This is a genomic window from Lebetimonas sp. JH292, assembly GCF_000523275.1.
In the GTDB taxonomy this organism is placed as follows: Bacteria; Campylobacterota; Campylobacteria; order Campylobacterales; family Nautiliaceae; genus Lebetimonas.
Genome location: NZ_ATHQ01000002.1, coordinates 1 through 86299, shown reverse-complemented (window position 1 = coordinate 86299; position 86299 = coordinate 1). Strand labels below are relative to the sequence as shown.

Annotated in this window: 89 protein-coding genes, 6 tRNA genes, 1 rRNA gene and 5 pseudogenes; 25 read left to right on the top strand and 76 right to left on the bottom strand. The window is 32.8% G+C overall.

All coding sequences use genetic code 11. The features are described 5' to 3' along the window. Positions 1 to 346 (bottom strand): transposase (locus tag DZ64_RS11220; protein WP_173391338.1); only part of this gene is annotated, 346 nt, incomplete at its 3' end. Positions 347 to 397: 51 nt separating this feature from the next. Between DZ64_RS11220 and DZ64_RS11215 the strand changes: the two are divergent. Then, positions 398 to 3403: pseudogene (locus DZ64_RS11215) on the top strand (type I restriction endonuclease subunit R); the annotation flags it as partial. Here the strand turns inward: DZ64_RS11215 and radC are convergent. Both radC and carB read right to left on the bottom strand, forming a co-directional pair. Beyond that, positions 3398 to 4060, bottom strand: coding sequence for a DNA repair protein RadC (gene radC, locus DZ64_RS0109675; protein WP_024788287.1), 663 nt, complete (start codon positions 4058 to 4060; stop codon positions 3398 to 3400). The pseudogene DZ64_RS11215 and the gene radC sit on opposite strands and share 6 nt — an antisense overlap. 4 nt (positions 4061 to 4064) lie before the next feature. Beyond that, positions 4065 to 7334 carry a carbamoyl-phosphate synthase large subunit gene (gene carB, locus DZ64_RS0109670; protein WP_024790362.1) on the bottom strand — a complete coding sequence of 1090 codons (3270 nt, stop codon included), beginning with the start codon at positions 7332 to 7334 and terminating at the stop codon, positions 4065 to 4067. Positions 7335 to 7434: 100 nt separating this feature from the next. On the opposite strand from carB, the gene DZ64_RS0109665 reads away from it, so the two are divergent. Next, positions 7435 to 8250 (top strand): exonuclease domain-containing protein, encoded by an 816-nt coding sequence (locus DZ64_RS0109665; RefSeq protein WP_024788285.1) that lies wholly within the window; start codon positions 7435 to 7437, stop codon positions 8248 to 8250. A 47-nt stretch (positions 8251 to 8297) separates the two neighbouring features. Next, complete coding sequence (locus tag DZ64_RS12465) at positions 8298 to 8447, top strand: hypothetical protein (RefSeq protein WP_156919597.1); 150 nt, start codon at positions 8298 to 8300, stop codon at positions 8445 to 8447. Between the two features lie 8 nt (positions 8448 to 8455). Here DZ64_RS12465 and DZ64_RS0109655 read toward each other — a convergent pair whose 3' ends face one another. From DZ64_RS0109655 to alaS, 24 genes and pseudogenes are all read right to left on the bottom strand, one after another. Further along, positions 8456 to 8635 (bottom strand): hypothetical protein, encoded by a 180-nt coding sequence (locus DZ64_RS0109655; protein ID WP_024788284.1) that lies wholly within the window; start codon positions 8633 to 8635, stop codon positions 8456 to 8458. Then, positions 8632 to 9753 carry a glutamine-hydrolyzing carbamoyl-phosphate synthase small subunit gene (gene carA, locus DZ64_RS0109650; RefSeq protein WP_024790361.1) on the bottom strand — a complete coding sequence of 374 codons (1122 nt, stop codon included), beginning with the start codon at positions 9751 to 9753 and terminating at the stop codon, positions 8632 to 8634. Before carA ends, DZ64_RS0109655 begins: the two co-directional genes overlap by 4 nt. An 85-nt stretch (positions 9754 to 9838) precedes the next feature. Beyond that, on the bottom strand, positions 9839 to 10396 hold the full coding sequence (locus DZ64_RS0109640) for a DUF507 family protein (protein WP_024788282.1): 558 nt from the start codon (positions 10394 to 10396) through the stop codon (positions 9839 to 9841). 38 nt (positions 10397 to 10434) lie between these two features. After that, positions 10435 to 11151, bottom strand: coding sequence for a hypothetical protein (locus DZ64_RS0109635; RefSeq protein ID WP_024788281.1), 717 nt, complete (start codon positions 11149 to 11151; stop codon positions 10435 to 10437). Next, a complete protein-coding gene (locus DZ64_RS0109630) occupies positions 11114 to 11701 on the bottom strand; it encodes a MotE family protein (RefSeq protein WP_236618760.1) in 588 nt (195 codons plus the stop codon). Before DZ64_RS0109630 ends, DZ64_RS0109635 begins: the two co-directional genes overlap by 38 nt. Positions 11702 to 11717: 16 nt before the next feature. Further along, entirely contained in the window at positions 11718 to 12506 is a 789-nt protein-coding gene (locus tag DZ64_RS0109625; RefSeq protein ID WP_024788279.1) for a phosphatidylserine decarboxylase, read from the bottom strand. Then, entirely contained in the window at positions 12503 to 13489 is a 987-nt protein-coding gene (purM, locus tag DZ64_RS0109620; protein WP_024788278.1) for a phosphoribosylformylglycinamidine cyclo-ligase, read from the bottom strand. The genes DZ64_RS0109625 and purM overlap by 4 nt, the downstream gene beginning before the upstream one ends. Beyond that, positions 13473 to 13721, bottom strand: coding sequence for a YgaP-like transmembrane domain (locus DZ64_RS0109615; protein WP_024788277.1), 249 nt, complete (start codon positions 13719 to 13721; stop codon positions 13473 to 13475). The genes purM and DZ64_RS0109615 overlap by 17 nt, the downstream gene beginning before the upstream one ends. Positions 13722 to 13730: 9 nt before the next feature. Continuing rightward, positions 13731 to 14696, bottom strand: coding sequence for a tryptophan--tRNA ligase (gene trpS, locus DZ64_RS0109610; RefSeq protein ID WP_024790359.1), 966 nt, complete (start codon positions 14694 to 14696; stop codon positions 13731 to 13733). Then, a complete protein-coding gene (locus DZ64_RS0109605; RefSeq protein ID WP_024790358.1) occupies positions 14693 to 15514 on the bottom strand; it encodes a TIGR04219 family outer membrane beta-barrel protein in 822 nt (273 codons plus the stop codon). Before DZ64_RS0109605 ends, trpS begins: the two co-directional genes overlap by 4 nt. Then, entirely contained in the window at positions 15501 to 16877 is a 1377-nt protein-coding gene (der, locus tag DZ64_RS0109600; protein WP_024790357.1) for a ribosome biogenesis GTPase Der, read from the bottom strand. The genes DZ64_RS0109605 and der overlap by 14 nt, the downstream gene beginning before the upstream one ends. Positions 16878 to 16921: 44 nt before the next feature. Beyond that, positions 16922 to 18475, bottom strand: coding sequence for a 2-isopropylmalate synthase (locus tag DZ64_RS0109595; RefSeq protein WP_024790356.1), 1554 nt, complete (start codon positions 18473 to 18475; stop codon positions 16922 to 16924). A 71-nt stretch (positions 18476 to 18546) separates the two neighbouring features. Then, complete coding sequence (pssA, locus tag DZ64_RS0109590) at positions 18547 to 19254, bottom strand: CDP-diacylglycerol--serine O-phosphatidyltransferase (RefSeq protein ID WP_024790355.1); 708 nt, start codon at positions 19252 to 19254, stop codon at positions 18547 to 18549. Further along, positions 19244 to 19885: a phosphatidylserine decarboxylase gene (locus tag DZ64_RS0109585; protein ID WP_024790354.1), complete on the bottom strand. Its 642-nt coding sequence runs from the start codon at positions 19883 to 19885 to the stop codon at positions 19244 to 19246. Before DZ64_RS0109585 ends, pssA begins: the two co-directional genes overlap by 11 nt. Further along, on the bottom strand, positions 19860 to 21761 hold the full coding sequence (gene ftsH, locus DZ64_RS0109580; protein ID WP_024790353.1) for an ATP-dependent zinc metalloprotease FtsH: 1902 nt from the start codon (positions 21759 to 21761) through the stop codon (positions 19860 to 19862). Before ftsH ends, DZ64_RS0109585 begins: the two co-directional genes overlap by 26 nt. Positions 21762 to 21797: 36 nt before the next feature. Then, a complete protein-coding gene (locus DZ64_RS0109575; RefSeq protein ID WP_024790352.1) occupies positions 21798 to 22622 on the bottom strand; it encodes a 50S ribosomal protein L11 methyltransferase in 825 nt (274 codons plus the stop codon). Next, a complete protein-coding gene (locus tag DZ64_RS0109570; RefSeq protein ID WP_024790351.1) occupies positions 22612 to 22989 on the bottom strand; it encodes a chemotaxis response regulator CheY in 378 nt (125 codons plus the stop codon). Before DZ64_RS0109570 ends, DZ64_RS0109575 begins: the two co-directional genes overlap by 11 nt. Continuing rightward, entirely contained in the window at positions 22986 to 23702 is a 717-nt protein-coding gene (gene hisA / locus DZ64_RS0109565; RefSeq protein WP_024790350.1) for a 1-(5-phosphoribosyl)-5-[(5-phosphoribosylamino)methylideneamino]imidazole-4-carboxamide isomerase, read from the bottom strand. The genes DZ64_RS0109570 and hisA overlap by 4 nt, the downstream gene beginning before the upstream one ends. Then, positions 23699 to 24310: an imidazole glycerol phosphate synthase subunit HisH gene (gene hisH / locus DZ64_RS0109560; RefSeq protein ID WP_024790349.1), complete on the bottom strand. Its 612-nt coding sequence runs from the start codon at positions 24308 to 24310 to the stop codon at positions 23699 to 23701. The genes hisA and hisH overlap by 4 nt, the downstream gene beginning before the upstream one ends. A 35-nt stretch (positions 24311 to 24345) precedes the next feature. Further along, positions 24346 to 25242 carry a PDC sensor domain-containing protein gene (locus DZ64_RS0109555; protein ID WP_024790348.1) on the bottom strand — a complete coding sequence of 299 codons (897 nt, stop codon included), beginning with the start codon at positions 25240 to 25242 and terminating at the stop codon, positions 24346 to 24348. Further along, positions 25233 to 25787, bottom strand: a complete 555-nt coding sequence (maf, locus tag DZ64_RS0109550; RefSeq protein WP_024790347.1) for a septum formation inhibitor Maf — start codon at positions 25785 to 25787, stop codon at positions 25233 to 25235. Before maf ends, DZ64_RS0109555 begins: the two co-directional genes overlap by 10 nt. Positions 25788 to 25801: 14 nt before the next feature. Further along, a complete protein-coding gene (locus tag DZ64_RS11675) occupies positions 25802 to 27562 on the bottom strand; it encodes a HAMP domain-containing sensor histidine kinase (RefSeq protein ID WP_156922672.1) in 1761 nt (586 codons plus the stop codon). Positions 27563 to 27614: 52 nt separating this feature from the next. Further along, positions 27615 to 28265 carry a response regulator transcription factor gene (locus tag DZ64_RS0109540; protein WP_024790345.1) on the bottom strand — a complete coding sequence of 217 codons (651 nt, stop codon included), beginning with the start codon at positions 28263 to 28265 and terminating at the stop codon, positions 27615 to 27617. Between the two features lie 17 nt (positions 28266 to 28282). Then, positions 28283 to 30834, bottom strand: a pseudogene (gene alaS / locus DZ64_RS14280) (alanine--tRNA ligase). Positions 30835 to 30890: 56 nt separating this feature from the next. Between alaS and DZ64_RS11200 the strand changes: the two are divergent. From DZ64_RS11200 to DZ64_RS0109525, 3 genes are read left to right on the top strand one after another with little or no spacing between them, the layout of a single operon-like run. Beyond that, the gene (locus DZ64_RS11200) at positions 30891 to 31607 is read left to right on the top strand and encodes a pyridoxal phosphate-dependent aminotransferase family protein (RefSeq protein ID WP_236618757.1); all 717 of its coding nucleotides are present in this window, start codon (positions 30891 to 30893) and stop codon (positions 31605 to 31607) included. After that, on the top strand, positions 31561 to 31968 hold the full coding sequence (locus tag DZ64_RS13570) for an aminotransferase class I/II-fold pyridoxal phosphate-dependent enzyme (RefSeq protein WP_236618756.1): 408 nt from the start codon (positions 31561 to 31563) through the stop codon (positions 31966 to 31968). Before DZ64_RS11200 ends, DZ64_RS13570 begins: the two co-directional genes overlap by 47 nt. Next, positions 31965 to 33911, top strand: a complete 1947-nt coding sequence (locus DZ64_RS0109525; protein WP_024790344.1) for a transglycosylase domain-containing protein — start codon at positions 31965 to 31967, stop codon at positions 33909 to 33911. The genes DZ64_RS13570 and DZ64_RS0109525 overlap by 4 nt, the downstream gene beginning before the upstream one ends. Here the strand turns inward: DZ64_RS0109525 and DZ64_RS0109520 are convergent. The 7 genes and pseudogenes from DZ64_RS0109520 to DZ64_RS0109490 all read right to left on the bottom strand — a co-directional run bounded on the left by DZ64_RS0109520 (position 33908) and on the right by DZ64_RS0109490 (position 37169). Next, entirely contained in the window at positions 33908 to 34489 is a 582-nt protein-coding gene (locus DZ64_RS0109520; RefSeq protein WP_024790343.1) for a DUF4405 domain-containing protein, read from the bottom strand. The genes DZ64_RS0109525 and DZ64_RS0109520 overlap by 4 nt on opposite strands. Continuing rightward, positions 34486 to 35124: a DUF2202 domain-containing protein gene (locus DZ64_RS11195; protein WP_236618761.1), complete on the bottom strand. Its 639-nt coding sequence runs from the start codon at positions 35122 to 35124 to the stop codon at positions 34486 to 34488. Before DZ64_RS11195 ends, DZ64_RS0109520 begins: the two co-directional genes overlap by 4 nt. Positions 35125 to 35366: 242 nt before the next feature. Beyond that, positions 35367 to 35657, bottom strand: a complete 291-nt coding sequence (locus tag DZ64_RS0109510) for a sensor histidine kinase (protein WP_024790342.1) — start codon at positions 35655 to 35657, stop codon at positions 35367 to 35369. 290 nt (positions 35658 to 35947) lie between these two features. Then, the gene (locus DZ64_RS13870; RefSeq protein WP_255327564.1) at positions 35948 to 36070 is read right to left on the bottom strand and encodes a hypothetical protein; all 123 of its coding nucleotides are present in this window, start codon (positions 36068 to 36070) and stop codon (positions 35948 to 35950) included. 8 nt (positions 36071 to 36078) lie between these two features. Next, positions 36079 to 36426 (bottom strand): annotated as a pseudogene (locus DZ64_RS11670) (response regulator transcription factor); the annotation flags it as partial. A gap of 199 nt (positions 36427 to 36625) precedes the next feature. Then, positions 36626 to 36841 (bottom strand): hypothetical protein, encoded by a 216-nt coding sequence (locus DZ64_RS14275; RefSeq protein ID WP_369792124.1) that lies wholly within the window; start codon positions 36839 to 36841, stop codon positions 36626 to 36628. Positions 36842 to 36965: 124 nt separating this feature from the next. Continuing rightward, positions 36966 to 37169: a hypothetical protein gene (locus tag DZ64_RS0109490; RefSeq protein WP_024790339.1), complete on the bottom strand. Its 204-nt coding sequence runs from the start codon at positions 37167 to 37169 to the stop codon at positions 36966 to 36968. Positions 37170 to 37566: 397 nt separating this feature from the next. Here DZ64_RS0109490 and DZ64_RS0109485 point away from each other — a divergent pair, with 397 nt between their 5' ends. Then, the gene (locus DZ64_RS0109485) at positions 37567 to 37764 is read left to right on the top strand and encodes a hypothetical protein (RefSeq protein WP_156922671.1); all 198 of its coding nucleotides are present in this window, start codon (positions 37567 to 37569) and stop codon (positions 37762 to 37764) included. A 117-nt stretch (positions 37765 to 37881) separates the two neighbouring features. On the opposite strand, the gene gltX is transcribed toward DZ64_RS0109485, so the two are convergent. The 3 genes from gltX to DZ64_RS0109470 form a co-directional block, all read right to left on the bottom strand. Further along, positions 37882 to 39267: a glutamate--tRNA ligase gene (gltX, locus tag DZ64_RS0109480; protein ID WP_024790337.1), complete on the bottom strand. Its 1386-nt coding sequence runs from the start codon at positions 39265 to 39267 to the stop codon at positions 37882 to 37884. Between the two features lie 92 nt (positions 39268 to 39359). Continuing rightward, positions 39360 to 40490 carry a cation:proton antiporter gene (locus tag DZ64_RS0109475; RefSeq protein WP_236618755.1) on the bottom strand — a complete coding sequence of 377 codons (1131 nt, stop codon included), beginning with the start codon at positions 40488 to 40490 and terminating at the stop codon, positions 39360 to 39362. Between the two features lie 7 nt (positions 40491 to 40497). After that, entirely contained in the window at positions 40498 to 41328 is an 831-nt protein-coding gene (locus DZ64_RS0109470) for a biotin synthase (RefSeq protein WP_024790335.1), read from the bottom strand. A 32-nt stretch (positions 41329 to 41360) separates the two neighbouring features. Between DZ64_RS0109470 and DZ64_RS0109465 the strand changes: the two genes are divergently transcribed. After that, a tRNA-Lys gene (locus DZ64_RS0109465) sits at positions 41361 to 41433 on the top strand. A gap of 248 nt (positions 41434 to 41681) precedes the next feature. Here DZ64_RS0109465 and DZ64_RS14270 read toward each other — a convergent pair. The 10 genes from DZ64_RS14270 to DZ64_RS0109410 form a co-directional block, all read right to left on the bottom strand. Continuing rightward, positions 41682 to 41984, bottom strand: coding sequence for a ribbon-helix-helix protein, CopG family (locus tag DZ64_RS14270; protein WP_162147547.1), 303 nt, complete (start codon positions 41982 to 41984; stop codon positions 41682 to 41684). Beyond that, a complete protein-coding gene (locus DZ64_RS0109450; protein WP_024790334.1) occupies positions 41914 to 42942 on the bottom strand; it encodes a TIGR00341 family protein in 1029 nt (342 codons plus the stop codon). Before DZ64_RS0109450 ends, DZ64_RS14270 begins: the two co-directional genes overlap by 71 nt. Positions 42943 to 42968: 26 nt before the next feature. After that, on the bottom strand, positions 42969 to 43481 hold the full coding sequence (locus DZ64_RS0109445; RefSeq protein WP_024790333.1) for a metallophosphoesterase: 513 nt from the start codon (positions 43479 to 43481) through the stop codon (positions 42969 to 42971). After that, a complete protein-coding gene (topA, locus tag DZ64_RS0109440; RefSeq protein ID WP_024790332.1) occupies positions 43478 to 45655 on the bottom strand; it encodes a type I DNA topoisomerase in 2178 nt (725 codons plus the stop codon). Before topA ends, DZ64_RS0109445 begins: the two co-directional genes overlap by 4 nt. A 51-nt stretch (positions 45656 to 45706) precedes the next feature. After that, complete coding sequence (locus DZ64_RS0109435; protein ID WP_084029433.1) at positions 45707 to 46450, bottom strand: DUF996 domain-containing protein; 744 nt, start codon at positions 46448 to 46450, stop codon at positions 45707 to 45709. Positions 46451 to 46453: 3 nt separating this feature from the next. Continuing rightward, positions 46454 to 46906, bottom strand: a complete 453-nt coding sequence (locus DZ64_RS0109430) for a TM2 domain-containing protein (RefSeq protein ID WP_024790330.1) — start codon at positions 46904 to 46906, stop codon at positions 46454 to 46456. Positions 46907 to 46963: 57 nt separating this feature from the next. Further along, positions 46964 to 48076: a carboxynorspermidine decarboxylase gene (gene nspC / locus DZ64_RS0109425; RefSeq protein ID WP_024790329.1), complete on the bottom strand. Its 1113-nt coding sequence runs from the start codon at positions 48074 to 48076 to the stop codon at positions 46964 to 46966. 11 nt (positions 48077 to 48087) lie between these two features. Beyond that, a complete protein-coding gene (locus DZ64_RS0109420) occupies positions 48088 to 49278 on the bottom strand; it encodes a molybdopterin molybdotransferase MoeA (protein ID WP_024790328.1) in 1191 nt (396 codons plus the stop codon). Between the two features lie 41 nt (positions 49279 to 49319). Continuing rightward, the gene (locus tag DZ64_RS0109415; RefSeq protein WP_024790327.1) at positions 49320 to 49748 is read right to left on the bottom strand and encodes a molybdenum cofactor biosynthesis protein MoaE; all 429 of its coding nucleotides are present in this window, start codon (positions 49746 to 49748) and stop codon (positions 49320 to 49322) included. A gap of 62 nt (positions 49749 to 49810) precedes the next feature. Then, positions 49811 to 50032, bottom strand: a complete 222-nt coding sequence (locus tag DZ64_RS0109410; RefSeq protein WP_024790326.1) for a MoaD/ThiS family protein — start codon at positions 50030 to 50032, stop codon at positions 49811 to 49813. An 11-nt stretch (positions 50033 to 50043) separates the two neighbouring features. Between DZ64_RS0109410 and DZ64_RS14265 the strand changes: the two genes are divergently transcribed. From DZ64_RS14265 to DZ64_RS0109400, 3 genes are read left to right on the top strand one after another with little or no spacing between them, the layout of a single operon-like run. Beyond that, a complete protein-coding gene (locus DZ64_RS14265; RefSeq protein ID WP_156922670.1) occupies positions 50044 to 50259 on the top strand; it encodes an MqnA/MqnD/SBP family protein in 216 nt (71 codons plus the stop codon). 44 nt (positions 50260 to 50303) lie between these two features. Further along, positions 50304 to 50708, top strand: coding sequence for an MqnA/MqnD/SBP family protein (locus DZ64_RS11185; RefSeq protein ID WP_156922669.1), 405 nt, complete (start codon positions 50304 to 50306; stop codon positions 50706 to 50708). After that, positions 50671 to 50982 carry a cupin domain-containing protein gene (locus DZ64_RS0109400; RefSeq protein WP_024790325.1) on the top strand — a complete coding sequence of 104 codons (312 nt, stop codon included), beginning with the start codon at positions 50671 to 50673 and terminating at the stop codon, positions 50980 to 50982. Before DZ64_RS11185 ends, DZ64_RS0109400 begins: the two co-directional genes overlap by 38 nt. 179 nt (positions 50983 to 51161) lie before the next feature. Here DZ64_RS0109400 and DZ64_RS0109395 read toward each other — a convergent pair whose 3' ends face one another. The 6 genes and pseudogenes from DZ64_RS0109395 to leuC form a co-directional block, all read right to left on the bottom strand. Next, on the bottom strand, positions 51162 to 51551 hold the full coding sequence (locus DZ64_RS0109395) for a hypothetical protein (RefSeq protein WP_024790324.1): 390 nt from the start codon (positions 51549 to 51551) through the stop codon (positions 51162 to 51164). Then, entirely contained in the window at positions 51523 to 52494 is a 972-nt protein-coding gene (locus DZ64_RS0109390) for an agmatine deiminase family protein (protein ID WP_024790323.1), read from the bottom strand. The genes DZ64_RS0109395 and DZ64_RS0109390 overlap by 29 nt, the downstream gene beginning before the upstream one ends. Next, positions 52491 to 52622 carry a hypothetical protein gene (locus DZ64_RS13865; protein ID WP_255327562.1) on the bottom strand — a complete coding sequence of 44 codons (132 nt, stop codon included), beginning with the start codon at positions 52620 to 52622 and terminating at the stop codon, positions 52491 to 52493. Before DZ64_RS13865 ends, DZ64_RS0109390 begins: the two co-directional genes overlap by 4 nt. Positions 52623 to 52632: 10 nt before the next feature. After that, positions 52633 to 53415: an APC family permease gene (locus tag DZ64_RS11660; RefSeq protein ID WP_236618754.1), complete on the bottom strand. Its 783-nt coding sequence runs from the start codon at positions 53413 to 53415 to the stop codon at positions 52633 to 52635. Positions 53416 to 53745: 330 nt separating this feature from the next. Then, positions 53746 to 54525, bottom strand: coding sequence for an undecaprenyl-diphosphate phosphatase (locus DZ64_RS0109375; RefSeq protein ID WP_024790322.1), 780 nt, complete (start codon positions 54523 to 54525; stop codon positions 53746 to 53748). A 38-nt stretch (positions 54526 to 54563) separates the two neighbouring features. Continuing rightward, positions 54564 to 55855 (bottom strand): annotated as a pseudogene (leuC, locus tag DZ64_RS14260) (3-isopropylmalate dehydratase large subunit). A 61-nt stretch (positions 55856 to 55916) separates the two neighbouring features. On the opposite strand from leuC, the gene DZ64_RS13560 reads away from it, so the two are divergent. From DZ64_RS13560 to amrA, 3 genes are all read left to right on the top strand, one after another. After that, positions 55917 to 56309 carry a DUF2905 family protein gene (locus tag DZ64_RS13560; RefSeq protein WP_236618753.1) on the top strand — a complete coding sequence of 131 codons (393 nt, stop codon included), beginning with the start codon at positions 55917 to 55919 and terminating at the stop codon, positions 56307 to 56309. A gap of 206 nt (positions 56310 to 56515) precedes the next feature. Further along, a complete protein-coding gene (locus DZ64_RS0109345; RefSeq protein ID WP_024790320.1) occupies positions 56516 to 56794 on the top strand; it encodes an EscU/YscU/HrcU family type III secretion system export apparatus switch protein in 279 nt (92 codons plus the stop codon). A gap of 274 nt (positions 56795 to 57068) precedes the next feature. Continuing rightward, positions 57069 to 57638 (top strand): AmmeMemoRadiSam system protein A, encoded by a 570-nt coding sequence (amrA, locus tag DZ64_RS0109340; RefSeq protein ID WP_024790319.1) that lies wholly within the window; start codon positions 57069 to 57071, stop codon positions 57636 to 57638. 64 nt (positions 57639 to 57702) lie between these two features. Here the strand turns inward: amrA and DZ64_RS0109335 are convergent, their stop codons facing one another. Genes DZ64_RS0109335 through DZ64_RS0109320 form a run of 4 tightly spaced genes read right to left on the bottom strand, consistent with a single transcriptional unit; the run spans position 57703 to position 63532 of the window. After that, positions 57703 to 58539 carry a hypothetical protein gene (locus DZ64_RS0109335; protein ID WP_024790318.1) on the bottom strand — a complete coding sequence of 279 codons (837 nt, stop codon included), beginning with the start codon at positions 58537 to 58539 and terminating at the stop codon, positions 57703 to 57705. Beyond that, positions 58527 to 60092: a diguanylate cyclase gene (locus tag DZ64_RS0109330; protein ID WP_024790317.1), complete on the bottom strand. Its 1566-nt coding sequence runs from the start codon at positions 60090 to 60092 to the stop codon at positions 58527 to 58529. Before DZ64_RS0109330 ends, DZ64_RS0109335 begins: the two co-directional genes overlap by 13 nt. Next, positions 60092 to 61780 carry a dihydroxy-acid dehydratase gene (gene ilvD / locus DZ64_RS0109325; RefSeq protein WP_024790316.1) on the bottom strand — a complete coding sequence of 563 codons (1689 nt, stop codon included), beginning with the start codon at positions 61778 to 61780 and terminating at the stop codon, positions 60092 to 60094. The genes DZ64_RS0109330 and ilvD overlap by 1 nt, the downstream gene beginning before the upstream one ends. A gap of 60 nt (positions 61781 to 61840) precedes the next feature. Further along, complete coding sequence (locus DZ64_RS0109320; RefSeq protein WP_024790315.1) at positions 61841 to 63532, bottom strand: ABC transporter ATP-binding protein; 1692 nt, start codon at positions 63530 to 63532, stop codon at positions 61841 to 61843. Positions 63533 to 63557: 25 nt separating this feature from the next. Between DZ64_RS0109320 and DZ64_RS14255 the strand changes: the two genes are divergently transcribed. Continuing rightward, positions 63558 to 64286 carry a glycerophosphodiester phosphodiesterase family protein gene (locus DZ64_RS14255; protein WP_084029435.1) on the top strand — a complete coding sequence of 243 codons (729 nt, stop codon included), beginning with the start codon at positions 63558 to 63560 and terminating at the stop codon, positions 64284 to 64286. Here the strand turns inward: DZ64_RS14255 and DZ64_RS0109310 are convergent. The 6 genes from DZ64_RS0109310 to serS all read right to left on the bottom strand — a co-directional run bounded on the left by DZ64_RS0109310 (position 64237) and on the right by serS (position 69042). Next, positions 64237 to 64312, bottom strand: a tRNA-Ala gene (locus DZ64_RS0109310). The genes DZ64_RS14255 and DZ64_RS0109310 overlap by 50 nt on opposite strands. A 36-nt stretch (positions 64313 to 64348) precedes the next feature. Next, entirely contained in the window at positions 64349 to 64765 is a 417-nt protein-coding gene (locus DZ64_RS0109305) for a hypothetical protein (RefSeq protein ID WP_024790313.1), read from the bottom strand. Then, positions 64755 to 65480, bottom strand: coding sequence for a Bax inhibitor-1/YccA family protein (locus DZ64_RS0109300; protein ID WP_024790312.1), 726 nt, complete (start codon positions 65478 to 65480; stop codon positions 64755 to 64757). Before DZ64_RS0109300 ends, DZ64_RS0109305 begins: the two co-directional genes overlap by 11 nt. A 49-nt stretch (positions 65481 to 65529) precedes the next feature. Beyond that, positions 65530 to 65703 (bottom strand): hypothetical protein, encoded by a 174-nt coding sequence (locus DZ64_RS13555; RefSeq protein WP_236618751.1) that lies wholly within the window; start codon positions 65701 to 65703, stop codon positions 65530 to 65532. A gap of 211 nt (positions 65704 to 65914) precedes the next feature. Continuing rightward, positions 65915 to 67705, bottom strand: coding sequence for a tetratricopeptide repeat protein (locus tag DZ64_RS11165; protein WP_236618750.1), 1791 nt, complete (start codon positions 67703 to 67705; stop codon positions 65915 to 65917). A gap of 86 nt (positions 67706 to 67791) precedes the next feature. Further along, a complete protein-coding gene (gene serS / locus DZ64_RS0109290) occupies positions 67792 to 69042 on the bottom strand; it encodes a serine--tRNA ligase (protein WP_024790311.1) in 1251 nt (416 codons plus the stop codon). Between the two features lie 67 nt (positions 69043 to 69109). Here serS and DZ64_RS0109285 point away from each other — a divergent pair, with 67 nt between their 5' ends. From DZ64_RS0109285 to DZ64_RS0109260, 6 genes are all read left to right on the top strand, one after another. Next, the gene (locus tag DZ64_RS0109285) at positions 69110 to 70249 is read left to right on the top strand and encodes an ABC transporter substrate-binding protein (RefSeq protein WP_024790310.1); all 1140 of its coding nucleotides are present in this window, start codon (positions 69110 to 69112) and stop codon (positions 70247 to 70249) included. 71 nt (positions 70250 to 70320) lie between these two features. After that, positions 70321 to 70947: a GGDEF domain-containing protein gene (locus tag DZ64_RS11650; protein ID WP_024790309.1), complete on the top strand. Its 627-nt coding sequence runs from the start codon at positions 70321 to 70323 to the stop codon at positions 70945 to 70947. A gap of 9 nt (positions 70948 to 70956) precedes the next feature. Beyond that, positions 70957 to 71871, top strand: a complete 915-nt coding sequence (locus DZ64_RS0109275; protein WP_024790308.1) for a branched-chain amino acid ABC transporter permease — start codon at positions 70957 to 70959, stop codon at positions 71869 to 71871. 43 nt (positions 71872 to 71914) lie between these two features. Beyond that, positions 71915 to 72949, top strand: a complete 1035-nt coding sequence (locus DZ64_RS0109270; RefSeq protein WP_024790307.1) for a branched-chain amino acid ABC transporter permease — start codon at positions 71915 to 71917, stop codon at positions 72947 to 72949. Continuing rightward, the gene (locus DZ64_RS0109265) at positions 72946 to 73725 is read left to right on the top strand and encodes a thiazole synthase (protein ID WP_024790306.1); all 780 of its coding nucleotides are present in this window, start codon (positions 72946 to 72948) and stop codon (positions 73723 to 73725) included. Before DZ64_RS0109270 ends, DZ64_RS0109265 begins: the two co-directional genes overlap by 4 nt. Further along, positions 73722 to 74495 carry a S9 family peptidase gene (locus DZ64_RS0109260; protein WP_024790305.1) on the top strand — a complete coding sequence of 258 codons (774 nt, stop codon included), beginning with the start codon at positions 73722 to 73724 and terminating at the stop codon, positions 74493 to 74495. The genes DZ64_RS0109265 and DZ64_RS0109260 overlap by 4 nt, the downstream gene beginning before the upstream one ends. Before the next feature lie 4 nt (positions 74496 to 74499). Here the strand turns inward: DZ64_RS0109260 and DZ64_RS0109255 are convergent, their stop codons facing one another. The 12 genes and pseudogenes from DZ64_RS0109255 to DZ64_RS14250 form a co-directional block, all read right to left on the bottom strand. Beyond that, entirely contained in the window at positions 74500 to 76617 is a 2118-nt protein-coding gene (locus DZ64_RS0109255) for a glycosyltransferase (protein WP_024790304.1), read from the bottom strand. A 149-nt stretch (positions 76618 to 76766) separates the two neighbouring features. Further along, positions 76767 to 76856, bottom strand: a tRNA-Ser gene (locus DZ64_RS0109250). Positions 76857 to 76896: 40 nt separating this feature from the next. Then, positions 76897 to 76984 (bottom strand) — tRNA-Leu (locus DZ64_RS0109245). Between the two features lie 43 nt (positions 76985 to 77027). Then, positions 77028 to 77102: transfer RNA gene (locus DZ64_RS0109240), tRNA-Cys, on the bottom strand. A 4-nt stretch (positions 77103 to 77106) separates the two neighbouring features. Then, positions 77107 to 77183: transfer RNA gene (locus tag DZ64_RS0109235), tRNA-Gly, on the bottom strand. A gap of 47 nt (positions 77184 to 77230) precedes the next feature. Continuing rightward, on the bottom strand, positions 77231 to 78805 hold the full coding sequence (pckA, locus tag DZ64_RS0109230; protein WP_173391337.1) for a phosphoenolpyruvate carboxykinase (ATP): 1575 nt from the start codon (positions 78803 to 78805) through the stop codon (positions 77231 to 77233). A 67-nt stretch (positions 78806 to 78872) separates the two neighbouring features. After that, positions 78873 to 79085, bottom strand: coding sequence for a hypothetical protein (locus tag DZ64_RS0109225; RefSeq protein ID WP_024790302.1), 213 nt, complete (start codon positions 79083 to 79085; stop codon positions 78873 to 78875). A 9-nt stretch (positions 79086 to 79094) separates the two neighbouring features. Further along, complete coding sequence (locus tag DZ64_RS13850; RefSeq protein WP_255327558.1) at positions 79095 to 79448, bottom strand: cytochrome d ubiquinol oxidase subunit II; 354 nt, start codon at positions 79446 to 79448, stop codon at positions 79095 to 79097. After that, positions 79390 to 80292, bottom strand: coding sequence for a cytochrome d ubiquinol oxidase subunit II (locus DZ64_RS11155; RefSeq protein WP_255327557.1), 903 nt, complete (start codon positions 80290 to 80292; stop codon positions 79390 to 79392). Before DZ64_RS11155 ends, DZ64_RS13850 begins: the two co-directional genes overlap by 59 nt. After that, positions 80292 to 81863 carry a cytochrome ubiquinol oxidase subunit I gene (locus DZ64_RS0109215; RefSeq protein ID WP_024790301.1) on the bottom strand — a complete coding sequence of 524 codons (1572 nt, stop codon included), beginning with the start codon at positions 81861 to 81863 and terminating at the stop codon, positions 80292 to 80294. The genes DZ64_RS11155 and DZ64_RS0109215 overlap by 1 nt, the downstream gene beginning before the upstream one ends. Position 81864: 1 nt before the next feature. Continuing rightward, entirely contained in the window at positions 81865 to 82092 is a 228-nt protein-coding gene (locus tag DZ64_RS0109210; protein ID WP_024788208.1) for a DUF4492 domain-containing protein, read from the bottom strand. A gap of 170 nt (positions 82093 to 82262) precedes the next feature. After that, positions 82263 to 82650: pseudogene (locus tag DZ64_RS14250) on the bottom strand (desulfoferrodoxin family protein). 105 nt (positions 82651 to 82755) lie between these two features. On the opposite strand from DZ64_RS14250, the gene rnhA reads away from it, so the two are divergent. Genes rnhA through aroC form a run of 4 tightly spaced genes read left to right on the top strand, consistent with a single transcriptional unit; the run spans position 82756 to position 85730 of the window. Then, positions 82756 to 83178 carry a ribonuclease HI gene (rnhA, locus tag DZ64_RS0109200; protein WP_024790300.1) on the top strand — a complete coding sequence of 141 codons (423 nt, stop codon included), beginning with the start codon at positions 82756 to 82758 and terminating at the stop codon, positions 83176 to 83178. After that, entirely contained in the window at positions 83178 to 83987 is an 810-nt protein-coding gene (locus DZ64_RS0109195; protein WP_024790299.1) for an HDOD domain-containing protein, read from the top strand. Before rnhA ends, DZ64_RS0109195 begins: the two co-directional genes overlap by 1 nt. Then, positions 83944 to 84624 carry a ribonuclease III gene (rnc, locus tag DZ64_RS0109190; RefSeq protein WP_024790298.1) on the top strand — a complete coding sequence of 227 codons (681 nt, stop codon included), beginning with the start codon at positions 83944 to 83946 and terminating at the stop codon, positions 84622 to 84624. The genes DZ64_RS0109195 and rnc overlap by 44 nt, the downstream gene beginning before the upstream one ends. A gap of 32 nt (positions 84625 to 84656) precedes the next feature. Then, the gene (aroC, locus tag DZ64_RS0109185) at positions 84657 to 85730 is read left to right on the top strand and encodes a chorismate synthase (RefSeq protein WP_024790297.1); all 1074 of its coding nucleotides are present in this window, start codon (positions 84657 to 84659) and stop codon (positions 85728 to 85730) included. A 131-nt stretch (positions 85731 to 85861) separates the two neighbouring features. Here aroC and DZ64_RS0109180 read toward each other — a convergent pair. Then, positions 85862 to 86299, bottom strand: a 23S ribosomal RNA gene (locus DZ64_RS0109180); the annotation flags it as partial.

The following is an 86299-nucleotide window of genomic DNA, read 5'->3' as shown; positions in this document are numbered from 1 at the left end:
TATAGCTCATTCCAAGTGCATATAATGATAATATCTTCTCTTCTATTTCATCACTTATCGTTGTTTGATGTTTTTTTATTATTTGAGGCTCAAATCTACCCTCTCTATCTCTTGGAGTAGCTAATTCAAATTCTCCAGATGTTGATTTAACTGTTTTCTTGTTATAACCGTTTCTTCTATTTCTTTTACCTTCTAAAACTTCATCTGCAATATGAGATTCTATTTCTGCTTCAAGTGCAGCTTCTACCAATTCTTTAATTAATGGAGCTAATACTCCATCTTTCCCACCTATCTTTTTACCTGCTAATAAATCTTTTACTGCTTTGTCAAAATTAAATTTCTCCATGTCAGTCCTGTCTGTATTTTACCTTGACTGACACGGAATTTCTCTCCTGATATAAAAACACCCAAAAAACTGCTCGAAAATGCAAGAGAACAGATAGAATCATTAAATAATGTAAAATTTAGCAATATGGAGTGGCAAAGGTTTTTAGATGAATATCTTGATAAACCCGGTGATGGAATAATAGAAAAAACCCGCAAAATTCACGACGATTATATTTACGATTTTGTTTTCGACGACGGGCATATAGAAAATATTTATATTGTAGATAAACAAAACATATCAAAAAACAGCGTGCAAGTTATAAGGCAGTTTGAACAAAGAGGCAATTACAAAAACCGATACGATGTAACTATCTTGGTAAACGGCCTGCCGATGGTGCAAATAGAGCTCAAAAGAAGGGGTGTTGCCATCCGCGAAGCGTTTAACCAAATTCACAGGTATTCAAAAGAGAGTTTTAACTCCGAAAGTTCACTTTATAAATTTTTGCAGATTTTCGTTATTTCAAACGGCACGGATACCAGATATTTTGCAAACACGGTAAAAAGGGATAAAAACAGTTTCGATTTTACAATGAACTGGGCGCTTTCGGACAATACACCGATAAAAGATTTGAAAGATTTTACCGCCACTTTTTTTGAAAAAAACACTCTTTTAAATATTATTTTAAAATACTCGGTTTTTGATGTAAACAACACCCTGCTTGTTATGAGACCATATCAGATAGCTGCAACCGAGAGAATTTTGTGGAAAATCAATTCAGCATATAATGCAAAAAAATGGGGAAGTGTTGAAGCGGGCGGATATATCTGGCACACCACCGGTTCAGGTAAAACACTAACAAGTTTCAAAGCGGCAAGACTTGCCACAGAGCTTCCTTTTATAGACAAGGTTTTATTTGTGGTGGACAGAAAAGACCTTGATTATCAAACAATGAAAGAGTATCAGAGATTTTCACCCGATAGCGTAAACGGTTCTGAAAATACAGCGGGACTTAAACGAAATTTGGAGAAAAAAGACAATAAAATTGTAGTAACCACCATTCAAAAACTAAATAATCTCCTAAAAACTGAAAAAAATCTCGAAATTTACAATAAACACGTTGTTTTTATATTCGACGAAGCTCACCGCAGTCAGTTTGGTGAAGCTCAGAAAAATCTTAAAAAAAGAGTTATAAAGTATTATCAGTTCGGATTTACGGGAACTCCAATTTTTCCTGAAAACGCACTCGGGAGTGAAACAACGGCAAGTGTATTTGGCCGTCAGCTTCATTCTTATGTGATTACCGATGCAATACGCGATGAGAAAGTTCTTAAATTTAAAGTTGATTACAACGACGTCAGACCTAAATTTAAAGAGTTTGAAAAAGAAATAGATGAAAAAAAACTAAGCGCGCTTGAAAACAAAAAAGCGCTTTTACATCCAGAGAGAATTAATGAAATAGCAGAGTATATTTTGAAAAACTTTCATCTAAAAACACACCGTTTACAAAACGGCAAGGGATTTAACGCAATGTTTGCCGTTAGCAATATCGATGCGGCAAAATTGTATTACGAAAAATTTAAAGAGTTACAAAATAAGCGAATAAATGATAATAAGCGGTTAAAACCGCAACTCCTAAATAAAAAACAAAATGGAGATGCGATTTCAATCGCAAAAAATAATCAATTAAAAATAGCGACAATTTTTTCTTACGCCCCCAACGAAGAACAAGACGCAATAGGTGAAATTGCCGATGAAAGTTTTGAGTTGTCGGCTATGAATTCAAGTGCAAAAGAGTTTTTGGCAAAAGCAATAAACGATTACAATCAAATGTTTTCTACAAATTTCGGAGTCGACGGCAAATCGTTTCAAAATTATTACCGGGATTTGTCAAAAAGAGTTAAAAACGGCGAAATAGATTTATTGATAGTTGTGGGAATGTTTTTAACCGGTTTTGACGCTCCGCGATTGAATACTCTGTTTGTGGATAAAAATTTAAGGTATCACGGATTAATTCAGGCATATTCAAGAACAAACAGGATTTATGATGCAACCAAACCTTTCGGAAACATCATAACGTTTAGAGATTTAGAACAGGCTACAATAGACGCCATTTCACTTTTCGGGGATAAAAACACCAGAAATGTAGTGCTTGAAAAAAGTTACAGAGAATATATCGAAGGTTTTGAAGAAAACGGAAAAATACAAAAAGGTTTTTTAGAAATTGTAAAAAGCCTAAAACAAAAATTTCCAAACCCTACTGAAATTGAAAAAGAGAGCGACAAAAAAGAATTTGTTAAACTTTTCGGAGAATATTTAAAACTTGAAAACATACTTCAAAATTATGATGAATTTATTGCGCTTAAACAACTACAAAATATAGATAAAAACGATAAAAACGCACTTGAAAACGTAAAAATTGAATACGGATTAAACAATGAGGATATAAAAACTCTTCAAAATATACATTTACTCCCCGAAAGAGAAATTCAGGATTATAAATCGACATACAATGATATAAGAGATTGGATAAGAGTGCAAAAAAACGGAAAAAACGCAGAAAAATCAGATATAAACTGGGACGATGTGGAATTCGAGATAGATTTATTAAAATCCCAGGAGATAAATCTCGATTATATACTTGAGCTTATTTTTGAAAAACATAAACTCCAAAAAAACAAATCCGCCCTTATAGACGAAATTAAACGCGTTATAAGAGCAAGCCTCGGCAACCGTGCAAAAGAAGGCTTAATAGTGGAATTTATAAATAAAAGCGATTTAAACAGTTTCAAAGATAAAAGTGAAATTATAGAATCGTTTTTCAAATTCGCCCAGCAAAAACAAAAAGAAGAAGCCAAAAATTTAATAAATGAAGAAAATCTAAACGCCGAAGCAGCTAAACGCTATATTAATATTTCACTAAAGAGAAAATACGCAAGCGAAAACGGAACGGAACTTAATGAAATACTCCCTAAAATGAGTCCTTTGAACCCAGAATATCTTACTAAAAAAAGAAATGTGTTTGAAAAAATATCCGCATTTGTGGAAAAATTTAAAGGTATAGGGGAATTGTTATAACATCTCCTCTTCAATAAAACTTAAAAATCCATTTTGAGTAAAAATAAGATGATCAATTAATTCAATTCCAAGCAGTCTGCCGCTCTCTTTTAATCTTTTGGTAACCGAAATATCAGCCCCGCTCGCTTCCAACTGCCCTGATGGATGATTATGGGCAACGATTACACCCGCACACCTGTGTTCAATTGCGGGGGCAAATACTTCTCTCGGGTGCACAAGGCTTTGATTTAGCGTGCCTATTGTAATAACACGTTTAAAACAGATATGATTTGCTCCGTCAAGATAGATAGCTATAAAATATTCCTGTTTTTTATTGCGGTATTCTTTTAGCTCGTCATAAACGTCTTTTGAAGAAGTTATTTTTTTGTTTTGCTTGATGAGATAGCGTTTTGAAAGTTCTATGGCACTTATAATGGTGGAGGCCTTTGCCATGCCGAGTCCTCTGATATTCATTAATTTCTCAACCGTAAGCGAATTAAAATCGTTTTTTAGTAATTTAACAATTTCACGGGAAAGTTTAATAACATCTTTCCCTTTAACTCCGCTGCCGAGGATTATAGCAACCAGTTCATAATCTTTTAAAAAACCCGGTCCTTTCGAAAGCAATTTTTCCCGAGGTTTGTCAAAACTTTCCAGTTGTGAAATTTTTTTACTCATTATTTTATTTTTTAAAATAATTTTGAAGAGATTCCACTTTTATATCGTTTGTCTGTAAAAATTCAATCGCCTCAACGGCTGCGAATGCCGCTGCAATGGTTGTAAAATACGGAACTCCCTGGTTTAAAACTTCACGTCTTATGATTTTGGCGTCGTCTTTGCTTGCTTTATTGTCGCTTGTATTTATAACAAGAACTATTTCTTCGTTTTTAATCATATCTACAATATTCGGTCTTCCTTCGCTTATTTTCAAAACTTTTGTAACTTCAATTCCCGCATCTTTGATTTTTTTGTATGTTCCGCTTGTGGCTACAATGTCAAATCCGAGATTTTTTAAGCTTCTGGCCAGTTTAGGGGCAAATTCCTTATCCAAATCGGTTAAGGAAACAAAAACTTTTCCGTTTTTAGGCAGATTGAATTTAACCGCAAGCTGAGATTTAGCAAAGCTCTCTCCAAAACTTGAGCTTATTCCCATAACCTCCCCGGTTGATTTCATTTCAGGCCCTAATATTAAATCGGCCCCCGTAAGTTTATTAAAAGGAAAAACCGCTTCTTTTACCGCAATGTGAGAATGAATTTTCGGTTTATACACATTACTGTCAAATGTTACGACATTAAATTTGTCATAAAAATTAAGCGCTTCCAATAAAACTTTCCCGTTATTGATTTCAGGATTATATGCCAAATTCCACATAACCCTTGTTGCGACTTTTGCAAGAGGAAGTCCTGTGGCTTTGGATACAAAAGGTACAGTTCGGCTTGCTCTTGGATTTACCTCAATCAAATATAGTTTATCACGATGCAGAGCATATTGGATATTTAAAAGTCCTTTTACTCCAAGTTTTAGAGCTATCTTTTTTGTGGCGTTTTCTATTTCTTTTATTTTTTCCTCGCTTATACTTACAGTAGGTAAAGAACAGGCGCTGTCTCCGCTGTGAATGCCTGCCTCTTCAATATGCTGCATTATCCCGCCGATATATACATCTTTTGTGTCGCTAATTGCATCTACATCAAGTTCAATTGCCCTGTCAAGAAACTTATCTATAAGCACCGGGGAATCTTCGCTTACTTTTACGGCTTCGCTCATATATTCATTAAGTTCATCATCATTATAGACAATTCTCATAGCCCTGCCACCAAGAACGTAACTCGGTCTTACAAGTACCGGATATCCTATTGTATTTGCAATTTTAAAAGCCTCTTCTTTTTTAAAGGCGGTGCCGTTTTGAGGCTGATTTAATCCAAGAGTGTTAATAAATTCGGCAAATTTTTCCCTATCTTCCGCCGTATCTATAACCTCAGCGGAAGTTCCTATTATTTTTGCATTTATTTTAGTTAAAGGTTTTGCAAGTTTAAGAGGAGTCTGACCGCCAAACTGAACAATTACGCCGTGTGGATTTTCAAGTTCAACCACATTTCTGACCCTTTCAAACGTAATAGGTTCAAAATACAATACATCGCTTGTGTCATAATCTGTTGAAACAGTTTCCGGGTTGCAGTTATACATAATAGTTTTGACACTCAAATCATTAAGGGCAAATGCTGCATGAACACAGCAGTAGTCAAATTCAATTCCCTGACCTATTCTGTTTGGACCGCCTCCAAGGATTAACACTTTTTTATCATCAAAATCCGGTTTTCTTGGCGGCACGTTTTTTGTAACATTTACGCTTGAATATAAATAACTTGTAGTTGTGTCAAATTCCGCCGCACATGTGTCCACTTCGTTATAATCGATTTCAATTCCGAATTTTTTTCTTGCTTTATATACATCTTCTTCACTTTTGTTTATTAATTTAGCCAGCATTGTATCACTGAACCCGTATGTTTTGGCACGTCTTAGCAGAGTTTCATTTTCTAAAATATCAAGAGTTATCTCTTTTTCAAGTTCGATTATTTCTTTTATCTGATTTAAAAACCATCTGTCTATTTTACAAATTTCATAAATTTCCTCAACACTTTTTTCTCTTCTGAAAGCCTCACCGATATATAAAAGCCTTTTATCATTTGGAATTCTTATGTTTTTAATCAGCTCATCTTCGCCGCAGTCAATTTTTTCAAATCCGTCAAGACCTGTTTCAAGAGAATAAATCGCCTTTTGCAATGATTCTTTAAATGTCCTTCCTATCGCCATTACTTCCCCGACACTTTTCATAGAAGTCGTAAGTGTTGAATCGGCCTGAGGAAATTTTTCAAATGTAAAACGTGGTATTTTTGTGACAATATAATCTATTGTAGGCTCAAAACTTGCGGCAGTTCCTGTAATATCGTTTTTAATTTCGTCTAATGTATATCCGAGCGCAAGAAGCGTTGCGACTTTCGCAATAGGATAACCTGTCGCCTTACTTGCAAGTGCGGAACTTCTACTTACCCTGGGATTCATTTCTATTACTATCATTCTGCCGGTATCCGGATTTACGGCAAACTGAACGTTGCTACCTCCGGTATCAACGCCTATTTCACGAAGTATTGCAAAAGATGCATCCCTCATTTTCTGATATTCTTTATCAGTGAGTGTAAGAGCCGGGGCAACAGTAATGGAATCCCCTGTATGAACACCCATCGGATCGATATTTTCAATAGAACACACTATTATGCAGTTATCGTTTCTGTCGCGGATAACCTCCATCTCATATTCTTTCCATCCAAGAAGAGATTCTTCTATTAAAATCTCCCCTATAGGACTTGCCTCCAAACCGAATTTGGCAAGTTTTTTAAATTCCTCCATATTGTAAGCAACACCGCTTCCAAGCCCTCCAAGCGTATAACTTGCCCTTATTATAATCGGAAATCCTATTTCTTTTGCAGCCTGTTCGGCTTCTTCAAGGGAATAGGCGTATCTGCTTTTAGGCAAATCCATACCAATTTTCAGCATCGCTTCTTTGAAAGCCTGTCTGTCTTCGCCTTTTTTAATTGCTTCCGGGTTAGCGCCTAAAAATTCAACCCCCTCAAGCATTCCCCTTTCGTACATTTGCATAGCAACATTAAGGGCAGTCTGACCCCCCATTGTAGGAAGAATTGCATCAATATTTTCTTTTTCAATAATTTTTGCCACTACTTCGGGGATAATCGGTTCAATATATGTGGCATCTGCAAATTCAGGATCAGTCATTATTGTAGCAGGGTTTGAATTAACAAGAACGACCCTGTAACCAAGAGATTTGAGAGTTTTTGCCGCTTGAACGCCCGAATAGTCAAACTCACAAGCCTGACCAATGACAATCGGACCGGAGCCTATCAGAAGGATTGAATGGATATCTTCTCTTTTTGGCATAAAAAACCTTTTTTATATGTAATTATATCTTAAAAAAGTGAAAATGGTGAATGTTGAGTGGTAAGTAGAAAATGTTATAATTTTATAAAAAAGGATAAATTTGAATCTGCCTCCAAAAACAGAGACTTTAAGAAAGGCCAGTGTATTTAATAAAGAAACAAGAAAAAAAGCATATGAGAAATTAAAAAATGATAAGACATATTTAATAAAATGCCTAAGAGAAGATATAAAAGAAAATGTAATTTTTAGAAATTACAATGATTATTTAATTTCAGTCGTTTTAGAAGAAGAAAATAAAATGGAGCGTTTCAAACCGTTTCCAAGACAAAAAGCATTTTCAAGTAAAGATTTTTTAAGATATTATATAAATGATTTAAAAAAAACCCCAAAAGAAAATAAAATAAAAAAAATAGGGGGATTTGACACGGAAACAACCGATATTACCGGATATGTAATTTCTTATGCGATTGTTATACAGGATATGCAAGATTTGAGCACAAAAGAAATTTACGAACTGCTAAATCCTGAAGCTAAAATTTCAGAAGAAGCTTTCGGCGTTCATAAAATTTCTCAGGAAGAGCTGAAAGACAAGCCGACCTTTAAAGAAAAAAAAGATGAAATTTTAAATATTTTTAATTCTCTCGATATGGTTGTGGGACATAATGTTTTATATGATTTCGGCGTAATGAAAAGAGAGCTTGAAAGAATTAATCATTATCCGAACATAATTGATATTCCTATATTTGACACAATGTATTACGCCGCCGACGTTGTAGTGCTTGAAAAAAAGAAAATGCCCCGTCTTGAAGAGGCGATAGCATTTTTTTTTGGAAGAAAAAATATAAATTATCATAACGCTTTAGAAGACGTAAAAGCGACTTTAAAATTATTTAACAGATTACTTGAAGAAGGTTAAAAATATACATACATTTCAACACTCAAATTTTATGGTTTGAAGGGGATATGGATTCATTTTTTAATCTAGATAAAAATTTACATTCGTCATTTGAAACAACAAAAAATTATTCTCCAAATGAAAGCTCATCAATAAGTTTTGGGGGAAGCGATTCATCGGGAGGGGGAAGCGGCGGTGGAGGAGGCGGAAGCTGGTAATTGATTTTTTAATTAAACAGATATTTCAAAGCCAAATAATAAACAAGATAAATTAAAAAAATAAAAACAATAAAAGAGATAACAGGAGAAGTTGTAAAAGTGGCTATTAAAATCACTATAGCGCTAAATAATAAAAACAGTTCAAAAATTCCAAAAAGGATTTTTTGGATAAAATCAAAATTTTTCATAGCATATTATAAAATTCTTTAAATATATATTTACTGTCATGCGGCCCTGGTGATGCTTCCGGATGATGCTGAACAGAAAAAACAGGTTCATTTTTGTATTTAACACCCTCAATTGAACCGTCAAAAAGATTTTTATGTGTGACCTCGGCAATTTTCTCAATCTCTTCCGGGACATTATAATTATGATTTTGAGCGGTTATTTCCACAACAGGTTTTCTGTTTATATAATTTTTTACCGGATGATTTCCCCCGTGATGCCCGAATTTAAGTTTAAACGTAGGGTATCCGTGAGAAATACTCAGTAATTGATGTCCCAAACATATTCCAAACATCGGTATTTTTTCTTTTAATATTTTTTGAATTTCTTTATGAATTTCGTTCAAAATCAGAGGATCACCCGGACCGTTACTTAAAAACACCCCCTGAATTTCCCCACTTTTATACATTTCAATAATTTCTTCCGCCTTTGTTGAAGCCGGCATTACTTTACACTCCATTCCGGCCTGGGTCAGTTCGTTTAAAATATTTCTTTTTACCCCAAAATCAAGTACTGCTATTTTTTTATCTGTTTTTTTAGGATTATATTTAAACTCTTTATCGTTCCATGCCCCGTGTGGATGAATATAAGCCTCTTTTGTACTTACCTCTTTTATATAATCAATTTCTTCAATTCTGGGGGTTTGATTTAAAATTTCTTTTAATTTTTGAATATTATGAATTTTGCTTGAGGCTATCATCATCATAGCCCCTTCTTTTCTTATAAGCTTTGTTAAAAACCTTGTGTCAATTTCGCTGATGCCAAGAATATTTTGCTCTTTTAAAAATTCGTTCAGACTCATCTCTCCCCTGAAATTTGACCACTTATCAACATATTCTCTGACAATTATACCTTTAAGATAGGCTTTTTTACTTTCATTGTCATCTTTATTTACCCCCACATTCCCGATTTCAGGCATGGTAAAAACCACAAACTGGCCGGCATAGCTCGGGTCTGTAATGATTTCCTGATAGCCGGTCATTGATGTGTTAAACACAATTTCCCCGACTTTTGTTCCGCCTGCCCCAAATCCGCGGGCAGTAAAACTCATTCCGTTTTCCAGCAAAACAGTAACTTTCATTTTAAACCTTTACTTTTCACTTTTAATTTTTCACCGTAGCCGCTTGGCAACTTTTTACTACTCACCATTTTCACTATTTTCACCTCTAAATTAGTCCTCTTTTTCTTAACTCCTGCTCGTAAAGTCTGTTAAATACAAGTTCCCACTCTTCACTTCCAGGAACCAAAGGCCTTTTGTAGTTTTCAAGCTTTTTATAAACTTCGTCCCTTGCTTCAATTTCCCTTTTTAAAAAATCCATTATAGATTTAAAAACAATATTTTTTATTTTTCCATCCCTTACATCATAATCAATTAATTCTTTATCCCATAATTCTTTTACCAAAAAATGTGCCAAATCATCTATTCTTTCATCTCTTTTTAAATTAAACCCCTCTTCATTTGCAATTTCTTTTTTTATAAGTTTAAACACTTCTCTTCTGTCAACATCATAAAATAAAAATTCATTTTCTTCTTCCTGTTTTGCTAATATTTCTCTGGCTTTATCTTCTATTTCCCTTTCCCATAAAGCATCATCCATTATAATATCTTCAATTTCTTTAATAGCATTATCAATGCCTTTGGGATAATTCACAAATCCTGAATTTAATAAATCATATGCAATTTTTCTGGAAAGAAAAGGCACTTGAGCTTCTTTTATCAGCATACTAAACCTTTTTTTAAAATTATATCAAAAAAGAAGCTTTAAAATTGAAAATCAACCCGCTTACTCTCTTCTAAAAACAGATTATTATATTTTTTGCTAAATTCAACTACCGCTTTAACTTCATCTCCTTCAACTTCAAAACCTACCGCACCTTTTGAATCAAAAATCCCCCCTGCACAGATAATATTTGCTTTTAAATTAAAAAGTGTTTTAAAGGCTTCTATTTCAGTAAATATCATCCCGTAAAAAAACCTGAGCATCGCAATTTTAGAACCTGTTGAAATATCTACGTCCTGAGAAGTTTCTTTAAAAAAAGGAATAAGCTTTTCATGTCCTACAGGAATTATAACTTTAGCACCCCTGCTTGCAGCTTTTATATAAAAATTACCATAAGTTCCTCCGTTTTTATCGGCAGCCGCTACGGCGGCACACTTTTTAGCGTTTTCATACCAAAGAGCATTTGCACCTTTTATAAAATAATCATTATTTGTTATATCAAATCCGCTTATATCAATCGGCTTACTGTTTTCAAGCACAATCGGCCTGTCTCTTTTTTGAGTCACATTAAATTTGCCTCTTACATTACACCCGGCGGCATATAAAGTATCTGTATTTATCCCTAAATGATATAAAAGATATTCGTTTGTTGTACCGTAAGCAATATAAATTCTTTTTTTTAAATCTATATATTGACACAGGGCTTTTGCTATTAAATGTTTAGCCCCCGCCGTTGTCAGAAGTATTTGTGCTTTCATTATTCTCATCTTTTTGCATCATTTCTGTAAGTTTTGCTGCTTTGGCTGGGTCCATTTTTGAAAAAATTTTGGCGACATTTTTAGGGGGAAGTTTTTGTATAATTTCAAGGGCGTCTTTTTCTTTCATCTGGGAAAGTACGCCTGCGGCATTTTTTGGCCTCATCTTTGCATAACTCTGGGTAATTTTATCCATTTTTGCATTTTTTATTTGCTCAAGGATTTTTTGATTTTGAGTTATTAATTTTTGAATTTCTTTTTTTTCATTTTCTATTTTTTGCAAAGTGTTATTAATTTCTTTTTCTTTTTCTTTTAGTTTTGACTCTTTTTTCTTCATTAAAGCCATATATGTGTTTTTCAAAGATTCAAGAGCCTCTTTTTGTTCAAGTATTTTTTCAGCCTCTGCTTCAAGTTCTGCTTTTTTTTGGTCAAATATCTCATAACACTCAAGAAGTTTCTGATTGTCAACTGCAAAAAGAGGAGTGAAAATAGTAAAAATGGTGAAAAAGGTGAAAGCAGTAAATAAAATATTTTTTAATTTTTTATTTTTCACTTTTAATTTTTTACTTTTAATAAATTTCCCCAAGAATATCTCCTACTTCAACATAATCTTTTTGATTTAAATATTTAAAATGTTCTTTTCCGAAAAACAGCAAAATTGAACTTCCAAATTCAAACCTTCCAAGTTCATCGCCTTTTTTAAGTTTTAAAGGTTTTTCATATTCTATATCAAAAATCTCGTTATAATCTTTTTGAAATTTTTCATCAAAATTTAAAATAATTTTCCCTACTATCATAGCCCCCACCAAAACAATATAAAAATATCTTTCTTTAGAATCCCTGCATCTTAAAACCACTCTTTTATTTTTTGGAAATACAAGCTCTTTTTCCAAAAAAGACGGTTTTACCGGATTAAGTTCACCGGGGATAAATGTAGCCCTCACAATTTCCAAATCTATAGGAACATGAAATCTATGATAGTCACTTGGTGAAAGATATAAATTAATAAAATACCCATTATTTAATTTTGTATCATAAGGAATAAGTTCTTTTAGGGAATATTCTTTTCCTTTTATCTGATAAACCCGATTTTCTTCTATATCGTCATGCGCAATGATTTCACTGTCACTAGGGCTGACGACTATATCGTCTTCTTCATAAAACTCGGTATATTTTTTATGTCTTGTAAATAAATTATTCAATGTTTTATATTTACAGGGATCTTCCGGTTCAAATTCTGACATATCTATTTTATAAAACTTAACATACATTTTATTGATAAAACATTGAATCAATTTAGGGAAAGAGGTGGTTGCTATTTTAACTGCGATATTAGAAATAAAACGGGAGGGGTTCATTTTAGTTTTACTCCTTTTTTACCTTGTTGAATTTTTCCTATAAAATAAGCATCAGAGTTTTTTATTATTTCATCCGCATTTTCTTCACTTATTGCAAAAATCATTCCAACACCCATATTAAACGTTCTGAACATCTCTTCTTCATCTATATATTTTCTCATATATTCAAAAATAGGTAACACTTTTATTTTATCTTTGTAAACAACTGCTTCTAAATTTTCAGGCAATACCCTTGGGAAATTTTCAACTATTCCTCCTCCTGTAATATGAGCAAGAGCATGAAGCAGAGGCTTGAATTGTTTAAATTCTTTTACATAAATTCTTGTTGGGGTTAAAAGAATATCAATAAGTTTTTTTCCGTTAATTTCATCATCAAATTTCATGTTTAATTTATCAAAAAACAGTTTTCTAACAAGCGAATATCCGTTTGAATGTATTCCGCTGCTTGGCAGTGCCAAAAGAATATCACCTTCTTTTACTTTCGGGTTAAGTTCGTCTTCCTCTGCAATTCCGACGGCAAATCCTGCCAAATCAAAATCCCCTTCATTATACATTCCAGGCATTTCTGCAGTCTCTCCCCCGATTAGGGCACACTCGCTTAGTTTACAACCCTTGGCAATTCCTTTAACCACATCTGCAGCCTCATTTACTTCGAGTTTTGCTGTTGCATAATAATCTAAAAAGAAAAGAGGCTCCCCGAAATTACAGATTAAATCATTTACACACATTGCAACTAAATCAATTCCTATGCAATCAAACTTTTTAGCGTCAATCGCAAGTTTTAGTTTTGTGCCGACCCCGTCTGTTGCACCGAGTAAAACAGGTTTTTTATATCCGGCTGGAAGCCTGAAAGCTCCTGCAAAACTTCCTATGTTACCGACAACATTTTTATTAAACGTCTCTTTTACAAAAGGTTTTATTTTTTCAACAAAACTGTTTCCTTTGTCAATATCAACCCCCGCTTCTTTATAACTGATTTTCATTTTTTTCTTCCTTACATTCGCAGTAACAGCTTCCAAAAATTTTATTAAGCAGCCATGTTGACGGACAAAAATCAAAAACACCGTAAATAACAAACATTATTGCAATAAATGCAAGCAAAATAAGTGCTGCTAAATTGTATCCTTTTGCAAGCAAACCCAAAATTAAAAGCATCATAAACGCTATTAAAAATCTTTGAAGTCTTTCGCCACATGCAAATTTTTTAGCTTTCATTTTTCTCCTTTAAAATATTACCTTATTAACTTCTTCCATTTTTTCGTTTGCAATATTTCCAGCTTTTTTATTTCCTTCATTTATTATATCCAAAATCATACTCTCATTTAAAGATGCCTTTTTTTCTCTGATTGGAGAAAGCAATTCATTTATTTTGGCGGCACATCTTTTTTTACATTCCACACATCCAATAGTTCCCGCCCTGCATTCTTTTTCAATTTCCACGACTTCTTCTTTGTTAAATGCATTATGGTAATCAAAAATTATACACACTTCAGGATGCCCGGGGTCTGTTTTTTTAATCCTTGCAGGGTCCGTTTTAGCCATCCTAACTTTAGCCCAAATGCTTTTTTCATCGTCATCCAGATATATTGCGTTATTAAAACTTTTGGACATTTTTCTGCCGTCAAGCCCGGGAAGTCTAGGTATTTCTGTCAGAAGTTCTTTTGGTTCAGTAAATATTTCTTTTTTAAACATATAATGAAACCTTCTTACAATTTCCCTAGCAAGCTCAAGATGGGGTTTCTGATCTTCACCGATAGGCACCAGATTTGCATCATAAAGAATAATGTCTGCTGTCTGCAGTACAGGATATGTTAAAAATCCCGCATTATTTTTTTCTCTGTATTCAGGCTGATTCATTGCGTCTTTATATGTGGGGTTTCTCTCTAACCAGCTAACAGGCGTTATCATATTTAAAACTAAATAAAGCTCGGCATGCTCTTTTATATCACTCTGTCTGAAAAGAATTGATTTTTTTGGATCAATTCCGCATGCTATCCATTCTTTTACAAGTTCAATGCTGAGTTCATTTAAATCAAGCCCTTCGTCATATTTCGTGGAAAGTGCATGCCAGTCGGCCACAAAATAAAAAGTGTCATATTTTTCTTGAAGTGCAACCCAGTTTTTAAGAACCCCTATAAAATGTCCCAAATGAAGTTTACCTGTTGGTCTCATTCCGCTTACAATTCTCAAAACTTAGCTCCTATTTCGGCAAAATAGCCTTTGTATTGTAATTTTGTTTTATTATCTCCATCTACCCCGTAAGCTTCTTTATATCTGTATCCCATTTTTAGAAACAAAGGAATTTTATCAAATTTATACTTAATTCCCGCTAAATAATCATAATGGTGATTATCCCCCGCTTTTGCCCATTTTATATTGCCCAATATTGAAAAACCAAATAATTTCATTGTTTCAATATTCGCATATAAATATGGTAAAGGAACCGTCCAGTTTTCATTAATATGAGTAGAACCTCCTGTTTTTACTATATTTCCGTTTACAATATTTGCATTATCTCCGTCTATTTTGGTATTTCCCTTCCAGACATCTACACCAAAACCCGCTTCTATATCCGCAATTACAGGTTTAAATTCATAAAACAGTGTTAAATCATAAGAGTTTATATTCATTTTGGAACTTACATCGGTAAGTCCAGAGGGAATATTTACATCTCCGAAAATTTTTACTCCGCCTGCAACCCATTTACTATGGCCGGTTGTGTTGTATTTTGTATATTGTAATTTAATATTTGGCAAAATTGGCACAGGATGAATCAGTTTTACCCAGATATAAGGGTTGTTTTTATCATCAAACCCTAAATCCCCTGTGTTTTGATTTCCGTCATTTTGAGCGGATGAATTATTAAAATAATTTATTACATTTCCGTTTTTTACATATCCGTCTATTTTTTGCTGTTCATAACCTGCACCTGCACTTACACTTACTAAATCAGCATTTGCAAAAGTAACCAGTCCCGCACAAATTAAACTTAAACTAATTTTTTTCATTTTTTTTACCTTTCTCTTTTGGAATTAAGACAATAGGTGTTCCTGTAAAATCTTCCTTACTTCTTAAAAAGTTTATTAAATATCTCTCATATGAAAAATGAAGTCTAGGTTTGTTCATAATTAAGGCTATGGTAGGAGGTTTTGTTTTAAACTGGGTTGCATAATAAATTTTAGTTTCCCTGCCTTTTACATCCGTAGGCAGATGATGCCTTATAGTCGCTTCTTTAATCCATTCGTTGAGAAGAGAAGTAGGAATTCTTTTTGAATAATTTTTATAAACAAAAGAAAGCTTTTCTTTTAATTTGTCTATATTTCTTTTTGTCTTAGCGCTTACAGCCATAAAAGGGGCAAAATCTAAATATTTAAACCTGTATCTTACCTCACTCTCAAACTTTTTATAATCCATAGACGTTTCATCCCATTTATTTGCAACAATTATCGCCCCGGTTTTAAATTTTTGGATAAGAGAGCCTATTTTTTCATCAAGCTCAACTATTCCTTCTTTAGCGTCAATAACCAATACGGCGATATCGGCTTCTTTTAAAACTTCTTCCGTTCTAATCAGGGCATATTTTTCTATATCTTTGATTTTGCCTCTTCTTCTAATTCCGGCAGTATCAACAAAAGTTATATGATATCCGTTAAAATAAATATTCTCATCAATAGGGTCGATTGTAGTCCCGTCAACTTCGCTTACTATTGCCCGCTCTTCCCCTACAAGCGAATTAAGAAGTGAACTTTTACCCACATTTACCCTGCCTATAATTGCCACTTTTATCTCTTTAATATCCTCTAAATTTTCACTACTCTCACTTAAAAGTTCTTCCAAAGGAATGTCTTGTTCAAATTCGTTTACTTCAAACACTTGTTTTTTAGGGATAAATTTTTTTATTCTTTCAATCAGTTTTCCGACACCCCTGTTATGGGAAACGGAAATAGGATATATTTCTTTTACACCAAGTTCATAAAAATCATAAACTTTTTCTTTTAATTTGTCGTTATCTATTTTGTTTACAACCAATATAATATTTTTATTTAATTTTTGAAGATTTCTTATATATTTTTTTTCATCTTCATCTGGCAGACTTCTCCCGTCAACCATATAAAGCAGTATATCTGCATCTTTTGCTATTCGAAGGGCTTTGTCTTTTACTTTGTCAAAAAGTTCATCCCGCTCTTCAAGCCCTCCTGTATCCATTATAACAACATCTTCAAGTTCATCATCCAAACTGATAATTCTTTTTTTTATATCTCTTGTGGTTCCGGCTTTTTCACTGATTACAGCATCTCTCTTTCTTAAAATTCTGTTAAAAAGAGAGCTTTTACCAACATTCGGCTTACCGAGAATGGCTATTTTTTTCAACTTTATTCCTCATCTTTAATTTTTAATTTTTCACTTTTCATTATTTAAATACTGTCTTTATAACTGATTTTTTTAGACAGTAAATCTTTCATATGCAAATAATTGTTAAGTGCGTTTATATATGCTTTTGCACTGGCAACCATTGTATCGATGCTTAATCCATGCCCCATAACCGCAGGTTTATTTTCATCGAAAACAACTTTTACCATAACTTTGGCCAAAGCGTCTTTACCTTCACTTACAGCTTCAACTTTATAATCCATTAGTTTTCCGTTAATACCGCTAATTCTATCAATTACTTTAAACACGGCATCAATGGTACCTTTACCTATTGCCGCATCTACGTAAATTTTATCTTCGAATTTAATTTTAGCCGCAGCACTCGGCATACCGTCACTGCAGTCGCTCAGCTGAAGTGAAAGCAATTCATAAGTTTTAGGTGTTTTATCAAACGCATCATTCATGAGTGCCAAAATATCTTCATCATAAACTTCTTTTTTCTTATCTGCAAGTTTTTTAAATTTCATAAATATTTCATTCAATTCTTCATCGCTTAAGTTACTAAATCCCAAAGCCTCAAGTTTTTTCTTAAACGCATGTCTTCCGCTGTGTTTTCCAAGAACAAGGGTGTCTTTTATATCAAGCCCTATATCCTCCGCCTTCATAATCTCATATGTTTCTTTATGTTTAAGTACACCGTCCTGGTGAATTCCGCTTTCATGGGCAAATGCATTTCTTCCAACTATCGCTTTATTTGGCTGCGGTTCTATTCCTGTAACGTTTGAGACAAGCCTGCTTGTCGGATAAATTTCTTTTGTATTTATCCTTGTATCAATTCCATCAAACAAATCCCTTCTTACTTTAATGGCCATTACAATTTCTTCAAGTGCGGCGTTTCCTGCCCTTTCCCCCAAGCCGTTAATGGTGCATTCAACCTGTCTCGCTCCGTTTAATACACTGTAAAGTGAATTAGCAGTGGCAAGCCCAAGATCGTTATGACAATGTACTGAAAAAATAATATCTTTTGGAAAATATTCAACCAGTTCTTTTATCATTTCCCCCATTTCTGTAGGAAATCTGTAACCCACGGTATCAGGAATATTAATCGTTTTTGCCCCCGCTTCAATAACGGCACTGATAATCTCTTTTAAAAAGCCCATCTCGCTTCTTCCCGCATCTTCACAGGAAAATTCCACGTCATCAACAAAGCTTCTTGAATATTCAACCGCCCTAACGGCTCTTCTTATTACTTCATCGGGACTCATTTTTAGTTTATATTCCATATGAATGGGGCTTGTTGCAATAAATGTGTGAATTCGTTTAAGAGGAGCTGGTTCTATCGCCTTAGCAGCGGCCTCAATATCCCTATCCAAAGCCCTGGCCAAAGAACAGAGCGTTGAATTTTTAACCTCTTTTGCAATATTGTTTATTGCTTCAAAATCACCCGGACTTGCTGCGGCAAATCCTGCTTCGATAATATCCACTTTTAATTTTTCAAGCTGAAGTGCCACTTTTATTTTTTCTTCGATAGTCATAGATGCGCCTGGAGACTGCTCCCCGTCTCTTAATGTGGTATCAAAAATTTTAACCATTTCCATAATATATCCTTTTTATAAAAAATTTTTATAAAATTTTATCATATTTTAAAAATTTTTTCAATGGAAAAAAATTATCCTTTATATTTTCCGGCTTTAATGTATCCTTTTATTCCCCTGTATACCCCGTAAAAAGCATAAATACTCAAATACAGGGCTATCGCTTCGGTAGGAAAAAGATAAAGTAAAGAAGCCGCCAAGATAATTAAAACCAAAATTTTTATTGCCAGATTTTTATTAAAATCAATTTTTTTAAAACTTGGATATCTGAAATTACTGACCATTAAAAAAGCCAAAAACAAAACCCCTATTAAAATTAAAATATTAAAATGACTCTGATATTTTATATCAAGCATTATCCACGAGCTTAAAACCACTGCCGCCGTCGGAATTGGAAGTCCTATAAAAAATCTCGGGTCATTAACAGAAGTTGTCACATTAAATCTTGCAAGTCTTATTGCACCAAAAACAACAAAAAGTCCGCTGATCAGTGCCCCGAATCTTCCGTAATTTTTACCGATTGAGAAAAAAAGCATCATAGCAGGCGCCATTCCAAACGCCACCAAATCCGCTAAGCTGTCAAATTCAACCCCGAATTTTGAAGTTGTGTTTGTAATTCTTGCTATTCTTCCGTCAAGTCCGTCGGCTATAAGGGAAAAAAGTATATAAATATAAGCTTTTTCAAATTTTCCCTGAGATGCGGCAATCACGCTCATTACACCAAAAAAAGCACTAAGGGCTGTAAAAAAATTAGGTAAAATATATGCCAATTTAATTTTCATTCAAATATCCTATTAAACTCTCCCCTGCTTTTACTTTTTGAAATTCAGTTATTTTTATTACAGAGTTTTTAGGCACATACAAATCAACCTGACTTCCAAACATTATCATACCATAACGCTCGGAGAGTTTTATTTTTCCCAAATCTCTAAACATTATAATTCTTCTTGTTAAAAACCCAGCTATCTGATTTACTACTACTTTATCAATTCCTTCAAACAAAACCCTGTTTTGTTCATTAAGCTCACTTGATTTTTCATCTGCAATATTTAAAAACAACCCGTGAATATATTCCCTCGCAACTATTTCCCCGATTATCGGACTTCTTTGTACGTGTACATCAAAAATAGATAGCCTTATGGAAATTTTAATCATTTCTTTATTTAAAATAGGGGCTTTAGTCTCTGTTATCTCTATAATTTCCCCGTCGGCCGGAGAAATTATTACATTTTCACCAACTTCATCGGGAATTCTTTCCGGATTTCTAAAAAAATATACAAAAAATGCAAAAATAATAAAAAAGAGTATCTGCCAAAATGCACCGAATCCAAAAATAAGGCTGATTAAAAATATTACACCCGCAGGAACAATAAAGGGATACCCTTCTTTAAGAATTATTTCCGTTTTCTTCATTATCACCTTCTTTTTTAGAATCTTTATACTCTTTTATAAATTCTCTTACCCTTGAACCGTCTATAACTTCTTTTTCATAAAGCTCTTTTACCATTTGTTCAATAACAGGCGCATATTCTTTAAGTGTATTTTTAACATGCTGATAACGCTCATTTAAAAAATTTTTAACAAAAGCGTCAATTTCTTCCTGTGTTTTTTCTGAATAATCACGGCTTTGTCCAAACCCACCGCCTAAAAATCTGTTTGTCTGTTTTTCAAGAACCATTAAACCGGCCACATCACTCATTCCGTAAATCATTACCATTGATTTTATAATGTCGGTTGCCCTCTCTAAGTCGTTACTTGCACCTGTTGAAATTTCTTTAATAAAAACCTCTTCGCTGGCCCTACCTCCGAGCAGTGTATCAATTTGAGCAATAAGTTCGCTTTTGCTCATCAGATATTTATCCTCCTCGGGAAGGTTTAATGTATAACCGAGCGCGGCCAGACCTCTTGGGACGATTGAAACTTTTTTTACTTTTCTGGCTTTAGGTGTAACTTCCGCAATTACCGCATGACCACTTTCATGATATGCCACGGTTTTTTTATCGTTTTCGTTAAGACGTCTGCTTTTCTTCTCAAGTCCCGCAATCTGTCTTTCAACCGCTTCTACAAATTCACTTTGGTTTACCTCTTTTTTATTTTTTCTACCCGCAAGCAAAGCGGCTTCGTTTACTATATTAGCAAGGTCTGCCCCGGCAAGTCCCGCCGTCATTCTGGCTATTTCTTCCAGATTAACGTCACTGCCCATTTTAATTTTTTTAACATGGACTTTTAATATCTGTACCCTTCCTTCAAAATCAGGTTTATCCACCAGTACCTGTCTGTCAAATCTTCCGGGTCTGAGTAATGCCGGGTCTAATATTTCAGGCCTGTTTGTAGCAGCTAATACAATTACCGGATCGTTTGAATCAAACCCGTCCATTTCTGCAAGCAGCTGGTTTAAAGTCTGTTCCCTTTCGTCATTTCCGCCAAACTGGCCGGCTGCAGCCCTGCTTTTACCGATAGCGTCAATTTCATCTATAAAAATTATACTCGGCGCCTCTTTTTTAGCCTGGTTAAACAAATCCCTGACCCTTGCCGCACCAACACCTACAAACATTTCTATAAAACTGCTGCCGTTTACGGCAAAAAACGGAACATCAGCCTCACCTGCAACCGCTTTTGCAAGAAGTGTTTTTCCTGTACCCGGAGGTCCGATAAGTAAAACACCTTTTGGAATTTTTGCCCCTAAAGCCGTATATCTGTCGGGATTTTTAAGAAAATCAACTATCTCTTTCACTTCCTCTTTGGCTTCATCGTTTCCTGCAACATCATCAAATGTAACATCTGGTTTTTCACTTTTTATAAGCCCTTTTGCACTTCCTACACCAAAAACTCCCCCCATACCTTTTTGCATTCTGCTTGCCAAAAACATCCAAATTGCAAAAAATATAAATATAGGAATAATCCAGCCGAAAATCAAATCATTAAGCCAGTTGCTGGATTCTGGCAGGGCACCGTAAGGAATAGAATTTTTATCCAGAATTGTAATTAGACTCGGATCATTCGGAACTTTCGGAACTGTTATAATTGTTCCGTCTTTTAATTTAGCTTTTAAATATGTTTTTCCTATAGCAACGTAGCTTAACTGTTTTTCTTTTGCAAGCTTTTTAACATCGGAATATGTTATACTCATAACGGCCGGCTTTCCGGAAACCAGCTGGGAAACGCTGCTTTCGGCACTTGGGGCGATACTTCTAAAAATTAAAATTATAACAACCGCAAAAATTATAAACAAAAGAAGCGGATTTTTATTAAAAAAATTATCATTGTTATTTTTATTGTTTTTTGGCATCTATATCCTTTAATTTAAATTTAAATTCAACATTTATCATTCAACGTTTTTTAAAATCAGTGTTACCCATTCGTTTTCAAAAATTTCTTCGATAAGTTCAAATTCTTTATACTTTTCCAAAACTTTGTTTTTATATTTGTTAATTATACCAGAAAGAATTAAATAACCGTTAACCCGTTTTTTTAAATCATTCGCTATAAAAATTAAAATATCGGCTATTATATTTGCAACGACCACATCATATTTTTCATCAGTATCTCCTGCACTTCCCACCCAAATTTTATTAAATTCAACATTATTTGATTCAAAATTTTCTTTTGCGCTTTTAACAGCCAGTTCATCTGTATCGCACAAATTTACGACAGCTCCTTTTTTTGCCGCCACAATGGATAAAATACCGCTGCCGCACCCGACATCCAAAAATGTATTACCTTTTTTTACATATTTGTTAATCGCCTTTACACAGCTTCTGGTTGTTTCATGATGCCCACTTCCAAAAGCAAGTGCGGGATCAATTATTATATTTTCTTTATCATTTTTATTTTCATACCAGCTCGGATGAATATAAAACCCGTCTATTTCAATAGGTTTTATCGATTTTTTATAATTTTCTATCCAGTCAATATTTGATTTTTTTTCTACATTTATATTTAAACTTATTTTTGTATTAAAAATCTCTTCCAATGCACTCACATATTTTTTTAATTCTTCAATTAATGACTCAAAATTATTTTCACTTCTTAAAATAAGAGTGTTTTCTTTCTCTTCGATACCGTTATTAAACCTTTCAATCAAAAAATTTTCTATTTCATCTTTAAAAGAATCGGTCTGAACACTTAATTCAAAATAATTATCCTTCATTTTTACCAAGAACCCCTTCAAGCTTTTCTTTTAAAACCTGCGGCGTGAAAGGCTTTACAATGTAATTGTTTACGCCAGCTTTAAGTGCTGTGATAACCTCTTTTTTACCACCTTCGGTTGTTACCATAATTATAGGTAGAGATTTATATCTCTCTTCTGCCCTTATTTTTTTCACAAGTTCAAGCCCGTTCATATTGGGCATATTCCAGTCCGTTATAACCACTTCTATATCGGGATTTGACTGAAGTGCGTCCCATGCTTCAATACCATCTGCCGCCTGAATTACATCTTTATATCCGAGTCTTGCCAACGTATTTTGAATAATTCTTCTCATAGTTGAGCTGTCGTCCACAACCAAAATTTTCATTTTTCCTCCTTAAATAACTCAAATAATCTTTTTAAATCTATTTTTCCTTCATAAAAAGCTTTTCCGACAATTACTCCGTAAATATTTTTTTCTTTAGCTTTTATTATGTCTTCTTCATTCGCCACCCCGCCGCTTGCAATAACCTTTTTTTTAGAAGTGTTTTGAATATTTAAAACAAAATCGAGATTAAGTCCTTTTAAAGTGCCATCTTTACTTATATCTGTTGCAATTATACATTCAATTTTGGATTTTTCAAACTTTTTAGCCAACTCTTCGGCTTTTATATTTTCTTTTTTCCCCCATCCGCTTACGGCCACATATTCGTCTTTTGCGTCTATTCCGACGGCAATAGGATATTTTTCAGCCAATTCTATAACCATTTCGGGATTTTTTGCGGCGACACTTCCCAAAATCAATCTGTTAATACCTAAATCCAAATATTTTTTTATTGTATCTTCATCTCTTATTCCGCCTCCGAGCTGAATTTTCAAAGATGTGTTTTTTCTAATTTCCTCAATTGCTTTAATATTCTGGGGACTTCCTTTAAATGCCCCGTTTAAATCAACCATATGAAGCCATTTTGCCCCCATATCTTCAAACTGTTTTGCAAAATTTAGCGGGTTTTCACTGTATATTTTTGCACTGTCCATTTCGCCTTTTGTAAGCCTTACGGCCTTACCGTCTTTTAAATCTATTGCAGGAAAGATTATCATTTGATACCTTTTACAAAATTTTCAAGTATTTTAAGCCCAGCGTTGTGGCTTTTTTCAGGATGGGGCTGAAAGCCGTAAACATTGTCTTTATTCACTGCACTGACAAATTCATAACCGTAAATTGTTTTACCTATAACATATTTTTCATCACATACCACATGATAAGAATGGACGAAATATAAATACGGATTGTCCAAATCATTAAAAAGAGGCGAATTTTTGGCAAAAAACATTTTATTCCATCCCACATGCGGAATTTTATGCCCTTTCACCCTGCTTTTGTCAAATTTAACCACTTCGCCTTCTATAATTCCAAGCCCTTCATGCATGCCGAATTCTTCACTTTTTTCAAACAACAGCTGCATTCCGAGGCACACCCCCAAAACAGGCCTGCCGGTATTTATAAATTCCCCCATGGCTTCATCCAGACCCGTTTTTTTTAAATAATCAGCCGCATCACCAAAAGCTCCGACTCCCGGAAAAATTAATTTGTCAAAATTTTTCAATTTTTCAGGCTCTTTAACAACCTCAGCTTTTACACCGATTTTATCAAAAGCGTTTTTTACACTTGCCAAATTTCCCATATTATAATCAACTATTCCTATCATTTATTTCCTTTTTTTTTCTCACTACTTACCATTCACTATTTTATGTCTTTACCCACATTTTTCATATAATAAGCCAGAGCGAATAAAAGAAGCGTTACCGCACTTATTAAAATTGCCGCATAAATAAGCATTTGCGGGGCGACCATGGCAAATTTAAATACAAGCATAAGCCCTTCGATTGCCAAAGCTATTATAATACTTCCCAAAAATTTAATCATCGTTTTATGAATTGCAAAAGGGTGTTCTTCCTTTTCTCCAACCACTTCTTCGCTCAATATGGTTTTAACCAAATCAAATATTGCTAAAGAAAGTGTTATTAAAATTGTCGATTCAAACATTTTTTTGACATCGATATTGTTAATCGTATACACAAAAAACATTTTAACACCGTAATAAAACAATAAAACCACAATGGCAAACAGTGCGGCGCTGAACATTGCATAAATAAGTCTGTTGAAATTATTAAACCAGACATCACCTTTTTCTTTGTGAATAAATTTCAAAATTTTCTCCAAAGGAATATCAATTACAGCCACATACAGCAAATCCCCCCTGTCATTAAAAACAGGCAAAGCCGCGCTTACAACAATTTCCCCTCCTATCAGACTTGGATAAGGATCTGTCAAAATACATTTTTTCTCTTTTACAGCTTTATAAAAATATGTCCTGTTTGACTGGTTAAATTCTATATCATAATTTTTGAAACTCTCTTTATTTGTAATCATTTTGCTTATCTGTTTTCCGCTCGCATCCAAAATATAAGCGGCGTTGGCTTCGGGAAGTTCATTTATAATTCTTTTTAACCCTTCATATATTACATCAACCCCGATATTTGGCAATTTGTTTGGTATGTTTCTTTGCATTAAATAACAAAAATAGGCTCTTGCCTCTTTTCTGATTTTTTGAAAATCCTGAATTTCTTTTATATACATCTTTCTTCCTTTAATATTTTTACTAATTCTTCAATGCAAAGTCCCATGGCAGTTGATTCATACCCTTTTACATTTTTTATATATTTTTTACAAAACCCTTCCACCATACATGCTCCGGCTTTCCCCACCCATTCATTGGAATTTAAATAATTTTCCAAATCAGTTTTATCAAATTCATAAAATTCATAAACGGTTTCATCAACTCTTCCGTAAACTTTAGAATTTATTTTAATCCACATGGAAGTTATGATTTTAATATTTTCTCCACTTTGTTGTAAAAGTATTTTTCTTGCATCCTCACGTGATTTGGCTTTTCTTAAAATATTTCTGCCGTTACTTATAACAGTATCGGCGGTTATAATATTATCATTAAAACATTTAATACATTCTTTAAATTTTCCAAAACTTGCATTTACCACAAATTCATACGGGTCTTTGAATACCAGTTTGTCTTCATCAAAACTGCAGTTTTTTTGAACAAAATCAATATCGGCGTTTTTTAATAATTCAGCCCTTGTAACAGAAGAAGAACAAAGTATCAGCATAAAACCCTTTTTAACTAAAATTTTACCAAAAATTGATATTCAAAAATATTTTTTTCATTTTGATAAAAATGAGAATATTTAATATTATATTTTTCACAAATTTTTTTAACAATATTCAACCCTATTCCCAAACCTCTTTTATGGGGCTGCTCCCTGTAATTTTTTTCAAAAATATTTTTTGAATCTTTTATTTTTTCTCCATAAGTTTCAAATTTTAAAACAAATTTATTTTTATATTTTTTCAATGAAACAATAATCTCTTTACCTTTTGAATATTTAACGGCATTTGAAATATTATTGTCAATAACCCTCTCAAGCTCTATTTTGTTTATATTAAATATACAGTTTTCATCAATATCTGAGAGAAAATTTTTATTATGAGATTTTGCGATGCTGAAAAAATATTCTATTCTTTCTTTCAGTACCAATGCAATGTCAATATTTTCTGGTTTATATTCAACAACATTATTCGAAGATATATAAGCCAAATCTTCATAAGAATTACTGAGCATGGAAACAGAAGCTTCTATTTCATCTAAAATTTCTTCTTCCCTACAGGATTCCCTTAGCAGTTCCACATTTAACAAAATAACATTAAGAGGTGTTCTTATCTGATGTATGGTATCTACAACAAATCTTCTATTTAAATATAAAAGTTTTTTATTTTTTTCTATTTCATCATTTAATTTTTCAAAAAGTTTATTGTAACTGGTTTGAAGTTCCGCTATTTCTTTTATAAAAGATTCATTCATTTTACATTTTCTGTTGTCTTTAAACGCTTTGGTCAATAAATCCAACTTTTTAATAAAATATTTTTTTGCAAAAAAATACATTAAAATAATAAATACAGCCATTAAAACAAAAATTATCCAAAAATTTTTAAAAAGTCTTCTTTCAGCCGTTTTTAAAGGAGTTAGGTTAAAATCTGTTTCAATTATCATCCTATTGTCTTTATTGTTTATAATCCCGTTTATTAACACAAATATTTTAAGGGTGTTGCCTCTTATTTTGTAAATCATATTGTTATGCTTTTTAAAAACAGACACGATTTTATTTAATATTTCAATATTGCTTTTTTTTGCGATGTCTTTATTATTACTAAAATACAATAAAAAATTTTTTGAATAATTACAAAGCTCATTTACAGAAAGTTTTTTCTGATAACGGTTTTTAAAATTTATGGAATAGACCAGATATCTGTCCACAAAATAAATTTTTAAATTGTTAAGAGCAGGCTTTATAAATTTATAAATTTTTTTTAATTTTGAGTAAATATCCAACACATAAGCCGATTGAAGCAGATATTTACCGTCCGAAGAACGGATTAAATAATATTTTTTTAAATTTTTTGAAGCAATATCCAGATGTATATAAGAAATATCTATTTTTTCTTTGCCGTTGAAAACATTATCTAAAACTTTCTTATAAGCTGGGAAATGGCCCAAATCATAACCTATATCCGGCTGATACGTGCCGTTTATTATTTTATAATTTCTGTCTATTTGAAAAATCTCATATTTCCCCCTTTCAAGAGATGAATTTAAAATTTTTGCCGCCTGAGAAATATTGAATTTTCCATTTTTATAAAACTTGTTTAATTTAAATGTATTTTTAATGTTTAATTGTTCATGAATTTTATATATATATAAAGCCTTATCAAAAATATTTTTAAATTTGTCCTTAATTTTAAGGGCTTCTATTTTATGTTTGTTTATAAAATTGTTTCTCAGAATTTGTTCAGATTTATAATATTGAATATATACTATAGACCCCATTAATAAAAAAAAGGTAAAGAAAAAAATTACTATAATTTGGTTAATTGAAAATTTATACTTTGACAAACTTATATCCTATTCCTACGACACTGACTATATTATGATTTGAAAGTTTTGCTTTTAAAGTACTTACCAATTGCCTGAGGGGATAGGAATCTTTTTTTTCACCTTCCCAGACAAATTCAATAATTTTTTCTTTTGTAACCGTTTTATCAAGATTGTCCAAAAGAATATATAAAAGTCTTTTTTCTTTTTTTCTAAGTTCCACCGGTTTGTTGTCTATAAACAAATCCATAGTATTTTTTACAAATTTTATGTTATCAACAATTATTTCATCATTTATTTCGTTTTTATTTATTAAATTGTTTATTCTTATCAACAATTCTTTGGCGTGAAACGGTTTTTTTATATATTCACTGCATCCGTAATTATACGCTTTTTCTATATCTTCTATTTCGGCCGAAGCCGTAATCATTATTACAATGGCATTTTCGTCTTTGTGTTTTATAAGTTTCAATAATTTATGCCCGTTAAGTTTCGGTAAATTAATATCCAACAAATATAAATCATAATTTTTTTCCAGAATTTCATTAAATGCCTCTTCACCGTCACTTGCAATATTTACATTAAATCCATTTTTTTCCAATACCTTTTTTAATACATTTGCCAAAGGCAAATCATCTTCTACTATTAATATATCCATCCCCCTTTTTACTCCTTTTATAAAAATTTTTCTTTTACTTTACTAATCATTTCATCTATTTTATCTGCATCTTTTCCGCCACCTTGTGCAAAATCGCTTTTTCCTCCACCTTTTCCTCCTACAATCGGGGCAAATTCTTTAATTAAATCCCCGGCTTTTATTTCAGGCACTTTACTAACAGCTACAATACTAACTTTTCCATTACTACTTCCAGCCAAAAATGCAACTAAATTCTCGTATTTTCCTTTCAAATCTGTTGCTATTTCACGTAAATTTGCATTATCAATTCTCTCAATTACAAAATTAATTCCGTCTTTTTCAAGCGGTTTTATCTCTTTAACAGCCGCTTTTTGAAGGGTTTTAATTTCATCTTTTAATTTTTTAATTTCATCTTTTTGTTTTTCTATAAATATTTTAATATCTTTTGTTTTGTTTTCATGCTTAATTTCTTCCGCCATGTCCCTGTAAGCTTTGGCATATTTATATGCACTTATCCCTGCAACCGCTTCAATTCTTCTGACCCCTGCACTTACGCCGCTTTCTTTTGTTATATAAAAACTTCCAATTTCAGATGTATTTTTTACATGCGTACCACCACAAAGCTCTATTGAAAAATCCCCGAACTTAACAACCCTTACAATATCGCCGTATTTTTCCCCAAAAAGTGCCATGGCTCCAAGTTTTTTAGCTTCATCAATCGGCATCTCGGCAACTTCCCCTTCAATCCCTCTTGCTATTACATTATTTACCATATCTTCAATTTTAGAAAGTTCTTCTTTACTCAATGCTTTTGGATGGGTAAAATCAAATCTTAACCTGTTTGCTTCCACTAAACTTCCGGCCTGCGTTACATGTTCACCCAACACTTTTCTTAAAGCCGCCTGCAGTAAATGCGTGGCTGAATGATGTTTGGCAATTTCTCTTCTTGATTCATCCACAACAGCTTCAACCTCATCACCTACTTTTAATCTGGCATCAACTATTTTTGATAAGTTTTTTCCGTCAAATTTTTTGGTATCAATTACTTTTGCACACTGTCTCATTCTCCGTTATCCATTTTACACTTAATTACCCCCCTGTCTCCGACCTGTCCTCCGCTTTCGGCATAAAAAGGAGTAACTTCCAGCATCACCCAGCCGTTTGCGTTAAGTTCATTTACTTCATTAAAATTTTCGTCAAAAAGGGCTTTTATTTTTGTTTTACACTCCGTTTTTTCATAACCCACAAACTTATTTACCGGATATTTAACCAAATCTTTTAAATTAATTTTTTTATCCCCGCTTCCTTTCCAGTTTGCCCTAGCTCTTGTCTTTTGCTCCTGCATAAGTTTTTCGAATGTGTTTACATCAACTTTTTTCCCCACTTCTCTTAGCATATCCTGAGTCAAATCAAGTGGAAATCCGTATGTATCATAAAGTTTAAATGCTATTTCACCGCTGAAAACATCCCCGACAGTTTTAGAAAGAGCCTCTTTAAACAGTTCCATTCCCTTATCAATTGTGGCAAAAAATCTCTCTTCCTCCATTTTCATAGCGTTTTTAACGGCCTCTTTTTTTTCAATTAAATAAGGATACTGATGCCCCATCTCCTGAACCAGGGTATCTACGATTTTATACATAAAAGGTTCTTTCATTCCCAGCATATATCCGTGTCTTACGCCCCTTCTTAAAATTCTTCTTAAAACATACCCCCTGCCTTCTCTGTCGAACCTGACCCCCTGGGCCAAAAGAAACGTAACGGCTCTTATATGATCGGCTATTACCCTGTGTGACGCTCCTTTTGAATCCGTAAAATATTCTTTTCCTGTAATTTCAACAACCTTGTTTATTAAAGGTTTAAAAATAGACGTTTCATAATTGCTTGTAACACCTTCTTTTATAGCCGTAATTCTTTCAAGTCCCATTCCTGTATCAATACTTGGACGTGGTAGAGGAGATAATTTGCCTTTTTTATCTCTGTTATACTGCATAAAAACCAGATTCCATATTTCAAGGAATCTGTCCCCTTCTCCTCCTAAATAATCTTCAGGGGAATTAAATTTATCCGCCCCCTGGTCGTAATGTATTTCACTGCAAGGACCGCATGGACCGGTATCTCCCATCTGCCAGAAATTGTCTTTATCCCCCATTTTTACAATTCTTTTCTTTGGAACATACTTCTCCCAGATTTTGCCGGCCTCATCATCACTTTCGTGAATTGTAATCCAGAGCCTGCTTTTATCAAGGTTTAAAACATCCGTTACAAACTCCCACGCATATTCAATTGCTTTTTCTTTAAAATAATCTCCGAAACTAAAATTTCCAAGCATTTCAAAAAGTGTATGGTGGCGGTTTGTATAACCCACATTTTCCAAATCGTTATGTTTTCCGCCAGCTCTCATACAAAGCTGGCTGCTGCATGCCCTGGGAGGCTCGGGTGCCGGTTTTTCTCCTGTAAAAACAGGTTTAAACTGAACCATTCCGGCATTTGTAAACAGTAAACTCGGATCATCCGGCACAAGAGGTGATGAAGGATAGACCTTATGCCCTTTTTTTTCAAAAAAATTTAAAAATTCTTTTCTTATATCCATAAATGGCCTTTTTTGATAAAATTTTAACTAAATAAAATGAAAATGAAAAGTGAAAAATGAAAAGTGAAAAGTTATATGAAAAAGAACTGAATATTTTAAAGAAAAAAAACAGACTCCGTAAAAGAAAAATATATAATGATAATATTATAGATTTGGCAAGCAACGATTATCTGGGCCTTGCTGAAAAAAAAGACATTTTAGAAAAAGCATATGAAAAGGCAAAAGAATACCACTCCCATTCGGCAAAAGCGTCAATGCTTGTAAACGGATATCATCCGGCTCATAAAATACTTGAAGAGAAACTAAAAGAACTTAATAATTTTGAAGAAGCAATAATTATAGGAAGCGGATTTTTGGCAAATATGGCTTTGTTTGAGCTTGGAAGAGGGGGGGACGTTTTTTATGTAGATGAAGAATATCACGCAAGCGGAATAGTGGGAAGCAGGTTGACAAATGCCGAAGTCAAATTTTTTAAACACAACGATTTTAAAAATTTAAAAAAAATAAGCGGAGATTATAAAAAATACAACAGGGTTTTTACAGTGGTAGAAGGGATTTATTCCATGATGGGGGACAAGGTAAAAAAAGAAATAACCGATTACGCCCAGAAAATCGGATACCTGATTATAGACGAGGCTCACAGCGTAGGAATTACAGGAGACAATTTAATGGGAATTACAGACGAATACAAACTAAACCAAAATAAAACGGTAAAAATGGGAACACTTGGAAAAGTCACTCGGAAGTTACGGGGCGTATATTTTAGCAAATAAGGAAATAATAGAATTTTTAATAAATAAAGCAAGAAGCATTATTTATACAACAGCCCTAAGCCCCGTTGATTCCCTTTTAGCTTTTTATGCCGTTGAAGATATTGAAAATAATCTTAATTTTTATAAAGAAAAAATAAAAAAAAGACAAAAATTATTTGATTCCCAATCCTTAATAAAAATAATCCCTTCCCTTTCAAACAAAGATTTACTAAAAAAACAAAAAGAACTTTTAGAAAAAAATATTTTAATAGGGGCAATACGCCCCCCTACCGTAAAAAGCCCCATTTTCAGAATAATTTTAAGATTAAATGTAAGTCTTGATATAATACATGAAACATTAAATTCTTTGGGAGAAAAATGATAAAAAAAATATTTACTTTTTTATTGATATCTTTAACGGCTGCAGTTATTGCAGGTTTAGGGTATTTTTTATATTTATATAACGACACAAGATTCGTTGCGGCAAAAATAATATATTACAACCCGCCTGTTTCAGCCCGGTTTTTTGACAGAAACAAAAAATTAATAGATGTCAGGTTTTCTAAACAAAACCGTTTTTATGTAAAATACAAAGACATTCCCGGACGTGTCATAGAAACACTGGTTGCAACAGAAGACACCTCTTTTTTTGAGCATGAAGGTATAAATATAAATGCAATTTTAAGAGCCCTCATTACGGATATAAAAGCCGGCAGAAAAGTTGAAGGGGCTTCGACAATAACCCAGCAGCTTGTAAGAAACATTTATTTAAACAGAAAAAAAACATTAAAAAGAAAACTAAAAGAAATAATAATATCTTTAAAAGTCGAACATTTTTTAACCAAAGAGGAAATTCTCGAGAGATATTTAAACCAAATCTATTTTGGTAACGGATATTACGGGATTGCCACAGCATCTTACGGATATTTTCACAAAAAACTAAAAGATTTGAGCCTTAAAGAAATTGCAATGCTTATCGCACTTCCAAAAGGGCCGAGTTTATATGACCCGACCAGACATTATGAGCTTAATTTAAAAAGGGCCGATTCAATTATTAAAAGGCTTTATCTTTTAGGATGGATTACCCCCGAAGAATATAAAAAAGCGATACTTTCACATCCGAAAGTATATAAATATATGATTGAGCCGAAAATAAAAAATTTGGTAGGCTATGCAGTAGATGCCGCAATTTACAAACTCTCTAAAAAATACAAAAATCTGCTTTCACGTGGATATGACATTTATCTGACAATAGATACCAATATACAAAAAGCGGCGAACGAATCTATAAAAGATAATTATCAAAGACTTTTAAAACTAAATCCTGATTTAAACAAAAGCACCTTAAACGGCGCAATGATAAGTTTAAATCAAAAAAACGGGGATGTTTTAGCATTAATTGGCGGAATTGACTATTCAAAAAGCAAATTCAACAGGGTAATTCAGTCAAGAAGAAGCGTGGGAAGCGCAATAAAACCGTTTATTTATCAAACAGCTTTGAATATAGGCTATAATCCGGCAAGCCTTATTCCAGACATTAAAAGAACATTTAAAATCCCAAGCGACACCCCCCAAGAAGATAAATACTGGAAACCTAAAAATTATGAAAAAAACACCCTCGGCCTTATTACATTAAGAGAAGCCCTTGTCCATTCAAGAAACCTTGCGACTATAAACCTTGTTATGTCTATGGGACTGGACAGTGTTATAAAAAATCTTTATAATTTCGGATTCGACAAACTTCCCAACAATTTAAGCATTGCACTTGGAAGCGTCGGAATTCCAATGTGGAAATTCGCCCAGCTTTATACAATATTCAGCAACTACGGCACAAAAAGCTATATTCATATAGTAAAAAAAATCATTTTGCCAAAAGAAGGGCTTATTATAAAAACAGAGCCGAAATACGAATATATCGAGCCTGATTATCAGGCATATTTGATGATAGATATTTTAAAGGATGTTGTAAAAAAAGGAACTGGTAGAAATGCTAAAGTTAAAGGCATTGAAATAGCAGGTAAAACAGGGACAACAAATAACTTTACAGACGCATGGTTTTGCGGATTTACACCAAACACTCAAACTCTCATATGGTTTGGAAACGACGATTATACAACACTCGGAGATAAAATGCCAGGCGGCAGGGTAAGTGCCCCAGTATTCAAAGAATTTTATAAAAAACTCTTAACCCTTCATCCGGAACTGATTAGGCATTTTAAAAAGCCAAAAGAAGTTAAAACATTTACCCTGCCAAACGGCAAAAAAGAACTTTTTACCCCTCTTTCTCCCCCTCCAAAACAAAGCTCTTACGTACCGGTTTTCTAATTTTCTTTAGTAATAATTTTTACTATGTCTATAGGATTTTTTTTAGTTTTCATTTTTTCATAAATTTTAACAGGGGTTAAGTTATTTTTATTGGCAATTTCTTTTAAAGTTTCGTTTACATTAAATTGAATGCCTCTTTCTTTTAATTTATCTGTCGCTTGATTTAAAGGAATATTCAATTTATCAAAAACATCTTTTAAACTCAAAAGCTCTCCGTGTGCAATTGGTATCTCACTTTTTGAAACTTCCCAAGAATTTTTAATATACTCTTCTAAATCACTTACACTCTTAAAGGGTTGGATATTCTTTATTGTCCCAATAGATACCAAAGCTATAATTAAAAGAGCAAACACTGATTCTAAAAAAAGATATTTTTTTAAAGCCCTCCAATTAACAACAATATGCCCCATAAAAAATCCAAAAATTACATGCAAATTATCCCATCCGTCTTTATCAATACCTAAAAACTTCCAACCTGTAAAATAAGCCACCCTTCCATGAGGCATTATGTATAATACAATTCCACTAAAAATGATAATTATCGTTGAAAACAAAAACAGATCAATCCATTTTCTCATTTACATCTCCTAGATTTACTTTTATACTCCAAACTTGTTGTTTTATCTTCTATTTCACAAGTTATAAAACTATACATTCCCTTATAACCTTTTACTTCTACTCTATCCCCAGGCCTTATATTGATATTTTGTAAAGTCCAAGTAGGTGCAATTGCTACTTTTAAAGTTGTATAAACTCTCTCAACAACTCCATAAAACTCATTATTGTAGTACTTAGAACTTTTCATCATTCCCATTTCGTGTTTTGAACTTACAATTTGATTAAATTCACTCATAGAAATAAATTGTGGAGTATAATCCCCGCCATATCTTCTTAACACTCCAACAAAAGCTCTCATATGATTACGGCTTCCTTTTTCAAGATTTTGATAAACTAAGTTTATATCTTTATTATTACTTCTTTTAATTGCTTCTTCTAAATCTTTAATATCCAAATCTTCTATTGTAGCTCCTACCATTAAAGCGTCTTTTAAACTCATTGAGCCTTTCTCAACCAATTCATTATAAAGTTTTTGAAGCTTTTTACTCTCAAATACACCTACCCTGTCTCCTGTTTTTTCAACCGGGTCATTTAAACCATATTTATCTAAAAGCAATTTAATCATATGCATATGCCAATTTTCACTTTTTGAAATATTTTTAAATACCGGCAGTTTCCATTTTTTATATAAAGTGAGAGAAACATCCCTTGCATATGAAGTAAGTCATTAATTTCAACTTTTGATAAACTCTCTTTAGGTAAACTTAATACATAATTTTCAATCGGCGGCACTACTTAATAAAACTCCTAAAAGCGCTTAATAATTTTTTCATTTCTTTCTCCTTAATTTTTTCTAAAATTATAAAAGAGGAAGTTAAACAAAATGTAAACAGACTGCTAATAATCATCTGTTATTTTTTTAGCAATATCAAGTCCAAGCCCAAAACCGCCCTCACTACTAATATTTTCAATATTGTTAATTTCACCAATATTTTTTGTACAAAATTTTCCTTTTTTAAGTTTAATCTCAATAGTTGAATTATTAGGAGCATATTTAATTGCATTTGAAAGTAAATTATCAATAATTCTAATTAAATCTTCTTCTTCTATTCTTTTTATAGCTTTTTTATTTGGTTTTTCTTTAATCATCTCAATATTTGTAAGAATTATGCTAATAGGAGTATTCATTTCATGAGTTGAATCTCGTATGCCGTCTTCTAAACATTTATAACCTCTTTCATAGGAGCTAAAAATACTCTTCCTAACAAAGAAAAAGATAATATTAAATATCAAAAAACTTTAATATAACATCTATTATTCCCCATCTTTTAATCATTTCAAACCTGTAATAAATATATTTTCTTTTAATCCAAAACGTTTTATCAAAATATACTTTTTCAGGATTAAAATTTCGAATATATTAATTATCTTCTATTTTACAATCTTTAAAGGAAAAGAAAACTTACAATTGATTATTTTTATAAACATTCCTCTGTAATTGACTTAATTTCACTTTCAATAATATTTTTATAAGCTAATTTATAATAAAAAAACTCTCCTATACCTATCAAAAAAATTGTAGATACTAGATAAATTAGCAAAAACCTCCTTAAAGCCTTCTTTTCCAGACAAAAAAATTAAATCCCCTGCCACTTATTGTCTCAATACTATCTTTTCCTAAAACTTTTTCATTTGGTTCATCTAATCCATACAGATATTCAAAAATTTCCTCCTTACTTACAACCCCTGTTTCTGCCCTTTTGATAATTGCATCAATTCTGTATTTGAGTTCTTTTAAGGAAAAAGGTTTTTTTATATAATCATCCCCGCCGCTTAAAAAACCTTCTTCAATATCTTTTTCACTATCAAGGATCTCTTTTACTGCACTAAATCCGTCCATTTTTGGAAGCTTTACATCAAAAATCATTAAATCATAATTATTTTCGTAAGCTTTTTTTAGAGCTTCTTCCCATCTATTTCATAAAAATTTTGCAGATATTCTAACAATATTTTCATTTTCTCTTCCTTATTTCCCCCATACTCATAAACACACCTGCCAAAAACACTAAAAATCCACCTGTTATCTGATAAATATTAGGCACTTGGCCTAAAATAAGCCACGCAAGAATCATTGCAAAAAGAATGTTTTATATAATTTATGGAATCATACCAGAGAAAAAGTGCCAGTGCGGTATGGACAACTCCGGTAACGGCTGAAACGACAATTCCCTGAATTGTAATATGACTGAAAGCAAGGCAATAAAAACAAATTTATTTACTTCAATTTCGCCTTTTACACTGAAAATCACACCTAAAAGGGCAAAAAACATGGCAATTATCAAATTAATTGTTAGTTTTTCTTTTAAAAAAATTACAGATAAAATAATGGTAAATATAGGACCTAAATTAAAAATTTCTTTTCCCTAAACGCTGTAAAATGCAAAATAATACTTTTTCAAAATTTATATTTTTAATTCCAAAAAATTTAAACCTTCTTTATTTGTATTTAAAAATATATTTGTCATGTTTGGCAATAACTCTTATAACCTCAACTCCTGAATTAACTAAATTATTCAGTTCTTCATAAACATCCCTGTCAAATACATCAACAAAAACATCTTCACTAAAATACCTGCTTTTAGAATAATAAATAGTAATTATAAGCGTTGAAGCGCTTTTAGCACGTATAAATGGGTACAATCGGCATCAAATTCAACAACATCTCCCTGGTTAATTTCTTTTGGATCATCCACTTTCCCTACTGTGATACTTCCCTTTCAAATGAATCTTTTATTTTAAATTAGTGTAACGCTCACACCCTCTTCTTTTATTTCACCCTCGCCTACAAGCTCTCCAAAAGGAACACCTAAAATTTCGGCAATGGCCCAGTAAGAATTATAACAAAATATTATGTATTCTTATATAAATTTAAAAAAGATATTTAATTAATTTAATTCAAGAAATCGCCACCATTGTAATTACACTTCTTGGAAGCGGAGTGTTTATAGTCCCCGCAATAAGCGCAACTTACAGGCGTTAATTGCATGGTTTTTAACAGCGGTTACCTGTGGCGTTTGTATTCGGAAAATTTGGCAAAATGTATCCCAGTGCAGGAGGAAGCGCTACATTTGTTAAATATAAATATTTTTATAACAATTACAATCACAAGTTATTATCTGTTTTTTCACTCGGAATTGTGTTTTGGTGTTTTGTGGGTATAGAGGCACTGAGCCATATATCACATGAATTTAAAAATGAAAACGACTTTTTTAAAGCGGTTGTTACTCACTTGTAATAATTGCATCAAAAGTAATGCCTTATACAGCATATGCATAATGGCTCTTAATTTATATGTTGCGGCTCTTACACGCTTTGAAAATTTTAAAAAACAAATTCTCTTTTTTAAAGAGGTTTAAAAAACTTCAAAAGAGGCTAATAATTTTCCTATTCTTTCTATCACCTCATCTTTTCCAAGGACGCTTAACATTGCCGCAAGGTCAATCCCTTTGGTATCCCCCACCATTGCGATTCTAAGAGGCGGCATTAAAAATTTGGGTTTAATCTGTTTCAGTTCCAAAAATTCATGCATAGCGTCATGCCATTCACTTGGCAGTTTTGGATTTTTATCTTTTAAAAATGTTACGAATTCATTTAAATTAGATAAAACATCATCTTTTATAAATTTTTTAACGGCTTTTTCATTATATTCACTTGGCTCATTTAATATTTTTTCAATTTCCACGGCCATTTCTTTTATGGTTTTTGCCCTTTCTTTAAGCTCATCTATTAAAATCTCTTTTCTGTCATGATTTAATATATCAACCCCGAAATCGTCCCTTAATATAATTTCAAGTCTTTCATTAGGAGAATTTTTAATATAATGGCTATTTAGCCACTCAAGCTTTTCTTTATTGAATCTGCTCGGGGCTTTATTGATGTCTTTCGGATCAAACAGGTTTATCATCTCTTCCATGCTGAAAATTTCCTGATCTCCGTGAGACCATCCGAGACGCACTAAAAAATTTAGCAAAGCTTCCGGAAGAAAGCCTTCTTTTTTATATTCCATCACATCCACAGCTCCGTCACGCTTACTCATTTTGCCGCCTTTTTCATTATGAATCATAGGCACATGGTAAAATTTCGGTACATTCCATCCGAACGCTTCATAAAGCAGCATCTGTTTGAATGTATTTCTTAAATGGTCATCCCCCCTTATAATATCCGTCAAACCCATTTCATAATCGTCAATTACAACCACAAAATTATATGTAGGAGTTCCGTCACCCCTGGCAATTACAAAATCTTCAATTTCTTTTGCATCCACACACTGCATTCCCTTAACCCCGTCTTCAAAACAGATTTTTCCCTCAAGAGGTGTTTTAAATCTTATCACATAAGGTTTATTTAGCTCCTCCTTAAAATCCCTGTATTTTCTTATGTCAATCGTAGGTTCTTCACCTTTCATTTTGGCGTTTCTTATTATTTCAAGCTCTTCTTTTGTGAGGTAACATTTATATGCAAAACCTTTTTTAAGTAATTCATTTATATATCTTTTATATACATCAAACCTCTCACTTTGAAAAACCACTTCCCCGTCATAATTAAGCCCACTCCAATCAAATGCTTTTATTATGGCTTCAACTGCTTCTTGTTTATTTCTTTTCCGGTCCGTATCTTCTATTCTTAGCTTGAATTTTCCGTTGTTTTTTCTGGCCCAAAGCCAGTTAAAAAGAGCGGTTCTAAGCCCGCCGATATGCAGATACCCTGTAGGGGAGGGAGCAAATCTTGTAATTACCATTATTTTCCTTTTTTTGTGAAATTATACCAACTATTAATAATGAAAAATTAAAAGTGAAAAGTTAAGAACAATATCTTAATATTTTAAATTTTTCATTTTTCACTTTTAACTATTAATTTATTCAATATTTTAACTCCTACCATCACAACAATAACTTCCATTACGGCCGCAACAACCAAAACATTATACCAATAATCATTTATTGTATGATTCTGATGTGCAAGTGCGGCAACGGCAATCATTAGAGTAAGAGGCATGGAAAGGCTTATACCAAACAATATACTGTTTAAATTCAAAACACGGAAAAAAACAGATGAAGCAAAAATTCTTATTAAAATCATTAAAAGCACGATATAAAAACTGTCAACCAGCATTTTTGAAGAAAGAAGTTTTATATCAAGACTTGAACCCACATGCACAAAAAATATTGGAATCAAAAAACCGAATCCAAAAGGTGCCAATTTGTGCTCAAGCGATTTATTATGCTCAAAAAACGTTTTCAAAAACACCCCTACCACAAAAGCCCCCAAAACCACATCAATACCTATTTTATACAAAAGAACAATTACTATAAAAAAGAGGCTAATCGCAATTCTCACATCCTGATGATATTTATCAATTCCCGGCATCAGATAAAATTTAATCTCGGGAAACCACCAAAAAAGTGTTCTCATTATAAAAAACAAAACCGCAAGGGAAATTAAAACTGCCATTAATATAGAAATATTTACAAAAAATCTGTGTGTAAAGCCAAATTCAAAATAACTGCTAAGAAGCGTCAAAACAATAATAGAAACAACCTCGGCAATTACCCCTACTTTCATTGCAAGTTCAAGCCACTCTTTTTTGCCGATTTCCTGTTGCAAAGAGAGTATAAGCCCAACCGAAACCAAAGGAAAAACAACAATAAATATTTTACTGAATCCTAAGAAAAAAACGCTCAATAAACTAAGCAGATACATTAATATCAAAAATAAAACAGCATAGATAAATATCTTTTTTTCAAGTTTAAACATCTCTTTTAAGTTTATTTCCATCCCGGCAAGCAGCATTAAATATAAAAAACCTGTTTCAGAAAGTAAGCTAAAAATTTCATTTTCCCCAATTAATCCTATAAAACTGAAAATTGCTCCCAAAATAATTTCAACCGCCAAAATGGGAAAACGAAATATAGAACTTATAAAAGGTGAAATAAGAATAATTACGGCTAATGATAAAATCAAAATAAACTCAGCATGCATTTGCTATCTCTATATTTTCTTTTTTTAATATTTCTATATCCCTGTCGGGTCTCTCGCCTTTTGTTGTCAGATAATCCCCGATAACTATAGAGTTAGCACCTACTTTTATTCCTTCAATCCAAGTCTCTTTAAATACAATTTCCCGGCCTCCCGCCATCATTACAATGGAATTTGGAAATTCGCTCCTTATTTTTTTAATTATATTAACTGCAAATTCTTTTGTGTGGGTTGCTTTTAGAGGCAGTTTTGGATTTTCTATAAAAAAGTTTATCGGTATTCCTTCAGGATTAAGTTTTTTTAGTGAATTAATAAGACTTATTCTATCCTCTTCACTTTCTCCCATTCCAAAAATTCCTCCGCAGCAAAGTCCAAGACCCACTGATTTTATATTTTCACATGTTTTAAATCTTTCATCCCAGCTGTGGGTTGAACAGATTTTAGGATAATATTCCTGACTTGTTTCAAGATTGTGGTTATAAATTTTTATACCGCAGTTTTTAAGTTCCTTTAATGCAACTTTGCTTGCAATTCCGTTGCATGCAATAATAGTTATATCCACTTCTTTGAGTATTGCCTTACTTGCCCTGCCTACATATTCAAGTGTTTTGTCATCAAGACCTTTCCCGCTTGTAACAAGACAAAATCCGCTTGCCCGGTTTTTTTTTGCAAGTTTTGCCTCATAAACAATAGTTTTAATACTTTTTTCCCTGTATCTGTTTATATTAGCACCCCATTTGACACTCTGGGTACAAAATCTGCAGTCTTCCCTGCACGCCCCGCTTCTAATATTTGATATAGCACATAAATATACTTTATCCATAAACCTTCTTTTTTGATATAATTATACCACACGACTCGTTAGCTCAACTGGCAGAGCATCGGACTCTTAATCCGAGGGTTGTGGGTTCGATTCCCACACGGGTCACTTTTTAAAATAAAATATTTCAATATCATATAATCCGATTTTAGTTTTTTCTTCAAAGTCTTTAAATTTTTTATCTTCATTCATTAAATCAATGGCTTGTTTGGCTTCTTTATTACTTTATAGGAGTTATAGAATTAATTGTGGTTAAATATATCGCAACTGGTATATAAATAATATTCTAAATGAGTTCTAAAAAAGTCAATTTTTCTCTTTTTCCATCTAATAAATCAATAAGAATATTTTCACTTTTAACCTTTTGAATGGCTTTTAATTCTTTTATCCCCCGGATTTTTCATAAGATACTCTATTTTTAAAATCTCTTCATCTTCTAACTTTTGAAGATATTCTTTTAAAGCCTCCCTGATAAAAAAACTTTTTGATTTTTTAGTCTGCTTTACTATTGTTTCAAGTTTATTCTCTAATTCTTTATCAAGCCTAATACCTAAATAATCAGAACAATTATAACAGTAGATACACGGGTCACTTTTTAAAATAAAATATTTTATTCTCCTGAAACAGTCTTTTCTTTGCCAAAAATTTTTTTTCCGCAAAAATTGCAAATATTAAAATAAAAATTAAAATCATCCATAAAATAATAGCTTTTATTCTATGCTCTTTTGCTTTTTTTTCTTCCCACCATTTTCTCGGTTTAACACCCTGAAACAAAAATGTCAAAACACCGGCAAGATTTAAACTTGCAAAGTTTGCCAAAAAAAGTAAAAAACTCCCTGTTGCATATAAAAAATATCCGTTAGATATTAATAATCCCGTGTTAACCAAAGGGGGAAGCAGGGAAATTGCAACCATAACACCCACAAGTCCCATCATCTGACCTGTGGTAAACGCCAATGTTCCGGCAACCCCTGAAACAAAAGCAATAATCAAATCAGGATAATTTACAGCTATTCTGCTTTTTATTTCAAAATTGTCAACATCAATATTTAGAAAAAACCCTATTGCAACCGATAAAAGCAGAGCAATAAAACAGCCGATCAAAAAAGCCGCAATTCCTTTTTTTTCAAGTTCCAAATCTCCTAAAACCGTGGCAAACGAAACGGCAATATTGGGAGAGAGCAAAGGGGCTATCACCATGGCGCCGATTATAATTGCCCCGCTGTTTTTATAAAGCCCAAATGCTGCAATTATTGTTGAAAGAACAATCATTGTTATAAAAATATAATTTATTTCAATCGATGAAACAATGGCATTGTAAAGTTCCGGAATACTTACTCTTATGTGTTTGGTTTTTGAAATTTCCTGCTGGGGGAGCGGAAGGGTTGTTTTTACATCCATGCTGACAATTCTAAATCTCTCGTCTTTTGAAAATTTTCTTGAAAGCTTATCAATCAGTTTTTCGGATAATATCGCATCTACCAAAATTTGAAAAATAATTTTATCTTCAACAATTTCTTCACGCCAAAAATCGACAATATTTTCTTTTGAAAGCAAGGTTTGTATATCTTCTTTTTTTTCTTTTGGTAAAACAGCTTCAATTAATCTTAATTCCATAATTTTTCTTTTTATTAATTATAGCATTAAAAAATAAATTCTTTTTTCTTTTCTTTCCATTCACTATCACCAACTTTTCTGTAATAAAGCGTTACAATATATTTATGAGGCTCAATATCCAAAGTCATACATGTAGAAAATCCGTGGTCTCTTGCACAAACTTCACCCGGATTAAGAATCAAATTTTTACCGTTATAGCTTATATCCACATCATGCGTGTGCCCGTAAACAATTATATCGGTTTCCAAAGGAAACATATATTTTGGATAATGCATTAATTTCCATGTTTTGTTTGCAAGTTTAAAATAATAAGGTTCTGTTACAAGATTATATTTATCAATTACACTGTATAAATGGTGGTCGTTATTACCAAGAACAGCCACATATCTGATTTTCTTTTCTAAATATTCCAAAACTTCGACTCTAACAATATCTCCCGCATGAAGCATAAATTCTATATTTTTGCTCAAAAGCAAATCTATTGCTTTTTTGGCCCTTCCCGGTTTTTTATGTGTATCTGAAATAATACCTATTTTCAAATATCTTTCCTTGTTTTGCATTTTATACATTCAAGTACTTCTTTTCCCCTGTATGTACGCTTGGCCATTAAATATCCGCATTCCGGACATTTTTCATTGGTGGGACGATATTTGGAAATAAATTTGCATTTCGGATAATTGCTGCAACCGTAAAACTCGCCTCTACGGGATTTTCTTTTTATTATATCCCCGCCACATTCCGGGCATTTTACATCTTCAAGAATTTCGGGAGGGTTAAGCGGTTTTGTGTTTTTACATTTCGGATAATTGCTGCATGCCAAAAACTCCCCGTTTTTTCCTTTTTTAATAACCATGTCGGCCCCGCATTTGTCACATTTGACATCGGCTTTTTTTACTTTTTCTTCTTCCAATGGCCTTGTATATTTACATTTCGGGTAGCTGCTGCAGGCTATAAACTCTCCGAATCTCCCTTTTCTGATAACAAGAGGCGCCCCGCATAAAGGGCATGTCTCATCAATTGGTTTTGCAATTTTTTGTGAGGGGATTTCTTTATATCCTTTATCAATCATATCCATAAAAGGTTTGTAAAATTCTTTTAACACTTCCTGCCAGTCTTTTTTGTTTTCCGCAATTTTATCGAGCATTTCTTCCATATTCGCAGTAAAATTCGCATCCACTATATTTGGAAAATGTTTTTCAAGCGTTTCAATAACATTAAAGGCAATTTCTGTCGGAAAAAGTTTTTTATCTTTTACCTCAACATAATTTCTGTTTTGAAGCAAAGTGACGGTCGGGGCGTAAGTGGAAGGCCTTCCGATTCCAAGAGATTCGAGTTTTTTAATAAGACTTGCCTCCGTGTATCTTTCAGGCGGTTTTGTAAAATGCTGGGTTGCTTTTACATCATCCGGTTTTAATTTTTCGCCTTTACTGAATTCAGGTAATAATTCATCTGCGCTCGGTTTTCCGTAAACTTTATAAAATCCGTCAAAAATCAGTTTTTTACCGCTTATTTTAAATTCACCTAATTCATTGGAAATATAAATATTTTGAGTTTCATATTCGGCATCTTTCATCTGAGATGCCAAAAATCTGTTATAAATCAAAGTATATGATTTTAATTCATCTTTAGTTAAATAGTTTTTTAAATCCTCCGGAGTCAGTCTCACATCAACCGGTCTTATTGCTTCATGTGCTTCTTGGGCACCTGATGATTTAGTTTTGTATGTTTTAGCCTGGGCATAATTTTCACCTATATTTTCTTTTATAAATTTCACTGCCCCATCCTGGGCTTCTTTTGCAATATTTAAACTGTCAGTTCTCATATAGGTGATAATACCAGTCTCGCCCACAGGGGTTTTAACACCTTCATAAAGTTTTTGCGCTATCTGCATTGTTCTTCTCGGGCCAAATCCGAGCTCGCTGCTTGCAACCTGCTGAAGTGTTGAAGTCATAAAAGGAGCTGGGGATTTTACTTTTGTTTTTTTCTTTTCTATTTTAGTTACTGTATATTCAAGAGGTTTTAATTCATTTACAATTTTTCCCGCTTCATCTTTTGTTTTTATATCAAATTTATCAAGTTTTTTGCCGTTATATTTAATTAAACTTCCGGCCTTGTTTTTAAAAACACCTTCTATACTCCAGTATTCCTGAGGAACAAACGCTTTGATTTCCCTTTCTCTGTCCACTATAAGTTTAAGAGCAGAACTTTGAACCCTGCCGGCGCTTAAACCTTTTTGAATTTTTTTATTAAGTAGGGGTGAGAGTTTATAACCCACAATCCGATCAAGAAGTCTTCTTGCCTGCTGGGCGTTTACTCTGTTAATATCAAGCTTTTTTGGTGTTTTTAATGCATTTTTTATAGCGGTTTTTGTAATTTCATGAAACACAATTCTAGGAAGTTCTTCCGGATTTTTGCCTATTACGTTTGCTATGTGAAACCCTATCGCCTCACCTTCTCTGTCTTCATCAGTGGCTATATAGATATTTTCTGATTTTTTTGCAAGTTCTTTCAGTTTTTTTGCAATATCCTGATGGTCTTTGGTAACGCGATACTGAGGAAAAAATTTATCATCTTCTATTTTTATACCAAAAGAAGTTTTGGGCAAATCCCTTATATGCCCTTTACTCGCCACAACTTCATAATTTTTACCTAAAAAATTTTTAATTGTTTTTGCTTTTGCGGGAGATTCTACTATTATCAAATTCTTACTCAATACAGGCCTTTTTTAGCCGCAATTATATTTATGAAAAGAAAAAAAGTCAAATTAACTGTTTGAATTTAAAGAAAAAAATCCCACGGTAACAAAAATCCAGCCTATTAATATAATTATAAAACCAACAAGTATTATTGTTAAAAAACTTCCGATAAAAATAAGATTTCCACCCGTTGAAAACATTTTTTCATTTGTTATTTTGCTTAAAGAATTAAAACATTTTTTAAAAAACAGCGAACTAACTATACCCAAAATATATAACACAATTCCTATTATTGAGACAAAAACCAAAACGGAAGTCATTTCATCGGAAGAATTGTCGCTTCCGGCAATTATTGCAATAATAAAACCGAGTATCAAAAATAAAAACAGAAAAGAATTTACAAAATAAAGCACTGTTGCTATTATAAAATTTTTAAAAGCTTTTTCATCTTTTTTAAATTCGGAAAGCTGCTTGATTGCAATAGCCATCAGTATAAACCCGACCACACTCGCAAGCAAAGAAATAGCCGCCCCTATATGTGGAATGGGTGAAAAAAATCCGGCTATCAGCAGCAATACTCCCCCGCTGCCTCCAAATGTTTTAATATTTTCTTTTATTTTTTTATCCGGAGTTTCCAACAGATAAATTTTTAGTGCTTTTTCTTCATTTACTTCAAAATCCACAGTATCGTTTTTTTGCGGAGGAGTCTGTTCTTTCCACTCTTTTATTTCAAATTCGTATCTTTTGTCGTCATCCCCGCTTATTATACCTTTCCCCTCCTGAAAATTAAAATCTAACACTTTTCCTTTCATTTATTAAAACCAGCATCGTTTATTTTTAACATAAATTTCTTCAAAATCTTTATCAGATTTAAATATATATATTAATGATTCAATAAATGCAATTACCGCAATTACAAAAGAAGGAATTCCCGCTAAAAAAATACCCACAAGAAAAACAACCAACATTATTATGCCTTCTTTATTACATCCCAAATAAAATTTGTGTATTCCAAAACCTCCTAAAAAGAAAGCCAATAAAAATGCAACTATTTTACTTTTTTCACCTGATGAAGGAGAATTTTCCAAATCATAATAAATTCCTACAGCCCTGCCTTCTTCATTTACTTCAAAATCCACAGTATCGTTTTTTTGCGGAGGAGTCTGTTCTTTCCACTCTTTTATTTCAAATTCATATCTTTTGCCGTCATCTCCGCTTATTACACCTTTTCCCTCCTGAAGATTAAAATCTAACACTTTTCCTTTCATCTCTTTCTCCTTTAATTTTTTATGACTTAAAAATTATATTAATTATTTATTAAAAAATCAACTGAGCCTATCCCTGAAATCCTCGTAATGAAATTCACGGGATACAAAAAACTCTCCATTTTTTCTTTTTATTACAATTGAAGGAAGTCTTACCCCGTTAAATGCAGTGTTTTTCACATAAGTATAAATTGCCATATCTTCAAATATAACCCTATCTCCTACTTTTAGAGGCTCATCAAAGCTATAATCTCCTATGACATCGCCGGCCAAACATGTAACTCCACCAAACCTGTAAGTATATTTTTTCTCACCCCCTTTTCCAGCGCCTCTAACTTCCGGGCGGTAAGGCATAGCAAGGACATCAGGCATATGGGCTTCCGCCGAAGTGTCAAGAATTGCTATTTTCATTCCGTTATCAATTATATCAAGCACCTCTGTTTCAAGATATCCTGCATTTAGCCCTACCGCTTCGCCCGGTTCGAGATAAACATCTTTGATATTAGGATAACGGTTTTTAAATTCCTTAATTAATTTTATTAAATTTTCAACATTATATTCTTTTCTTGTAATATGATGACCCCCACCAAAATTTACCCATTCCATATCTTTAATGTATTCACCGAAATTGTTCTCAAACCCTTCAAGAGTTTTCTCCAAAGCAGTGTCTAACTGCTCGCAGAGAGCATGAAAATGCAGACCGCTTATATTTTTTAATTTATTTGCTTTAAAATTTTCCTTTGTAATTCCAAGACGGCTAAAAGGGGCACAAGGGTCGTAAAGCGCCACAGGGGCGCTTGAAACACCGGGATTTATCCTAAGCCCTATTAAAGCTTTATCCTTAACCCTGTTTTCAAATCTTTCAAGCTGATTAAATGAATTAAAAACAACTGTATGGGAAATATCGGCTATTTCATCTATTTCATCTTCTTTATATGCTGGTGAGTAGGTATGAACTTCCCAGGGTTTCATATTCCCAAGCTTTGCTTCCCAAAGACCGCTCGCGGTAGCTCCGCTTAAATATTTTTCCAATAAATCAAATGTAGACCATGCGGCATATCCTTTAAGAGCCAAAAGTATTTTACAATTTGCCTGTTTTTGTACATATTCAAGTATTTTTAAATTGTTTTCTAATTTTTCTTCTTCTATTATATAAGCCGGAGTTTTTATCATTTAAATCCTTTTTAATAAAATTTAATAATTCTAACTTCGCTTCCCGCTTTTAATTCATAAAGCCCCTCATCAAGCCACATCAGGGCCTTTGTTGTTATAAGATTGGTCAAAATGGCACTGCTGCCGCTTTTTTTACCTCTAATATCTACAATATATTTACCATTTTCAAAAGATAAATTCACAGCAACAAACTGTGTTTTTTTAAAAACCTTTTTAAAATCATCCCTTAGAGTTGCACTTAAGAATTCAACAGATTTTTTATTTTCAAAACTGTCGGCAATAGGAGCAACATACAAAAGAAACGTAACAAACGAACTGTATGGAAACCCTGGAAGCGAAACTATATATTTACTGCCGGCCCTTGCCACCATAATCCACTGGCCAGGCTTTATATTGACCCCGTGAAACAAAACATCAAATTCACCCGTAACTTCTTTTACAAAATCAAAATCCCCCACACTGACACCCCCCGTGGTAACAACAATATCACTTGAATCAAGCGCATTTAAAATTTTTTCTTTTATTTCATTTTTTTTATCCCCAGCAATTCCCAAATTATGAGATTCATACCCCAAACTTCGTGCAAGAGCATTCAGGGTATAATTATTGGAGCTTCTGATTTGCCCAAGCCTTACTTCATCATTAATATCTGCAATTTCCTCCCCGGTGGTAATAATTGAAACAACAGGTTTTCTTACCACATATACGCTGCTTATTCCTAAACTTGCCAAAACGCCAATTTCACCGGCTTTTATTATAGTCCCTTTTTTTAATAAAATTTCCCCTTTTTTAAAATCCTCCCCCACAGGTCTCACTGAATACCCTTTTTCAACTTTTTCTTTTATTATTAATCTGTCATTTATAACTTCAACATTTTCAATAGGGACAAGAGTATCACTCCCTTCCGGCATAAACGAACCTGTAAATGTTTTAACGGTTTCGCCGTTACTTATTTTATTAAATTCAAAACTTCCGGCAGGGTTTTTGCCTATTATTTTTATTTCTTTGTCGATGTCGTCATATTTTATTGCATACCCGTCCATAGAAGCGGTCGGCATATAAGGATTGTCATATTTTGCTACTATATCTTGGGCTAAAATTCTATTCAGGGCGTTATCCAAAAAAACTTTTTCAATATCTTTAACTTCTGGTAAATTCTCTTTTAAAATTCTTTGTGACTCTTCAAAACTTATATGTGCCATTTTATCTCCTTAATTTTAAACTTTTCATTTTTAACTTTTAACTATCTAAGTATCCCAGCCTGTGGCAGTGGTTTTGCCCTATCGCTTGCAAAAACCCTTTTCCCATTAATTAAATCATATTTCCAAATTGGTGCATTTGCTTTAAAATCTTCTACAAATTCTTCTAAATATTTAAAGCCCTCACGCCTGTGTTTTGTAAAAACCGCACACAAAAAGCTTGTTTCCCCCACCATAACGTCACCAAAACTGTGGGCCATCATTATTTTCGCATCTTCCAAATTTGTCCATTTTTTAAACCACTGATTCAGCATAGGAAGATATAAATCAAAACTAAGCCCATCAATCCCTTTATCGGGTCTGACTATGCCGATAAACGGAATCATTGCGCCAAAACCTTCCAATTTAAAATTTTCATACCATCTCTCAAGCGTTTCAATTACGGGAACACCGCCTTTAAAAACCTCAACCATCATATTCCTTTCATTTTTCACTTTATTTTGCATTCTCCACTCACTACTCACCACTCACTATTTCACCCACCGCAAACAGGGGGTAAAATAGATATTTTATCTCCGTCTTTTAATTCTATTTCAAGCGTATTAATCAATTTATCATTTAAAGCTACAGCCGAATTTTCAAGCCATTTTTTTAAATTTTTGTCTTTATTCAAAATTTCTCTTAATTCTTTTAGACTCTTAACTTCCACTTCTATGGCTTTTTTGTTAATTGGTCCTAAAAATTCTACTTTTACCATTTGATTCCTTTATGTTAAAATTTCAAAAAAAGGTCAATATGAAAATCGGTCATATCAATTATTTAAACCTTTTACCATTTTACCAATTTTTGAAAAAAAATAATATATTTATGATAAAGGGCGTTCCTTCAAATATAAATCAATTATATAAAAAAAGAAAAATCGAAGCCGCCTTTATCTCTTCCATCCGGGCAAAAAACAACAATGTTTTGATGCGGGGATTGTAGCAAAAAGAAAAGTAAAAACGGTTCTATTGTGCCCGGGAGAAGGGATGGATACTGAAAGCGAAACATCCAATATGTTAAAAAATGTTTTAAATTTAAAAGGGCAGGTTGTAATAGGAGACAAAGCTTTCAGGGAAAAAAACTGCATTGATTTAGCCGAAATTTGGTATCAAAAATATAAACTTCCTTTTGTATTTGCTCTTTTTTGCGCAAATAAAAACCAAAAAGAATATAAAAAACTGATAAATAAATTTTTAAGAAAAAAACAAAAAGTGCCTTTTCTTACACTTAAAAAATATGCTACAAGACTTGGAATTTCCACAAAAGAGGCAAAAGATTATTTAGACAATATTATTTATTATCCTCTCGGATGGAGGGAGAAAAAAGCCCTTAAACTGTTTTGGAGAAAATCAGATGAATATTTACGAAATAGAAAAATTACCAGAAATTGACAACGAACTATTTAAAACTTTATTAAAACACAAAAACATTGAAATTAAAAAAATTATCTCAAACACTCTAAAAACACCACAAACTTTTATTCAAAAAGAGGATGAATTTGTGGTTTTACTAAAAGGATGTGCCAAAATAGAAATAAACGGAGTTGTTAAAAAGCTAAAAAGTGGAGATACTTTATTTATTCCTGCAAATACACCGCATACTCTTTTAAAAACCAAAAAAATTGCCATCTGGCTTGCTATTCATATATATAATACTTTTAAATAACGAAAAAGTAAAAATATTACAGCGTTGCGGAATTTAACGAAAATTTTGCGTTAAAAAATTGCATTTAACCCGTAAGGGCTGCGTAGCTGTTTGCAATTTTTAGCAAAATTTGAATGGTGCGTTAGCAAAATGAAGCATTGAGCTGTAATATTTTTATCTTTGTAGTTTTTTACTAACTATTAGTTTTTAAGTTTTTCAATAGCCTCGCTTAAATCGCTAAGAGGTTGTAATTCTCCATTTTCCACTATATACCACTCTCTTTTGTCAAATTTGCCCCCGTTTTCAAGCCTGCATTCAATTACATCGCCTTCATTAAGCTCAACATCCCACGAAGTTTTGTAATATTTTTTCTTTTTACACCATTCTTTTCCATTGTCGTTAAAAAATTCCCTCTCAATCCGCTCATCCACCATATAAAGTTTTGCAATGTAAGCCGGACCGTGTTTTAAAGGGTTAAAACATTTGGGAGTTTTAAAAGAAAACCAATTTGTTTTTCTTTTTTTAATCTCAGCTTTTACCTCTTCAAGCAGCTCTTTTAGCTCATCTAATGATAATTTGCTCAGGTTCATTAAAATACTCTTTACTTATACAGTGAACACTTCCATGCTGTCTGATTAACACATTTGCATTAATAGGAATTATTTCCCTGTCCGGAAAAATTTCGCAAAACAAATCATAAACATATTTGTCTTTTTCATCCTCATAAACAGGAAGCAGCACCGCATTGTTTATTATTAAAAAATTGACATACGTTGCAGGAAGTCTCTCACCTTCATATATTTTAGGAGAAGGAAGAGGTAGAGGGATTAAATTAAACTTTGTTTTTTTAAGCTCTTTTTCCATTTTTTTAAGTTCATTATAGTGAATATCATTTTTATCTTCACATAAAGAGTAAACTATCGTATCTTTATTTACAAATCTTGCAAGAGTGTCAATATGTGAATCTGTATCATCCCCTTCCAAAAATCCGTGATTAAGCCAAATAACTTCTTTTACAAAAAGTTCACTTTTTAAAAAACTTTCAATCTCAGTTTTACTCATCGGATAATTTCTGTTTTCTTCAAGCAGACACTTAGATGTGGTAAGTAAAACTTCCCCGTTTGTATCTATGCTTCCACCCTCTAAAACAAAATTATAACTTTTGTGTATTTGAAAAATTTTTCTACTAATTAAATTATCATAATTACTTGGAAATTCTAACCCCCATCCGTTAAATTTAAAATCAAGAAGTTTAATTTTATTATCTATTTTTATACTTATAGCTCCAAAATCTCTTGCCCATGTGTCATTGTTTTGAATTTTTTTAAAAATAAAATTTTTATGTTTTAAATGTTTTATCGTATTTTCATCCCAATAGCAGATTAACACCTTTTGAAACTGAGCAATTGCATACGCAATTTCAGTGAAAGTCTTTAGTGCTTCATTTAAACAACATATCCAGTCAGTTTCTTTATGTGGAAAAACAAGTTGTACAAAACTTTGCTTTTCCCATTCAGGCACTAAATAATTCATAGTTTTTTATTTTCTTTTGGAAGTTGATTTTTTTGAGATTTATTTAAAACTTTAATATTAAAGGGGCTATATATCGGTAAATTCAAATCTTTTTCTATTTTTTCCACGGCACTGTTTATTTTTTCCACTTTTAATTTATCATATATTTACCCACAAGATAAACTTCAGAATCAGAAACACTGTTTTTAACGGCGGATGAAATTTTTTCTTTATATTTTTCAGCACAACAGTTTCTTTAAGCCTCACGTCTGTAAAAAACCTGTAAGCGACCTCAAACAAAAAAGTAAGCACCAACACTACAAAGGATGAAGCAAGGGAATTAGGATTTGTTTTTAAATTATAAGATATTAAAGTAATGATAGAAACTAAAGAAACTAAAAATCCAGCCAACGGTATAAAAGGATTAGAATCTGTGTATTTTGAAAGTTTAAAATTGGCAAGATTAACAAAAGAAAAAAAAATCCCAGACTTCCTGCAATTGAAATATTTTCCGATTAAAAGACCCTCGGTTCCGTGTTTCCAGATATTTTTAGTTAAATTTTTTGGAAGTTCCCCAAATTTGGCTATCAGATAACTGACCCTGGCACTCCCGTATAATGTGGCGTTAATAGCGGAAGAAGTGGATAGAAGTGCGGCAATTCCTATTAATATAAATCCCGCTTTTCCCAAAAAAGGTTTGGCCGCCACAGCCAAGACATAATCCTGGTATTTTTGAACATCTTCGTAAGATACATTTGCTACCTTTACAATACTGACTAAAACGTAAATAAAAATAGTTGTAGACACAGCTGCGTAAAAGGCTTTTGGAAGTGTTTTTTCAGGATCTTCCACATCCTGGGCTGTATTTGCGATAAGTTCAAACCCCTCATAAGCTAAAAATATTATAAGACCGCCTGTCATTAAATTTAATAAACTCTCCATATGCACCAAAAAAATTAATTATGGTAAAAAATGAAATTACTATAACTATAAATATTTTTTTGGCCAAATCCATTTCACCGCCTAAAAACAAAGCAGACCTGTAAACAGGTTATTTTTAAAAGCCCTCACCAAGAATTCAACCGTTCCGCCTTCTGATGGGTATCTGACAGAAAGCTTGGCATATGAATAAGAAGTTATAAGGGCTATAATGCCCGCAAAAATAAATGAAATTGGAGCCCCGCCGGATTGTAAGTCCCAAAACGGCAAAAATACCGCCTCCTATCATACCGCCGATACCTATGGAATAGGCTTCCCAAAATCCTATTTTCTTCATGCAATAAATCCTATGTGAATCAAATAAATCAGAGCCAGTCCAAAAACAATCCTGTAAACTCCAAAGGGAATAAGCGTATATTTTTCAACAAATTTTAAAAACCATTTAACGGCAATATAGGCTGAAATAAAACTTATAATAAATCCAACAGCCAAAATTAAGCCGTTTTGGTCTTTAAAAGAAGAGATGTTTTTTACAAATTCATATCCGCTTGCCGCAAACATTGTGGGAATTGCAAGCAAAAAACTGAAATCCGCCGCCGTTTTTCGTCTAAGGCCGCCCAGCATTCCGCCTACAATAGTAGCACCGCTCCTGCTGGTGCCCGGAATTAAGGCAAATACCTGAAAAACACCTATTATAAACGCCTGTTTGTAGCTAACTTTTTCAACATCATCTATTTTATTTTCTTCATTATACAGTTTTTCAACTATAAAAAAGACAATCCCGCCTATTATAAACATCCAGGCTGCAGTTGTAACCGTAAAAAGCTCTTTTATTTGATGTCTAAGAAGAAATCCTATAACTGCAAGAGGTAAAAAAGCTAAAATTACTTTTTTCCAGAGTTCAAATTCTTTAAAATTAATTTTATTTAGATAAATCATAACAATTGCAAGAGTAGCGCCTAATTGAATAATAACTTCAAAAGCTACATTGCTAAGAGTTTGTTTTAATCCTAAAAGGGTTGAAGTTATAATCAAATGGGCAGTAGAAGAAATAGGCAAAAATTCTGTTATTCCCTCTACTATCCCTAAAATAACACTGTCAATTATATTCATAAATTCTCCTTATTTCATAATGCACCACTCACAACTCACTACTCACCACTCACTATATACTTCCTCGGGTCAGCAATTTTACCTGCAATCGCACTTGCAGCAGCTACTGCTGAATTGCTAAGATACACTTCACTTTCCCTGCTTCCCATTCTACCTCTAAAGTTTCTGTTTGTTGTAGCCACAGCTCTTTCTCTGTCTCCCAATATCCCCATATATCCACCAAGACAAGCTCCGCAGGTAGGATTGGCAACAACAGCACCCGCATCTATTAACGTATCGAGGATTCCCTCATGCTCAGCCTGTTTGTAAATTCTCTGGGTTGCAGGCGTTACTATTAACCTAACTCTTTTATGAACTTTTTTTCCTTTTAGAATGTTTGCTGCAGTTCTAAGGTCGCTTAAAGTTCCGTTTGTACAGCTTCCGATATACACCTGATCAATTTTAATATTATCTTTTACAGCAACGCTAATCGGTTTTCCATTGCTTGGCAGGAATGGATAAGCAACAAGCGGCTCAAGTTTACTTACATCTATTTCAATTATTTTTGAATATTTAGCATCAGGATCTGAATAGTGGATTTTAGGCTCAGACCTCAATGGATTAAGTTTTTTTTCTTCTTTAAAAATTTCTCAGTTATTTTATCATAAGCAATAATTCCGTTTTTTGCACCCGCTTCAATAGCCATATTACACAAACTCATCCTGTCATCCATCGGCAATTCTTCTATTACTTCGCCTGTAAATTCAAGAGCTTTATATAACGCCCCGGCAACTCCTATTCTTCTGATTAACTCAAGTATTAAATCTTTTCCATAAACGTGCTCACCTCTTTTGCCAGTAAATACCACTTTTATGCTTTCTGGTATTTTAAACCAGCTTTTTCCTGTAATCATACAAAATGCAATATCGGTACTTCCCATACCTGTTGAAAATGCCCCAAGTGCTCCGTGAGTACAAGTATGGCTATCAGCACCTATTATTACATCCCCCGGAATTACAAGCCCTTTTTCCGGCAATAATCTGTGTTCAATTCCCATATCTTTTTCATCAAAAAAATTTTTTAAATTATGCTCATATGCAAAATCCCTGTTTATTTTTGCCTGATTTGCACTTGCAATGTCTTTTGGGGGAATGAAATGGTCCAAAACTATTGCAAAATTATCAGGTTTTGCTAATTTTTTTGCTCCACTTTCTCTAAAAGCTTTAATAGAAATTGGAGTCGTTATATCATTTCCTATAGTCATATCAACATCACACATTATAATTTCACCAGGTTTAACAACTCTACCTAAATGCTGAGCAAATATTTTTTCAGTAATTGTCATAGGCATAAAAATCCTTTTTTTATTGGAATTATATCAATTTGCTATAATAATAACAAAAAGGTGATAAATGGCTAAAATCTTTATTTTTACAGGAGTTGTTTTTATAATAATTGGTCTTATTTTATATTTTTTTAAAGATTTTCCGCTGTTTCATCTGCCGGGTGATATTGTGATTCAAAAAGAAAATTTTAGTTTTTATTTTCCAATCACATCATCAATTATTAATTTCAATTGTTTTAAGTGCTATTTTTTATATCATATCAAGGATTATGCATTGAGACTGTTTATAGCAACTCCAATAAAATTGCCAATTTATCAAGCTATTAAAAACGATTTTAAAGATGTGATTGATGGCAAATGGGTGGAAGGGTGGAATTTACATTTAACGCATAAATTTATTGGAGAAGACGAACCGGAGAAATACAAAATAAAAAATAAAATTTTAGATTTGCATGTTTAAGAATGATTTAATAAATAAAGAAATAAATAAAAAGTTTAATTTAAAAAACGATAAACCCTTTTTAGCTCACATTACACTTTGCAGAATTAAAAACATAGATAAAAAATAAGTTAAAAGAAAAACTTCAAAAATGGCAAAACTTAAACTTAACTTTCCACTTGAAGTATATTTATATAAATCAACTTTAACCAAAAAAGGCCCTATTTATGAAAAAATTTACAAATACTAAAGCGGTTGCCTTAAAATATAAGGCTTATGAAGACATGGTCCCAAAAGTTATTGCAAAAGGAAAAGGCGAAATAGCACAAAAAATAATTAAAAAAGCAAAAGAATTTGATGTGCCTTTATTTCAAAATGAAGAACTTGCAAATATGCTTCTAAGCTTAGAAGTAGGGGAAGAGATACCTCCAAAAATGTATGAAGCAGTTGTTGAAGTGTTTATTTGGCTTTATAAATTAGAAGAGAGAGCACAGCTTAGTAAATAAAAAAGTTCCAAGTGCCGAGTAAACAAGTTCCAAGTGGCCAAGTTTTAAGTGAAAGACACTGACTAAATAATGAAAAAGTAAAAATATGACAGCGTAGCGGAATTTAGCAAAAATTTTACGTTAAAAAAATTGCACCGAGCCCTTAGGGCCTGCGTAGCTGTTTGCAATTTTTAGCAAAATTTGAGCGGTGCGTTAGCAAAATGGAGCTCTGAGCTGTAATATTTTTATCTTTGTAGTTATCAATTTTGGTAAAATAATATAAAAGGAGGGGAAAATGGAAGATTTAAAAATTTTACCAAAAATTGCAAGACTTTCAATTTTAGAAGAGTTTGAAGGTAAAAAATTAATTGATAAAAATGAGTGGCTCCAAAAATATCCTTTTTTAGCTGAAAAAAGAGCTTGCTTTGTAACATTAAAAAAGAAAAATCTGCCAAGAGGTTCTAATCTTAGAGGTTGTATAGGTTCAATTTTACCATACAGACCTTTAATAGATGATGTTATTGAAAATGCAAAAGCAGCAGCCTTTGGCGACCCAAGATTTGAACCGCTAAGACCAGAAGAGTTTGAAGAAATAGAAATTGATGTAAGCGTACTTACTATTCCTGAAAAACTTGAATATGAAGACGTAAATGATTTAAGAAGTAAAATAAGACCAGGGGTTGACGGGGTAATACTTCAGCTTGCAAATCATCAGGCGACATTTTTGCCAAGCGTATGGGAGGAACTTCCAAATTTTGATCTGTTTTTTGCACATCTTTGCTTAAAAGCGGGACTTCCGGGGGATTGTTTGCAGTATCATCCGGTAATTTATACTTATCAGGCAATAGAAGTTAAAGAAGATTAATTTTTCTTCTTTTTTACAGACAGAAGATAAAACACAAAAATAATAATAGAAAATTTTTTAAAAATCAAAAATTAGATTTGTTATATAGTTTTACAACTAAAAAAGAGATAATTATTGCCAAAATCAGCCTGATAGAAATCAATATCCATATGCTTGCCCCAAAAATGGCAAAAAGGGCGGTATCTTCAATAACCGAATGACATATCATTAAAAAAGTTCCGATAAACAGTATATCTTTTTTTGAGAGTTTTTCTTTTTCTTTAATCAATATTCCTGCCCCGTAAGTTATTCCGAGAATCAAACCTGTTACAATTGAAAAATGTGAACTTATATTTTTATCTTTAAAAAATTTAGCTTTTATAAAATCCATAAAGATTATGATAACTGAGATTAAAACAATAATTTTTAAAGCAAGTATTGAAGCATTATAAACAGAATGCAAAAGCATATTAAAAAAACTGTTATAGTGACTTATTTCAATATTTTTTGAAACTACCGCATCATTTAAATGAAAATTAAATAATTTAAATATATACACCGCTAAGGTTGCCCCGCTTATTCTTAAGATAGTTGAATACCAAACAGAAATTCCAAGTTTTTTCATTATTGCATTTTCAACAGGCAAAGCATGAGCAATACCCATAAAAAGCCCAAGGGCAGTCCATTCATATGGACTGAGATTCAAAGGTGCGGCAAATGCAATCCCGGCATAAATATTAAAAAGCAACCCGGCAGCCAGACTCAAAGCGAGCTTATCATCAAAGCCTAAAATAAAAGTAAAAGGTTTAAACAAAAAAGATATATGTTCTAAAACATGAAAATAGATTAAAACATCAGCCAAAATATAAAAAGGAATAACAAGTTTTATTATAACTAAAGCTGTTTTTATTATACTTCCCACCTGTTTTTACCGTTTCTTTTTGCTATATACAGTTTTTCATCCGCCCGTTTTATCGTATCAAACAAATTGTTGTCAGTTTCGTAATTTAATTCGCTTATTCCGATGGAAACGCTGACACTTATCTCTTTTTCGTCATTTATTTTTATTTTTTTATTTTCTATGGCTTTTCTTAATTTTTCAGCAATTTTAACGACTTCTTTTAATTTAACATCTTCTAAGATTATTACAAACTCTTCCCCTCCGTAACGTATAAAAATATCATTTTTTCTTAAAATCTGTTTTACAATTTCTCCTATTTCGCTTAAAACCATATCCCCTACATCATGTCCGTATGTATCGTTTACTTTTTTAAAATCGTCTATATCAAATATTAATACCGAAACCTGTTTTTTTAATGTTTTGTATTTCAAAAAGAGTTCATGCTCTTTTTCTTCTAAAAACCTTCTGTTAAATGCACCGGTTAAAATATCTATATAAGCTTTGTTGTAATATTCTTCTTTTTTTGAGCGTAAAATATTTATAAATGCTTTTATTTCCTTTGCAGCGTCTATTATGGCTTTTTGATGTACGTTTATTTCATTTCTTACTTCAAAAGTTTTAGGAAGTTTGTCAAACTCCTGATTTTTTAACAACTTTACATAAATATCTGTTTTATTAAGCTCTTTTATAATATAATTTAACATTCTAAAATAAAAAAACCATCCCATAAACATTATTAATACAAATATAAAAACATAACCCAAAATATGTACCACAATATCTTTAAACATTATTTCATTTCTATCGGCCAAAATTATTTTTCCCAGTTCGTTTCCGAAATAGTCTTTTAATTCAATTTTAGTAATAAAATATTTATTTTCTTTTATTTTATCCCCTAACAATCTGTATTTATTTTCAATTAAAGGGCATTTTTTATAACTTTTATAAAATTTCGGCATTAAAAAAAATTTAAGCAGTCTGTCATTTAAAAAAATTGATATTTTTTTAACACCCAAAAGTTTAAATCTGTTTATTAAAAAATCTATCTTCTGAGCGAAAGAAACACTGCCCACAATTTTTGAATCAACCTCTATTGGAAAAACGGCCCTGAGTCCAGGATATTTTGCGCAAATATAATAAAAAACGTCTCCTTTTTTTGCAGTTTCTATATTTAAAATATCAAGTCTTTTTTTTGAGGCGTCAAACATTTTTGTATTGTCGTTTGGAAAATCCAAAAAATTAACAGCGGGATATTTAAAAAAATGAAGCTCTTCAATAAGATTTTTTTTATTCATAATATTAAAAAGTGGTGCAAATTCATTATAAATTAAATTAGGATTATTTTCTTTATATGCTTTTTTAACCAAAGGAGAATTGGCAAAATATTTGGCTAATGAATAGAGATAATCTTTGTTTTCTTTTATTATAAAATTATATTCTTTTATCCTTTTTTGATGAATAACCTCATTCATTTTGGCTTTTGCATAATTTATAAAATCAAAAACAATAAAAAAAAGCAGTATTGTACTTGTAAGAAAAACAAAAGAAGAGAAAATAAAAAAATATTTTTTCACTAATCCGCTTTAAGTATCGCCCCGTTAGCAGCGTTTGTAACAAGGACACGGTAATCCCTTAACCATTTTCCTGGCACCTCTTTTTTAATAGGAATGAATTCTTTTTTTCTTTTTTCAATTTCTTCATCGCTTAATTTTACATTTATAGAAAAATTATCGGCATCAATTTCTATAATATCCCCGTCTTTCAAAAGTCCAATCATTCCGCCCTCAGCCGCTTCAGGACTTACATGCCCAACACTGAGCCCCCTTGTGGCACCTGAAAATCTACCGTCAGTTATAAGAGCGACTTTGTCTCCAAGCCCCATACCCATAATAAGGCTTGTTGGTGCCAGCATTTCCTGCATTCCGGGTCCGCCTTTTGGTCCTTCGTATCTGATTACGACAACATCTCCTTCTTTTACTTTTCCGCCTGTAATTCCGTCAATTGCCTCCTGTTGGGAATTAAAGCATACCGCACGGCCAGTAAATTTTCTACTTCCGACAATTCCGGCTGTTTTAATAACACACCCTTCTTCAGCCAAATTACCGAATAAAACGGCAAGCCCGCCTACTTTACTAAACGGTTTTTCAACAGGTTTAATTATAGAATAATCAAGCACTTTAGCATCTTTAATCCTGTCGGCAACACTTCCGCCTTCAATTACAGGATTATCAGTGTAAAGTATTACATCGCTTCTTTTTGAAATTTCTTTCATAACGGCACTGATCCCGCCGGCTTTATTAATATCTTCCATATGAACTGTCTGAAGTGAAGGGGAAATTTTTGCGATATGGCTTACATGTTTTGCGATTTCATTAATTTTAGCCAAATCAAAATCAACTCCGGCTTCTTTTGCAATTGCCATCATATGCAAAACGGTATTTGTGCTTCCACCCATCGCCATATCCACAACAAACGCATTATGAACCGCTTTTTCGTTGATAATATTTTTTATTCTATACTGTTCATAAAGTTTTTCGTCTTTTGCAATTTCGCAGATTCTTCTGGCTGCAAGTCTTAGAAGTTCTTCCCTCTCAGATGTAAGAGCGGGAACAGTTCCGTTTCCTTTAAGGGCAAGTCCCATAGCTTCTATTAATGTATTCATAGAATTAGCAGTAAACATACCAGAACAGCTTCCTCCCCCCGGACATGCATTGCATTCCAATTCGTATAAAGTATTTTCATCAATTTCACCTTTTTCAAATTTACCAAGACCTTCAAATACTGTAGCAAGGTCAATCGGTGTTCCGTCTTTCATATGCCCGGCTCTCATAGGTCCGCCTGTCACCACAATAGTAGGCACATTTACCCTGAGTGCCCCCATAACCATTCCCGGAGTTATTTTATCACAGTTTGGAATACAGATAAGCGCATCAAATTTATGAGCATTCATCATGGTTTCTACTGAATTTGCAATAAGCTCACGGCTTGGCAGAGAATAAAGCATACCGTCGTGCCCCATTGCAATACCGTCGTCTACACCGATTGTATTAAATTCAAAAGGCACACATCCGTTTTTTCTAATTTCATCTTTTACAATTTCCGCATATTTATTTAAAAAAAAGTGCCCTGGAACTACTTCAATAAAAGAGTTTGCAACGGCAATAAAAGGTTTTTCAAAATCTTCATCTTTAAGTCCTGTAGCTCTAAACAAACTTCTGTGTGGGGCTCTATGCCATCCTTTTTTTACTTCATCACTTCTCATTTTATGTCCTTTTTTTCCTGTATTTTAACACTTTAAGCTTAAAAATGCAAAAATATAAATTTAAGAAACTTTTATAATATTTCTTTCTTTTACCATTAAAATTTCATCCGCTTTTGCAATTGTTTCAGCCCTGTGGGCAATAATAATTGATGTTCTTTGTTTTAAAAAATTTTCTATGTTTTTAAAAACCCTGTCTTCTGTGTCTATATCAAGGGCTGAGGTGGATTCATCCAAAATCACAACTTCAGGTTTAAAAAGAATTGCTCTTGCTATTGCAACCCTCTGCCTTTCCCCGCCGCTCAGTTTCACCCCGTTTTTCCCTATAAACGTATCAAGCCCTTTTGGCAATTTATCTACTGACTTTAAAAATTCCGCCTTTTTTAAAGCTTTCTTTATCTCACTTTCATCGAAATTTTCTCCTAATGTCAGATTAAACCTTAGAGTATCGTTAAAAAGTTTAGTTTCCTGCAAGATTAAGGCGACATGTTTTCTTATTTCATTTAAACCTATCTCCTTATAACTGATTTTATTATATAAAATATCTCCCCTATCCGGCACCAGCAAAGCTGAGATTAATTTTGCAAATGTTGTTTTTCCGCCTCCGCTTGCACCAATTAACGCAGTAATCTTAAAAGGTATTATTTTTATATTCACATTTTCCAAAATCCAATCATCTTTATATTTAAAATATAAATTTTTAGTTTCAATTTCTATATTTTTATTAAACGGATTTTTTTTATGCTCATAAACAGGCTCTTTTTTAAGTTCAAACAATTTATTTATCCTCTCAAGTGCCGCTTTTGCACTGAAAAAAGAGTACTGAATATTTATAATTTCCTGAATAGGACTCATCATAAACCACAAATAACTAAATACAGCTATCATCATACCGATACTTAAATCATCATATGCAACCGCCAAAATTCCGGCAGCCCTGAATATTTCATATCCCACCAAAAACATTAAAAAACTCATTTTGTTAAAAGCTTCGCTTTTGTAGCTGAACTCAAATGCTTTTTTCTTCATTTCCCCCGCCAGTAAAAACAGTCTTTTAAAGAAAAAATTTTCTTTGTTGTATGCTTTTATCTGGTCAAACAGTTCCAGAGTTTCTATTAAAGCTTCCTGAAACACAGAAATTGTTTTATTTTGGGAAAGTTTATATTTTTTAACTTTTCTGGCCAGTTTTCCTGAAAAAACAACAACAAAAGGATTAAGCAAAAGTATAAAAAGCCCAAGTTTTAAATTAATACTTAGTAAAACAACAGCGACTCCAATCAGCGTCAAAAATGAAATTACAAATTTAGAAACCGATTTTATTAAAAAATCCTCCAGAGTATTTACATCGCTTATAAGTCTACTTGCAATATCCCCCGTTTTTAAATTTTCATATTCATTAAGAGAAATTCTTTTTAAATGCTCTATTACCCTCAACCTTATTTTATAAGTTATATCTTTTGTTATTTTTTCAAAAAAAAATGCCTGGGCTATATTCAAAAACATAAAAGAGCCCCTTAATATCAGCACTGCAAACAAAGTTATCATCACATAACAAAACGGATTGCAATTCTCAAAACGGTTAATAAAATCTATCCACCAGCCGCCTTTATGGAGTAATACCTCATCAATTAAAAGAGGCATTAAAAGTGGTATAGGAATGGAGATAAGCGTAGCCAAAAGTGCTATAATTTGAGCAATAATAAATTCTTTTTTATATTTTTGAATTTCTTTTAATATTTTTTTAAATGTAAGCAAATCAAGCCTTTTTTAAGGAATTATAATGAATTTTTTCGACAATTTCGATAAAACTCATATTATAGGTGCCCACAGGGGATTAAGCGCTTTGTATCCGGAAAATACGTTAAATGCGTTCAAAGCAGCTAAAAACAACGCCGATTTTATAGAATTTGACGTTACATTTGCAAAAGATAATCAAATAGTTGTAATACATGACGACACAATTGACAGAACCACAAACGGCAAAGGGGAAGTTTGCAAATTTACACTGAAAGAATTAAAAAATTTTACAATATATCCTGATGAAAAAATACCAACACTTAAAGAAACGTTAGAATTGTGCAAAGAAATGAATATGCCTGTAAATATTGAACTGAAAAAAGTATTTAAAAATGAACCTGTCTTTTTGGAAAAAATCTTAGAAACCATAAAAAAATTTGAATTTGAAAATAAAGTGTTAATTTCAAGTTTTGAACACAAATATTTAAGATTTTTTAAACAAAACAATATTTCCACCGCAGCACTTTTTGACAAGCCTTTTTCAATGGAATACTTAAAAACATTAAACATAGATTCAATTCATATTTCAAAAAAACTGGTCACAAAAGAATTTTTAGAAAAATTAAAAGATAGAGTTTTAGTATATACAATAAATTCTAAGAATGAAGCCAAAAAACTATTTTCAATAGGAATTTACGGGATTTTCAGTGATTTTGGAAGTTTGGTGGAGACAACGGGACTCGAACCCGTGACCCCTACGCTGCCAGCGTAGTGCTCTACCAACTGAGCCATGTCCCCAATAAAATTATAAATTAAAAGTGTAAAATGAAAAATTTAATTATTTTCATTTTTTAACTTTTCACTTTCTATTAGAGAGAGGATTTCTTTTTCGTAATTATACAATAAATATCTCGCTTTTTTAAACTTTTCTGATAAATTAACATCAAATAATTTAAAAATCTCTTCTAAAACCCTTGCACTTTCCTGGCTTCTTTTTAAATTGGAAATAATTATGTCTTTTAAATTTAATCGTTTTAGTTCATCTTTTGTAGATTTTTTTAAAATATCCTCTGCTGAGTCTCTGTATTTTATATATTTTTCATAATCAGGAATTTTAATATGTCTAAGTTCTTTTAGTTTAAGAGCAAGGGGAGAAGAAAATTCATATCTTAAAATATCCTCAACCACCCTTATACCCTCTTTAAACCTGTTTATATTTGCATCAATGCTTCTATACAAATTATTCTTCATTATTTAAAAATCCCAAAATCTGAAGAAGAGATATAAACAAGTTTAGAAAATCAAGATAAAGCGCAACGGCAGCCTCTATTTCATTGCTTACATTTCCCCTTATTATATTTTGAGTGTCAAATAAAATAAACATACTAAACAAAACCGCCCCTACACTTGCAATTATTAATTGAAGCATAGGCAGATGTAAGAAAATATTGGCAATACTTGCTACTATTAAAACAATTAATGTAATAAAAAGCATTTTCCCCATAGTGGTAAAATCTTTTTTTGTATTCATTGCAAAAACAGTTAAAGCACCGAAAGCAACAGCAGTTAAACCAAACGCCTCTCCAATTACATAGCCCATATTTCTTGCTATAAAAACAGCCAAAGTCGGGGCTAATGTAAACCCTGTCATAAAAGTAAACGCAAAAAGTAAAACCAAATTAAGCGGTGTCTTATTTTTTGCCGCCAATAATCCAAAAAGCAAAACAAATTCCAAAATTACAGAACCCCAATATGTAAATGTAAGCCCTCCGCTTATCGGGTTTATCATATTAGATACAAAACCCATTCCTACATATGCACCAACGGCCCCGGCAATTAAACTTCCGGCTAAGAGTTGATATGTTTTTTTAACAAAAACATTAATATCTTCTATTGCATGATTTGTTTCATTTGTGATAGTTTTATTAAAAAGCCCTTGTTTAAAATCGCTTGAACTAAATTTCATTTTACCTCCTCAGTTTTATTTTATAAGATTTTATTATATATTGATGAATTTAGTATGAATTTGGAGGTTTTATATTAAAATCGAAATATTTACTCTCAAAACCGTCAGGAATTTTTGAATACTGAATTCTTGCTGCCCTAATGTTATTGGCTTCCTGCCATAAAAGTCCAAGTCCGTATCTTGCTTCTGAATATGTCGGGTTTTTTAATTTTGCAAGTTCCATTAAAGCTACTGCATTTGCATGATGATTGGCACCTATTCCCGCAACTGCAGCCTGGTATAATGTAAAAGGATCATCTACATTTTTGTTATTGATTAAATCATTGTAAATAACATAAGATTCTTCAAAATGTTTGGTATATAGATTTGCAAAAGCAAGTCTTTTTAAAAGAGGTATAATATCAAAATTTTCTATTTTAGCTTTTTTTTCTAAATCAAAACTTTCCTCTGTTTAAAAGTCCGGAAATTTTGGCAAATTCAAAATACCAGTCTCTCACAACTTTAGCACCGTAATAAAAATCATTCATATCCCAGTTTTTTTCCAGAAACAGACTCTGAAAATTAAGAGCTAATTTTTTAACACTTAAATTTTTATTCTCAGCATAAAAATAGAGTAAATTTGCAATAATATCCTTATTAAACATACTTTTTAATTTTAATGCTTCATCAAGATAATTTTCATTTAAAACAGCTTTACCGGCAAGTTTTGCCAAAATCCACAGAGGATTTGGCTTTTCGTTTTTTTCCAAAAATGCGGCTATGCCCACGGTATTATTGTTTATTAAAGAAATAAGCCCATATTCCAAAACATTTTTGCCGTTTAAATCCTCTTTTAGAGAAGCAAGTAAATTAGAATCGTCTCTGCCTGTTTTTCTAACTGCCATAAGTGCATAAATACCGCTTAGCATATCACCTGGATTCAAATGATAGGCCCTTAAAAAATGAAAATAGGCTTGTTTGTAATCCCCAAGCTGCGCATAAGTCAAAGCAAGATTATAATGCAGAATATAAGAAGTGTCCCTTTTTTTTATAAGTGTCTGAAATTTTTTATTCGCCAGATAAATATGCCCGTTTAGAGCTAATTTTATTGCTTTTGAAATTTCCAAATTCAGCCCTGAATAAACAGCGCTTTTTGAAAGATATGAATTTGATTCTTCAATCGCCCCAATAGGTATCCCGGCAATTCCCTTTTTTAAATATGCAATAGTCTGGTTCAGGCTGTAAACCTTAAACGGGGCAAAATAAAAAAACAAATCGTAATAATCACTTTTTTTAGCTAAAAAACTGTTTTTAAACTCTTTTTGTGCCACTTTCACGTCAAACAAACTTGGTTTTAAATTTATTCGGATAGGATAAACATTGTTTTCATCGAAATTTTTAAAGAGTATTGAAGCTTCTTTAAATTCTGAAAGTTTTAAATCCACCAAAGCCAAGGCAAATTTGGCCTTTTTTTTATCTGAAAGGGACAAATAATGTTTTGCCAAAGAATATTCACCTATTTCCGCCAAATCAAGACCTTTATAAAAAGGGGCCCTCTGAATATCCTGAGCTTTTATAAAATTATTATTATATTCGTAAATTGCGCTTAAAAGCCTTTGAGAATCTTCTCTGTAAGGAGTGTTCATTTTAAGAGCGGGAATCGCTTCTTGCTCATATCCCATATAATACATCACAAGGGCATAATAATAAGGATAACTCTTTGATTTGGCAATTTCAGGGAGAGTTATATATGCCAAATTTATATAATAATCAAAAAGTTTTTTATTTTTAAGCTTCAATGCACATACAGCAGCATTTATAGCACTCACAACCCTATTTTCTTTATTGTTTATCGCTTTTTGAAAAAATTTTAAAGCTTTATTAAATTTACCCTCTTTCATTTTAATCACACCGAGATTGTAATTTGAAAGAGACTGGGAAAAAGAAGAAACTTTATTCAATAATTCCAGGGCTTTTTTTTTCTGCCCGTTTTTATAAAGAATTGCGGCTTTTTTAATTATTGTTTTAAGGGTGTCTTTTTGTATATGCTTTTTTTCAAGTTTTTTGGCAATTTCTGTAATTTCTTTATTTTCGACATTATTTTCTTTTTTCTTTTTTATTACTGCGAAAGCCAAAGCCAAAAGCAGTATTAATGCAATTAACAGAAGAATAATGATAATTAAAAAATATTTCTTTTTTTTCTTATTGTCTTCTTCAATGATTATTACATTTTCTTCTTCCGCCACTTATTACCTTTAAATGTTAAGTTTTGAATGTTAGATGTTGAATTTTAATTATTGCATTCATAATTCATCATTCAACATTCATAATTTTATAAATATCTTCTTAACGCTTCAGGAATTTCAATTGTTCCATCTTTTCTTTGATAATTTTCCATAATAGCTACAAGTGTCCTGCCGACTGCTAAAGAGCTTCCATTAAGTGTATGGACAAGGCGGTTTTTTTTACCGTCTTTAAATCTTATTTTTCCGCGTCTGGCTTGAAAATCCCTGGTATTGGAAACAGAACTTATTTCCCTGTATCTGTTTTGAGACGGAATCCATACTTCCAAATCAATTGTTTTCGCCGCACTGAATCCCAAATCCCCTGTGCAGAGCATTACCTGCCTGTAAGGCAAATTTAATTTCTCAAGCACCCTGCTTGCACATTCAACCATTTCCTCAAACATTTTATCGCTCTCTTCCGGACGGGTAATGGCAACGAGTTCCACCTTGTCAAACTGATGCTGACGGATAATTCCTTTTGTATCTTTCCCGTAACTTCCGGCTTCTTTTCTAAAACACGGTGTATATGCCGTAAGTTTTACTGGTTTGCTTAAATCCTCAATTATTTCATCTCTGAAAAGATTAGTTAAAGGCACTTCGGCCGTAGGTATTAAATAAAGCTCTTCCCCCTCTATTTTAAATAGATCCTCTTCAAATTTTGGAAGCTGACCCGTGGCCGTCATAGTCTCCCTGTTTACAATAAAAGGAACATAAACTTCTTCGAATCCGTATTCCCTGTTATGGTTTAAAAAGAAATTAATCAAAGCCCTCTCAATCCTTGCCGCATCGCTCTTTAACACAGTAAAACGGCTTTTTGCAAGTTTCACGCCCTTTTTAAAATCCAGCCAGCCAAGTCTTTCTCCAAGTTCGTCATGGGGCTTTATTTCAAAATCAAACTCTGGAATTTTGCCCCATCTTTTAATTTCTACATTATCATTTTCATCCTTACCTACAGGAACATCATCATCCGGAATATTGGGAATATTTAATGCTTTATTTTCCAATTCAGTCTCTATCTGTTTGGATTTTGTATTTAATTTTTCTATTTCTTCTTTTAATGCGGCCACTTCTTTTTTTAAATTCTCAGCTTCTTCTTTTTTACCCTCTTTTACAAGATTTCCAATCTGCTTTGAAAGCATGTTTCTTTTTTCAAATAATTTATCAAGCCTGGTTTTTAATTCTTTCTTTTTGGAAAAAAGTTGTTTAATTTCTTTTAATAGATTTTCGTTAATTCCCTTTAATTTAAGTTTTTTAGTAACATTTTCAAAATCCCTCTCAAGTAATTTTAAATTTAGCATTAAATTCCTTTATTATTAAAATGTTATTTGGTATAATTTAGAGAATTTTAACATAAAAGGAGGATAAATGAAAAAAGTAATCGCTCTCGGACTCAGTGCATTAGTTGCTTCGACATTATTTGCAAAAGAAATTAAAGTAGGTGTGCTTCAGCCACTAACAGGACCAATTGCATCATTTGGTCAAAAAACTCTTGACGGTATTAAACTTATCCATTCAAAATATGCAACACTTCCAAACGGAGACACAATTAAATTAGTTATTGTAGATAACCAATTTGACAAAGTTCAAACTGTTAACGGTTACAAAAGACTTGCCAGCGGAGAAAAAGTTGTAGCAATTGAAGGACCTCTTGCTTCATCCATGGCTCTTGCAGTTAAAAGATTTGCAGGGGCCACTAAAACTCCGACTGTTACCCAAATTGCCACAAACCCAAGGGTAACAAAAGGTAGCAAATATCTTACACGTGCCTGTTTTACAGATGATTTTCAAGGAACAGTTGCGGCGAAATACGCCCTTAAACACGGTCTTAAAAATGCTGTAATCGTATTTGATATGAAACAGGATTATTCAGTAGGACTTGCCAAAGCATTTGAAAAAGCTTACAAACAAGGCGGAGGGAAAATTCTTAAAAAACTGTTTATAAATACTGGAGATAAAGACTTTAACGCACAAGTTGCCCAGATTAAAAGAATAAATCCGGAATTTGTTTATACGCCAAATTATGCTCCTGAAGAAGGCCTTTTCTTAAGACAGCTCAGAGCTGCAGGAGTAAAAGCACCTGTAATGGGCGGAGACGGGATTGCAGACCCTGCACTTCTGACAAAACTTGCTGGAAAAGCGGCAAACGGCGTAATGTATACTGACCATTTTGACGCAGCAAAAGCTCCGACTCCGTTATCAAAAGAATTTATTAAAGAATTTAAAGCAAAATACGAAAGGCTTCCAAGCGCATTTGCTGCAACAGGGGCTGACGGATACTTATTGATTTATAACGGAATTAAACAATGTGACACAAAAGCAAATACAAAAAATAACCTTCAATTTAAACAATGTGTAAACAATGCAATAAGACATACTAAAAACCTCGAAGCTGTAACAGGAAATCTTACAATCGACCCAAAAACTGGAAATCCAGTTAACAAACCTGCCGTTGTAGAACAAATTATAAACGGTAAAACAGAATTTAAAGAATTGGTACAACCTTAATTATTTTTCCCCTTTGGGGATTAACAGTTAAAAAGTGCTTTATAATAGATTATTCCAAGCCCATAGAAATAATGCCGAATATATACTGGGTAGGCTATTTGATACCAAATGACCCATTTCAATGCCAGACAGAATGCGGTTTGTATTTGATGGGAGATTATGAAAGCGATTTAAAAATATTAAATAAAATAGATGAATTAATTAAAAAAATCTTTCACAATTTATTAACACAGTATGATTTAAATCTTATATTAAAAAGCTTTCTGTTTTATTTAAAACAGAACATACCTTCAATAGAGGAAATTGAAATCTGCGGTATTAACCCTGTCAAAAAAAATGAAGTGTGCTTTAAAAGAGTAAACGACACTTATGGGCACTTGACGGGTGATTGTATTTTAAAATCATTGGCAAAAGAAATGGAAAAAAATTTTAGACAAAGCGATTATGTTTTCAGATACGGAGGGGAAGAATTTTTAATTACAATGCCTTTTACAACACAAAAAGACGCCTGTATAAAAATGGAAAAATTCAGAGAATTTATTGAAAATAAAAGTTTTTGCAAAAAAAATATAAAAATTACAATAAGTGGCGGGGTTGTTGAGTATAATTCCAACTATAAAATTAAAGATTTTATTGACAAAACAGATAAAAAATTATATATTGCAAAAAATTCCGGAAGAAATAAAATAATCTGTTAAAGGAAAAAAATGAGTTTAAGTTTTATATTGCAGCAAATAATAAACGGATTTTCATTAGGAAGTATGTATGCCCTGATTGCAATCGGTTATACCCTGGTTTACGGAGTTTTAAGACTTATTAACTTCGCTCACGGTGACATTATGATGGTTGGAGCTTTTATGGCTTTTATTTTTTTCAAAATTATGGGGCTTAATTTTTATGTGGCCGTAACTTTATCTATTATAGTAACTGCTATTGTCGGAATATTAACATATGTCAGTGCATATAAACCCCTTCTTGATAAAAATGCTCCTAAAATTTCACTTTTAATTACAGCGATTGGTATTTCTTTTTTCCTGGAATCCCTTTTTAACGTTATAGCAAATCAATATTTGGGAGGAACGTATCAGGCATTTTATTTTCCAAAATGGTTTTCTGCAATATTACATATAAAATCATTAACAATTCCCGTGCTTACTTTAATTATTCCTATAATGACATTAATTTTATTATTGGTTGTTTTATATATTCTTTATAAAACAAAAATAGGTATCGCCATAAGAGCTTTGGCTTTTGATATAAACACCGTTAAGCTAATGGGTGCAGATTCAAATAAAATTATTGCCTTTGTATTTGCTTTAGGTTCGGCTCTTGCTGCAATAGGGGGAATTTCTTATGCAATGGCTTATCCGAGTATTGATCCTTATATGGGAATGCTTGTCGGACTAAAAGCATTTGCCGCTGCGGTTGTAGGGGGAATCGGAAGTGTAACAGGTGCGGTAATAGGAGGCTTTATTTTAGGTTTTGCCGAAGTTGCAATTCCCGGTTTTTTCCCGGAACTCGGAGGATGGAAAGACGCATTTGCATTTATTTTCCTAATTTTTGTTTTATTATTTAAACCTACAGGTATTATGGGAATTGATTTTGAAAGACAAAGGTTTTAGAAATGAAAAGTGTAAAATTAAAAGTTAAAAATGGAGTGAGAAAATGAATAATTTATCTCTTGGTAAATATTTTACTTTAATTGTCATAGTTACAGCTGTTTTTATCGGATTTTTATATATTTCTCCAAAAATATTCAGCGATTATACAACCACTGTTTTAGGAAATGTTTATATATTTATAATTTTAGCCGTCAGCTATAATTTAATAAACGGGGTTGCCGGCCAGTTTTCATTGGAGCCGAACGGTTTTGTGGCAATCGGTGCATATGTTACGGCTCTTCTTATGTTGAGCCCCGATGTTAAAGCGGATATGTATATGATAGCCGATCCGCTTCCTTTAATAAAAGATATTTATCTTCCAAATCCGTTTTTTACGTTATTAATCAGCGGTATAGTCTCTTCTCTTATAGCCCTTACCCTTGCATTTCCCGTTTTTAGGGTAAGAGGGGATTATTTGGCAATTGTAACACTTGGATTCGGATTTATTATAAGAATATTCCTAATTAACAACCCTTCCATTTCAAACGGTTCAATGGGGCTCGATTCTATCCCCGGATTTGCAAGTTATTTTTGGATAGGAATAGTTTGTTTAATTACTGTTATTTTAGTGTATAATATCGTTTATTCCAAACACGGACGTGCCATGAAAGCTGTAAGAGACGATGAAGATGCGGCACTTGCAATGGGAGTTAATACATTTAAAACAAAAACGCAGGCTTTTATGACAAGCGCTTTTTTTGAAGGGGTCGGAGGCGGACTTTTGGCAAGTTCAATCGGTTCAATCAGTCCCGACCAGTTTACATTTATGCTTACATTCCAACTGCTGATTATAATTGTTTTAGGCGGACTCGGAAGTATGGGCGGAAGCATCATAGGAACATTTTTACTAATTGGCGGCATGGAAGTTTTAAGACCGCTTGATGATGCAAACTGGAGCATTGCAGGAATCCACGGTATTCCTGGTCTTAGAATGGTTGTGTTTAGTTTAATTTTACTTTTAATTATGCTTTTTGCCAGAAGAGGTATTATGGGAAATAAGGAAATCTGGGATTATATTAAAATAAGGAGAAATAAATGAGTGATATTTTGAAAATCGGTAAATATGAATTTACAAGCAGACTTATAGTCGGAAGCGGGAAATACCCGGACTTTAAAACAACAAGGGACGCCACACTTGCAAGCGGTGCCGAAATGATAACCGTAGCTGTCAGAAGGGTTAACATTCTTGATTCTAATGAAGAAAATCTAATGGATTATTTCAGAGACACCGATGTAAAAATTCTGCCAAATTCTGCAGGATGTACAAAAGCCGATGAGGCGATAACTCTTTTCAGACTGGTAAAAGAGGCCCTCGGAATCGATTTGATTAAATTGGAAATAATAGGGGATACAGCAAAAACACTCTATCCTGATGTTATGGAAACACTTAAGGCATGCGAAACATTGGCAAAAGAAGATTTTACCATTATGGCATATACAAATGACGACCCTATTATGGCCAAAAGACTTGAAAATGCGGGAGCTGCGGCCGTAATGCCTCTTGCCGCACCCATAGGAAGCGGCCTTGGTATTCAAAACAGATATAATGTGGTATTTATTAAAGATGCTGTAAATGTACCTGTAATTGTGGATGCCGGGATAGGAACTGCAAGCGATGCGGCAGTTGCAATGGAACTTGGAGCCGACGGAGTATTGACAAATACCGCCATAGCCAAGGCTTCTAATCCTATTGCAATGGCAGAAGCTATGAAACATGCGGTAATGGCAGGCAGAATGGCTTACAAGGCAGGCAGAATTCCTAAAAAACCTTATGCAACAGCTTCTTCACCACTTGAAGGACTTATAGAATTTTGAAACTTGTCAAATTAATCTTTATTTTTTTTCTTCTTTTTTTCTTTCTTTATTTAGCAGCATGTATTTATTTATACCTGATTCAGGATAAAAAAATTTTCAATAAAAAATGGGCAAAGCCCTACGTTCCAAAAATAGCTAAAAAAATATATTATAAAACAAGCGATGGACTCAAACTTGAAGGAGCAATGACAAAAAATGGGGAAAATCTCCCTTTAGTTCTATATTTCAGCGGTAATGCAAACAATGCAATAGAATTTTTAGATAAAATAGCCCCAAAAATAAAAAATTTTAACTTTTTAGGTTTTAATTATCCGGGATATGCAGGCAGCGTTGGAAAGCCTTGTGAAAAATGCATTGAAAAATACGCCCTTGAAATATTCGATAAATATAAACCGGATATTTTAATAGGCAGAAGTCTGGGAAGCGCGGTTGCGAGTTATGTAGCCGGCAAAAGAAAGGTTAAAAAAGTTTTATTAATTACACCTTTTAGTTCTATCGGATGTATAGCAAAAATGGAATATCCTTTTTTCCCGGTGTCTTTCCTTTTAAAATACAAATTTAATGAAGCAAAATTTATTTCAAACGCAAATATGCCTGTTAGTATTATTGCTTTAAAAGATGATGATAAAATTCCACAAAAATGTTTAAATAGTCTTATTAAAAAGATTAAAAATCTTAAAAACATTTATTGCCTTGATAAGGTAAAACACGGGAATATATATAACTATCCCAATATTGAAAATATTATTTACAAAGCTTTGTCACAATAATAATTCACTGCTTTAAAAAACTTATTTTCCAAAAATTAATTTTTGGAGGAGCTTTTTTAAATTTAAAAAATTTTTTGAGATCGTTTGCCAAAGCTTTATAATAAACATAATGATGAGAATTATAAAAATGAGCATTTTTATTTTCAAAATCACTACGTAAATTTTCAAAATAAACACGGGGGTCACCGTAATATACTACTAAGTGCTTAGAAATTGACATTTCAAGAAAATCTTTTGAATTGCTTAGTGTACGAGTTAAAGAGCGTATGGGCTGTTTCAATGAAAGAGGAAAACGACAATAGTTATAATCAGCATTAGCTCCGGGAACCATATGATAAGCCACAAGGTCTGTTTTTAAAGAGGCATCGGATTCAAAAATTTTTTTGGCTTTTTCAAATGAATCCAGAGGCATTGAAGGTAATTTAAATTTTTCATAAATGTTTGACTCTCCGTAACCTCCAGCCTGAAGAATCCTATCAACAACATCGGCACAGTTAAATTTTGTTTTATCCCATTTTATAATTCCCTTTTTAAAATCATTTTCAATACGATAAATTTCTGCTATCATAGCTGTTAAATTCTGTGCGGGAACACCGGCTACACGAAGGCCTATTGTCTCCCTTCCATAAGCCATACCGTATGTGTTGGTATGTATTTGTGAAGGAGACGGCGGTTTTACCCCATAAAGATAATCCGCAAGACTTAAATGTTGTAAAAAATTAGAATCAACAGAAGGGTTTGCAATATAATTTGCACTGTAAACAGTTTTATCTATGCGAATAGCAATGTGTCCGAATGGATTTTCCCAAATAATTCTCTGCGGAGACTGGGAAGTGGCATATGATAAAAGCAATTCAACTTCAGCCGGAGAATTGGCATCAAGCTGTGATAATGCATCATTGACATTAATAACCGGATTGCCGTTTTCAGCACCAAAATCTCCCGGTAAAGAACATGAAATAAAATTATCATTAAGCGCAAACCTGACAATATGCTCTATTTTAAAATTTTCTTTAAATTTTTTCTGCGCTCTGCAGATAGCTTCTTTCTCCGCAGGGTTAAACAAAAATGTTTGCAGCAGTTCGGCAGCCTGATTTGTATTGGAGGCAAGCTTGGCAACTCCAAGCCTGGCAAAAAAAGAAGCGTTTTCCCTTTCATGCCCGCTGAGTATATTTAAAAGAATAGTGGGAACGCCTATAGAAAATGCTTCCACAGGAGTTAACCCTCCGGCTTTAGTTATTAAAATATCAGATATATTCATTAAAGAGAGCAAATCATCATGCGTTAATAAAGAAAAAATTTTCAGTTTTATTTTATCGGGCAGATTTTTCTTTAATGTTTTAAGCAAAAACTGCTGTTTTTTATTTTTTCCACAAACAGCAACAATTTGCAACGCTCCGTTATAATGTGCCACAATATCTTTAACCAAAGCGACATAATTTCCAACCCCTTCTTTTCCGGAAGTTATTAATATTATTGGTATATCTTCTGTTAAATTATATTTATCTAAAATTGTTTTTTGATCTTTATACTCATATTCAGGCACATATACGGGCATACCGGTTGTAATAATTTTTTCAGAGGGAACGCCTGCCGAAAGCCACATTTTATACAGTTCACTGTGTGCAAGAAAAGTTTGATCTATTCGTTTGGAAATTCTTGGAAAATAACCTTGAAAAAAATCAGTGTGAAGCCATCCTATTTTAATGTTTTTTAATTTACCTTTTTCTCTTAAATTACCGAGAACCTGTGCCGCTCCGTAATGCGTGGATAAAATTACATCCGGCTGTTTGGATTGTATAAATTCAAAAACCTTTTCATCAGGATAATCATTTGGTAATAAAGCAAGTGAAGGAACACTGTTACCTCGCATTTGAATTTCTTGAAAAAGAACATCAAACAACTCCGGACAGTTTCCGGCCACGAGCCAATAAAGCTTTTCATCAATTTTACGCCACAATGGATTCATAAAATCACGAATATCTTTCAAAACAATAACAGCATAGGAATTATGTTTATGTATCTCTTTTTTAATAGCCTGAGCAGCGCTAATATGCCCATAACCGATAGATGAATAAAAAATAATTATTTTTTTATTCTTTTTTTCTAAATGAATATTCATTTTTTAAAGCTCCGTTAATTTTTTAAAATATTAAAAAAATTATTTAAATAAAAAACAATTGAATATTAAGGTTTGAATATATTATACCATATCTAAATTAATTACTGATAAAATATTTTTTGAAGAAAGACAAATTACAAAATTAGCAGTGGCGGAGAGGGTGGGATTCGAACCCACGGAACGGTTGCCCGTTCAACGGCTTTCAAGGCCGCCGGTTTCAACCACTCACCCACCTCTCCAATAAATCAAAACAAATAATTTTAAATATTTGATTGACGGTGGTGCCCGGGGCCGGACTTGAACCGGCACGGGAAAAACTCCCGAGGGATTTTAAGTCCCTTGCGTCTACCATTTCCGCCACCCGGGCAAATGTGAAAGGAATTATAATTAAAATATATACCTATGTCAAGTGGAGGCGCCACCCGGATTCGAACCGGGGATCAGGGCTTTGCAGGCCCCCGCCTTAGCCACTTGGCTATGGCGCCTTACTGGAGCGGGCTACGGGACTCGAACCCGCGGCCTCCACCTTGGCAAGGTGGCGCTCTAGCCAACTGAGCTAAGCCCGCTTAAGGACTAAAATTATATAAAAAAATAGTGAAAAAAGCAAGAAGAATTAAAGTTTAGGACCTGCTTTTTCGTATTCTTTTCCTTCTTTTACATCTTCATATCTTTTAAAATTTTCGATAAACATATTTGCAAGTTTTTTTAATTGCTCATCATAGGCTTTTTTATCTGCCCATGTGTTTCTCGGATTAAGAACTTTTGTATTAACTCCTGCTAATTCTTTTGGCATAGCTAAATTAAATACTGGTAAAATTTCAAATTCAGCATTTTTTATACTTTCATCAAGAATTGCATTAATACATGCTCTTGTATCTTTAATACTCATTCTTTTCCCAACTCCATAAGGTCCGCCTGTCCATCCTGTGTTTACTAAATATACATTTACTCCGTGTTTGTCAATTTTTTCTCCAAGTAATTTTGCGTATACTGTTGGATGAAGAGGTAAAAACGGCTCACCAAAACATGCACTGAATGTAGCAACAGGTTCTGTAATACCTCTTTCTGTCCCTGCCACTTTTGCAGTATATCCGCTTAAAAAATAATACATTGCCTGTTCTTTTGTAAGTTTAGAAACCGGAGGCAATACTCCAAAAGCATCGGCACTTAAGAATATTATATTTTTAGGGTGTCCCCCTGTTAGGGTACATTCATGATTTTCAATATGTTCTATCGGATAACTGACCCTTGTATTTTCTGTTTTTGATGCGTCGTTAAAATCCACTTCCCCCTCTTCATTTATTACTACATTTTCCAAAAGGGCATTTCTTTTTATTGCATTATAAATTTCAGGCTCGCTTTCTTTGTCAAGGTTTATTACTTTTGCATAACATCCGCCTTCGAAATTAAATACACCTTCATCATCCCATCCATGTTCGTCATCACCTATAAGTTTTCTGTTTGGATCAGTTGAGAGTGTAGTTTTTCCCGTTCCTGAAAGACCGAAAAACAATGCCACATCGCCTTTTTCACCTACATTAGCTGAACAGTGCATTGAGAGCTTACCTTCAAGCGGAAGCCAGTAATTCATCATAGTAAAAATACCTTTTTTAAGCTCACCCCCATACAAAGTGCCCGTCATTACAGCTGTATTTTCTTCTACATTAAATGCAACAAAAATATCACTGTTTAAACCATCCTCTTTCCATTTTGGATATCTTGCTTCTCCTGCAACCAAAAAAGTAAAATCTGGCTCAAAACTTTTAAATTCTTTTTCACTCGGTAAAATAAACATATTCATTACAAAATGTGCTTGCCATGCTATAGGAGTTATAAATCTTATTGCTCTTCTGCTGTTTTTGCTGGCTCCTACAAATACATCAACAACATACAATTCATCTTTTTTTGATAATTCTTCTTTTGTAAATGCTTCCAATTTTCTAAATGTTTCAAGAGTTATAGGATGATTTATTTCCCCCCATGCTATATATTTTTCACTTGGAGATTGTTTTACAAAAAACTTATCTTCTGGGCTTCTTCCTGTAAATTCACCTGTATCAACTGCTGTTGCCCCACTTTTGGTTATTACAACTTCACCTTTTTTTAAAGTATCTTCAATGATTTTATCATAACTTGGATTATGAATAATTTTTTTATTACTGGTATCAATACCTTCTAAACTTAACATAATATTCTCCTAATTTGATGTGGTTTTTGGAGTATTATTATAACAAAAATGAAAAAAAAAGAGGAGATTAAAGGTCTTTTTCAAGACCTGATTTTTTAAGTGTAAATTCTATAAATTTGTAAGCAATTATAATCAATACAGGCCACATGAAAAATAAAATAACTCCCCATGTCGTATTGATTTGTTGTGCTTCCGGATTAATCCCATTTGGCAACAATTTATCAGAAGCGAAAAGGAAACTTCCGAAGAAAATTGTTATTAATGTTAAAAATTTTTTCATATTCGCTCCTTAATATGCATGTGATTCAGAATCATTAATTTCTTCAATACTGATAGGTCCGCCTTTTTTCATCTGATACCAGACATAAACAATATATGCCAATACAAATGGTACCGCTACACTAACCCATGCCATAACTTCAAGAGTATATTTACTTCCTGAGCTGTTTTGAATAGTTAAGCTGCTTTGTAAATCAGCGTAGCTTGGATAAAATGGAGTTCCGTTAAGTCCAGCTATAACAAAGACAATAATTCCAATTAATACAATTCCAAGTCCTGCTGGCCAGATACCTTTGGTTGAACCTTTAATTCCTTGGAATATTCCGATAACAAAAAGAACTACTCCAACCAAGAATAAAATCAAAGGAATTGCTGCAAACTGCAAGTAAATTTTGGAAATATTTGCCATCTACCAATGTAACTTTTCCGGCAGGGTCATGGATATTATAAGAATATCCTTTCATTGTTAATAAACCGTAAAGTACTATTAATAGGGCAATCAACAATACAACAAAACATCTTTTTAAAACTGCTCTTAATCTTTCATGAACTGCTGAAAATTCATTTTGGTCTAAATCATTCATGAGCCATAAAGCACCCAAAATTCTTGCTGCTGCAAACACTAATACACCAAATGCCAAGTTAAACCAAGCTCCGTGACCAAAATCTATAGCAGCTTCAAGCCCTCTTAAATTAAATCCATTAGCAGCTGTTCCCCAATGTAATACTCTTGTTACTGGGTCATATGTGAAGTTACTTCCTGTAAAAAATGTTCCGACAGCTGCACCAATTAAAATCATACCAACTATACCGTTTACATATAAAAAGAATTTATATGTATTTTTACCAATTAAGTTATTGGGTTTATTCATATATTCATATGATACTGCCTGAAATACAAATGTAAATAAAATTAACATCCATACCCAGTATGCACCACCAAATGATACAGAATAAAATAATGGAAATGCTGCATACAACGCACCACCAAACAATACAAGAGTAGTAAATGTAAGCTCCCATTTTCTACCAAGGGAGTTTACAATACCTCTTTCTTCCATTTCATCTTTTGCAACATGCATTAAACTTTGTCCACCTTGAACAAATGTCATAAATAAAAAAAGCCCTCCTAAAACCGCGACAATTATCCAGAAATATACCTGAAGATAAAAATGTGTCGCGTCCACTGTAATTGGTGCCCAAGTCATCAGTGCGCTCCTTTTGGTCCGATTTTTACGACCGTAAATAGGATTTTAAGTTCGGCAATACCTAAAATTACAAATGCACTTAAGAATAAGAAAAATGTTGCCTGAACATTTTGCAATGCAACTGGTGTTGCTGAAATTTTTGTCGGAAGCAATCCGAATACTGTCCAAGGTTGTCTTCCAAGTTCTGCTGTCATCCAACCAAAGCTTGTTGCAATCCATGGAAGTGGTACAGAAAGTACTGCAAGTTTTTGTAGTAGTGCACTGTTTTCAAATGTTCCTTTTGTAACTGCAATATATGCCCATGCAAATAAAATAATAAACCAGAATCCTAAAGCAACCATAATATGGAATGAATAAAATACTGGTGACACAGGTGGATACAGTTTAGTTGGATCATCAAGATATCCGTAACCCATTAAATCTGCTTTTGTAACTGTCCATCCATCAACTGTGGTAACTGGAGCATAAAAATCTCTTTTTGCTGCTTCCATTGCCGCAGTGTCACCTTTGGCTTTTGCCACGTGATATGCTTTCAAATCTTCAATAGCTTCTTTACCAACTTGATGTAATTTGGCAAATGGCCAAATACCGTATTTATCATTTCCATTTACTAAATCTCTAAGTCCAGGAATATAAGCATTTGGATTTCTTTTTCCAAGAAGTGAAAGTAATCCTGGAATTTCGATTTTAAAACTCCATGCTTCATCGTTTGATTTAACATTTCTTGCATCTAAATCTTTTGGAAATCCAAAAGCCACTATTGGTGCACCCTTTTCACCTACATAAAGCCCTTCTGCTGAAGCTATTTTTGTAGGCTGAGTGTTTGTAACTTCGTATGCGTGTTCATCACCTATAATTACAGTAAAAATAGAAACAATTAAACCGAATGCTGCCGCTACCGCAGCTGATTTTTTCGCAAAATCAACATGTTTTTTTCTAAGCAGATAAAGTGAAGAAATACCAAGTACAAATACCGCTGCCAATGTATAACTAGCACTGATAGTATGTAAAAATTTAACCTGTGCAACCGGTTGGGTAATTAATGCCCAGAAATTAGTCATTTCAGCTCTTGCGTTATCAATAGAAAATCTCAAAAATTCACTGCTTGGATGTTGCATAAATCCGTTTGCAATTAATATCCAAAGCGCTGAAAGGTTTGAACCAATTGCAAGCAGCCAAGATGCACTTAAATGAACACCCTTGCTTACTCTTTTCCATCCAAAAAATGCAATTGCCGCAAATGTTGCCTCCATAAAGAATGCAACAATACCTTCAATCGCAAGAGGTGCTCCGAAAATATCACCTACAACCCATGAATAAGTAGACCAGTTTGTCCCAAATTCAAATTCGTGAATAATACCTGTTGCTAAACCTATGGCAAAGTTAATACCAAATATCAATTGCCAAAACTGTGTAATGTTTTTCCACTCTTCTTTTCCGGTTTTTACATAGATAGTTTCAAAAAATGCCACTAAAAACGACATTCCTAATGTAAATGGAACGAAAAAGAAGTGAAACAACGCTGTCATTGCAAATTGGGCTCTTGCCCATTCTAGCATTGCATAATCCATTCTATTCCTCCTTTTTATGGTTCGTTGTGATTTTTGTAAGTTGTTTAACATAAAGCTGTGCTTTTGCTTTTTCCCCTTTTACCTGCGAATTGATTGTCGGGAAAAAGAAAACTTTCAGCACTACAAAAATCACAACAAGTTTAATAATAACGATGACCCAGATTTTTTTACCCAGGTCGGACAGGTTTTTAAACCCGTCAATGTAAAAAAACAAGATGCGTTTAAACATAAGCCCTCCTTCGAGGCTAATAAAAATTATAAATCAAAAATTAAATTGTGTCAATAGTTTTTAATAAAAAATTAATAAAAAAACAGAATAAAAATACTCTTTTTATACATATGAAGATTCATTTATATATAATTTGGCCATTTTTTATACAGGAAAGAAAAAAGGGAGAATTATTCGCTAACGATTACTTCCTTAGTTTCACTCTCCCAAAGTCCGTGTTTTGTACAGTAAGACATAGCTGTAAGTTTAAGTTTAGATTTTGAAGGAACAATATAAAAATCCACTTGCACTTTTTCACATTGTCCGCCTGCATAATTTGGAGTTAAATTAGTCTGAGCAAGTAACACTTCACCATCGCTTGAATTTCATATTTGCGATAAAATAGTCAAAATCAGCCGGATGGCATAAATCTTGACCTACTTTTACTTTAACTTTAAATTTTTCATCTTTTTTTGCTGTGTCTTCACAATGAATAAATGGTGAGTTTCTGTCTATATAATCTCTTTTTGCTTCTCTGTCAATTTGAGAAATATCTTCGTATCTGTTAATTTTTGGCATTTTGCCCTCCTTTTGTTAAAATTTGTAATATATTATAACATAAAAAAATAAAAAAAAGATAAAATTTATATTTTATTATTGGAAAAAAATTATCAAAGGCACATAATGAAACACATAGATGTTTTTACAGACGGAAGTTCTCTTGGTAATCCGGGACCTGGAGGATGGTGTGCAATATTAAGATACAAAAATCATGAAAAAATAATAAGCGGAGGAGAAGATTATACAACTAATAATAAAATGGAGCTTATGGCAGTAATTGAGGCATTAAAACAATTAAAAGAGCCATGCATTATAAATTTATATTCCGATTCAACATATGTATTAAAAGGAATAAACGAATGGTTGGAAAACTGGATTAAAAAAAATTTTAAAAATGTGAAAAACAAAGAAATGTGGCAGGAATTATATGAATTAAAAAAATTACACACAATCAACATAAACTGGATAAAAGGGCATTCAGGCCACAAGGAAAACGAAATTTGTGATAAAATTGCAAAAGAGGAAGCACAAAAAAGGAAAAATTAATGCTTATAAGCAAAAATGACATTGAAAAATATTTACAAAATATTCCTCCCATTCCAAAATATGCGCTTGAATGTTTGAATGCTTTAAAAGAAGGCAATATAAAAAAAGCGACAAATGCTGTCAAAAATGATTTAATATTAAAAAAACAATTGGAAAAAATAGTAAATTCAGCAGCTTTTTCCTTAAGAAAAGAAGTTAAAGACATATTACAGTTATTTACTCTTTTAGGAATTGAAAATATTAGGGCAATTGTATATTCATATTTAGTATCCCTTCTTATGCCTAAAAATTGGGAAATATTTAAAATTGATTTTACCGATTTTCAAAAAGAATTTTTAAATTCTTATAAAGAATTTGTCTCATTAGAATTTGGAGAAAACATATACAAAAAATATGCTGAAATCGGTGCAATAATCCCTGCAAGTGTTTGCGTATGCGATAGTTTACTTGGCGAAAAAAAAGAGAAATTAAATATTATTTTAAATTCAGCTCCTTTAGAATATGGAACACTTCTTAAAAGATTAACAGGTGAGAGTCTTTTTGGTATTGCAGCCAAAATTGCTGAAATATGGGATTTAGAAAAAGAAAAATGTGAAATAATTAAAAAAAGCGAATGTGAAATATGTGATAATCCCTTTTCAGCTCTTAATCATTTTATATTTTTTTATTTAACAAGCAAACCGGCCTTTTTTGATTTAAATTCTTTAATAGAATTTAATCCAAAATGTGTTGATTATATTCCAAAAACTTATGAAAGGATAAGTAATGATAGCAAAAGATTTGCAAAAGAGTCTGGGATATCAGTTTAAAAATGAAAAATTGATAACCGAGGCTCTTACACACAGAAGTTACTCTAAAGATTTTAATAACGAAAGACTGGAATTTTTAGGTGATGCGGTTATGGATTTAATTGTCGGGGAATATCTTTTTTTTATCTTTCCCAAAGCTGAAGAAGGTATTTTATCAAAACTGAGGGCGGCATTGGTAAATGAGGAATCTTTTACAAGATTAGCAAAAAAACTAAACTTGGGAAATTATCTTCTCCTTTCCAATGCTGAAGAAAACAACGAAGGAAGAGAGAAACCTTCAATTCTTTCAAGTGCATTTGAGGCACTTATCGGTGCATTGTATTTGGAAGCAGGCTTTGAAAAAACAAAAGAAATAGCCCTAAATTTATTAAAAAATGTTTATCCTACCATTACGCCTGAAGAACTTTTAAGAGATTATAAAACAAATTTACAGGAAATTACTCAGGCACATTTTGGAGAAGTACCGGAATATAGGGTTGTAAACACTTCCGGACCTGATCATAAAAAAGAATTCGAAATAGCAGTTTTTATTCAGGGTAAAAAATATGCAAGCGCAAAAGGCAAAAGTAAAAAAGTCGCCCAACAAGAAGGAGCTAAAAAAACTATTGATATTTTAAAAAAAGAACTTAATTTATAATTAATGGTCAATAGTAAAAATAAAGGGGAAATATGTTTAACAGTTTTGGAGAAATTTTCAGATTTACAACTTTTGGAGAATCGCACGGAAAAGCAATAGGGGTTGTAATAGACGGAGTGCCGGCCGGAATCAATTTTGATGAAAAATTTTTAATAAATGAACTTAAAAGAAGAAGACCAGGGCAAAACAGATTTGCGACCCAAAGAAAAGAAGAGGATTTTCCGGAAGTTTTAAGCGGGATTTTTAAAGGAAAAACTACAGGAACTCCTATTGCAATAGTAATTTTTAATAAAAACGCTAAAAGTAACGATTATTCAAATATAAAAGATATTTTCCGTCCGGGGCACGCAGACTTTACTTATTTTAACAAATACGGAATAAGAGATTACAGAGGCGGTGGGAGAAGCTCTGCAAGGGAGACTGCCGCGAGGGTAGCAGCCGGAGCAGTAGCTAAAATGATTTTAAAAGAATTTAACATTGAAATTGAAGCAGGAATTATTGAAATAGGAGGAATTAGAGCAGAAGATATTGATTTTAATTATTCAAAAAATTCTCCTATTTTAGCCTTAGATAAAGAAAAAGAAAAAATTTGGATGGATTTAATAGATGAAGCAAGAAAAAATCACGATTCCTTAGGAGGAGTTGTAAAACTTAGAATAAAAAATACTCCTATAGGACTTGGTGAACCGATTTATTATAAACTTGATAATATTTTAGCAAGCGCAATACTCAGTATTAATGCTGTAAAAGGAATTTATATTGGAAATATTAATTCACATAAATTAAAAGGCAGTAAAAATAATGATGAAATTAATAAAAATGGATTTTTAAGCAATAATTCTGGCGGAATTTTAGGCGGAATAAGCAACGGAGAAAATATTGAACTTGAAGTTTATTTTAAACCGACTCCATCAATTTTTCAAACACAAAAATCTATAGATATTAATAAAAATGAGGTTGAAGTAAATTTAAAAGGAAGACACGATCCAATCGTTGCAATTAGAGGTGCAGTAGTGGCAGAATCTATGGCAGCATGTGTAGTTGCAGATATGTTAATGATTAATTCAACCAGGAGAATAGATAACTTTAAAAAAATTTATTATTAAATTTAAAAGATAAATTACAATAATTTTTTATAATTTCTACTTTTTTCTAAACTCTTTAGATAGATTAAATTCGATATTAATAATAAACAGTTGTTAATAAATTTAGCTGTTAAAAGTCTTGTCTCACGTCCGCTTAAAAGCCATTCGGGTTATTAGTACTGGTCAGCTCAACCCCTTGCAGGGCTTACACCCCCAGCCTATCAAGCAGGTAGTCTTCCTGCACCCTCATGGGAAGGCTCATCTTGGAGTGGGCTTCCCGCTTAGATGCTTTCAGCGGTTATCCCTTCCGAGCTTGGCTACCCAGCGCTGCCCTTGGCAGGACAACTGGTACACCAGTGGCTCGTCCAACCCGGTCCTCTCGTACTAGGGTTAGCTCTCCTCAACCTTCCTGCGCCCACGGCAGATAGGGACCGAACTGTCTCACGACGTTCTGAACCCAGCTCGCGTACCGCTTTAAATGGCGAACAGCCATACCCTTGGGACCTGCTCCAGCCCCAGGATGCGATGAGCCGACATCGAGGTGCCAAACCTCCCCGTCGATGTGAGCTCTCGGGGGAGATCAGCCTGTT

Excerpts from the sequence above, each read along its gene's own strand:
- radC (WP_024788287.1), bottom strand. The coding sequence starts at position 4,060 with ATGAGTAAAAAAATTTCACAACTGGAAAGTTTTGACAAACCTCGGGAA.
- carB (WP_024790362.1), bottom strand. The coding sequence starts at position 7,334 with ATGCCAAAAAGAGAAGATATCCATTCAATCCTTCTGATAGGCTCCGGT.
- DZ64_RS12465 (WP_156919597.1), top strand. The coding sequence starts at position 8,298 with ATGGATTCATTTTTTAATCTAGATAAAAATTTACATTCGTCATTTGAA.
- DZ64_RS0109655 (WP_024788284.1), bottom strand. The coding sequence starts at position 8,635 with ATGAAAAATTTTGATTTTATCCAAAAAATCCTTTTTGGAATTTTTGAA.
- carA (WP_024790361.1), bottom strand. The coding sequence starts at position 9,753 with ATGAAAGTTACTGTTTTGCTGGAAAACGGAATGAGTTTTACTGCCCGC.
- DZ64_RS0109640 (WP_024788282.1), bottom strand. The coding sequence starts at position 10,396 with ATGCTGATAAAAGAAGCTCAAGTGCCTTTTCTTTCCAGAAAAATTGCA.
- DZ64_RS0109635 (WP_024788281.1), bottom strand. The coding sequence starts at position 11,151 with ATGAAAGCACAAATACTTCTGACAACGGCGGGGGCTAAACATTTAATA.
- DZ64_RS0109625 (WP_024788279.1), bottom strand. The coding sequence starts at position 12,506 with ATGAACCCCTCCCGTTTTATTTCTAATATCGCAGTTAAAATAGCAACC.
- purM (WP_024788278.1), bottom strand. The coding sequence starts at position 13,489 with ATGAAAATCAGTTATAAAGAAGCGGGGGTTGATATTGACAAAGGAAAC.
- DZ64_RS0109615 (WP_024788277.1), bottom strand. The coding sequence starts at position 13,721 with ATGAAAGCTAAAAAATTTGCATGTGGCGAAAGACTTCAAAGATTTTTA.
- DZ64_RS0109605 (WP_024790358.1), bottom strand. The coding sequence starts at position 15,514 with ATGAAAAAAATTAGTTTAAGTTTAATTTGTGCGGGACTGGTTACTTTT.
- DZ64_RS0109595 (WP_024790356.1), bottom strand. The coding sequence starts at position 18,475 with ATGGAAATGGTTAAAATTTTTGATACCACATTAAGAGACGGGGAGCAG.
- pssA (WP_024790355.1), bottom strand. The coding sequence starts at position 19,254 with ATGAAAATTAAATTGGCATATATTTTACCTAATTTTTTTACAGCCCTT.
- DZ64_RS0109585 (WP_024790354.1), bottom strand. The coding sequence starts at position 19,885 with ATGAAGAAAACGGAAATAATTCTTAAAGAAGGGTATCCCTTTATTGTT.
- ftsH (WP_024790353.1), bottom strand. The coding sequence starts at position 21,761 with ATGCCAAAAAACAATAAAAATAACAATGATAATTTTTTTAATAAAAAT.
- DZ64_RS0109575 (WP_024790352.1), bottom strand. The coding sequence starts at position 22,622 with ATGAAGGATAATTATTTTGAATTAAGTGTTCAGACCGATTCTTTTAAA.
- DZ64_RS0109570 (WP_024790351.1), bottom strand. The coding sequence starts at position 22,989 with ATGAAAATTTTGGTTGTGGACGACAGCTCAACTATGAGAAGAATTATT.
- hisA (WP_024790350.1), bottom strand. The coding sequence starts at position 23,702 with ATGATAATCTTTCCTGCAATAGATTTAAAAGACGGTAAGGCCGTAAGG.
- hisH (WP_024790349.1), bottom strand. The coding sequence starts at position 24,310 with ATGATAGGAATAGTTGATTATAATATGGGAAATTTGGCAAGTGTAAAA.
- DZ64_RS0109555 (WP_024790348.1), bottom strand. The coding sequence starts at position 25,242 with ATGTATATAAAAGAAATTCAGGATTTTCAAAAAATCAGAAAAGAGGCA.
- maf (WP_024790347.1), bottom strand. The coding sequence starts at position 25,787 with ATGCTGATACTTTGTTCTTCTTCTGTTACAAGGGCTGAATTATTAAAA.
- DZ64_RS11675 (WP_156922672.1), bottom strand. The coding sequence starts at position 27,562 with ATGGGGTCTATAGTATATATTCAATATTATAAATCTGAACAAATTCTG.
- DZ64_RS0109540 (WP_024790345.1), bottom strand. The coding sequence starts at position 28,265 with ATGGATATATTAATAGTAGAAGATGATTTGCCTTTGGCAAATGTATTA.
- DZ64_RS11200 (WP_236618757.1), top strand. The coding sequence starts at position 30,891 with ATGAAAAGTGAAAAGTTATATGAAAAAGAACTGAATATTTTAAAGAAA.
- DZ64_RS0109525 (WP_024790344.1), top strand. The coding sequence starts at position 31,965 with ATGATAAAAAAAATATTTACTTTTTTATTGATATCTTTAACGGCTGCA.
- DZ64_RS0109520 (WP_024790343.1), bottom strand. The coding sequence starts at position 34,489 with ATGAGAAAATGGATTGATCTGTTTTTGTTTTCAACGATAATTATCATT.
- DZ64_RS0109510 (WP_024790342.1), bottom strand. The coding sequence starts at position 35,657 with ATGAATACTCCTATTAGCATAATTCTTACAAATATTGAGATGATTAAA.
- DZ64_RS0109485 (WP_156922671.1), top strand. The coding sequence starts at position 37,567 with ATGTATCCCAGTGCAGGAGGAAGCGCTACATTTGTTAAATATAAATAT.
- gltX (WP_024790337.1), bottom strand. The coding sequence starts at position 39,267 with ATGGTAATTACAAGATTTGCTCCCTCCCCTACAGGGTATCTGCATATC.
- DZ64_RS0109470 (WP_024790335.1), bottom strand. The coding sequence starts at position 41,328 with ATGGATAAAGTATATTTATGTGCTATATCAAATATTAGAAGCGGGGCG.
- DZ64_RS0109450 (WP_024790334.1), bottom strand. The coding sequence starts at position 42,942 with ATGGAATTAAGATTAATTGAAGCTGTTTTACCAAAAGAAAAAAAAGAA.
- DZ64_RS0109435 (WP_084029433.1), bottom strand. The coding sequence starts at position 46,450 with ATGAAAGGAAAAGTGTTAGATTTTAATTTTCAGGAGGGGAAAGGTATA.
- DZ64_RS0109430 (WP_024790330.1), bottom strand. The coding sequence starts at position 46,906 with ATGAAAGGAAAAGTGTTAGATTTTAATCTTCAGGAGGGAAAAGGTGTA.
- nspC (WP_024790329.1), bottom strand. The coding sequence starts at position 48,076 with ATGATAAAAACTCCGGCTTATATAATAGAAGAAGAAAAATTAGAAAAC.
- DZ64_RS0109420 (WP_024790328.1), bottom strand. The coding sequence starts at position 49,278 with ATGGCACATATAAGTTTTGAAGAGTCACAAAGAATTTTAAAAGAGAAT.
- DZ64_RS0109415 (WP_024790327.1), bottom strand. The coding sequence starts at position 49,748 with ATGGTTGAGGTTTTTAAAGGCGGTGTTCCCGTAATTGAAACGCTTGAG.
- DZ64_RS0109410 (WP_024790326.1), bottom strand. The coding sequence starts at position 50,032 with ATGGTAAAAGTAGAATTTTTAGGACCAATTAACAAAAAAGCCATAGAA.
- DZ64_RS14265 (WP_156922670.1), top strand. The coding sequence starts at position 50,044 with ATGTTAAAATTTCAAAAAAAGGTCAATATGAAAATCGGTCATATCAAT.
- DZ64_RS11185 (WP_156922669.1), top strand. The coding sequence starts at position 50,304 with ATGGATACTGAAAGCGAAACATCCAATATGTTAAAAAATGTTTTAAAT.
- DZ64_RS0109400 (WP_024790325.1), top strand. The coding sequence starts at position 50,671 with ATGAATATTTACGAAATAGAAAAATTACCAGAAATTGACAACGAACTA.
- DZ64_RS0109395 (WP_024790324.1), bottom strand. The coding sequence starts at position 51,551 with ATGAACCTGAGCAAATTATCATTAGATGAGCTAAAAGAGCTGCTTGAA.
- DZ64_RS0109390 (WP_024790323.1), bottom strand. The coding sequence starts at position 52,494 with ATGAATTATTTAGTGCCTGAATGGGAAAAGCAAAGTTTTGTACAACTT.
- DZ64_RS11660 (WP_236618754.1), bottom strand. The coding sequence starts at position 53,415 with ATGGAGAGTTTATTAAATTTAATGACAGGCGGTCTTATAATATTTTTA.
- DZ64_RS0109375 (WP_024790322.1), bottom strand. The coding sequence starts at position 54,525 with ATGAATATAATTGACAGTGTTATTTTAGGGATAGTAGAGGGAATAACA.
- DZ64_RS13560 (WP_236618753.1), top strand. The coding sequence starts at position 55,917 with ATGGCTAAAATCTTTATTTTTACAGGAGTTGTTTTTATAATAATTGGT.
- DZ64_RS0109345 (WP_024790320.1), top strand. The coding sequence starts at position 56,516 with ATGAAAAAATTTACAAATACTAAAGCGGTTGCCTTAAAATATAAGGCT.
- amrA (WP_024790319.1), top strand. The coding sequence starts at position 57,069 with ATGGAAGATTTAAAAATTTTACCAAAAATTGCAAGACTTTCAATTTTA.
- ilvD (WP_024790316.1), bottom strand. The coding sequence starts at position 61,780 with ATGAGAAGTGATGAAGTAAAAAAAGGATGGCATAGAGCCCCACACAGA.
- DZ64_RS14255 (WP_084029435.1), top strand. The coding sequence starts at position 63,558 with ATGAATTTTTTCGACAATTTCGATAAAACTCATATTATAGGTGCCCAC.
- DZ64_RS0109305 (WP_024790313.1), bottom strand. The coding sequence starts at position 64,765 with ATGAAGAATAATTTGTATAGAAGCATTGATGCAAATATAAACAGGTTT.
- DZ64_RS0109300 (WP_024790312.1), bottom strand. The coding sequence starts at position 65,480 with ATGAAATTTAGTTCAAGCGATTTTAAACAAGGGCTTTTTAATAAAACT.
- DZ64_RS13555 (WP_236618751.1), bottom strand. The coding sequence starts at position 65,703 with ATGGAACTTGCAAAATTAAAAAACCCGACATATTCAGAAGCAAGATAC.
- serS (WP_024790311.1), bottom strand. The coding sequence starts at position 69,042 with ATGCTAAATTTAAAATTACTTGAGAGGGATTTTGAAAATGTTACTAAA.
- DZ64_RS0109285 (WP_024790310.1), top strand. The coding sequence starts at position 69,110 with ATGAAAAAAGTAATCGCTCTCGGACTCAGTGCATTAGTTGCTTCGACA.
- DZ64_RS11650 (WP_024790309.1), top strand. The coding sequence starts at position 70,321 with ATGCCGAATATATACTGGGTAGGCTATTTGATACCAAATGACCCATTT.
- DZ64_RS0109275 (WP_024790308.1), top strand. The coding sequence starts at position 70,957 with ATGAGTTTAAGTTTTATATTGCAGCAAATAATAAACGGATTTTCATTA.
- DZ64_RS0109270 (WP_024790307.1), top strand. The coding sequence starts at position 71,915 with ATGAATAATTTATCTCTTGGTAAATATTTTACTTTAATTGTCATAGTT.
- DZ64_RS0109265 (WP_024790306.1), top strand. The coding sequence starts at position 72,946 with ATGAGTGATATTTTGAAAATCGGTAAATATGAATTTACAAGCAGACTT.
- DZ64_RS0109255 (WP_024790304.1), bottom strand. The coding sequence starts at position 76,617 with ATGAATATTCATTTAGAAAAAAAGAATAAAAAAATAATTATTTTTTAT.
- pckA (WP_173391337.1), bottom strand. The coding sequence starts at position 78,805 with ATGTTAAGTTTAGAAGGTATTGATACCAGTAATAAAAAAATTATTCAT.
- DZ64_RS0109225 (WP_024790302.1), bottom strand. The coding sequence starts at position 79,085 with ATGAAAAAATTTTTAACATTAATAACAATTTTCTTCGGAAGTTTCCTT.
- DZ64_RS11155 (WP_255327557.1), bottom strand. The coding sequence starts at position 80,292 with ATGACTTGGGCACCAATTACAGTGGACGCGACACATTTTTATCTTCAG.
- DZ64_RS0109215 (WP_024790301.1), bottom strand. The coding sequence starts at position 81,863 with ATGGATTATGCAATGCTAGAATGGGCAAGAGCCCAATTTGCAATGACA.
- DZ64_RS0109210 (WP_024788208.1), bottom strand. The coding sequence starts at position 82,092 with ATGTTTAAACGCATCTTGTTTTTTTACATTGACGGGTTTAAAAACCTG.
- rnhA (WP_024790300.1), top strand. The coding sequence starts at position 82,756 with ATGAAACACATAGATGTTTTTACAGACGGAAGTTCTCTTGGTAATCCG.
- DZ64_RS0109195 (WP_024790299.1), top strand. The coding sequence starts at position 83,178 with ATGCTTATAAGCAAAAATGACATTGAAAAATATTTACAAAATATTCCT.
- rnc (WP_024790298.1), top strand. The coding sequence starts at position 83,944 with ATGATAGCAAAAGATTTGCAAAAGAGTCTGGGATATCAGTTTAAAAAT.
- aroC (WP_024790297.1), top strand. The coding sequence starts at position 84,657 with ATGTTTAACAGTTTTGGAGAAATTTTCAGATTTACAACTTTTGGAGAA.